Below are 110381 nucleotides of genomic sequence, written 5' to 3' on the forward strand. Positions count from 1 at the left end.
GGCGGAATCGGCACCCGCGCCCGCGCGCCCCACGCGTCCTGCATGACGTAGTAGCCGCCCATCCGGCCCGGCGTGTCCTGCACGGTCACGAAGGAGTCGTAGACGAAGACGCCCCCCGGCGCGATGTGGGGTTGCTGGCCCACCACGCCGTCGCCGTCCACGACCGTCTCGCGGCCCCCGGCGTCCACGATGTCCCAGTGGCGGGCGAGGAGTTGCCACGTCTGATCGCTGTGGTTCTCGATGCGGATGACGTAGGCGAACACGCGCCGCTCCGGCGTGGAGTGGGCGGGGAGATGATGGACTTCCACGCTCACGCGCACGTCGGGGGAGGAGTCGGGACCGGTCATGCGGGCAGCATAGCCGCGCGGCGCTAGACTCGCGCCCATGAGTGAAATCAATCAGGATTTTCTCTTCGCCCTGCTCCGTGAGGCGGGACCCAGCGGGGCCGAGCGCCGGGCGGCGGACGTGTGGAAGCGCGAGGCCGGGGCCTTCGCCCGCGTCTCGGAGGACCACTTCGGCAACGTGTACGCCGAACTCGGCCCCGAAGGCGCGCCCGCCGTCGCCCTGATGGGCCACCTCGACGAGATCGGTCTGATGGTGAGCCATGTGGGGGACGAGGGCCTGCTGAGCGTTCTCGCGGTCGGGGGCTGGGACCCCCAGGTTCTCGTGGGCCAGCGCATCCGCCTCCTCGCGCCGGAGGGCGACCTGATCGGCGTGGTGGGCAAAAAGGCCGTTCACCTCATGGACCCCGAGGACCGCAAGAACGCGAGCAAACTGGAGGACCTGTGGCTCGACGTGGGCCTGAGCAGGGAGGAGGCGCAGGCCCGCATCCCCGTGGGCACCGTCGGCGTGATCGACCAGGGACCGCTGATCGTGGGAGGGCGGATCGTGGGCCGCGCGCTCGACAACCGGGTGGGCGCGTTCATCGTGCTGGAGGTGCTGCGGGCGCTCGCCGGGGCGGAGCTGAAGCATAGGGTCGTCGCCGTGGGCACCAGCCAGGAGGAGATCGGCCTCTTCGGGGCACAGGTGAGCGGCCACCACGTCAACCCCATCGCGGGCGTCGCCGTGGACCTGACCCACGAGACCAAGCAGCCCGGCGTGAGTGAGAAGAAGAGTGGCGTGAAGCCTTTTGGCTCGGGGGCTAGTCTGAGTGTCGGTGCCCGCCTAAATCCGGCCATCCTGCGCCAGATGATCGCCGTGGCGCAGTCAGAGGGCATCCCTTACACCCTCAGCGCCAGCCCGCACTTCACGGCCACCGACGGCGACGCCCTCAGCCTCGTGCGGGCGGGCGTGCCGACGGCGGTGGTCAGCGCCCCCGCCCGCTACATGCACTCCCCGAACGAGATGGTGGACGCGCGGGACGTGCGGGCGTGCATCGACCTGATCGTCGCGTGGGTGAAGGGACTGGAGGGGGAGCCGGATTTCAGGCGGTGAGAGGGGTCAGGCGTTAGGGGTTGGGGAAGAGGGGGCTTGGGCGGTGGGGTGGCCGCGTCGCCTCCTCAGCAGTTCCCCTCGAACGAAAGGACCACGCTCCTCCCCTGCCCATCCCTCAAACGGCCCATGCGCTCTCCCCGGCCCGCGTTCTAGACTGGCCGGATGACTGCGCCCCCTGCCTCCCGACGACCCGCCGCGCTGGTATTCATCCTGCTGACCGTGCTGCTGGACGTGATGGGGCTGGGGCTGATCATCCCCGTCTTCCCGTCGCTGGTGACGGGGCTGGCGGGGTCGGACACCACTGGGGCGCAGCTCGTGGGCGTGTTCACCGCCGTCTACGCGGTGATGCAGTTCGTGTGCGCGCCGATTCTGGGTGCTCTCTCGGACCGCTATGGCCGCCGCCCCGTGCTGCTGGCGAGCCTGACCGGGATGGGGCTGGACTACCTGCTCCTCGCCTTCGCGCCGAACCTGTGGTGGCTGCTCGTGGGCCGGATCATCGCGGGGGCGACGGGGGCGAGCATCACCGTGGCGAACGCCTACCTCGCGGACGTGACGCCGCCGGAGGGCCGCGCCCGCTCCTTCGGCCTGCTGGGGGCGACCTTCGGGGTGGGCTTCATCCTCGGCCCGGCGCTGGGGGGGGTGCTGGGGGACATCGACCTGCGGCTGCCCTTCCTTGTGGCGGCGGGACTGGCGCTGCTCAACGCGCTGTACGGCTTCTTCGTGCTGCCCGAGTCGCTGCCGCCGGAGAGCCGGGGGGCGCGTCCGGGCCGGGGGGTTCTCAACCCCCTCACGCCGCTGGGGGCGCTGGGGCGCTATCCGCTCGTGCGGAACCTCGCCGCCGCCTTCGTGCTGATCGGGCTGGCGCAGCAGGTCATCTTCAGCACCTGGGTCCTGTTCACCGAGCGGGTGCTGGGCTGGACGCCGACGCAGAACGGGGTGGCCCTCGCCGTCGTCGGGCTGCTCTCGGCGGTCGTGCAGGCGGGGCTGATCAGCGTGGCGATGCGCGTGTTGGGCGAGCGGGGCGCGATCATCACCGGGCTGCTATTCGGTGTCGTGCAATACGTGCTGCTCGGGGCGGCGCGCTCGGGCGAGATGCTGTACGCCTCCATCGTCCTCGGCTCGCTGGCAGGCATCGCGGGTCCGGCCATCCAGGGCCTGATCAGCCGCACCGTGGACCCCACCGAGCAGGGGCGGGTGCAGGGGGCGCTGACGAGCGTGCAGAGCCTCGTCGGGATCGTCGGGCCGCTCCTCGCCACGGGTGTCTTCGCCTACTTCACCCGGCCCGGCAACACGTGGAACGAGCCGGGCGCGGCCTTCTACATGGCGGCCCTGTTCAGCCTGCTCGGAACCGTGGTGGCGGGCGTGGTGCTGCGGCGGGCGGGAAAGAATCCGGCCCCGGTGCAGGTGCAGGAATGACGGGGGTAGATTGGGCGGAGGTGGCGGCGAACGGATACGCGGTGCCGGAGGGCTTGCATCCGCCGGACGTGTTGGACGAGTTGTTTGGAATGCTCGGCAGTGAGGACCCCGAGGTTCGGGACACGCAGGCGTACTCCACGCTGGCACATTGGACGAGGGCGGGGCATTTCGACACCGTTCTGCGGGAACTGGGAGACGAGGCCGCCTACGGCCTGAGTCACGAGAGCGTTCTCGTCCGTTCGTTCTCAGCCCTCGTGTTGAGCGAGGCCATGAGCCGGGTGCGGCTGGCACCCCTCCTTCCCGGTCACATCGTCGCCATTTGGATCGAGTGCTGGATGCGCTGGTATCCGAATGAACCCGATGTTCGGTCCTTCGAGGAGGACACCGGCTGGATTCATACCGTCGCACACGGGGCGGATGTGGCGCGCGAGATGGCGCTCCTTCCCTTGATGAGCAACGACGACCTGCGGCACCTCATGGAAAACCTGACGGAACGCTTGCGCTCTCTGCCCATGCACCTGAGCCAGATGGAGGATGACCGCCTCGCCCTCGCCATGCTCGCCATGTTGTCATGCGAGGACTATGAACCCGAGGATATTCAGGAATGGTCGGAGACTTTCCGACAGCTCTGGACCGACCTTGAACCGGGCCTCATTCCTCCCGGTGCCGCCCTCGCCGTCCGAACCCTCCACAGTCTTCATACCCTGCTCCACCTCGGCGCGACCATAGACGGCGTGACCCTACGTCCAGCCTACCCGGAGGAAACGCTCGCCGCCGTGCAGGACGCCTTGCGAAGCGTGTACCCGTACTACGGAGACGGTCAAACGGGCTGAGCCTCCCCCACCCCGGCCCGCGCGTCCAGCACGCTGTCCGGCACGCCCGCCAGCGCCTCGCGCACCACGTCCAGCCCCACGCCGGGCAGGTGGCCCCGCTCGCTCAGCGTCCGCTTCCAGTGGCGGGCACCGGGCTGCCCCGCGAAGAGGCCGAGGGTGTGCTTCATTATCCGGTTGAGGGGCTGACCCGCCTCCAGTTGCCCGGCCACGTAGGGCAGGAAGGCTTCGATGGCCTCCCGGCGGCTCGGCGGCGTCACGTCCTCCCCGAATACGTCCCGGTCGGCGGCGGCGAGGAGGAAGGGGTCCTGATAGGCGGCCCGCCCGATCATCACGCCGTCGGCCCAGGTGAGGTGGTCCCGCGCAGCTTCGAGACTCAGGATGCCTCCGTTGAGCACGACCGTCAGATGTGGGAAGTCCCGCTTGAGCTGCCGCACGACCTCATACCGCAGAGGTGGAATCTCCCGGTTCTCCTTCGGGGACAGACCGCTCAGCCACGCCTTGCGCGCATGGACGATGAAGGTCTCGCAGCCCGCCGCCGCCACCGTGCCGACAAAGCGGGTCAGGTGCTCGTAGGAGTCCAGGTCGTCAATGCCGATGCGGTGCTTGACGGTGACGGGCAGACGGGTCGCGCCGCGCATCGCCTCCACCGCGCGGGCCACCACGTCGGGCGTGCCCATCAGGCAGGCACCGAACGCGCCGCTCTGCACCCGGTCGCTGGGGCAGCCACAGTTCAGGTTCACCTCGTCGTAGCCCCAGCTCTCGGCGATGCGGGCGCACTCGGCCAGGGCCGCCGGATCGCTGCCGCCGAGTTGCAGGGCCAGCGGGTGCTCGACCCCGCCGAAACCCAGGTGCCGCTCCCGGTCGCCGTGGAGGATGGCCCCAGTCGTCACCATCTCGGTGTAGAGGAGGGTGCGGCGGGTCAGCGTGCGGTGGAAGGCGCGGCAGTGCCGGTCCGTCCAGTCCATCATCGGGGCGACGGAGAGGGTATGGGGAGGCAGGGGGGCGGCGCTCATCTCAGCCGGGCAGTGTACGCGGGTGAGGAGCGGTCAAAGGTGGGCGAGAGCTTCCCGGCTTCAGGGAAAGCGCGAGGGCTGGGGGCGGGTGGTGTTCGGTGAGGCGGTGGACACCCCTCAGTCAGCTTCGCTGACAGCTCCCCTCAAGGGAAGCTTGTGCGGTTCTGCCTCCCTTCAAGGGGAGGTGCCCCGAAGGGGCGGAGGAGTCGCCCTCCGCTCAACTACTCTCCCCTACTTCCCCGCCCTGTCATCCCCCTCGGGTGGGCGCGTGGTCTCCCCCTCCCGCCCAGCCCGCACGGTGGCGCGCGGCTCGACGATCAGCCCGGCACCGACCCTCGCCCCGGCCTCCACGGTGGCGCGGGCACCGATAACGGTGAGGGGTCCGTCCTCCTCCCCGACCTCGGCACCCCTCTCCACGGTGGCCCCGATATCCACGATGCTGTGGCGCACCTTCGCCCCCGCGCGCACGACCGCCCCCGGCTGCACGATGCTGCCCTGCACCACCGCCCCCTCCTCCACGATGGCGTTGGGGCCAATCACGCTCCCCACGACCTCGCCCGCGATGACGGCACCGCCGCAGACGAACGAGTGGTCCAGGCGGGCCGTGCCCTCCACGCGGGTCGGTGGGCGCGAGATGGACGAGGTGATGAAGGGCCAGTCGTCGGTGTCCAGTTCGAAGCCCTGGCCGTCGAGAAAGTCGCGGTGGGTCTGCATGTAGGCGTCCAGGGTGCCCACATCCATCCAGTAGCCCTCCAGCGGGTGCGCGTAGGCGTCGCCCCGCGCGACGAGGGCGGGCAGCAGTTCCTCGCCGTAGTCGCCCAGGTTCCCCCGGCGGCCCAACTCCTCCAACGTCTCCAGCAGAATGCGGGCGTCGTAGACGAACACCTCGGCGGTGACGGTCCCACCCAGCGGTTCGTCGGGCTTGTAGGCGAATTCCTCCACCCGGCCCTCCTCGCCCGTCCGGACGTTGCCGAAGCGGGTGGCCTGCTCCGGCTTTACCTCGGTCGTCACGATCGTCACGCTCGCCTGCCGCCGCACGTGTTCGCGGATCACGCCCGAGTGGTCGAGCTTGTAGATGTGGTCGGCGCTCAGGACGAGCACCACGTCCGGCCCGAACTCGCGGATCAGGGGCACGTGCTGGGCGAGGGCGTGCGCGTTGCCCTGGGCAAACTCGCCCTCCTCGTTCTCCGGGCTGGAGAAGGGCGGCAGCACGACGAGACCGCCGCGCGTGCGGTCGAGGTCCCAGGGCCGCCCGCCCGAGAGGTGGTCGTTCAGGCCGTGCGGAAGGTACTGCTCGATCACCCACACGTCGTCCACACCGCTGTTCACGAGGTTGGAGAGGGTGAAGTCGATCAGGCGGTAGGTGCCCAGGAAGGGCACGGCGGGTTTGGCCCGCTCGGTCGTCAGCGGCGCGAGGCGGCTGCCCTTTCCCCCGGCGAGGACGATGGCGAGGACCTTCTGACCGGCGATGCGGGTCGGCATGGTTCCGAGTGTGTGGTGCCTTCTCCCGTCCCCCGTGAGCGGGGCGTACACGGCGCTTCATGAGGGGCAGGAGCAGAAGGCGGGTGTCCTCTGCCTTCCGCCTTCTGCCTTCGACCTTCTGCACCTCCAGTACCCACGCGCGCAGGAGGTCTATCACGTCGTCCCAGCCGCCGCCTCGCCCAACGTTTCATCATTTTGACCGATGCCTGCCTCACCCCCGTCGTCTAGGCTGGAGGCGTGAACGTGGCCCGACACTTCAGCGACACCCGGACGGCGCAGGGCCGGGTGCGCCTCCTGGTCTCGCCAGGCCGGGTCCACCTCGTCGCCGAGGGTCCCGGCTGGTCCCACGCCAGCACCCATGCCACGCTGGAGGACGCCGCGACCTTCCTCGCGCTGCTCCCCGAGTTGGGTCAGGAGCTGTACGAGGAGGCCGTGAACGACCTGGAACGGCGGGCGCAACTGGACGGAGCGGCTTGAGGTCCCCCGTCTCCTCCTTCGAGCTTCCTGTCCGGGACCTCGACCGGGCCGTTGCCTTTCACGGGGCAGTGTTCGGCGACGGGTTCGAGCGTGTCGGGATCGATGGGAACGAGATGGCCCTCTTCCCGGCGGTCAGCGGAACGGGCGGCATCAGTGGTGCCCTGGTCAGGGGCGAGAGCTACGTTCCGGGGCGGCGGGGCGCTCGCCTCTATTTCGCGGTCGGGAGCATCGAGGAGACGCTGGGCCGGGTGGAGGCGGCGGGTGGACGGGTTCTCTACCCCCGCACCTCCATCGGCAAGTCAGGCTGGGTCGTGGAGTTCGGGGACAGCGAGGGAAGCTGTGTGGCCCTCCACTCCCGGTCCTGACCTCTGCTCACCCCACGAACCACACGATCAGCCGCGTCGCCCGGCCCCCGTCCTCCAGCCCCCGCGTGAAGGCGTGCCACGCGCGCAGCCGGGCCTGATCCTCGGGCGGTGCCTGATCCGCAAGTCCGGCCAGTTCCGCAGCGGCGAGGAAGGTGCGCCCGCTCACCGGGCGGTCCTCCATCAGCAGGTCGCCGCGCACGGTCACGCTCACGTCGGGGAGGTGGCCCCGGTCGCCCACGCCCGCCGCCGTCAGCAGCGCCCGCAGGTCACGGCCCGACCGGACGAAAAACCGCGCCTCCACCTGCCAGGTCCGGCCCTCCAGCGCCTCGCAGATTACGAAGGCGAGCAAGAGACGCTCCCGATAGGCACGGGCTGGAGGAACGTGTGGCGAGAGGGGGGAAGGATCGGCGGACCGGAGGGCACTCTTTCAGTGTGAAGTATTTCACCCCGAAAGGGAACTCCGCCCCCGCCGGGGGGTGTGAAGTTTCCGTCAGTCCGCCGCGCCCACCGCCCGCTCCCCCTCGGGGTTGGCGTCGGCGCGGCCCAGCACGGCGTCCGCGTCGGGCCACGCGATGATCTGGAAGCGGCTGTTGCGGATGGCGGGGGTATAGCCCGCGTCCACGGCGATGCGGACGAGTTCGCGCACGGTGGCGCTGTGCCGCCCGTGCCCGCCCGCCGCGCTGACGACGTTCTCCTCCAGCATGGTCGAGCCGAGGTCGTTCGCCCCGTAGTAGAGGGAGGCCTGCGCCACCTTGAAGCCCTGCGCGGGCCACGACGCCTGGATGTTGGGGATGTTGTCGAGGGCGATGCGGGCCACCGCGAGTTGCTGAAGGTACTCGTGCGCCGTCGCGCCGGGGGCCTTGCCGGCAAGGCGCGTGTGCTCGGTCTGGAGGGTCCACATGGCGAAGCCGGAGAAACCGTTGCCGCCGTAGAGGCGTTGCGCCCGGTCCTGCTGCTCCCGAATCTTGAGGAGGTGGGCGGCGCGCTGGGCGTAGGTCTCCCCGAAGCCGATCACCATTGTCGAGATCGTGTACAGCCCCTTACGCTGCGCCGCGTCGATGATGCGGAACCAGTCGTCCGAGCGGATGCGCGCCGGGGCCGCCTTTGCCCGCACGTCGTCCTCCAGAATCTCGCCGCCCGCGCCCGGCAGGCCGTCCAGCCCCGCCTCGATCAGCGTGTCGAGCAGGTCGTCGAGGCCCAGCCCGAAGGTCTTCTCCATGAAGAGGACTTCCTCGGGGGAGAAGGCGTCGATGCGGATGGTCGGGTGGTGGGCCTTCACGTGCCGCAGGAGGCCCGTGTAGTAAGCAAGCCCCAGCGCCGGGTTCACGCCGCCCTGAAGGAGGATGCGGGTGCCGCCGACCGCCTCCAGGTCCCGAATCTTGGCGCTGATCTCCTCGTAGTCGAGGGTGTAGCTGTCACTCTGGCGGCGGGTGCGGTAGAAGGCGCAGAAGTTGCAGCCCACGTTGCAGATGTTGGTGTAGTTGATGTTGCGGTCGATCAGGAACGTCACCACGTCCGGGTCGCGGCGCTCCAGCCTCAGCCCGTGGGCGACGGCGGCCACCTCGGGCAGCGGGAGGTGGTACAGGGCCTCGATCTCGGGGGCGCTCAGGCGCTCGCCCGCAGCGGCCTTCACAAGCGGCTCGGCACCGGGGGTCATGGGGTCACGCTAGCACCTGGGGGGGCGGCAAGCGTCCCGAGGAGCGGCCAGCGGCCAGCTTCCAGCTGCCAGCGAAAGATGAGGGCTACCTTCTTTTGCTCCTCCCTCTGGAACGCTTGATGGGAAGTGCAGGTTAGGCAGGGGAGGCGTTCTCATCGTCCAGCAGGACGAGCGGTGCTCGTCACCCCCCCTCCCCGACCCTCCCCCACAAGGAGGGAGGGAGAAGAAAGCAAAAGCTCCAGCTTCTTGAACTCCTCCCCCTTGAGGGGGGAGGCCGGGAGGGGGTGAACAGGCATGGCCTCCAAAAACCCGCGCCCCTCAACTCCCCCTTTCCTCCTCCGGCACCAGCAGCAGCACCGTCCCCGACCGCACGGGCAGCGCCACCCACGCCTCCCCCGACGTGACCCGGTAGCCCTCGGCGGGGCGCAGACGGACGAACTCGCCGTGCGGGAGGTCCAGCACCGCCTCCCCGGTCAGGCAGGTCAGCCAGCCGGAAGCGGCGGGACCCGCCACCTTCCCGCCGAGTGCCAGCACCCGCAGGAGGCCGCCGGGCAACGTCACCCACTCGCCGGGCGTGCCCTGCGCCAACCGCGCGAGGTGGAGGGTCTGGGGCGGGGGCCTGCGCCGGATCGGTGCGTGGGGGGACAAGTTATTCCCCGCGCGCCGCCTGGTTGAGCTTCTTGCTCGCCTGGAGTGCCATCCCCTTCGCCTTCTTCACGTCGAGGCCGAGGGTGGGCGCGACCTCCTCCACCTTGCGGCCCTGATCGCGGGTGGCCGTCACCAGCGCGCGTTCCTGCTCGCTCAGGACGCCGAGGTGAGGCTTGAGGTCGGCCCAGGTGAGGGCGGTCTTGGCGGGGGCTTTGGCCGCAGTTTTGGCCCGCGCGGGAGCGGCTTTGGCGGCGGGCTTCCTCGTGGTGGATTTACTGGCAGGAGCTTTCTTGGCCGGAGCCTTCGATGCTGTGGTGCGCGTGGTCGCAGTTTTACGCGTCGCCGTAGTCTTCGTACCGCCCGTCTTCGCCGCCGTCTTGCCCTTGCGGGCGGGCTTCCCCTTCGGCTCCTTGCCGCGTTCCTCCAGAATCTCCAGCGCCTGCGCGGCGGTCAGGGTGCCCTCGTCCTCGCCCTTGCGGAGCGTGGCGTTGCGCTCGCCGTCGGTCAGGTACGGCCCATAACGGCCCGCCTTGAGCGAGATCGGTGCGCGGCCCTCGTACTCGAACGTCCTGACGGGTCCGGCGGCGGCCCCCCTCGCCCGGAAGCGCGGCTGCATGAACAGCGCCTCGGCCTCGGGCAGCGCCACCGTGAACAGGTGTTCGTGGCTGGCGAGGCTGCGGCTGTCGTTCCCGCGCTTCAGGTACGGCCCGAACTTTCCGTTCTGCGCCCAGATTTCCTCGCCCTCGGACGTGCCGACGAGCCGGGGAAGGCTCAGGAGACGGAGCGCGCGCTCCACGGTGATCGTGTTCAGGTCGTCGCCGGGAAAGAGGCTCGCCGAGCGGATGGGCGGATTGCCGTCCCCGAGCGTGACGTAGGGGCCGTAGCGTCCCGCGCGCGCGACGACGGGCTGCCCGGTCGCCCCGTCCGTGCCGATCACGCGGTCCCCGGTCGGGCGGCCCATGAGGTCGGCGGCGCGTTCGGCGGTCAGCTCGTCCGGCGCGAGGTCTTCGGGAAGGTTCGCCTTCTCCTCGCCCCGCTGCATGTACGGCCCGTAGCGGCCTACCCGGACCTCGATCCCCGAGCCGTCGAGCTTCGGCACTTGGATGGTGGCGATGCCCCGCGCGTCGATCTCGCCCATCTTGGAGTCGATCAGGGGCCGCAGGGCCATACCCTCTCCGTTCTCGCCTAGGTAGAAGCGCCGGAGATACGGCACGCGCTGCGCCCGCCCACCCGCGATGTCGTCGAGGTCCTCCTCCATCCGCGCCGTGAAGTCGTAGTCCACCAGCCGCCCGAAGTGGTGTTCCAGCAGGGCGGAGGTGGCGAAGGCGGTCCACGTCGGCACGAGCGCCTGTCCCTTCTTCACCGCGTAGCCGCGCTCCTGAATGGTGCCGAGGATGCTCGCGTAGGTCGAAGGTCGGCCAATGCCCGCTCCCTCCAGCGTCTGCACGAGGCTGGCCTCGGTGTAGCGGGCGGGCGGCTGGGTCTCGTGGCCCTCGGGCTTGACGGAATCGGCGGTGACGCGCTCGCCCTCCTTCAGCGGGGGCAGCGGCGTCTCGCGGTCCTCCAGCGCGGCGTTCGGGTCGTCGCGGCCCTCCACGTAGGCGCGCAGGAAGCCGGGAAAGTCGATGGTGCGGCCCGAGGCGCTCAGGCCCACGTCCTCCCCACCCGTCGCCTTCCCGGCCAGCCGCACGCGCAGACTCCGGCCCCGCGCGTCCGCCATCTGGGAGGCGACCGTGCGCTTCCAGATCAGGTCGTACAAGCGCCACTCGTCGCCGCTCAGCTCGCCGCGCAGGCTCTCCGGGGTGCGGAAGCTCGACCCGGCGGGGCGGATCGCCTCGTGGGCCTCCTGGGCGTTCTTCGCCTTCTTCGCGTACACGCGCGGCTGGGGGCTGAGGTAGTCCTGGCCGTACATCGCCTTCACCTGCGTGCGGGCGGCGTTCATCGCCTCACCCGACAGATTGGTCGAATCCGTCCGCATGTAGGTGATGTAGCCCTGCTCGTAGAGCCGCTGCGCCGCGCGCATGGTGCGGGTGGCGGCGAAGCCCAGCTTGCGGCTGCCCTCCTGCTGGAGCGTGGAGGTGATGAAGGGCGCGTAGGGCCGCTGGGTGAAGGGCTTCTCCTCGGCGGAGGTAATGGTGAGCGGCTGCCCGGTCAGGCCATCGGCGAGGGCGCGGGCCGCCGCCTCATCTAACAGCCGAACCTCCGTTCCCTTCTTCACCTTGCCCATCAATGGGTCGAAATCCTTGCCCGTCGCCAGCCGCACGCCGCCCACGTCGGTCAGGCGGGCGGGGAAGGTCTCGCCATCCTTCGTCGCCGCCGTCACGAGGAGGTCCCACCACGTCCCGCTCACGAAACGCATCCGCTCGCGCTCGCGCTCCACGAGCATCCGGGTGGCGACCGACTGCACCCGGCCCGCGCTGAGCTTCGGCGCGACCTTCTTCCACAGCACCGGGCTGACCTCATAGCCGTAGAGGCGGTCGAGCGCGCGGCGGGCTTCCTGCGCCTCCACCAGATTCGTGTCGATCTGGCGCGGGTGCGCGATGGCCTGCTGGATCGCCTCCTTCGTGATCTCGTGGAAGACCATGCGCTTGACCGGAACCTTGGGCTTGAGTTCCTGATACAGGTGCCACGCGATGCTCTCGCCCTCGCGGTCGTCGTCGGTGGCGAGGATGATCTCGTCGGCCTCGGCGGCCATCTTACGGAGTTTGGCGACCTGCTGGCGCTTCTCGGGGGACACGACGTACAGGGGCCGGAAGTCGTCCTCGATGTCCAGGCCGAGCCGCGCCCACGCCTTGCCCTTGTACTTCTCGGGCACGTCGGCGGCGCTCCTCGGCAGGTCGCGGATGTGCCCGATGGAAGACTCCACCGCGTACCCCTTGCCGAGGTACTTCTCGATGGTTTTCGCCTTGGCGGGCGACTCGACGATCACGAGGGTTCTGGACATGGTTAAGGTGGTCTCCCCGGTTGGGACTTGAAAAACTTGCGCGGAGCGTAGCACAGCCCCCCAGAAAGAGCGGCGCAGAAAGTCACGGAGGAGAAAACGGGTGCAAAAACTGTCTAGGAACTAGAAAAACTGTGGTGAGCGAAGGAGGAAGTGTTCCGTCTGACGGCGGAAGGGGTGAGGTGACAGGAGGTGGAGTCGTTCTCTCGCCCTTCTGCTTCACAGCTCTTCCCGGACGAGAAGCCCTCTACATTCGACACGGGCGGGAGGCAGCTCGACGCCCTCAACCTCGCACCCCTCCACGCCGACGAGGCCGCGTTTTCTCCGTGCTACGCTCGCCGGGATGCGTCCCACGGGTTCGGGCCTCTCCCTGCTGCCGCTCGCCCTCGTCGGGTTGCTGGTGGTGGGGTTCGTGCTGGCTCCGGGTGTCCGCGCTCCCCGCGCTTCCCACCCCCATCCCGTCCTCGTGGTGCTGGGGGCGGCGCAGTATGCGGGACGGCCCAGCCCCGCCTTCCAGCGACGACTGGACCATGCCCTCGCCCTGTACCGGGCGGGCGGCGTGCGGACCATCGTGGTGACGGGCGGGCGCAGGCCGGGCGATCCCCACTCCGAGGGCGAAGTCGGCGTGACGTACCTGCACCGTCACGGCATTCCGACCTCCGCCCTCCTCGCCGAAACGCGCAGCCGCACCACTGTGGAGAACCTCCGCAATGCCCGCGTGTCCCTGCCGCCGGGCACGCCCGTCACCCTCGTGACCGACGAGGCCCACGCGCCGCGCGCCCTGGCGCTGGCCCACGCCCTCGGCCTGGAGGCGAACGCCAGCCCCAGCCCCCTGAGCACCCGCCCCGACCGCCGTTACCTGTTGCGGGAGAAGCTGGCGCTGCTGGCGTATGCGCTGCTGGGGGTGGGAAGGGAGTAGAACGTTGACGTTCCCCAGGAGAGAGGGGCATCAGAACAGTGGACGAGTTCGGGGTCCAACCGGGAAGTGACCTCTTGATCGGAGGGTCATGGCGTCCGGTGGCGCTCATCCTCAACACATAGAGCAGCAGAGCTGCGGAAGGAGTTCTAGCGCAAACGGACGGGTGAGCCGTCGGTGCAGGTGCGGCAGCTCAAGGAGTTGATCAGGGCACAGAGGTCGCCCTGCTGGGTGCAGTTCGCCAGGAAGTTCTTTGCGGCTGGCGGTACGTTCACCAATTCGAGCAGATCAGGGACCTCCTGCGGCCTTTTCCAGATCAGCCCGTGACCATGCGCGAGTACGAACTGGCCGCTAAGTTCTTCAACCTCTGCCGCAGCCGGGGCATTCAGGGCAGCAACACGGATTTTCTGATCTGCGCGTGCAGTGCCCAGTGGGGTGTGCCCGTGCTGACCAAAGATGCCGATTTCGGGAGGTTTGCCGAGCTTGTGCCGGTCAAGCGGTATGCCCTGCCAAACGCCTGAAGCCACGCCGAGCTTTGCCGTCGTTGACCCCAGGCAACCTGCATTTCTGAAAAGAGGAGCGGCCACGAGCAGATTTCCCCTGGTATATACTTCTGGTAGTTATCAAGGAGGCAGGGGATGACCAGCACCAAATACGACACCGCCAAGCTCTTCCGAACGGGCCGCAGCCAGGCCGTCCGGCTCCCCAAGGAGTACCGCTTCGAGGGCGAGGAGGTGCTCATCAAACGTGTGGGCGACGGCGTGTTGCTGCTGCCTCGCAATAATGGCTGGAAGAACCTGCTGTCCAGCCTGGAGAAGTTTGACGGTTTCCAGATCGAGCGGGACCAGGGTGAACAGCAGGAACGCGACTGGGGCGATTTCTGAGCGTGGCCTCCCCTCGGTACTTCCTCGATACCAACACCTGCATCTACATCATCAACAAGAACCCGCCGCACGTCGCGGAGGTATTCCGGCGCTATCGGATCGGTGATCTCGCCGTCAGCAGCGTCACCGTGGCTGAGTTGGCCTTCGGAGTGGCAAAGAGCACCCGCTCCGGCACCCGTGAAGCCCTGGAAGAATTTCTGCTGGACCTCGTGACCGTCCCCTACGACGACGCTGCCGCCTGGGTGTGTGGAGAAATCAGGGCGGGATTGCAGGCGACCGGAAAGCCCATCGGCCCGCTCGACCTGCTGATCGCCGCCCATGCCCTCAGCGCCGACGTGACGCTCGTGACCAACAACGAGGGAGAGTTCAGGCGCGTACCAGGGCTGAGGGTCGAGAACTGGTTCCCAGAATGACGAAGGGGCCGCCCCGACCAACGATCCCAAGCCACTTCTCGCCCCCAACCCCCGCCCCCCCGCCGACCCTACCTTCGACGACAAGCGGCAGCGCCTGCAAAAGCGGGAGGAGACTGAGAGAAGAGTTCGAGAGGCGGGCTAAAATGCCCTATGACCCTCCGTGATGCCAGGATGAACCGTCAGGCCCTGGAAGTGGTCACGCTGGACGATCAAGGCAACGAGCTTGCGTACTGGCTAGCGCGCACGCCCGCTGAACGGCTGGAGGCGTTGGAACTGTTGAGGCAGATTCATTACGGCTACGATCCACTGACCGCCCAGGTGACGCGAGTTCTTGACGTGGTTGAGCCAGAGTGAGGTTTCAAGGATGTGGCTCGTCTTGATTCACGCTGCTCCGCACCGCTTCTAGCCGGTCCCGGTAGAGCACGACCAATTTGTGATCGGTGAGCAGGTCCCACACGCGCGGCCACACGTCGTCTAACAGCGCCCGGAAGTCGGTCACCCGCATGTTTCCCGTGCGAACGTGAACCACCCAGGGCGGCGGCTCCTGCGTCAGCATTCGCTCGGTGAAGTCGGCGTCCTGCGTGACGATCACCAGGGACGCCTCACGCGCCCGCGCCCACAAGGCCCAATCCTTGAGGCCCTCCGTCCACTCGCTGACGTGGACGACAGGTACGTCGAACGACGCGCGCAGCCTGGCGGACACGTTCTCGTCCAGCAGCACCCCGGCGGGCTTCAAGCGATCTTCTCGAACGTCACGCTATGGCCCGCCAGCCGCGCCGCGTATTCCAGACACGCCAGCACGTCCTCGCGCGTGAGCCGTGGGTAGGCGTCCAGCACATCCTCCACGCGGTCCCCGGCGCTCAGGTGCCCCAGCACGGTTTGCACGCTGACGCGCGTTCCGGTGACGGTGGGCTTGCCGCCGTTCACCTCCGGGTCGATGCTGATGCGGCCATTCATGCTTGAGAGTGTAGACCCTTGCAGCCTGCCGCCTCTCCATACCTAGAATGACGAACGGGCCGCTCCAACCAACGACCCCCACCCCCCCGCCGCCCCCACCTTCGACCACAAGCGGCAGCGCCTGCAAAAGCAGGGGGAAGTTGAGGAGTGCAAGTTGGATGTTTAAAAAAAGCACGGTTTGGCATTACTTTTTGAGATTAAGCTCCTGTAATTTCACTAATTAACCCTAGAAAGGCAGGTCTGGTTCACTTACGTTGTTTAAGTCGAAATCCTGCTCTATGTTGTTAAAACTGGCCATTAAATTGGCCATTCTACTAATCATGCCGCGCAGGTCAAACGCGGATGTGTCAGGCCTAGCCTTGTGAACTAACTCGTTCTTTATCATGTTCATTCCCTGAATCTGGTTTCTCACGTTCGGCGTAATGATGCCTGATTTTGAAGCGATATCAAGCAAATGCCGGAGAAAAAATCTACTACTATCATTTGCTTCTATTAGTTTGTTGTTTATTAGTAACCTCAACAGATCTTCATGTAATAGATTGTACTTACGTAAGTAGATTCCTATAAGCTCATCACCAGTAGAGGCAACGTTATCAACTATTTCTTCTCTTTCTTCGTTCGGAACAAAAATATCACTAAGCTTTGAAATGGCTTCAGTTATCTTCATCTCTAGTTCGTTTATGAGCCTCTCTATTCTTGCGAGGTCGAATTTAGTTATCGATCTTTTGTGTGCGACTGCATTTCGCAACTCATATAGTTGTTGCCACCTAATTTTTAGAAAATCTGCGTCGCAATTTATTAATGGTGCGAAATACCTATCCCAATTGCTCTGAGGGGACAAAGTTTTGATCTCGGTCAACTCAAGTTCTGTAATTTCCTTGGCCTTTCGTATCTTGTCAAGAATAATTTTGGAGCTTGTACCCTCATATTCCTTGAAAAGAAACACGGATAGCTGTATAAAATCAACGTTATGCAAATAATCATTGTTGGATTGCCCTTTGATCGACTGCTCCACCTCTCTTGGTACTACTTGTTTATGCCATCCTAAACCAGCGTTTATTATCATAAATTTTGTGATGAGCTTTCTCATTAGGTTTTCGATTCGGTATATTTGAGGATAGGCCAAGCGAGAGTAGTACAAGCCTAGCCCATCCCATAATATTTGCGGAGGACTTTGGGTAATCTTATTAATTACTGTCCTGACATGTTTCAACAAAGCGGTATAATCATCTAGACTATCAATTGAGCTAGTTAGGGTTACGTCAAAGTAGATACTCTTGCCATCCTCGGCTGCGCCCGATACTACTTCAATTTTATAGCTGTTGCCTTTATAATTTATCGCATTACCTTTAAACTCAACGCCGTCAATAGACTTTAGTAGATTCTTGAACCCAGAGACATTAACACATAGTGAGTCAGACAAGCTGCTCACAAATAAGTATTCAACGCTTATATCAGTTTCCACAGAAAGAATGTACAGCATTTAGAGGGCAGCACTTCGAGTGGAGGCTGCCCTCTTCTTATTCGTTAAGCTTAAACCCCCGCGTACTCCTCCACCGGCGGGCACGAGCACACGAAGTTCCGGTCGCCGTACACATTGTCCACGCGGTTCACGGCGGGCCAGTATTTCCAGGCCCTCTGCGTGGGCGTGGGGAAGGCGGCGGTCTCGCGGCTGTAGGCCCGCTCCCACTCGGCCATAACGAGGTCTTCCTGCGTGTGCGGCGCGTGCCTCAGCGGGCTGTCGGCGGCGGCCAAGAGGCCGTCTTCCACTTCCTGGATCTCGCGGCGGATGCCCAGCATGGCGGCGATAAAGCGGTCGAGTTCCTCTTTGGGCTCGCTCTCGGTCGGCTCGATCATCAGGGTGCCGGGGACGGGGAAGCTCATGGTGGGGGCGTGGAAGCCGTAGTCCATCAGCCGCTTCGCCACGTCCTCCTCGGTGATGCCCGCAGCGGCCTTCAGCGGGCGCAGGTCGAGGATGCACTCGTGCGCGACCCGCCCGTTCATGCCCGTGTACAGGACGGGGTACGCGCCGCCCAGCTTGCGGGCGATGTAGTTGGCGTTCAGCAGCGCGACCTGCGTGGCCTTCTTCAGCCCTTCAGCCCCCAGCAGCCGGATGTACAGGTACGAGATGGGCAGGATGCTCGCGCTGCCGTAGGGCGCGGCGCTGACGGCCCCAGTACGGCTCTCGCCCACGCTGCGGACGCTGTGGCTCGGCAGGAACGGCGCGAGGTGCGCCTTCACCCCAATCGGCCCCATGCCCGGCCCGCCACCGCCGTGCGGGATGGCGAAGGTCTTGTGCAGGTTCAGGTGCGACACGTCCGAGCCGATCAGCCCCGGCTTGGCAAGGCCGACCATCGCGTTCATGTTCGCCCCGTCCAGGTACACCTGCCCGCCGTGCGCGTGGATGATCTCGCAGACCTCGGTGACGTGTTCCTCGTAGACGCCGTGCGTGCTGGGGTAGGTGATCATCAGGGCACCCAGGTTGGCGCTGTGCCCCTCGGCCTTCGCCCGCAGGTCGTCCAGGTCGATGTTGCCGCTCGCGTCGGTCTTCACCACCACGACCTGCATCCCCAACATGGCGGCGCTGGCGGGGTTGGTGCCGTGCGCGGAGGCGGGAATCAGGCAGACGGTGCGGTGCGCCTCGCCCCGGCTCTCGTGGTACTTGCGGATGGTCAGCAGCCCCGCGTACTCGCCCTGCGCGCCGCTGTTGGGCTGGAGGCTCACGGCGTCGTACCCGGTGATGTCGGCCAGCCACGCCTCCAGCTCGGCGAGCATCTGTGCGTAACCCTCCGTCTGGTCGGCGGGTGCGAAGGGGTGCAGGCTGCCGAACTCAGGCCAGGTGACGGGAATCATCTCCGCCGTGGCGTTCAACTTCATCGTGCAGGAGCCGAGCGGAATCATGCCGTGGACGAGGCTGTAATCCTTGTTCTCCAGCCCCTTGAGGTAACGCAGCATGGCGTGTTCGCTGTGGTGCGTGTTGAAGACGGGGTGCGTCAGGTAGGGGGAGGTGCGTTGGAGATGATCAGGGATGCCATGTCCTATGTCCAGGCCATGATCCCCGTCCCTTTCCATACCAAAGGGATTGGCTCGCGTTCCCGTGATGATTTCGATGAGGTCGGCCACGTCCTCGGGCGTGGTGGTCTCGTCCAACGAAACGCCCACTTTGCCGTCGAGGTAGCGGAGATTGACTCCCTTCGCCTCTGCACGTTGACGAATAAGCGAGGCATTCTCGACTTCGACAGTCAGCGTGTCGAAGAACGTCGCCTGATCATCAATGCCAGCCATGCAAATCGCGCGGTTGAGGATTCCCGTCAACACGTGAACCCGCTCCGCAATCGTCCGAATCCCCTCCGGCCCGTGGTACACGGCATAGGCGGCGGCCATATTCGCCAACAGCGCCTGCGCCGTGCAGATGTTGGAGGTCGCCTTTTCGCGGCGGATGTGCTGCTCGCGCGTCTGCATCGCCATCCGCAGGGCGGTCTTGCCCTTCCCGTCCTTGCTGACGCCGATTACGCGGCCCGGCATGGAGCGCTGGTACTCGCTGCGGCAGGCCAGGAACGCCGCGTGCGGCCCGCCGAAGCCCATCGGCACGCCGAAGCGCTGGGCGCTGCCGATCACGATGTCCGCCCCCTGCTCGCCGGGCGGCTTGATCAGCGCGCAGGCCAGCAGGTCGGTCGCCACGATGAACGCGCCCTGGACCGCGTGAACCTTCTCCGCGATGGGGGAAAGGTCGCGCAGGTCGCCGTAAGTGCCCGGATACTGCACGAGCGCCCCGAACGTCCCCTCCGGCAGCTCGCCGCTCGGGTCGCCCACCATGACCTCGTACCCGAAGTACTCGGCGCGGGTGCGAATCACGCCCTGGGTCTGCGGGTGAACGTCGTCTGCCACGAAGAAGACGTTGCCCTTGCTCTTAGCGGTCCGCTTCGCCAGCGTCATCGCCTCGGCGGCGGCGGTGGCCTCGTCCAGCAGGGAGGCGTTGGAGACGGGCATCCCCGTCAGGTCCATGACCGTCTGCTGAAAGTTCAGCAGCATCTCCAGGCGGCCCTGCGAAATCTCGGCCTGGTAGGGCGTGTAGGCGGTGTACCAGCCGGGGTTTTCCAGCATGTTCCGCAGGATCACGTTCGGTGTGTGGGTGCCGGAGTACCCCATGCCGATGTACGAGCGGAAGACCTTGTTCTTGGAGGCGACGGCTTTCAGGTCGGCGAGGGCCTGCGCCTCCGTCACCGGGCCGCCCACGTTCAGCTCACCCGTGAAGCGGATGGACTCGGGCAACGTCGTCTCGGTCAGTTCGTCGAGGCTGGAGACGCCGAGTTCGGCCAGCATCTCGGCCTGTTCGGCGTCGGTGGGGCCGATGTGGCGCTCGGTGAAGTCGTTCGTCTGGAGAAGGTCGGTCAGGGGGCGCATGGGGACTCCTTGAGGGCGGTGGGGCTGGTCACACGCCCCCTCACCCCGGCCCTCTCCCACGAGGGGAGAGGGAGAAAAAATGTTGTTGCTCCCCTCTCCCCCGGTGGGAGAGGGGTTGGGGGTGAGGGGGCGACCGCGCAAACGTTCCCGCCCTCTTCCCCTTACCCGTTCGCGTCCGCGTACTCTTCGGCGCTCAGCAGGTCGTCGGCGGGTTCGGGGTTCTCGACGCGGAAGAGCCAGCCGCCTTCGTAGGGACCGCTGTTCACGAGTTCGGGGCTGCCGGAGAGTTGATCGTTCACGGCGACGACGGTGCCGCTCGCCGGGGCATAGATGTCGGAGGCGGTCTTCACGCTCTCGACCACGGCCACCGATTCGCCCGCCGACACGACGCGGCCCACCTCGGGCAGTTCGACGTACACCACGTCGCCGAGCTGGTCCTGCGCGAAGTCGGTAATGCCGACGGTGCCGTCGTCCTTGAGCCACTCGTGGGTCTTGGCGTACTTCAGTTCGGTGGGGGTCTGCATGGGGAGATTGTCCTCGATTGGGGGGTTAGATGTGTAGCGGGGACCGTAGATCGCGGGAGCCTGTCTTTACGCCCGCCGGTAGAAGGGCAACTCCACCCGCCGCGCCGGATGTGCCTTCCCGCGCACCTCCACCTCGTAGGCGTCGGCGGTGCTGGCGTCCCCGCGCACGAGGGCCATCGCTATCGGGTGGCCGAGAGTCGGGCTGCTCGTGCCGCTCGTGACGTGGCCGACGCGCTCGCCGTTCAGGAGGACGGGGTAGCCCTCGCGGACGGGCACCCGCTCCAGGGCGAGGCCGATCAGGCGGACGGGCGGGGCGAGGCTGATGTGCTCGCGGCCCAGGTGTGCCTTGTCCTTCACGACCCAGGTGTACGTGCTGGCGAGGGGGTGGAGGTTCTCGGCGAACTCGTGCCCGTAGAGGGGAAAGCCCGCCTCCAGCCGCAGGGTGTCGCGCGCCCCCAACCCGGCGGGGGTGAAGCCAACCGCGAGCAGCCTGTCCCAGACCGTCTCGGCCTCGCCCGCGTCGGTGAAAATCTCGAAGCCGTCCTCGCCCGTGTACCCGGTACGCGCGAGCCACACTTCAAAGCCGAAAAGTTTGGCCGGGAAGTAGGCGTTCTTCTTCTTGGCGGTGAGGTCCACACTGATATGTGGCTGGAGCATCGCCTCCGCCTGCGGTCCCTGCACGGCGAGGAGGCCCCAGCGGTCGCTCTCGTCGGTGAGCGTCACGTCGTAGCCCGCTGTCTGCGCTTGCAGGTGCGCCCAGTCCTTCCCGATGTTGGAGGCGTTCACGACGATCAGGAACTCGCTCTGCACCACCCGGTACACGTAGATGTCGTCCACGAGACCGCCCGTCTCGTTCGGGAGCCAGTTGTACTGCCCGCGACCCGGCCTGAGCTTCGTCACGTCGTTCGTGGTGACGTGCTGGAGGAAGCGTTCGGCGTCTGGCCCCGTCACGCGGAATTCACCCATGTGCGACACGTCGAACACGCCCGCGCGGGTGCGAACGGCGTCGTGTTCGGCCCGCACGCCCGCGTACTGCACCGGCATCTCCCACCCGCCGAAGGGCACCATCCGGGCACCTGCGCGCAGATGGGCGGCGTGCAGAGGCGTCCGCTTCAGCGGCGTCTGGGGCGGTGTGGTCACGCCTGAACTGTACCGGAAGGGCGGGTCTGGCGTCCGGGCGGCCTGGACGGCATAGGCTGGTGCATGTCTGCAACGCGTCCCCGCCGTGGGGGTGGTTCCCCCTCCTTCCTGCTGGGTCTGTTGCCCCCGCCAGAGTTCACCGCGCGGGTGGAGGCATTCCGCGACGCGCTCAGCGTGCGCGAGAGCGTTCCCCACGTGACCGTCAAGGCACGCAGCGGCCTGACCCCGGACCTCGCCTGGGCAGAAGTGGTACGGGCGGCGGTGGCGGATTACCCGCCCGTCACGCTGAGCATCGGCGGGGCGCGGATGTTCCCGAACGGCAGCGCCGTCTACCTCGCGGTGCGGTCGCCGGAGGCCGTGGCCCTTCACCTCCGGCTGCTCGCCGCCCTGCGCCCCTCCCACCGCTTCGGCTACGAGGGACCGCACATGACGCCCCACCTGACCCTCGTGCTGGGACGGCGTGGGGCGGACCTGCCCGCAGTATTAGAGGAGGCTCAGGCCACGTTTGCCGATTTGGAGACGCCTCCCCTCACCTTCACGGCGCGGGAGATATGGCTGATGCGGAAGCCCGGTCCCGGCGGTCTTTACGTGCCCGTGGAGGCGTGGCCGCTCGCCTGAAACTGCCGGGCTACCCCCGCGTGTGCAACGCTCGCCACTGGCGGATGTATTTGGCTAGCCTTGTAGGATTTCAGGACTTTCCTGGGCCATGCCCAGAGCTACGTTACACTGGCAGCACAAAATTCCTCTAACCTTACCGCTTGAGTGGCAGTGGTCTATTGCGTGGCCTGCATTCTTTTTACTCATAGCTCTGTCACAGGTCAAACACCGACCGTTCTGCGTCTCCCACATAGAGTGGAACTGCTCGGGAGTAAGGCCGTATTTTCTACGCCTGTGCCCGTCTCGTTCTGAAGTGTTTCCAACCTTAGTCCGACGGTTCTTGTTATAATTCACCTTGCAGGGCTTATAGTAGGAATATAGGCCATCTTTTGAGTAGGGTCCACGATCAAGTGGAAACTCATAGGTCATTTTGACGACTTTGCACCTGCGACACAGCTTATGACCTTCCGACACGATGACGGCAGTAGTATGCTCTGAGATGCAAGGCCTCCTTCTAAGGCATTGCCATTGCCCCGGCAGGTAACGACTGCGCGGGGCTTCGGCTGTCAAAGTATACTACTATTTATCGTCCTGGTCGCTCTTTTTCAACGACATCCACTCGCGAAACGTCACCGGGAACAGCGGCTCGGCAAGTTCGCCCATTGCGCGGGCGTAGAGGCGAGTTTCGTACTGAGCGCCCTCGTGGTCCCGCAGTTCGAGGAAGTGCAGCAGCGAGCGCACATTGAATGTGTAATACGACTCTGTGTAGAGCGACAGCGGCAGCACGCCACGCGCCTGCTCCCGCGTCACGCCGAGGCGCAGCAACTCCTGATAGGCGGCGAAGGCATTTCTCCACGCCTCCGCCCAAATACGAGACGCCGCTGCCTGATCGAGCGTGCCGTCATCCTCCACCGACGCCTGACGGTTGCTCGGGGCCTGCTTACGGAAAGCGGGCGGTGTGAAGTTGCGTTCCTGCACCTCTACATATCTTGCAGAAACTTCATTCTTTGAAACTCCAACTCGGTGACGTACGGCCTGTCTATCTACAAAGATTGGGCACACCACTTTGAACGTCATCAGATTATGTTCGAAAGGGCTGCCGTGGTGGTGTGTCAGCAGATAGCGGATGAGCTTTTCATCCCTTGCGTTGAGCGGTGCCCGATTGTCTCCACCGAAACTAACCCGTGCCGCATTCGTAATCATCTTATCGTCGCCCACATGCTGCACGAGGCTGACGCTGCCGATGCCGTCGCCGAGGGGGTAGAGGGTCGCGGGGGTGGAGGTGGGGACGCTCATCGCGTTTCAGCTTACCGCTCCCGTTCCGGCTCCAGGTCCGGCTGACGTTCGTCCCGCCGACCGAGCAGCAGGAGCGAGAGAACGATCAACAGTCCGGCGAGCAGAAGTTCCATGCCGCAGTGTGCCTGGCGGCTCGTGACAGAAGCGTGACAGCCGTGGTCACGCCGGGGGCAGGTCGTCCACGCTCAGCCCCACCACCGCCAGCACGGCCCGAAACTGCTCCGGCGTGACGGGCAGGACGCTCAGGCGGTTGCCCTTGCGGATCAGCGGCGAGTCCTGCCACTCGGGGAGCGTGCGGAGGGTTTCGAGCGTCACCACCGCTGGCAGGGCGAGCACAGGGGCCACGTCCACCATGCTCCAGCGCGGGTTGTCGGGCGGGGAGGTGGGATCGAAGTACGCGCTCGCCGGGTCGAATTGCAGGTCGTCCGGGTACGCCTCGCGGACCACACGCGCCACGCCCGCCACCCCGGTCGGCCTCGCCCTGGAGTGGTGGAAGAGGCAGAGGTCGCCCACCCGCAGCTCACGCAGGAAGTTGCGCGCCTGGTAGTTCCGCACGCCGTTCCACGGCTCGCGCCCCACCCGCACGAGGTCGGCGTACCCGAGAACATCCGGTTCGGACTTGAGGAGCCAGTGGCGCACGTGCAAGAGGGTAACGTCGGCGGCCTTCCTTCCGTGCCTTCCCGCACCCTGTCCGGCGCGGGGCCGCTCTAGCATGTTCCCGTGCGCCCCCTGCCCTGGCTTCCCGTGCTGCTGCTGCTCGCGCTGGCGGCCTACTTCCTGCCGGAACGCCTGAGCGTGTTTCCGCCTCTTGGTGGGGAACCGTCACCCCCCGCCGTCTCCCGGACCCTGCCGAGCGCCCTGCCGGAGGACACCCGCGAGCTGTTCGAGCGGTCGCGCCCGGCGGTGGTGCAGGTGGGCAGCCTCGACCCCGGCACGCGCGAGGCGGGGCTGGGCACGGGCTTTTTCATCTCGGAGACGGGGCAGGTCCTCACCGCCTATCACGTGGTGGCGAACGGGCGGCTCTTCCAGATTCGCACGGTCTCGGGCCGGACCCTGCGCGCCCGCCTGACGGCCTACGATGCGGGCGCGGATGTGGCGCTGCTTCAGGTGCAGGGACGCGGCCCCTTCCCGGTCCTCAAGCTCGCCACCCGTCCGCCTCGCGTGGGCGAGACGGTCCTCGCCATCGGCAACAGCGGCGGCGACTTCCTGCAACCGCGCCGGGGACGGCTGCTGCGGCTGGGGGCGGAGGCGGGGCGGGCGGACTTCCCGCAGGGCACGCTGGAGATGACGGCCCCCCTCGCGCCCGGCGACAGCGGCGGCCCGATCATCGACGGCAACGGGCAGGCCATCGGTGTCGTGAGCTATGTGCGCGTGGACGAGAGCGGCCAGACCCGTGCGAGCTACGCCGTGCCCGTCACCGAGGGCAACGACCTCATCGCCGCGCTGCGGGCGGGCGAGCAGCGGGACGTGCCCGTGGTGGGGCTGATCTTCGACGTGCAGCACAGCGGTGCCCCCGGTCTCCCCGGTGCGGTCATTCAGCGGGTGGCGAGGGGCAGCCCTGCCGCCGCCGCCGGGTTGCGCGGCTCGGAACTCGACGGTAACGGCAACCTCGCTGGATTGGGCGACATCATCACGACCGTGGACGGCCAGCGCACCCGCAATGCCGACGAGGTGATCACCGCCATTCGCCGCGCCGACGTGGGCGACACCGTGACGCTGGGCTTCATCCGCGACGGCGAGGAGCAGGAGACGAGCATCACCCTCGTCGCCAAGCGCAGCGTGCCCGACCTGCGGGAGTGAGGGAGCGGTCAGCCGTCAGCGATCAGCAGAAGACGACGGAAGGCTGCCTTGATCAGGTCTGGGGAGAGGGGACGCAAGACGCTCTCCTGAAGCAAGGCCGCCTCAAGACCTCCCCCTTCTTCGCACGACTGCCCCTCATCCCCGGCCCCTACTCTCAACCCATGTCACGCGCCTTCGTGAAGGAGGACGGCGGCGAACGTTGGACGCCGCCCGTCACCCCGCACGCCTACCAACTGATCTGGCGGGGTGCGGGTGGTCCCGAGGTCGTCCACGAGACCGACGACCTGCTCGACGCCCTGCGCTGGCTGTCCAGCCGGTTTCAGGGCGAGTTCGAGGTCCGCGACCAAACCGGGACGCTTCTCGCCACGTCCGCCGCGTAGGGCAGTCCCCTACCAGTTCCCCTCCAGCGTGACCCGCGCCGTGCCCGCGAGGCTCTGCCCCGGCGCGAGCGTCCGCATATCCACCCCACCGACCCCCCGCGCGGCGAGGTTGAAGGCGTCGGTCGCGTGAGAGACGGGTTCGAGGGCGAGGCTGCCGTCCGGTGCCGTGAACACGACGAGGTGCGAGTACACAGGGTCGGCGGTAAGGATCAGCGAGCGGTCCTCCCAGTCGAGCCGGGCAATCCCGTCCCACGCGGTATACACCCGGTCCACGGTCCGGCTGCCGACGACGCTTCCGGCGCGGTAGTCCTCCTCCGGGTGGACGGGCCGCGCCTCCTGCGTGGGCAGGCTCCGCTCGTCGGTGTCGTAGGTCAGTGCGGCGTCGAAGGTAAGGCGGGGGTCCTCCCCGTCCTGACGGCGGGTGAAGTAGGGGTGCAGCCCCAGCCCGGCGGGCATCTCGGCGGTGTCCGCGTTCGTGAGGACCACCGTTGTGTCGAAATGCGGCCCGTGCAGGCGGTACTCCACCACGGCGGTGAAGGCCCACGGCCAGTTGATGTCGGGGAACGTGCGGCTGTCGAACTCGCAGCGCAGGTGGGCGTCCGAGACGCGCGTGACGTGCCACGGGCGGTTCCTCACGTCCCCATGCTGGGTCAGCCCGTCCCTCGTCGTGACGCGGAGCCGAATCTCCCGCCCCCCGAAGGTGAAGCGCGCGTCGCGGAGGCGGTTGGAGTAGGGGAGCAGCGTGAAGCTGGCGGCCTGGCTGCTCGTCTCCACGGTCGCTGGGTCCACCGCGCGCATGACCGGGCGGCCCGAGGCGGCGCGCAGGCCGAGCACGCTCGCGCCGAGGTCGGGCAGGACCTCCAGCGTCAGCACCTCGTTGGAGATGGTCTCGACGCGGTGACTCACCCGGCCCCCTTCCTCGCCCGCGCCGCCTCATACAGCAGGATGCCCGCCGCGACGGAGGCGTTGAGGCTCTGCACCTTCCCGCGCGTGGGGATGCTCACGAGGGCGTCGCACTTCTCGCGCACGAGGCGGCGCATCCCCTCGCCCTCCGCGCCGATCACGAGGGCGACCTTGCCGCGCAGGTCGGTGAGCGATACATCCTGGGCGGCCTCGCCTGCCGCGCCGTAGACCCACACGCCGTCCTGCTTCAGCCCGTCGATGAGGCGGGGCAGGTTCTTCGTCTGGGCGACGGGGAGGTAGTTCGTCGCGCCCGCCGCCGTCTTGGCGACGACCGGGCTGAGGGGGGCGCTGCGGCGTTCCTCCACGACGACCCCGTGGGCACCCAGCACCTCCGCCGAACGGATGATCGCCCCGAAGTTCCGGGGATCGGTGATGCCGTCGAGCAGCACGATCAGGAGGTCCTCGCCGCGCGCCTCCGCCCGGTCGAGGATGTCGTCCACCGTGGCCCACGCGAGGTCCTCGACCTCCGCCAGCACGCCCTGATGCTGGGTCGTGCCCGCGAGCTGGTCGAGTTCGATCCGGGGGGCAAAGCGCACGCGCACGTCGAAAGCCTGGAGGCCCTGCACGAACGCCTCCTCGACCCCGCGCGCCACGAGCACCTCCGTCACCCGCCCGTCGCGCAGGGCCTCCAGCACCGGATTCCGCCCGTAGAGCAACATGGGCGCAGTGTAGAGGAGGGGGCGGGCAAAGGGGCGGCCAGCGGCCAGCTTCCAGCGGGGCGTGAGGGCGGGAGCAGGGGACGCGGGTGGCCGGGACGCCCGATGTGCGAGAGACTGACGAGCGGGCCGGACGCCTTCCTGTCTCCCTCTCCCCCTGCGGGAGAGGGTCGGGGAGAGGGGTGGCGAGCACCGCTCGCCCTGTTGCCAGACGGTCAATATGCTCCCCCCAACCCGTCCCCCACCTCAAGCGGTTGCAGACGGCCCTCAGCGGCCCCGCCGCGTCCCACGTCCACCCGCCGCGTCCTTGCGGAGCCACGCCTCGAAGCCCGCCGCGTCGAGCACGGGACCGACGGCCTGTCCCTGCGCCGCGTCGCAGCCGAGGTCACGCAGCGCGGCGAGCTGGGCCTCCCTCTCCACCCCCGACGCCGTGACCTGCCACCCCAGCCGCCGGGCGAGGTCGAGGGTCGCGCCCACGAGCGCGGCGGCGCGGGAATCCTCCGTCAGGCGGACGCTCAGGCCGGGGTGCAGCCGCAGCCCCGTCATGGGCAGGCGCGTCAGCGTGCTCAGGCTGGTCGGCCCCTCCCCGAAGTCGGCCATCCACAGGTGGGCACCGTGGTGGCGCAGGCGGTCGAGCAGCTTCAGCGCGGCCTCGTCGGTGTGGGCGAGGAGGCCTTCACCGCTCAGCTCCACGTCGAGGGTGCCGTGTTCGGCGAGGAGGAGGAGGAACGTGTCCAGGTCGGCGGGGCGGCTCAGGTCCTCCAGCCCCAGCCGCACGCTCAGGCGCAGGTCGGGAGAGGTGTCACGCCAGGTCGCCATCTGGGCGGCCCGCCGCACCGTCCACACGGCGAGGCTGCCTCCCAGCCCCGCGCGGGTGGCGAGGGACCGCACGCGTTCGGGGGACAGGGTGCCCAGGTCGGGGTGGGTCCAGTGGGGCAATGCGGCGACTCCCACGACCTGCCCACCCACGAGGCCCACCGTGGGCTGGAAGCGCACCTCCAGTCCCGCCGCGTCCCCCCCGGACAGGGCGCTCCGCAACGCGTCCTCCAGCCGGAAGGTGCCCGCCACCCCCTCACGCACCTGTGGGCCGAAGGGGACGGTCGCGGCGCGGCCCCGGCCCCGCGCGTGGTGCAGGGCGAGTTCCGCGTCGGCGAGGGCCGAGTCGTCGGAGGTGCCTGTCACGGGGGCCAGCCCCAGCGCGAAGGAGAGGGGGACCGCGTGACGCCCGGCCCGCAGGGAGTCGCCCAGGGCCGCGCGCACGTCGGCGGCGAGGATGCCCGCGTCCACCGCCTCCCCCGGCAGGAACAGGGCGAAGGTGTCGTCGGCGAGCCGGGCGGCCCGCCCGCCCCGCGCGTTCGCCAAGCTGCCCAGCCGCGCGGCCAGCCCGATGAGGAGGTGGTCGCCCACCGTGCGGCCCAGCGCGGCGTTCAGTGCCCCGAAGCCGTCGAGGTTGAGACACAGGACTGTTCCCGGCCCCGCATCCGTCAGCGCCTCGCGCAGCCCGGTGCGGTTGAGCAGGCCGGTGAGGGCGTCGTGACGCGCCCCGTGCCGCAGCCGGGTCTGGGCGTGGCGGAGCGCGGTCACGTCGCGCAGGGTGAGGAGCATCCCCGGACGCGCGCCGGGAAGGTCGTCCTCCAGCGCCAGGGCGCGCACCTCCAGTTGCCGGGTGCCGCCGTCCGCGCGCACGAGCAGCACCTCGGCCTCCAGCGGCAGCGTCAGCGCGCCCGCCCGCAGCTCGGGCAGGGGCAGGGGCGTGCCGTCGGGGCGGTGGAGCCTGACCCCCAGCTCGCCCAGCACCCGCGTGAGCGGCAGCCCCAGCAGCCGCCCGGCGTCCAGCCCGAGCAGGGCCGCCGCCGGGTCGCTGATGAGCTGCGCCCGGCCCGCGTGGTCCACGTACACGGTCGCGTGGTCGCCGAGCGCGAGGACCCGCGCGGCCAGCCCGCCCGCCGCCCACCCACCGCGCCCGCCCGCCGGGGTGCCCGTCTCGGCCTCCACGAACAGCGGTGCCGACCCGTCGGGTCCCGTCCGCCGCGCGCTCAGGGTCAGGAAGCCACCCGCCGCGAGCGGCACCCGCGCCCGCGCCGCGCCGCCTTGCGCCGCCCCGAGCACGAGGTCGCGCAGCGCCGCCGAGGGGGCGTCCGCGAAGCACGGCCAGTCCCACAGCGGCAGCCCGACCCGCCCGTGCCCGCCCTCGGTCAACAGGGCGCGCAGCCCCGCGCTCGCATGCAGCACCGTCCCGCCCGGCGCGAGGAGGGCCGCCAGCGTCTCGGGACCGCCCAGCAGCGCCTCCAGCAACCCTGCCTGCCGGTGTTCGGCGCTCACGTCACGCAAGGTCCACAGCACCCCCGCCCCCGCCCCGCCGAAGCAGGGCCGCGCCTCCCCGCGCAGCCAGACGGGCCTGCCGGGAAGGGCCTCGTCGGGCAGGCTCACCGTGCGCCCCGCCGCCGCCTGCTCCAGCCCCGCCGCGAGCGCGGGCATGCCGGGCAGCAACTCGTCCAGCTTCCGCCCGATGACCCGCGCGTCGCTCAGGCCGAGCAGGTCGAGGAAGGGGCGGCTCACCTGCCGGAAGGTGAGGTCCGCGTTGAGCCACGCGGCGGGCACCGGGAACTGCGTGACGAGCACGTCCGCCTCGTGCCCGGCCCGGTCCCCGCGTGAGGCCGCGAGCAGCAGCGTCATCACCTCCGCCGCGCCCGGCGGGGTCGGCGTGTCCGCGCACCACACCAGCCCCAGCAGGGCACCCTCGCGCGTGAGCCATGTCAGCTCGCCCCCCTCCAGCCAGGCGTCGGGCGGCACGAGTTCCCCGCCGGGGTTCTGATCGGCCCCGTCCGCCCGCACGCACAGCACCCCCCCCTCCAGCGCGGCGAGCAGCGTGGCACCGGGCGCGTACAGGCGCAGCAGCTCCCGCAGGGCGGTGTGCAGGGCCGGAGGCTGGGAGGAGTTCACGGGCGTCGTCGTGGAGGAGGGAAAAGAGAGGGGATGCATGGCGGACAAGGGGTCTCCTGTGGGCAGGTGGAGTGGAGGGGCTTGGCATCGGCGGGGATGACGCTCGCCCCCCGCCTGTGCCGTGATGCTGGCAGCCCGACTCTTACGTCCCACATGCAAGATTTCGCCTCGGCCCGGAAAACCCGCGTCACAGCGTCAAAAACCCCCCGCCTTCATCTTGGTGGGGGGGTGGGGGTGGGGGGCTTTTTTCGTGTCCCCATGCACGTTTTCGGGTCTGGTCAGCCCTCCGTTTCCCAGTCGTCCCCGACCCTGCGGTGCCCAGGCCGGACGGCGTAGATGCCGGGGTCGCTGGGACTGCTCGCGGCGATCAGGCGGGCGACCTCCCCGGCACCGGGTTCGGCCAGCACGCGCACGAAGTCCGACGGGTTCAGGACCGTCTCGCGCACGGGCAGCGACCGCTCTCCCGCCCAGCGGGTCAGGTCGCCGAGCGCCCGCTCCCCCGCCGCCCCGTAGTGCGGTCCGAAGGCGGGCACGGTCACGGTCGCCTCCCGTCCAAGCATGACGAGGGCGGCGTACCGCGCCCCCTCCCGGTCCCCCTGCCGGTCCGTCACGAGGATCAGCCGCCCGCCCGTGAGGTCGGCCTCCCCGAAATAGGCGAGGACGGCCTGCAACGTTTCCTGCGGGGCACCGGGCACCCCAAGCGGGTCGGCGATCTGGAGGGGTGCGGTCATGGGCGCAGTCTAGCCGGAGGGCAGGATGAGGGGTGGGATGGGGGGCAGCAACGGCAAGTCGGGTTCGCAGTCGACGCAGGACTGCGACGGCAAAGCTTGGGGCCGTTCTCCCTCTCCCCTCGTGGGAGAGGGCCGGGGTGAGGGGGCGTGTGACCCGCCTCACTGCCAGAAGGATGCCTTCACCTTCGGGGACGCCATGCCTGCTCACCCCCACCCAGCCTCCCTCCTTGCGACGCTTGCTGTGAAAGGCAGATTGGGCAAAAGGGCATTCTTACCTTTTAGCAGCAGGACGAGCGGTGCTCGTCACCCCTCTCCCCAGCCCTCTCCCGCAAGGGGAAAGGGAGAAAAGAGCACATCCGGCACGCTGGCTTTCTATTGCCTATTGCACGTCAGGAGTCTCCAGCCGAGAGACGTTTGGTCCAGTTCCCAACAACGTTCTCCCGCATAGGCCGCGCGTCTTCATCTCCCAGCCTTCTCCCCACTCCCGGCGCTATCCTGCCCCCCATGAAGCAGACGCTCAAGGCGCTGGTGGCGCAGGCGCGTGGGGGGCGCGTGGTGCGGACGCCCTTCGTGGACGGCGACGACCTCGACCGCCGCCTTCTGCAAGACGACGAGGTGCGCTACGTCATCGCGGGCGGCTTTCCCGACGCCCGGCGCGTGGTTCTCACCCTCCACCCGGCCCACATCCCAGGGGTGGACGCGGGCGTGACCGTCCTGCGCGTGACCCCGGAGGCGGGCGGCCCCCCCTGGGACGTGCAGGACTTCGCCGTGCATCTGCGCCGCCTGGAACTTCCCGAGGACCAGTTGGGAGATATGCGCGAGGAACGCGGCGGCCCGTTCCTGATTGCCGCAACGGGCAAGGCGGCCCAGACCCTAGCCGCTCTCTCCGAACTGGGGGGCCGCGCGGTGGACGTGGAGGCCGTGGGCGAGACGGCGGGCCGGGGCAGCAAGACCCGCGAGGTCGTCGTGCCCTCCATGCGGGTAGACGTGGTGGGGGCCAAAGGGTTCGGGGTGAGCCGCGCCTACTTCCAGCAGGGCATCGACGGCGGCAAGGTCCGCCTCAACGGTCAGGTGGCCCGCGCCAGCAGCGAAATCCGCGAGGGTGACAGCCTCAGCGCCGACGGGATTGGCCGCATCGACTTCAAGCGCGTGGTGAACGAGACCCGGCGCGGAAACGTGAAGGTGGAGCTGGAAGTGCATCGGTGAGGGGAGGGAGAAGCGGTCAGCCCTCAACTTTCAGCCGTCAGCGGACGGGAGATGAGCCGTTCGCTGCTCTTCCCCCATGTCCAGCCCCTAGACTCACTCCCACCTCCGACCCCTCATGACCCATCCCTCCTCCCTTCCATGATTGACCTTCTCGCCCGCAAGCCCACGCTCAGCCCGGACGAACTCACGGCGGGCCTCCAACCCAGCGCCCGCTTTCGGGACGTGCGCTTCGAGAATTACCGGCCCAACCCGGCGTACCCCAGTCAGGCGGAGGCCCGCGCGAGCCTTCAGGCGTTTATGAAGGGGGCGCAGGTGCGGCCCGGCGGCTTCCGGCTCTTTCGCCGCGCCAAGCCCGAGGGGCGGGGGCTGTACCTCGACGGCGGGTTCGGCGTGGGCAAGACGCACCTGCTCGCCAGCGCCTACCACGCGGCGGAGGGAACGCGCGCCCTGATGAGCTTTCAGGACCTGATGTACGTGATCGGGTCGCTGGGCATGGCCCGCGCGGTGGAGGCCTTTCAGGGCCACGACCTCCTCCTCATCGACGAGTTCGAGCTGGACGACCCCGGCAACACGCACATGGCGAACACCTTCCTGGGCCAACTGATGCCGGGCGGAACGAGCGTGGTGGCGACGAGCAACACCGAACCCGGCGCGCTGGGACAGGGCCGCTTCAACGCCGCCGACTTCGAGCGCCAGATTCAGGGCATCGCCAGCCGCTTCGAGTCTCACCGGATGGACGGTCCCGACTACCGCCAGCGCGGCACGGTGCCCGAGGGTCCCCTCACCCCCGAGGAGTTCCGGGCGTGGCAGGCGCGGCGGGCGGAGGCGACCCTCGCCGTCCTCACCCACCGCGACCTGGGCCGTCTCCTGATCGACGTGCACCCCAGCCGTTTCGCCAAGCTGCTTGCGGGCGTCGGTGCCCTCGGCGTGACGGGTCTCTCGCCCATGCCCGATCAGAACGTCGCCCTACGCTTCGTCCACTTCATAGACAAGCTCTACGACCTCGGCCTGCCCGCCGCCTTCACGGGCGCGCCGCTGGGCAGCCTCTTCAGCGAGACGTACCGCCACGGTGCCTACGCCAAGAAGTACAGCCGTTGCCTCAGCCGTCTCTCGGAACTGCTGCGCGAGGCGCGGGCGGCCCTTCCCGCCTGACCCGCCGCCCCCTGGAAACGTCCGACTGAGGCAGCTCGTGAACGGGGGTGAACGTGACGAGCTGCCCCGGCCACGGCACCAGAAGGGTGAGCGAGAGGTCGCGTTGCAGGAGGGCACAGAGTTCGGTGGGTGAGGCGGAGGCTGCGCGCTCCTGCGGGTCGAGGTCGATGTGCTCGGCGTGTGGGGGGGAGAGCGGATCACTCAACATGGGGAGACTGTCGCCCGCAGACACGCACACACTTCTTTCGTTAAGTTGGCCTTTGCTTCGGCAGGGCATCCCTCAAAAAGAAAAACCCCGTCGAGAACGAGGCTTGTGCTGGTGCCGAGAGCGGGACTTGAACCCGCACGCCCTCACGGGCGGTCGATTTTAAGTCGAATGCGTCTACCGATTCCGCCATCCCGGCACGGAGGGGCGAACACCGTGGGAAGTATAGAGAAAAACCCCGCCTGCGGGGGCGGGGCCTGGGTGGTGGAGGTGGGCGGAGTCGAACCGCCGTCCAAGAGTCCGTTCAGCGTGCGTCTACGTGTGTATCCCGCTCTTTGATTGTCGGGTCTTGGGCCGCCAGCGGGCGGACTTCCCTCGACCGTATTCCCATGTATTTTCGCCGTCGGCTATGGAACGTCGCCTGGGCTAGCCTTCTTTTGTTGCAGTTCGCGCCGCGCCAAAGGCCGGGCTAGGCGGTCACTGTCTCACTTAAGCAGCGAGAGCGTAGTTCTGGTTGCCAGTTAATGGCTTTGCCGTTTGTTTACGAGGCCCACGGCACCTCGACACGCAACATCACCTTCAGTTCCCCTGTCGAAACCGGGGCACCCCCAGCGACAAGGAGTGTACCAGAGCGGCGCGGGCGGCACGCTGACCTTTCACACGATCTTTGCTCATCTGGCACGAAGGAAACGCGGCGTCAGAAAGCCGTTGGGCCGGCTCTCTAGGTTGGGGTATGCGCCGCCCGCTCCTCGCCGCCGCCCTGTACCTCAGTGTAATCGGCCTCAGCGTGACCGCCTGCGTGCAGGGGCAGCCGCAGTCCGCGCAATCCACGGGCCGCCTCGCCTTCTGGCTGCGGCCCCCGGCCACCGCCGCCGAGTTGCGAACGACGCTGAATGCCGCGCGGCAGGCGGGCTTCACGGACGTGCTGCTGGAGGGCTTCTATCACGGGCGCGTCGCGTGGGCGAGCGATCAGTTTCCGCGCAAACTCGACTACGACGCTGTGCAGACCGCGCTCGACGTGCAGGCGCAGGGCGGGCCGCGCGTGAACGTGTGGGTGGAGACGCTGTACTGGCGGCCCGCCGCCTCCTTCGGCATCCCGGTCACGCCGCTGTGGAAGGACAGCCTCGCCACCCTGACCGCCGACGGACGGCCTAGCCTGAGCGTGAGCAAGCTCGGCTTCGTGGACCCCGCCGCGCCGGAGGTGCGGGACACCCTCGCGCGGCTGGTGACGGAGTTGGCGACCCGCTACCCGGAGGCGGGCCTCCACCTCGACTACCTGCGCTACCCGCGCGAGACCGACTTCGGCTACCACCCCGCCGCGCTTGCGGGCTTCCGCGCCCAGACGGGGCTGGACGCCCGCACCCTGCCCCGTGCGGGTGAGGACGGACCCGGCAACGGCTGGCGGCAGTGGGTCGCGTACCGCCAGAACCTCACGACGACCCTCGCCGGGAACCTGATTCGAACTTACCGGGACTCCGGCGGGCGCAGCCTCGTCAGCGCCGCCGTGTACGGCATGAGCGATCCCCTCCAGAACTGGCGGGCGTGGTCGGGCCTGGAGGCGGCCATGCCCATGCTCTACCTCCCCGGCAACCTGCTGACCCGCCTCGCCCTGCTGCAATTTCCGCGCGGGGAGGGGGTATGGCCGGGCGTGCAGGTCGGCCCGCGTTACCCGGCCCTTGCCGACCAACTGCGGACGGTGCGGGCGGCGGGATATAGCAATGTGGCCGTGTTCGGGTGGACGCCGGGGGGAAGTGATTTCTCCAGACGTGGAGTTCGTTGGGGTGCTGCCAGAGGTTCGAGGCAGGGTTTTAGAAGACTTCAGAATAGAGAGCCTTATTCAATTTGGTGTGCTGGAAAGCCGTTGCCACATCGCGTATTGGCTTATGGAAGGCCAGTGGTGGCGCACCTTCACGGAAGGCCCGGCACTCCACATCAGGAGGTGGGACCGAGAACCCGTCTCATACGATGGTGGACCGGAGCTTCTTTACCCGGTGGCGCAGGTCGCGCAGGAGTGTCATAGCTCCACCTTGCAAGAACTGGATGTCCTAACCGTGAACGGCGTCCCGGCGCTGCGATTGGTTTTGACTAACGGATACGCTCTGGAATGTTTTGGCGACGAGGGCGGCTTCTCTTGGACCAACGCAATATTGCGCTCTCCAAGCGGGACGACTCGGCTGCTCTAACCTCAGCCCCTCATTCCTACCGCCTGAACCGCCCATTCAGCACCCGCCACTGCTTGCGCCCGTAGGCTAGGGCGGGGTGGGTCCAGCGTCCGGCGACCACTCCTTCACGGAGGGCGGCGATCAGCCCCTCGGGTGTGCGGATGACCCGGAAGGGCGCTTCCACCCACGCCTCCCCGATATCGCGCAGGGTGTGGGCGTCGCTTCCGGCACAGACGGGCAGGCCGCGTTCCTGTGCCCACGCGGCGGCGATGTGGTTCCAATGGTGACGCGAGAGGCGCGAGTTGAACGTCTCCACGATGTCTACTTGTTCGGCGATGCGGAGGGTCGCCTCGGGCTTCAAACGGTAACGCTTGAGGGGGTCGAAGCCGTGCTGGAGCATGACCAGCCCGCCCTGCGCCTTGATCTCGGCCACCGTCTCCTCGGGCGTGAGCCTCGGCGGGATGCGCTCCCTCACGAAGAGGCCGATCAGTTCGCCCTCCGAGGTCGTCACCTCCTCGCCGGGGATGACGCTGAGGCGGTCGTCGAGGCCCATATCGGCGATGATGCGGGCGAGTTCGGGGCCGCCGCGCTGCTGGTCGTGGTCGGTGACGGCGATGGCGCGGGTGTTCGTGCGGAGCATCCACGCGGGAATGTCGCGCAGCAGCGTGCGGCAGTCGTGGCTGACCTCGGTGTGGATGTGGAGGTCCACCCTCATCACCTGCACGCCCTCGCGGAAGACGACGTTGTTGGGGAGTGGCGGCATGGGTTCAGCCCTCCTGTGGCGCGGGCACGAGGACCTGAAGCGCACCCGGCCACACCTCGACGCGCACCACGCCCGTCACGCCGGGCCGGGCGGGCCGGACCTCGCCGTCCACGTGGAACGCCTGCCCGACGTAGGGAAGTTCGACCACCTGCGCCTCGTGGCTCTGGACGCTCCCCAGTTCCTCGAACTCGTCCCGCGCGAGCGCCGCGAGGTAGGCAAACACGCCGTCCAGCCCGTCGCCGTCCACGCGAATCACGTTCAGCCGCCCATCGGTGGGGTCGGCGGTCGTGGCGAGGCGGAGGCGGGGACCTGTCGCCCGCGTGTTCATGACTTCCAGCAGGGCGAGGGCGGTTTCCGGGTGCGCCCGCCCATCCAGCGTGAGGGGCAGCGGCGGCGGCGTGAAGTCGCGCAGGGCGGAGGCGAGCGCCCCCACGGCCCGCAGCGGACTCTTGCCCTCCTCCGGGTCGTACTCGGCCAGCACGTCCGCGAAGGCTCCGCAGCCGCACGCCTCCAGAAAGAGGTCCTCGCCCCACGGGGCCGTCACCCGCCCGAGGTCTAGGGGGACGGGGCGGGCGTCCGCGTAGCGTGCCAGCACGTCGAGCGGCGCTCCCTCGATCCCCAGCGTCCGCCCGATGTTGTTCGCGGTGCCCAGCGGGAGGATACCCAGCCGCACGCCTCTCCGCCCGGCGAGGTGCAGGGCCGCCGCCCGCACCGTGCCGTCCCCGCCCGCCACGAACACGGTGCCCCGCGCGTCCGCGAGCGCCGCCGTCAGGTCCGCCTCGTCGTCGGTGGCGCGGTACACCGGCTGGTAGCCCAGCTCGTGCAGCGCCTCCACGAGCACGTCGGGGCTGCTGTGTCGGCTGCCACCCGCCTTCGCGTTGAAGATGAGGGTGGCCTCCGTCGTCTCCACGCCCGGCCTGAGTGGGGCCGCTGGGGAATCGAGGGTCATGGGAAGAGGGTACGGGATCGTGGAACCTGGGAGGAGGATATACACCCGTCAGGGGTACTCCACGAGCAGCGGGCGGTGGTCGCTGCCGGAGGCGGGCAGGACGCGGGCGCGAGAAGGCGTGAGGCCGCGAGAGAACAGGTGGTCTATACGGAGGAAGAGGCCGGGGAAGGTCCAGCCGGGGCCACGTCCGGCGAGGTCGTGGGCGTTCTGGCCGACGCAGGTATGCAGGCGACGGGAGAGGCGGCCACGCGGAGGAGTGTTCAGGTCGCCGCCGAGCAGCAGCGGGCCGGAGTTGGCCGAGGCGAGACGGCAGAGCAGCCCGATTTGCCACACCCGCGCCTGACTCGTGCGTTGAATCGCGTTCAAGTCGCCCTTCAGGGCATTGGAGACGAGAACCGTGTTGAGGTGAGCGTTCACAAGACGTAATCTTTGTCCCCGCCAACTCACCGCCGTCTCCAGCACCGTGCGGCGGCTGCCGGGGATGGCGTGGTTGCGGTTCGAGAGCTGCGGCGAGCGGCTGAGCGTCATGACCTCGTACCCGGTCCCGACGTGGTAGCCGGGCAGGGCGGTGAGCAGCGTTCGCCTGTACCCCGCCGGGATGAAGTTCGTCTCCTGAAGCAGGATTACATCTGCGTCCGCCGCCCGCAGGATGGAGGCGACCCGCTCCGGCCCGCCCAGCGTCCCCCGTGCCACATTGAAGGTGACGACGCGGAGAGAGCCGCCTTGCTGGTGGGGTCGCCAGTGGAGCAGGCCCGCCCCCCACGCCGCCAGCAGCGTTGCGACGAGTGCCACGCCCACACCTCTCCGTCTCCAAAGAGTCCAGAGCAGCACGAACGGCGCGGGCACCAGCCACACCACCGCCGGAACGTAGGCGAGGAGCAGCGTGGGCACTGTCCACTCCCCGATGAACTCGCCGAGCAGCCACGCCAGCACAACGGTCAGGAGGTAGAGGACGGCCAGCCGCATAAAAAGAGCCTCCCACCCGGAGGCAGGAGGCGTCGCCTATCGAAAGAGTGAGTGGTCAGTAGGAGGTGGTGAGTGGTTGCTTCTGCAAAGGCATTCGCTCAAGCGAGGGCGACCACTACCTACTCACCCCACTACCTGTACTCCGCCGCCCGCACCTGCGCCTCTTCCCGCTGGGCGAGTTCCTGACGCTGCACCTGCCCGATGGCGTCGGCGAGGGCGTCCTTGAGTTCAGTCAGGCCGATGTTCCGCAGGGCGCTGACGGGAATGCCATTCAGGCGCTCACGCTCGCGCTCCAGCGTCTCCGGGTCGGCGGCGTCGGCCTTGTTCAGGGCAACGACGGTGGGCATGTCGCGGAAGCCGAGGTCCTCCAGAATGCGGTTGACCGCCTCGTAGCGGGTGTCGGCACCGGGGCTGGCCGCGTCCACCACATGCAACAGCACGTCGGCGTCCCCGATTTCCTCCAGCGTGGCGCGGAAGGCGCGGGCGAGGTCCTTGGGCAGGTCGCGGATGAACCCTACCGTGTCGGTGAGGACCACCGGGCCGACGCCCTCCAGATAGCCCTGGCGGCTGGTGGGTCGCAGGGTGGCGAAGAGCTTGTTCTCGGCCAGCACCCGGCGCGGCTCCTCGGCGGCGTGGGTGAAGGCGTTCAGGAGCGTGGACTTGCCCGCGTTCGTGTACCCGACGATGGACACCACCGGGATGTCGTTGCGGGCGCGGCCCTTGCGGCGCTCCTCGCGGCGGACGGCGACACTTTCAAGCTGCTTCTCCAAGAAGGAGATGCGGTCGTTGATGCGGCGGCGGTCCAGCTCCAGCTTCGTCTCACCGGGGCCGCGCGTGCCGATGGAGCCGCCCGCCGCGCTGCCCGCGCTGCCGCCGATGCGCGATAAGGCCGCGCCCGCCCCGAGCAGACGCGGCTTCATGTACCGGAGCTGCGCGAGTTCGACCTGAAGCCGCGATTCCACCCCCTGCGCGTGCAGGGCGAAAATGTCGAGGATAAGCTGGGTGCGGTCCAGAATCTTGAGGCCCGTCGCTGCCTCGATCTCGCGTGCCTGGGCCGGGCCGAGTTCCTGCCCGAAGATCAGGAGGTCCGCGTCGAGGTGGTACGCCCGGCTCGTCAGTTCCTCCAGCTTGCCCGCGCCGACCAGGGTGCCCGCCTTGAGGTTGCGCCGGAAGACGAGTTCCCGGTGGACGACCTCCGCCCCCGCCGTGCGCGCGAGTTCGGCCAGCTCGTCGAGCCTTTCTTCTGCGTCGAACTCGCCCTGGTCGATCTGGACGAGGAGGGCGCGCTCGCGGTCCTTCTTCGCCTCGCGGGTGCGTTGGGCGCGGGCGATCTCCTCCTCCAGCGCCGAGACCTGCGCGCCGAGGTCGAAGCTGTCGATCTGAAACGAGGGCACCGGGTCGAGGATGCGCCAGTCCTCCTCCTCGCCCACCGTGCCGGGCGGGGTCAGGTGCGCCGTGTGAACGAGGCCGGGCTGCCCCTCGTCCCGCACCTCAATGGCGCTCACCGCGTCCAGCCGCTTGAGGAACAGCGTGGAAAGGTCGCCCTTGCTCAGCCCGCCGCCGCGCGGGTGCGTGTGCAGGAGGTGGAAGCCCGCCAGCCGCGTCTCGCCGAGGCGACGGTCGGGCAGTTCGGCCCCCTTCGCGTCGGCCACGCTGACCGAGACGACGCGCCCCCGGCGGTCGATCAGGACGCTGACCTCGCGCCGCACGTCGTCCGACAGCTCGGCGAGGTTGCGCGCGAGTTCCGGCGAGCCGACCCGCCCCGGCTCGATGCGGCGGCGGTACAGGTTGCTCAGGGACTTCAGTTGGGCCGCCTTGAGGCCCGAGGTGTTGCCATGCACTTTATCTATGGTTCGTCACTTCCTTTGCTGGGATGTGGGGAGTGGGTTGTCGGGTGTGGGAAACGCAGGCCGGGCCACCCGGATACGGTCCGCGCGGCAGGGGAGGGGCACGTTTCAGCATTGCCCCGATTATAAGGTGGCTGACGGCTGAGAAGGTGTGCCTTTACTGAAGAAACTTGATCATGGTGCGCTCAGCTTAGGGCGGGGGTGGGGTTGAGCGCATCCGCCGAATGACTCAGGGAGAGTGCGGCGGTTGGCTGAGTCGGGAACGTGGACGAGGCCCCTTCTTGCGACTCCTGGCCCGCGTCATACACTCCCCCCATGCCCCCACAGCTCGGCCCGGCGCTGTTCGGTGAACGCCCGTGATTCTCTCCGCCCTGCTCGTCCTGTTTAGTGCCGTATGGGTGGGATGGACGGGTTTTCGCGCTGGCCCCGGTTCCCCTGCGCGGGTGCGGGCCGCACGCTGGGCGACGGGGCTGAGCGTCGCGGGGGCAGCGTTGCTCCTGCCCTCCTACGTCCTCGCCTTCGCTGTGGGCTTGGGCAACCTTCCGAGCGGGGCGTTCGCCTGGCCGAGTCTCCTCATCCCCATACCGCTCCTGCTGCTCGTGGCCTTCGGCGCGGTGGCGCTCGTCCTGGCCCCCTCCGGGCGGCAGCGGGCGGTGTTCGTCGGCCTCGCCCTGCTCGCCGCGCTCCTCGCGTTCCTGCTGGCGGGCGGCTGGTTCGGCCTGTGAGCCTCGCCCGGCTGATCGCTGATCGCTAACGGCTGACCCCTCCCAAAAAAACCTCACCCCCGACCGGCTGGGGTCAGGGGTGGGACCTTTTGGCGAAGAGGGTGGGATTCGAACCCACGGTAGCCTTGCGACTACTTCGGTTTTCGAGACCGACCCATTCAACCACTCTGGCACCTCTCCGCGCGGGTTGAGCCGACCCTGGGGGCCGGTTGGGCGAACGGGAGTGTAGCACGCCGGTGGGGGAAGTGGGGAGAGGGCAGGCGGTACAGTTGGCCGCGTGACGCTTCCGCCCCCGGCCCCCGATCCCGGCCCCCCCCCGCAGGGACCCGCGACCCCCGCGCCGACGCCCCGGCGATCCCTGCGCGTCAATACCCTGATCGTGATGGCGGGGACGCTCGGCTCGCGGCTGTCGGGCATCGTGCGGACGCAGGTGATGGCCCTCTTCGGGAACACGCTGCTGGACGCCTTCCTCATCGCCGTGAAGGTGCCCAACCTGCTGCGGGAACTGCTGGCGGAGGGAGCGCTCGTCAACTCCTTCATCCCGGTGTACAAGACGCTGGACGCGGCGGGGCGCAGGCAGCTCGCCTCGGCCTTCAGCGGCGTGCTGATCGCGGTGAACCTGCTGCTGATGGGGCTGGGCATCCTCGCCGCACCGCTGATCGTGGACCTGCTGCTCGCCGGGTCGCCGAACGTGGAGCGCGGGCTGGCGATCTACATGACGCAACTCGTCATGCCCTTCCTGATGCTGATCAGCCTCGCTTCGGTGGCGATGGGTCTCCTGAACGCCGACGAGCACTTCCGCGAGAGCAGCTTCGCCCCGGTCGCCTTCAACCTCGCGGGCATCGTGGCGCTGCTGCTGCTGCCGGATACCGCGACGTGGCTCGCCTTCGGGTGGCTGATCGGCGGGGTGGCGCAACTCGGGGTGCAGCTTCCGGCGCTGCGGCGGTTCGGGTTGCTGCCCACGCCCGCGCTCATTCGCCATCCGGCGCTCGGGCGGGTGCTGCGGCAGATGGCCCCCTTTACCCTGACGGCGGGGGCGCGGCAATTCCTGAACCTGTACGTCACCCGCCTCCTGAGCAACGCCCAGCTCTTCCCGGCGGGCACCCAGTCGGGCTACTTCTACGCCGAGACGCTGTTCACGACCGTCAACGGCCTGTTCGTCGTCTCGCCCGCGCTGGCCCTCTTCCCGCGCTTCTCGCAGCACGCCGCCGAGGGGAACTGGAAGGCGTTCAACGCACTCACCGTCCAGGCCATCCGCACGACGACCTTTCTCGCCGCGCCCATGAGCGCCCTGCTCGCGGCCCTCGCACCCTACGCGGTGAGCATCATCAACCTGCGCCCGACCTACGACGTGCCGCGCTTCGAGGCGGCCTCCGGCATCCTGACGGGCTGGGCGCTCGCGCTCGTGCCGTGGGCGGTCGTCACGCTGCTGCTGCGGACCTTCTACGCCCGTGAGCGTGCCCGCGAGGCCGTGATCGTCAGCGCCCTCGGCTTCGTGCTGGAGGTCGGGCTGTACGCCCTGCTCGTGCCGCGCGTCGGTCTGCTCGGCTTCGGGTTCGGCACGGCACTGAGTGGCCTCGTCATCGGTGCGGTCCTCGCCCTGCTCTACCGCCGTGCGCTTGGCTTTCCCTCACGGGCGGTCGCCTCACACCTGCTTCGGGTCGTTCCTCTCTCCATCGCCGCCGGAGTCGTCGCGTGGCTCGTCTCGCGGCTGATGCCCGCGCCGGGGTTCATCGTGCCGGGTGTGGTCGGGCTGGCGGTGGCGGGCGGGGCGGGGCTGGCGGTGTACCTGGCCGGGGCGCTCGCCCTGCGGATGCCGGAGGTGGCGGGGGTGTTGCGGCGGCTGGGGCGGTAGAAGGGCTTGTGGCGTGTGGCCCGTGGCCTGTAGAAGGCTGAGCCGGAGCGACAACACTTGCCCTCCACAAGCGACAAGCTACGAGGCACACGCAGCAGGTAGCGGCGGGCGCTCAATGGGCTGGGGCTTGCGTTCGCCTCCAGGCCGAGGGCACAGCCCCCACTCCTCCCCGGTCGCCACCGCTCGCCCGTCGTCGCTCACCCAGTCGCTCCACGAGCCAGCGTAGAGGCGGTTGCGCGGGCCGAGGGGCACCCCGGCGAGTTCGCGGGCCAGCAGGTTGGGCGTGGCGCTCACACCGCTGCCGCAGTAGGCGATGGTGGGCGCGTCGCCCGTGTCCAAGCGCGCGGCCTGGGCTTCCACATCCCGCCACCGTCCCTGGTCGTCCAGCGCCCCGGCCCACTCGCGGTTCACGGCACCGGGGATATGCCCGGCCCGGCGGTCCAGCAGCACCGCGTCCCCAGGAGGATGAGGGGGTGGGTGGAATCCAGAGCCGCCGCACCGCGCCACCGACCCCCAACGCCCCTTTTCTCCCCTCTCAAGAACGCGGGGGGCGGCGAGTCGAGAATGCGGGGGCAGTCAACTCAGGAGGAGGAAGGCCCATGACCCAACCCGAAGACCCGCGCCAGCCCAAGCCCGACGTTCCCCCGCAGACGCAGGAGTTCCCCGGCACCGAGAGTCAGATGCAGCCGAAGGCCGACCACGGCGAGACCTCGTACCGGGGCAGCGGCAAGCTGGAGGGCAAGGTGGCGCTCATCACCGGGGCCGACAGCGGCATCGGCAAGGCGGTGGCGCTCGCCTTTGCGCGCGAGGGGGCCGACGTGGTGGTCTCCTACCTCAACGAACACGAGGACGCCGAGGACACTGCCCGGCTGGTGCGCGAGGCGGGGCGGCGGGTCCTCCTCCTGCCGGGAGACATCGGCGACCCGGCCCACTGCCAGATGCTCGTGGAGCGCACCGTCTCCGAGTTCGGCGGGCTGGACGTGCTCGTGAACAACGCGGCGTACCAGCAGAACTACGAGGACCTCGGCGAGGTGAAGCCGGAGGAGCTGGAGCAGCACTACCGCACGAACGTCTTCGCCATCTTCTACCTGTGCCAGGCGGCGCTGCCGCACCTGAAGCCGGGCGGCAACATCATCAACACGGCGTCGGTGCAGGCCTACCAGCCGTCGCCCGCCATCCTGCCCTACGCCTCCACGAAGGGCGCGGTCGTGACCTTCACGAAGGGGCTGGCGAAGCAGCTCGGCGAGAAGGGCATCCGCGTGAACGCCGTGGCCCCCGGCCCGGTGTGGACGCCCTTCGTCATCCAGGGGCAGGACCCCGAGAAGGTGCCCGAGTTCGGGCAGAAGGTGCCCCTCGGGCGGCCCGCGCAACCCGCCGAACTCGCGCCGCCGTATGTCCTGCTCGCCTCCAGTGACGGCAGCTACATCACGGGGGCCATCTACGCCGTCACGGGCGGCGAACCCACCGCGTAGCCGGGAGCGGCCAGCTTCCAGCCGCCAGCGGGGTTCAGGCTTTGAGGGGCATCAGGAATACCACCCCCTCATCCCTAACCCCTCACTCCTCACCCCTCAGGAGAAGACGATGACCGACGACCGAATCACCTACAACCCGCCCGTGGACAGCGACCCCGCCGAGGACGCGACCGCCACCACGCCGGAGGGCGACCTCCCCAACATGTCGCGGCCCGAGGTGCAGGAGCGGGCACTCTCGGGCGACCCTCTCAACTCCACGCTGGACGCGCCGCGCACCGGGGGCATGGGCGGCATGGCGGGGACCATGACCTCCACGCCGACCGTGGGGGCCGACACCGATGGGGCCGGGTCGCCGCCGACCTCCGAGCTGGAAGACCTGTAGGGTGGCCGGGCTACCCCTCTCCCCCCGGCGGCCTGATGCGCCACGCCTGCCGGGCGACCAGCACGACGAGCAGCACGCCGACGAGGTGCAGGGCCGCGCGTTGCGAGGCGAGGACGAACGCGAGGTCGGCGACGGCGATGGCGAGGGCCAGGATTAAGCCCGCCTGGGGCACCCGGCTCTCGTGCGGGGTGTCGTACATGGCGGCGCGGGGATGCGGGTCGGTCATCGCGTCGCGCGCCTCGGCGTAGCGGATCAGGGTCAGCACGCCGTACACGAGGAGCAGCCCGGCGAGGAGGATCAGGACCAGCCCCTCGTAGCGTCCGGCGGAGGCGTAGTCGAGCGCCCCGAGCGCGAAATGCCACAGCGACGTGACGAGCGACAGCAGCGCCAGCCCCAGCATCGCGGGCGTGCTGTAGTTGGGGGGCGCACCGAGCGGCGAGGCCATAGGATCGGCCCCCACGGTACGCCCACCGGGGAGGCGCAAACCGTGGGGATGGCTGGAAAGGGTGGGGGCAGGAGGGTCGCCAGTCGCCAGCTTCCAGTCGCCAGCTTCCAGTCGCCAGGAGTCGAGCAGGCTGTTCTACCGTTGGTTGACTGGCCGCCGACTTAAGGTGTGCCCTTATCCAAACTACGAGAACGTCCTCCCGATAGACCTGCACTCGCCGCTCCCGCTTATCCACATGCGCGGGTTGGACACTCACAGGCACCCCCTCTCCCCCTCCCGCATGAATGTGCGTGCGCGTGTGCGTTCATGAGGCCCCGTGATAGACTGGCCTCGCTGCCGGGCGACAGGACAGCGCCCCCCACCTCCCCCGTCTGCGCTTCGCAACGTGTGGACAGGTTGGGCGCGGCCCGAGACACGCGACATCCCCAACCCGTGGGTGAGATGTACGTCGGGAGGCAAGACCGCATTCGCCGCCGCGACCCCAGAGGCCAGAGAGAGGCGGAGGTCGGCGCAAGGAGCGAGTAGCGGCTGAGGCCTCCCCGCGTCCCACACGAGAACATCCCACGGGGGTCCTGACCAGGTGAGGAATGCCGAGAGCAAAGAAGGAGCGCCCGGCGCAGGACGACCAGAACGTTCGCGCCAGCTCCGAAGGACAACAAGACACCGAAGGCCGGACCGCCGGGAGCCGCAAGAAGGCTGCCGCCGCGCCCGCCGACACCCTTTCTCAGGAGACCCAGGAGACGGGGGCACCTGCCCCCACCCGGCGCGGCAAGGGCCGACAGACGCCCGCCGCTGAAGCTCTCCCACAAGTCGAGCCGGAAGCCGCCAGGCCACACCGGGGCAAACGCGCGGCCCAACTGACCGAGCAGCCGACCGAACAGCCCGTCGAGACGCAGCCTGAGCCGGTCGCCGAAGTGACCGCCGAGACTGCGTCCGCCCCCAAGCCGCGCCGTGGACGCAAGGCAAAGGGAGAGGCTACGGAAGGACAACCCGTCGAAGCCACACCCACCGACATCGAGGCATCCGCCGCCGAGCCGGTGCCCGTCGAAATCGCCCCGGTGGAGACGGACGCCGTGGAGATCACCCCGGCCAGTGCCGAGGCGGGGACGCCCACAAGCGAGCCGGTGGAGGCGACCGCCGAACCCACTCCCGCCACGCCGACGCTCAGCCGCCGAGGGCGCAAGGCGAAGGCTGCCGCACCCGTCGAGCCGGAGCCGGAAGCTCAAGCCGAGGCCGTCCAGCCCGAGGTAGCGCCCACCGCCGAGGAGCCTGCCGAGACGCCCAAGTCCCGACGTGGGCGCAAGGCGAAAGCGCAAGCTGCCCCCGAACCTGCCGGGGCCGAGACGACCAAACCCGTCCTCCTCGAAGTGCCCCGCAAGCGTCGGGGCCGTCAGGCGAAGGTGGTCACGCCCGTGGCGGAGGCAGCGGCGGACGTGCCGCTCGCCGACGTGCTGGGCGGCGTGGAGCCGGTCGCCGTGGAGGAGCCGGAAGCCGTTCCCGAGGCGGTCCTTGAGGGCGCTACAGACGCGGCGCTAATCGTCCCGGCGGACGATATGCAGCCGCTTCCCGCCGTGGACCAGCCTGCGCTGGAGGGCGAGGACGCGGAGGGCCTGACCCAGGCCGCCAACGTGGACGACGAGGCAGAATCCGACCTGTTCCCCGGGGAGACGGAGGACGACGAGGACACCGACGATCAGGATGATCTGGACGCCGACGGCGAGCCTCACCCCGCCCGCGACCTCGTGGTGGCGCAGCTTCGCAAGGTGGGACGGCCCATCCACGTCCGCGATCTGGAGCGCACCTTCACCCGGCAGATGATCAACCGCCTGGGCGACTGGCGCGATCTGGAATCGCTGCTGGAGGACCTCGTGACGACGGGTGAGGTCATCCGCACACGGCGGCGGACCTACGGGCTGCCGGAGGCGATGAGCCTCGTGCGGGGACGCTTCCAGGCGTCGGCGGCGGGCTTCGGCTTCGTGGTGCCCGACTCCGGCGGCGAGGACTTCTACGTGGCCCCCGAGCAGACGATGGAGGCCTGGAACGGCGACATCGTGCTCGTGCGGATGGAGGGCCGGGGCGACAACGGGCGGGACGGGGCCAGGAACGGTCCCCGGCGCGGCCAGCGCGGCGACGGCAGCCCGCGCGCCTCGGTCGTCCGCATCGTGCAGCGGGCGTACAAGCAGCTCGTCGGCTCGCTGGAGTTCAGCAAGGGCCACCCCATCCTCAAGCCTGACGACGCCCGCGCCCGCCACCGCATCCTGCTGCTGCCGGAGGGCATCGAGGAACTGGCGAGCGGTGCCCGCGTCGTCACGTCCCTCTTCTGGCCCGAACACACGGGCGAGGACGAGGTGTTCGGGCAGGTCACGCGCGTGCTGGGGGCCGAGGACGACCCGGAGACCGAGACCGAGGCCGTGATCGTCAAGTACGGCCTGCGCGGTGACTTCCCGGACGACGTGCTGGCCCAGGCGAACGCGATCCCAGCGCAGATTCCGCAAGGGGCGCTGGTGGGCCGCCTCGACCTGCGTGAGTACAACATCTTCACGGTGGACGGGCGCGACGCGAAGGACTTCGACGACGCGATCCACATCCAGCCCACGCCCGAGGGCACCTTCGTGGTGGGCGTCCACATCGCGGACGTGAGCCACTACGTGGGGGAGGGCACGCCGCTCGACAAGGAGGCGTACGCCCGCGCGACGAGCGTGTACCTGCCGGGGCGCGTGCTCCCCATGCTGCCGGAGCACCTCAGCAACGGCGTGTGCAGCCTCGTGCCGTTTGAGGACCGCCTGACGATGACGGCGCTGGTGGAACTCTCCGCCGAGGGCGACATTCAGAACGTGCAGATCGCGCCGAGCGTCATCCGGAGCAAGGCGCGGCTCACCTACGACGAGGTGCAGGCGTACTCGGAGGCGACCGCCACGCTGCCGGATCACGCCCGCGCGCTGGAGGGCGACCTCCACCTGCTGCTCAAGATCGCCGCGAAGTTGCGTCAGCGTCGGCTGCGCGAGGGATCGCTCGACTTCAAGCTGCGTGAGGTCAAGGTGGACGTGGGGCCGAACGGTCAGCTCGAACTCATCCCGATCCGCGAGGAGACGGCGCGCGGGATGATCGAGGACCTGATGCTGCTCGCCAACAAGGTCGTGGCGCGTTACCTGATCGAGCGCGAGATTCCGGCCCTCTTCCGCATCCACGAGGAGCCGACGCTCCAGCGCTTTCAGGACGTGACGAACGCGCTGGGGCGGCTGGGTATCGCCTTCCCCGGCGGGGAGCCGACGCCGCAGTCGTATCAGGCGGTCCTCAAGGGGGTTCGGAACACGCCGCGCGAGCGCGTGGTGAACACGCTGCTGCTGAGAAGCATGCAGCAGGCGAAGTACGCGGGCGAGAACCTGGGGCACTTCGGCCTCGCGTTCGACGAGTACCTGCACTTCACCTCTCCCATCCGGCGTTACCCGGACCTGCTCGTTCACCGGGTCCTGCGGGGGGTGCTGGCGGGGGAGTTGCGGGCTTCTTCACGGGCCACGGGCGACCTGCGCGCCAGACTGCCGGGCATGGGCGAGCACACCTCCGAGCGCGAGCGGGCCGCCTCCGAGGCCGAACGCGACCTCACGAAGTACTACCAGGCGAAGTGGGCACAGGAGCACCTCGGCCTGGCCTTCCCCGGTCACGTGTCGGGCGTGGTGGCGAGCGGGCTGTTCGTGGCGCTGGAAAACGGCGTGGAGGGCAAGCTGCACATCTCCAACCTCGACGACGACTACTACTTCTACCTCGAGGACGCGCAGATGCTGCGGGGCCGCTCCACGGGGCGCACCTTCCGCCTCGGGGACGCCCTCACCGTGACCGTGAGCCAGGTCAACCCGCTGGCCCGGCAGATCGATTTCACCCAGGAGACCGCTATGGACGGCGACAACGACAACACCATCCGGCCCCGCGCCCGCAGGCGTGAGGACCGCGAGGCCGAGAAACGCGAGAAGTTGCAGACGGTCAGCACCTCGGCCCCCCGCAAGTTCACCCTCGACGACCCCCAGCCCGCCGCGACGACCACGACCCCCCCGCCCCGTGCGGAGGCCGGAGCCGGACGCGGGCGCGGCCAGAGTCAGAGCGGCCAGGGACAGGGGCCGCGTGAGGCCAGTCCCCGTGAGGCTGGTCCCCGCGAACCCAGCTCCCGCGAGCAGAGCGGACGCCCCGCCCTGCGTCCCAGCACTCAGGGGGGCGGCTACAAGCGCCGGGTCGTCACGCTGGAGCGCCCGCGCAACGAGCACCTGCGGCCCGTGAATATCACCGTGCAGCGCATGTACTTCGGCGACTGGACGGTGGAGAACATGCCCCCCGACGAGGGGCCGGGCGGTGGCGGCGGACGCGGCGGGCGGTCCTTCGAGCGCGGCAGCGACCGGGGAGGGGGCGGACGCGGGCCGGGCTTCTCGCGCGGCGGGAGCGACCGTGGGGCCGTCTCCAGCCTGAACGGTCGCCCCCAGGCGCAGGGCGGCAACCGCGCCCCCCGCCCACAGACCCAGGCCGACACCTCCGGGGGCGGGGACGCCAACCGCCGTCGCCGTCGCCGGGGACGCCGGGGCGGGAACGGGTAAGGCGGTCAAAGAGAAGAGCGGGTCAGGGGGCAACCTCTGGCCCGTTTTCTGTTGTCCAGGTGCCGACTGCGCGAAAGGAGACCTTCAGCGAGAGTGGGCGCTGAGGGAGGCAGAAGGCGGGGAACACTCTTGGTTGGCCTTCCACCCTCAGCCTTACGCAATGCTCACAGCACATCCAACGACGCAGCGCTCCCGCCCCACCCCTCCCCGTGGCTCAACTCCTCACGTCTCGTAACTTCGCGCCACGCTCGTCAGCACGCTGCGGAATTCGCCCGACGTGATGAGACCCGCCGCCATCGCGTGACTCGCGGCGTTCAGGCTGTCGGCGGCCAGCACGAGGTCCACGCCCGCCTTGCGGACCTCCTCGCGGAGTTTCAGAACGCCCTCGTCGCGGGTGGCTTCGGTCACGTCGCGGATGTAGACGGCGAGGACTCGGCCCGGATGACGGCGCACGACCTCGGCGTAAATCTCCGGGTCCTTCTCGCCGCTGTCGCCGACGAGGACGAACTTCAGGCTGGGAAAGCGGGTGAAGATGCGCTCGATGACGCCGTGCTTGTAGCCGCCATGCCCGGCGAGCAGGTCGAAGCCCCAGTTCCGCAGGAAGATCGGCCCCAGCGGGATGCGGCGGTAGTCGAGAAACTGCCACAGCAGGTCGAAGAAGTTCCACGGGCTGCTCGACACGTAGAAGATCGGGTTGCGCGCCTCGCCGTCGCGGGTCAGCGCCCGGTACAGCGCCCCGACGCCGGGAAAGGGCAGCCGGGTGCGCGCGTTGCCCGTCAGGCTGGTGGCGAGCATCCGGGGCAGGCTCGTCACGTCGGACTGAACCACCGTGTCGTCGAGGTCGCTGATAACACCGAAGCGGGCCTCCGCGACGACCTGCACTCGGGCGCGGGTGGTGCCGTCGCGGCCCTCGATGGCGAGGTGCGCCTCGTGCCAGCCGCCCGCGAAGGGGTCGCCGCCCTCGGCAGGAGTGAAGTTGAGGGTGAAGTAGCCGTCCGCGTCGCTGACGCCGCTCGCCACCACGCTTCCCAGGCGGCCCGTCACGCGCACGCCGGAGACCTCGCGCGAGAGCAGGCGGCGGAGGATGTTACGGAAGTTGCGCCAGCGGGGGTCGCCCTTCTTCGCGGGGGCGAGAGTGCGGGGCAGGAGCACGCGGCCCGTCAGCTCGACCGCCTGCGGGGTGCCCCAGCCCACGTAGGGCTGCAAGATCAGCTTGCCGCGTGCCCGGCGGGGTTGGACGTAGCCGCTGACGGCGTGGTCGAGGGCGGTGAGGCCCCGCTCCAACGCGGGTTGAATCGCCTTGAGGACGGTCTTGGCGGGGTTCATCTGGGGGTCAGTCTACGCACTTGGACGGCGGGCGGGAGTGTGTCTGAAGGGAATGCCGGGGGGCAGGGTGTCTTGCTCCGGTTGCCCCCACCCCCCAGCCCCCTACCTCCAGAGGGGGCAGGGGGAGTGGCGCTGCGCTGGGCAAAGGGCCTGTTGACTGCGCGTGTGGGCGGGTTCTCAGCGTGGCAACGTTTGATCTTGTTGCGTGCTGTCTGGAAGGCCCACCCAGGGAGCTGCGCGAGCAAGGCGTGGCGGTGGTGTGGGGCGTCGGCTCACGGGCAAGAGTCGGTCATCGAGAGTGACGGTTTTTAGAGGGCAAAAGCTCAAGCATCCTTTCCCCCTCTCCCCTCGTGGGTGACTCGGAGAGCTGCGAAGCAGAGGGCCGGGGTGAGGGGGCGACGTGACGGCTCCACCGCCCAATTCCCACAAACCGCCCCCTTTGTCCCTAACACCTGACGCCTCACTCCTTTCCCCTTACCCCTTCTCATGCCCATACCGCCGGTAGATCACCCGCCTGGCTACACGGTCCCCCAGCTTCGGGAAGACGTATTCGAGGAAGGCCAGGACGCGGTAGGGACTCGGCACGATGACCTCACGGCGGGGGTGGTCGAGCACGTCGGCGACGGCGCGGGCGACGACCTCGGGGCCGGGCATGGGGAGGCGGGCGGAGGCGGTCATCTCGCTGCGGACGAAGCCGGGGGCGATCAGGCTGACGGTGACGCCCGTGCCCAGGAGTTCGCGGCGCAGACCCAGGGAAAAGCCGCGCAGGCCGAACTTGCTCGCCGAGTACATGCCGTGGGTGGCGGCCCGCCCCGCGACGGAGCCGATGTTGACGATGTGCCCCGAGCGCCGCTCACGCATCTCCGGCAGCACGAGGCGGGTAAGTTCGACGGGGGCCTCCAGGTTCACGCGCAGCACCCGCAGCGGGTCGGGGTCGTCCCACCACCAGCCGCGCTCCACGGTGATCCCCGCATTGTTCACGAGCACATCCACCCGCCCGAAGTGGTCGCGGGCCGTCTCGATCAGGGCGCGGCGGGAGGCGTCGTCGGTCACGTCGGTGGGCACGGCGAGGACGCGCAAGCCGCTGGGGTCGAGTTCGCGGGCCAGGGCGGCGAGGCTTTCCGCCCGCCGGGCCGCGAGAACGACCGTATGGCCGCGTGCCGCGAGTTCATGGGCCGCCGCCCGTCCGATGCCGCTTGACGCGCCGGTCAGGACCACGACGCGGCGGTTGGTTTGGGTTGAGGTCATGGGGCAGATGGTACGCGGTCGGCGGGAGGCGGTGCGCGGTGGGGGGCGTCCGTCTTCCCAAGCTCCCGGTCTTCCCTTCTCAGTCACGGGTCAGGCCCGGACGCGAGACTGGGCGGGTGAAGCTCCTGCGCTCCCTGCTCCTGACCTCGGCCCTGCTCGGCACCGCCGCCGCCGTGCCGCAGATCGTTCCCATTCCCGCGCTGCCCATCTCCCCGCGCACGACCTCACCCGCGCCGCTGCCGGAATTGACGCCCTTGCCGACGACTCCGCAGACCGTTCCGCCACTGCTGCCGCTGACAGGGACGCCCACGACTCCGGCCACTACCACCTACCGACCCTCCGACCCCCTCTTCGCGCGGCAGTGGAATCTGGAGGCCATCCGGGCACCCGGCGCGTGGGCGCTGCTGGGCGTCGGTCGCGGCGCGCGGGTGACGGTCGCCGTGCTGGACACAGGCTTCGTGAACAGCCCCGAACTCGCGGGGCGGGTGGTGAACGGCTTCGATTTCGTGTCGGACCCGGCCCGCGCGGGCGACGGCGACGGGCGTGACCGGGACGCGGGCGGCGTCGGCGCGTTCGCCTACCACGCCGAGATCGTCGCCAATCTGATCGGGGCGGCGCACGACGGGCGGGGCATGGCGGGCCTCAACCCCCTCGCGCGGGTGGTGCAGGTGCGGGTGGCGGGGGTGGACGGCCTTGTTGACCCGCAGGACCTCGCCGACGCGATGCGGTGGTCGGCGGGCCTTAGCGTGCCCGGCGTGCCCGCCAACCCGAACCCGGCGCGGGTCCTCAACCTCAGCCTCTTCGCGGACTTCATCCCGCTGACGGGGTGTGACGCGCGCATTCAGGCCGCCGTGGACGCGGTGACGGTGCGGGGGGTAATAGTGGTGGCGGGGGCGGCGAACGACGGCGCGGACGCGCGGGGCTACTCGCCCGCCGGGTGCCGCAATGTCCTCACCGTGACGAGCGTGACCGAGCGCGGGCAGCGGCCCGCCTACGCGAACTGGGGCGCGAGCGTGGCCCTCGCCGCGCCGGGGGGCGAGCGCGGACGCGGCGTCGTGGCGAGCAGCCTCAGCGGTCCCGGCGGCGAGCGCAGTCCCGACGGCACGAGCTTCGCGGCCCCCCACGCGGCGGGCGTCGCCAGCCTCCTCCTCGGTTTGAGACCGAGCCTGACCCCCACGCAGGTCCGCGCCACCCTCACCCGCACGGCGACCCCCTTTCCCGGCGGGCGCTGCGACTTTCTGGACGCGCGTAAGACCTGCGGCGTCGGCACCCTGAACGCGGAGGCGGCGGTGCGGGCCGTGCTGACGGTGGGAAGGCGGTGAGGGGTTGAGCCTTGAGCAAGAAGAAAAGGCATCCCTGTGGTGGCAGGCACGCCTTGAGCCAGACGGAACCGTAAGGGATTCGAACCCTTGAGCCGCAGCTAGGACGAGTGAGCGTCCCTCCTGCTCATCGAGTCCAGCCACCTTGATGAGCCATCATCGGGGACGCCCACATTCAACCACTCTGTCAACGCCCGTCCACTTCTATTTTAGAGCGATTCCACACAGATTGGAACACAACATTAACTCGACATAGATGCCACATGCCCTAGCGTCTCGACTTCTCTTGCTCTGACCGCTGAAAGCTGACCGCTGACCGCTCACCCATTGAGCAACTGCCCCCACGGCGACGGCGGCTCCGGCAGGCGCACGCTCACGCCCACCACCGTTCCCGGCGGCGTACGCGGGTCCACGTTGAGCCAGTGGCTCACGAGAACGGGCGGGTTGGGCTGCGGGTCGAGCGCCCGCACGAGCACCCGCCCCTGCGCGGGCACGAAGACGCACCAGCCCTCCGGCGTGGCGATGAAGGCACGCATGGGGAGCAGGCTCTGGAGGGTCAGGGTCTCGGGCGTGGCCCAGTATTCGACGAGGAGACAGGCGTACTCGCGGGCGAGGTCACGCGGGTCCACGTCAAGCTGGACCTCCACCACGTCGGGGAGGTCCCCGCCCAGCCCCGTCCAGCCGGGGACGACGGCCCGACCGCTGAGGGTGCTCGTGAACTGTTGGGGGGCACCTTGTTGGGTCATGCGTGTGGCCTAGCGGGGGGCTTCGGCCTGCGCGGTCCCCAGCAGGGCACGCACCACCAGGAAGCCGACGAGGAAGAACAGCAGCGGCGTGAGGTTGATCCTGATTTCGGCGTCCTTCTCCGGGGCGAGGGCATTCTGACGGCGGTACGTGATCATGCCCCCAGCGTACCCGGTCCGTCCCCTCTCAGCCTCCCCCACTCCGCTCTAGGACACCTACTTTTCTTGAGTCCGGTCATGTTAACCTTAGGGTGGAGGTCGGGACCTTGTGGCCCGGCGACAACACACCTATGGACTATTACGAACTGCTGGGCGTCGCCAGGACGGCGAGCGCCGACGAGATCAAGAGCGCGTACCGCAAGCTGGCCCTGAAGTACCACCCCGACCGCAACAAGGAGGAGGGGGCCGCCGAGCAGTTCGCGCGCATCAACGAGGCCTACGCCGTCCTGAGCGACACCGAGAAGCGGGCACACTACGACCGCTTCGGAAGTGCGCCGGGGGCCGGGATGCCGGGCGGCGACCCCTTCGGCGGGATGGGGGGAGGCGCGGGCTTCGACCCGATGGACATCTTCGAGCAGCTCTTCGGCGGCATGGGGGGAGGCCGGGGCGGGCGGCGCGGTCCGGCGCGCGGCGACGACGTGGAGACCGAGGCGCGCGTGACCCTGCTGCAAGCCCGCGCGGGCGACGAGATCACGGTCGAGGTGGACCGCCTCACGACCTGCGAACACTGCCACGGGGGGCGCTCGGAGCCGGGCGGCAAACCCCCCAAGACCTGCGGCACCTGCGGCGGGGTGGGGGCCGTGCGGGCGCAGGCGCGAACGATCTTCGGCGTGGTGGAGACCCAGCAGCCGTGCCCGACCTGCCGGGGCGAGGGCCAGATCATCGAGGACCCCTGCACGGTCTGCAAGGGCCGGGGCCGCACGCTGAAGTCCGAGACGGTGGCCGTCAAGCTCCCGCGCGGCATCGACGAGGGCTACCGCATCCGGGTGGCGGGCAAGGGCAACGAGGGACCGGGCGGCAACGGCGACCTCTACGTTCACATCGAGATGGAGCCGTACCCCGACCTGCGCCGCGAGCAGGAACATCTCGTCCACACGGCGAAGATCGGCTTCGCCAAGGCCGCGCTCGGCGGTCCGGTCACGGTGCCCACGCTGGACGGCCCGCAGACCGTGGAGGTCAAGCCGGGCACACAGCACGGCGAACTCCACCGCCTGCGCGGTCAGGGTCTGCCCCGATTGCAGGGGGCCGGAACGGGCGACCTGATCGTCGAGTACGAGGTCAGCGTGCCCAAGCCGGGGCAGCTCACGCCGGAGGCGCGCGAGGCCCTGCACGCCTACGCCCGCGCGGTCGGCGACGAGGTGAACGAACCCCGCGAGGGCTTCCTCGGCAAGGTGGGGAAGATTTTTCACCGGGATTGAGGGCGGAGGGGACGGGCGGGGGCGTGGCGAGGGTGCCGCGCCTCTTGTCGTTAGCACCCCCCAACGTTCTATTTGGGGACGGGTCTCGCAGTCTGCAATCAGCTTTCTTCGGCAGTAGGAAGCCACTCGTCCGCAACCCAGGTCAGGAAGTTCGGCCAGGAGCGGTGCACGAAGGACTGATCGTCGTGCGTCCAGAGCACCACGGCGAACTCTGGTCCGTTCGAACGGGTATCGAAGCAGAACGCATCGCCGTTATCACTCACGAAGGGGACCAGGAAGCTCGGCAGTCCAATGCTCTGGAGGCCCCTGGCCTGGTCCAGCAAACGTCCTCCGGTCATCTCATGCTGGACGACCAGCGGCCAGTAAGAACCAACGAGCGCGTCCGAAAGCTCCAGCAGGTACGCACGGTAGGACGGCGGCAGGTGGACTCCCAACTCCGCCTCCAGGCTGGCGATTTCTGCTCGTGTCGGGAGACGGGAAATGCATGGGGCCGAACTTGCCGCCGCCCTCAGCCGCCGAAACAGCTCCTGCTGCTGCATTGGCCCAGCTTACTCAGCCGCGAAACACAAGCACAATAGTTGAAGTCAAGCTCTGTTTCCTTCTTCCGAACATTCTGAGGCGCTGGTACATCCTTCCTGTCCCCCCCACGGGAACGCCCCACGGCTGGGGGCACCGTGACAGTCCCGCGCGGCGGCGGGTATGCTGGCCTGCGACGCGTTTCCATCCCCCGCTCCTGACGGGCTTTCCCGGCCCTGCCCCGATCCTTCCCGGAGGTCTCCCCACCGTGACCGTGCCCCACCGCCCCCCTTCCGAGAGATTGGCGAGCAGCCGCCGCCAACCGCTGCTCATCTTCGCCGGGCAGAGCAACCGCCCCCTCGCGCAGGCGATCTGCGACCGTCTCGGCGTGCCGCTCGGCAAGAGCAAGACCGAGAAGTTCACGAACGACAACATCATCGTGCACTACGAGGAGTCGCTGCGCGAGGGTGACGTGTTCGTCATACAGTCCTTCTCCACGCCCGTCAGCGACTCGATCATGGAGCTGATGCTGCTCATCGACGCGGCCAAGAGCGCGTCGGCGGGGCGCGTGACCGCCGTCATCCCGTACTACTCCTACGCCCGCAGCGACAAAAAGGACAGCCCGCGCATCTCCATCGCCGCGCGGCTGATGGCCGACCTGCTTCAACAGGCGGGAGCTGACCGCTTCCTCACGATGACCCTGCACTCGCCGCAGGTCCACGGCTTTTTCAAGATTCCGGTGGACCACCTCTCCGCCAACCGGGTCCTGAGCCAGCACTTCAAAACCTGCGTCCCGAACGCGCACGAGGGCGTCGTCCTCGCCCCCGACGCGGGCAGCATCAAGCGGGCCTCTCAAATTGCCCGCCGCCTGAACTCCGGCCTCGCCATGATCGACAAAGAACGGCTCTCGGACACGGAGGTGCGCCCCCGCGCCCTGATCGGCGAGGTGGAGGGCAGGACCGTCTTTATCGTGGACGACGAGATCAGCACCGCCGGGAGCCTCGTGGAGACGGTGAACATCGCCCGCAGCATGGGCGCGAAGGACGTGTACGTGGCCGTCACCCACGGCGTCTACACCGGCCCTGCCATCGAGCGCATCGCCGCGCTGGACGTGACGCAGGTGGCGAGCACGAACACCGTGTACGTCTCGCCGGAGAAGATCGCCGCCTCGAACGGCAAGCTCGCTGTGCTGGACGTGGCACCCCTCTTCGCGGACGCCATCACGAACATCCACGTCGGGCAGAGCGTGAGCACGCTGTTCGAGTGAGGGTGGGCGCGGGTGAGGGACGCGCCGCCGTCCGGGTCGTCCGTCCCGGCGTGCGGTAGACTCGCCGCACATCCAAGGAGGACGGGGCATGAGTGTAACTGGATTCATCGGACGGGCGCTGCTGGCGAGCATCTTCATCAAAAACGGCCTCGATCACCTGCAACATCCCGACCCCATCGTGCGGGCGGCGAAGGGGGCCGAGGTGCCGCAGCCCGAACTCGCCGTGAAGGCCAACAGCGCCGTCATGCTGGGTGCGGGCACGCTGCTCGCCCTCGGCATCGCCCCCCGCGCCGCGAGCACCGCCCTCGCCGCCAGCCTGATTCCGACCACCGTGATCGGCCACCCCTTCTGGGACAAGAGCGGCACCGAACGCTTCCACCAGCAGACGCACTTCCTGAAGAATCTGGCGCTGTTCGGGGCGCTGCTGGCGGTGGGAAGCAGAAGGTAGGGGAGCGGTCAGCTCTCAGCGGTCAGCCGTCAGCGAAGAGGTCCCCAGATCGGGGGCTTTTTCTGTTGCTGTATGAAGGACGTTTGGGGCCGCCTCACCACCGGGCGCACGCGGGGCCGGGAGGATGGGCGGCATGACCGAGTACAAGGACCGGGAGCTGAACGACCCCAGCGACATCGACCTGAACGCCGACATCGGGGAGGGGATGCAGGGCGCGTCGGGCGACATGGACGCGAACGGGATGGAGAGCGGGGCCGACCGCGAGGAGCGGCTGGGCGAGCTGGAGGAGAACTTGCAGGGCCTGACCTCGGCGGGTGGGGGCGCGCTGCCGGGACCGGGCGACCTGTAGGCCCACGCTGTCCTACTGACCCTCACCGAGGCGTGGCGCGGCTTCCCCAGCGGGACGAAGGCCGCGCCTCTCCATCTTTTGCTGACGGCTGATGGCTGACCGCTGACCCGCTCCTACAACTCCAGTCCCCCCGGCGTCCGCCCTCCCGCCGGAATCGCCGTGACGAGGACCTCGTACTTGCCCGTCACGAACACCTTGAGGCCGTGCTTCTGGAGGTGACGGCGGGCGGCGGCCACATCGGACACGAGGAGGCTGAGATCGGGGCGGGCGTAGTTGCGGGTGCGGGCACCGTAGCTCAACACGCCGTCCCGGTAGCGGGCGTTGGGGAAGCCGAGGATCAGGCCGCCCGTGGAAGTCAGGTGCTCCCGTCGCACGGCGCGCAGCACGTTCTCGGCCACCACGCCGGGACTTTGCAGCAGGCTCAGGGCGAGCACGAGGTCGAAGCGGCCCAACGAGGGGTCGGGCAGCGTATTCACGTCCAGCGGGCGGAAGCTGGCCCCCGGATGCCGGGCGCGGGCAAGTGCGAGGGCCGACCCGTCGAGGTCCACGCCCACCACGTCGAACGTCCGGTCGGGGAAGGCGAGTGCCAACGCGTCCAGCTCCCGGCCCGCATTCACGCCGAGAGCGAGGACGCGACCACCGGGAGGGGGACTGACCCGCCTCATCGCCTCCACGAGCGTGAGGAGGAAGATGGGGTCTTCGAGCTTGTCCACCCGCCCGAACTCGCTCCCCGCGCTGTAGCCGTTCGCGTCGGGCGCAGGCCCCGGCGTGTAGGCGCGCAGCCGCACCCGGACCCGGCCCTCCCCGACCCGCTCGGGCGTGAGGAGGTGCGCGCCCAGGAGGTCGGCGAGGTCAGCCCACGTCTGCCAGGGGCGGTGCAGGCCGTGGGCGGTCACCTCGCCCGCGTAGAGGCCCACCCCCGCATCGGGGTCGGGGACGGTGAGGGCCACCTCGCCCGCCGAGGCCAGGACGGCCCGGACGGCGGGAAGGATGACGGCCAGAGGTTCGTGGGTGAAGGCGAGGTCGGGCAGATCAACCGTGGAGGGCGCTCTGGAGGACGGTGGTGAGGCGTTGCAGGCCGTCCCGGTTCACAGGGGAGGCGTTCGCGGCGAGGCGACCGGTCTCCTGCCCCAGCGCGGGGAGGAGATTGGCGGCCCCCACGAAGTCACCCCCCGTCAGGGCGTCATGGAGCCGACCGAGGATACCCGTCAACGCCTCCGCACCGGGTTCGCCCTCCAGCAGGTCCCGCCAGCCCGCTATGTTGCTCGCGGCGGCCTGCGGGTCGGCCCCGGTGGGGTTCTGCTGGAGGAGTTGGAGGGTCCGCCGAAGCTGGTCGTTCATCTGGGTCCTCCCCGTGGGTACCTGCCGCCATGATGGCACCCGCCGGGGCAGGGCGGGGAGCGGGAACGGACCAGCCCCCGACCGTCATCCTCTGGCCGGGGGCTGGCTGGGGAAGAATGTCAGCCGCGCAACGCGCTCGCGAGCTGCATCAGGCCGTCCTGATCCTCGGCGGGGGCGGCGGAGGCGACGCTCTCGGTCTCGTCGGCGAGGGTGGGAAGCAGGGCGGCGGCGGCGTCCAGGTCCCCGGAGGCCAGCGCCCCCTGCAACTGCGCGAGGGCGTCCACCAGCGTCTCGGCCCCGGAAGCGCCGCTCAGGGTCTGCTGCCACTGGGCGACGTTGCTCGCGGCCACGCTGGGGTCCAGGTTCGTGACGCCACCCTGAAGGGCCTGCACGGTCTGCTGAAGCTGTTCGTTCATATGTTCTCCTCCTGTGAAGGGTTCCTCCCCCCTCGGTCCTGCTGCCCCAGCAAACCCTTCTGTACTTCCCGAAGATGTACAGGGGCGTACCATTCCCCCACCCATTGCAGCCGGGGTCACAAAAGTTGGGGGCCGAGGAGGGCGAACCGCCGATACTGCCGCCCATGTCCCCCTACCGTGACGCCGCGCATCTTCAAGCGATCCTCGAACGGGTCTTTCGGCGCGGGTACACCGGGGAGGAGACGAGCGCCCTGTTGCACCAGCGGCTCGCCCTCGCGTTCGTCATCACCGCGCCGGACCTGCGCGCCCGCGTGGATGGGCGGGACGGGCAGACGGCGCAGGTGAGTTTCGGGCCGGACACGGCGGACCTCCCCGCCGACCTGACCTTCCGCATGGACGGCGAGACGGCGCACGCCTTCTGGAGCGGGGACCTCAATCCGGTGGCGGCGATGGCACAGGGCCGCCTGCGCGTGGAGGGGTCCCTCATCCGTGCCCTCGCCCTCGCGCCGGGGCTGTCCCAGATGCAGCGGGCGTACCGGGAGGAGTACGCGGCGCTGACGGCGGGGGAGGAAGGACAGCGAGCAGCCGGGGGGAATTGAGGCTTTTGTTCCCCGTTCGCCCAGCCAGTTCACCCCCCCCGCTTCGCGGCTTTGCAAGTCCCAGCCTTCCCCCAGGGGACGTTCGATGTGAATCGCAGATTGGGCGGCGGGAGCGTTTTCGCTGTCCAGTAGGAGGACGAGCGTTGCTCGTCACCCCCCTCCCCGACCCTCCCCTACAAGGAGGGAGAAAAGAGCACATCAGGCGTTCAAGGGGCAGGGGCAAAAGAAAGACACGACGTATTTTCCGTGTTCCCCTGCGTCAATACCCCCGGTGACGCACTACCGCACCCTGACCCTCCAGCCAGCCCGTCACGGTGCCGACCGCCGCCTTCACCCCCGGCGTGATGATCGGGCCGCCGAAGCGGGCGAGACGGACGAGGTGCGTGCCGTCCTCCCGCCCGGTGACGCCGATCAGAACCTCCTGCGTCAGCTCGCCCTCCACCACATGCGCGAGGAAGACCCAGCCCTCCCGCCCCAGGCCCCGGTACAGGTCGAGGAGGACGACGGTCCAGCCTGCCCCTTCTCCTTCTGGCGCAGTCTCCCGCGTCTGCCCGCCGCGCGCCGTGTGCTTGGCGAAATCTTGGGGGTCGAACGTCTGGGGCAGGGTCAGGACGGCGTGGGGCACGGTGGGGTTCTCCTCATTCTCCGGGGAGCGGGTGACGGCCCCGTGGGGCACGTGGGGATGCGCGGTCGGCGTGAAGCGGGCGTGGTGGGCGCTCAGGCCGAGGTCGCGCCACTTGCGAGCGTATTTGGTCTCCAGGGCGGCGGGCGGCGCGTCCGTTCGCTCCACCGCCATGACGCCGCTCGCCTCCGCCTCGGCGCGGGCGAACTCGAAATACTCGTCGTGGTCGGTGGTGAGCAGCACGGCCCCGCCCGATTTCAGGCGACTCGCCGCCAGCCGGAAGAAGGGGGCACGCAGCAGGCGGTGTTCGGTGTGCCCCGCCTTCGGCCAGGGATCGGGGAAATTGACGATGATGGCGTCCAGCGCCCCCTGGGGCACGACCTCACGCACGAGGACGGTCGCGGGCAGCTTGGTCAGCACGGCGTTGGTCAGGCCCGCCGCCCTCAGCCTCCGCTCGGCCTTGAGGAGCGAGACACCGCTGAGTTCCACGCCGAGATAGTTCGGTGCCTCGGGCAGACTCGCCGCGTGGTGCGGCCAGAAACGCCCGTCCCCGAAGCCGACCTCCAGCACCCAGGGGCGTTCCGGCGTGTCCGGGTACAGGCGTGCGGCGTCGTCGGGGAAGTGGAAGTCGGAGAGGCGGAAGATCACGGCGTCTCCCCCACCGACCGCAGATCGTCCGCCAGCCGCGCCGCGTCCCCCAGCACGGAGGCGTAGGTGTGGTCGCCCGGCGTGCAGCGGCCCACGGCGTACACCCGCTCGAAGCGGCCCACCCGGAAGCCGTCCAGCTCGCCCGGCGCGGGCGTCAGGAAGCGCACGTCGTAGGGAGGCGCGCCCTCCACCCCCGCCGCCGTCTGCTCCCCCCCGATCAGCCACACGCCGCTCCGGGCAAGGTCGTCGGCGAGGAAGTCGTAGGCGACCTCCGAGAGCCGCCCGGCCTCCTCCATCGTGTCGCCTATCAGGAGGCGGCCCTTGAGGAACGATCCAACCGCGAGGACCACCCGGCGGGCGCGCAGGGGCGGCCCCTCCCAGGTCGAGAGTGTCACCCCGTCCCCGTCCCCGTCCAGTTCCGTCACGGTGGATTGCAGGAGGTGGATGCCCGCCGTGGCCTCGACTTCCGCCTTGAGATGGCGGTGGAAGGTCCAGCCGTCCGTCTCGGGGGCGATCCTCTCCGCGACGAGGGCGAAGACGCTGCCCGCCGGAAAGCCCGCGTCCTCCACGGTGGGCTGGTACAGGTTCCCGAGGTGGTCGAGCGCTTGAGAAACGAGCAGCACGTCGGCCCCGGCCCGCGCCAGACGCCACGCGAGTTCCGTGCCCGCGAGGCCCGCGCCGACCACGGCCACGTCGTACAGGTGCCCCGGCTGCGGCTGGCTGCGGGGGGAAAGGGGTCCGAACATCAGGGGAGGAGTGTAGTGCAGGCGGGAAGGTGGAGGGGTGACGTTGAGGGGTTGGGGACGTGTGCGGTTGGCTGGAGGAAGTTGAGCGGTAGAGTCGTCACGTCGCCCCCTCACCCCGGCCCTCTCCCACCAGGGGAGAGGGAGAAAAAAGGCTCAGGCTTGGGCTTTTTAGCTCCTCCCCCTTGAGGGGGGAGGCCGGGAGGGGGTGAACGGGCTTGGCCCCCTAGAAAGCGAAGCCGTCAACTCCTCAACCTCACCGCTCCGTCTCCACCGTATACGTCCCGTCCCCCTGCCCCACGAACGTCACCGTGCCCTGACGGTCGGTGCGGTAGGTGCGGACGCCCCCTTGCTTGTACAGGTCCAGCGCCTCGCGGGTGGGGTGGCCGTAACTGTTCTCGCCCACGCCGATCACGACGTTTTCCGGGCGGACGGCGGCGAGCCAGGCGGGGTGGTCGCCGTTCGCAGCCCCGTGGTGGATGCTCTTGTAGACCTGGAAGGGTCCCTGAATCTCGGGACGCCCTTCCTTCAACCACGCCTCGGTCTCGGGCGTCTCGCTGTCGCCCGTGAGGAGGGCGCGGAAGTCGCCGAACTCCAGCCGCACGCCGACGCTGTTCTCATTCTGACCGTCGCCCATTCCGGCGGGTGGGGCCAGCACGCGCACCCGCACGCTGCCGAGGTTGACGACCTGCGTGTTCGCCTTCTGGAACGTCGTGCCGTCCTCGCGCAGGGCGGCGACGAGGCGTTCCCAGGTGCGGGTCGTGCCCGCAATCCCGTTGTTGATGAAGAGGGTCGGGTCGGCAGTCTGCGCGGCGGGCACCAGCCCCGCGATGTGGTCGGCGTCGGCGTGGCTGGCGACCATCAGGTCGATCTTGGTGACGTTGTAAGTCTTGAGGTGTTCACGCATCCGCTCGGCGCTGCGGCCCCCGTCGTAGAGCATCGTCTTGCCCTCGGGCGACGTGACGAGTACGGCGTCCCCCTGCCCCACGTCGAGAAAGCGGATCGTGACCTGCCCGGTCGGGGTGGTTGTGCCGCCTTCCCGCCGCTCCGTGCGCTCCTCCCGGCCACCGCCGAACAGCCCGCCCCCAGCACATGCCGCGAGGCTGACCGTCAAACCCAGCACGACGAGGCCAAGGAGGTCGCTGGGGCTGGGGCCGGGGGCGCGTCCACCCTTGCCCTTCCTGGCGGCGGCCTTGCGCTTGGGTGGTTTGGTGGAGGCGGGCTTCTTGCCGCTCATAACGTGATCTCCCCTTCCCCGGTGTGGGCGTCCCCCGCGTTCAGGCGGTCCAGTTCGTGCTGGGCGGCTTTCCGTCTGGCCCACGTCTCACGCGGCAGCACACGGGCGGTCACGCCGTCGGGGCCGTCCTCCAAAGCGAGCACGTCGCCCTCCCGCACCCCGTCCGGCAGGGCCGACAGGGGCAGGTCGAAGGTGCGGCCATCCTCCCGCTCCAGCCGCGCCACGGGGCCGCGCGGGGCGTCCTCAATGCCGTCCACGACCCAGCGCTCGAAACGGTGGCGAGCGTGGGAGCGGCGTTCCTTGTCCTTCACCTGTACAGCCTAACGCGCCGGGAACGGCCCAGCTTGGAACCGTGCCACACTGCCCCCATGCACCACCGCCTGACGCTGACCGACGGCGACCTGACCCTGCGCCCGCTCACCGAGGCCGACATTCCCGCCCTGTGCGCGCTGGCGCGGGAGGCGGGGGACGAACTGCGGTTGATGGGAGCGCCGCCCAATCACCCCGAGTATTATCTGGCCGCGCTGGACGCCCCGGAACAACAGCCGTTCGTGATAGAGGTCGGCGGCGAACTGGCAGGCAGCACCCGTTACGGCGACATTCGCTTGGCCCACGCCGGGTTGGAGATCGGCTGGACATGGCTCCATCCGCGCTAGCACGGCACGGGCGTCAACCGCCGCATGAAACGGCTGATGCTCGCGCACGCCTTCGGGGAGATGGGGATGGAGCGCGTGCAGCTCAAGACCGACCTCCTCAACCTCCGCAGCCAGCGGGCCATCGAGAAGCTGGGGGCCGTGCGGGAGGGCGTCCTCCGCAAGCACCAGCGCCGTCAGGACGGCAGCCTGCGTGACACGGTGATGTACTCGGTCACGGGCGAGGAGTGGCCGGGGGTGCGGTCACGGCTGGAGCGGGAGGAGCGGGCGTGAAAGACGACCTGCCCACCGTCCTCACCCGCCTGGATGCTTGGCTGGCCGCCAACGTCCCCGCCATTCACGCGACCCTGCGCCCCGGTGCCTCCGACGCCGAGTTAGATGACTTGGAGACCCTGACCGGCCTGAAACTCCCCGAGGCGTTCCGCACCCTCTACCGCTGGCACGACGGGCAGGAGTGGGGTGCGGGGTTCGCGTTGGGACTGGAGTTTCTGCCGCTGTGGGTATTGGACGGAGTGGGGCGTGAGTGGGAGATGTGGCAGGAAATTGGGGAGGCTCACCTGGAGATGAACACGGACATTCCCTCGACCTCGCATCCACCCAGCGCCATTCAAGACGCCTACACGACGCCGGGATGGCTCGGTTTCCTGAAGGACGGGGGCGGAAACTTCGTCGGGCTGGACTTCAACCCTGGTCCGGCGGGCACGCTTGGGCAGGTCATCACCTTCGGGCGCGACGAGGAGGACAAGTTCGTGCTGGCCGACTCACTGGACGGCTTCCTGCGCGAGTACCTGGGGCGGCTGGAGTCCGGGCGCGTCACGGTGAGGCGGCGGGAGGACTTCGACGAGGAGATATGGGGCGTGGAGCTGCACGACGCCACGGGCCGTCCGGCGGGCGGCGGCTACACGCTGGCCGACTTCTACCCCGGCTTCGGCGCGTCCCCGGAGATTCCAAGGCGTTAGCTCGCCCTCTGGGACGCGGAGAACTTAGACTTCCGGGATGAAAGACGACCTGCCCACCATCCTCGCCCGCCTGGATGCCTGGTTGGCCGCGCACGTTCCGGCGATTCACGCGACCCTGCGCCCCGGTGCCTCCGACGCTGAGCTGGACGCGCTGGCAAGCCGCACCGGGCTGGAGTTGCCCGAGGGCTTCCGAACCCTCTACCGCTGGCACGATGGGCAGGAGCGGGCGGGGACGGGCTTTGCGCTGGGGCTGGAGTTTCTGCCGCTGGAGGGCGTGGGGCGCGAGTGGGAGATGTGGCGGAAGATCGGGGAGACCAGCCCTGAATTGAACGACGAGACCCCCTCCACGTCCCGACCCCCCGGCGCTATTTGGGACGCCTACACGACGCCCGGCTGGCTCGGCTTCCTCGCGGACGGGAGCGGCAACTCCGTCGGGCTGGACTTCAATCCCGGTCCGGCGGGCATGGTCGGGCAGGTCATTACCTTCGGGAGCGACGAGGAGACGAAATACGTGCTGGCCGATACCCTTCACGGCTTTCTGGCTCAATATCTGGAGCGGCTGGAATCCGGGGACGCCACAGTGAAGCGGCTGGAAGGGTTCGACCCCGAGCGGTGGAGCGTCGAACTTCACGAAGGAGGCTTCTCTCGGGGAGGCACGGCTGGCCTCTACCCCGGTTTCGGTCCGGGCTGGGAGCGGCGACGGCGCAAGCGGCGTTAAGCGTTCGCCCTCTTCGGGACACTTCCCTCCCCCACCCCGGCGTATTCTCACCCTATGAAGTGGCTGCGTGACCAGGGCCTCGCCCCCGTCGTGGACAAGGTGGAGGCGGGCGAGCGCCTGAGCTTCGACGAGGGGATGCGGCTGTACGAGACCCGTGACCTCAACGCGCTGATGCGGCTGGCGAACCTCCGCAAGGAGCGGCTGCACGGCGACAAGGTGTATTTCGTCCACTCCATGCGGCTGGAGTTCACCAACATCTGCTATGTGGGCTGCACCTTCTGCGCCTTCGCCGCACGCAAGGGCGAGGAGCGGGCGTGGGACTACTCGCCGGAGGAGGTCGCGGAGCAGGTCAGGAGGCGTTACCTCCCCGGCATCACCGAACTGCACATGAGCAGCGGGCACCATCCCAACCACGGGTGGGACTATTACCCCGAGATGGTGCGGCGGCTGCGCGAGACGTTTCCCGAGCTTCAGGTCAAGGCGTTCACGGCGGCGGAGATCGAGCACCTCTCCAAGATCAGCAAGAAGCCCACGCTGGAGGTGCTGCGCGAGTTGCAGGCGGCGGGACTCGCGGCGATGCCGGGCGGTGGGGCCGAAATCTTCGCCGACCGGGTGCGGCGGCAGGTGGCGAGGAACAAGGTCAAGGCCGACAAGTGGCTCCAGATTCACCGCGAGGCGCACTCGCTGGGGATGCGGACGAACGCGACGATGCTCTACGGCCACATCGAGACGCTGGAGGAGCGGCTGGACCACATGCACCGCCTCCGTGACCTGCAAGACGAGACGGGCGGCTTCCACGCCTTCATCCCCCTCGCCTTTCAACCGCTGGGCAACACGCTCGCGCAGAACCTCGGCAAGACGGAATACACGACGGGCCTGGACGACCTGCGGAATCTGGCGGTGGCGCGCGTGTACCTCGACAATTTCCCACACATCAAGGGCTACTGGGTGATGATCGGGTCCGAACTCACCCAGGTCAGCCTCGACTGGGGCGTGTCGGACATCGACGGCACCATTCAGGAGGAACACATCGCCCACGCGGCGGGCGCGACCTCACCGATGGCGCTCTCGCAGGCGGGCATGGTGCGGATGATTCGGCAGGCGGGGCGCGTGCCCGTGCTGCGCGACGCCTACTACCACGAACTCGAAGTCTTCCCGCGCCCGGCGGCGGAGGCGGCGGACTAGGTGTGTCCTCCCCGCTCGACGACGTGCTGAGACTCGACGACGCCTGGAACGAGGCCTACCACCGCCGCGACCCCGAGCGGATGGCGCGGGTGCTGGCCGACGACTGGATGGCCTTTTTCCCCGACGGACGAACCGTGTTCAAGCCCGACCTGTTGGCAGGAATGCGTCACAACCCTCCCGCCGCCCTGATGTTCGAGCGCCACGCCGCCCGCGTGTACGGCGACACGGCGGTGACACGCGGAACGCTGTACGCGAATGGCGAGCGCGTGCAGAGCTTCCTGCGCGTGTACGCGAGGCGGGACGGGGAGTGGCGGGCGGTGAGCGTGCAGGTGGTGCCGTGAGGACTCGCTTTGCTCGTGGTCGAGGAGTCGAGGCGTCTAGAAGTCGAGCAGCCTTGCCCCTGGGTGCTGCTCGACCCCTCGACTTCTTGACCCCTCGACGGACGCGGAGCGCCCCATGACCTACCGCGCCGGCTGGATTCACTACACCAACGTCGCCCCCATCCTCGACCGCCTCGTGCTGCCGCCGGGCGTGACGGCGATCACGGGCGTGCCGACCGAGATGAACGCGGCGCTGCTCTCGGGCCAGGTGGACATCGCCAACATCAGCGCGGTGGAGTTCATCCGGCACGCGGGGCGGCTGGAGGCGCTGCCCGACTTCTCGGTGAGCGTGCTTGGGCCGGTGTACTCGGTCAACCTCTTTCATACGGTGCCGCTGCCCGACTTAAGGCGGGTGGCCCTGACCCGGCAGAGCGCGATGAGCGTGGCGCTGCTGGAGGTGCTGCTGGCGGCACGCGGCCTGACGCCCGTGCTGGAACCTGCGGAGGGCGAGGCCGAGGACCTGCTCGCCTCCGGCTACGACGGGGTGCTGCGGATCGGGGACAGCGCCCTGCGCGAGTGGTACCGCGTGGTCGGGCCGCTGACCCCCGAGACGACGATGACCAGCCTGCCCCACACGGCGCGCGGCGTCACCGTGACCGATCTGGCCGAGGAGTGGTTCCGCCTCACCGGACATCCCTTCGTGTTCGCGGTGTGGGCGTATCGCCGGGAGAATCCGCCGCCTCCGGCCCTCGTCCAGGCGATGCGGGAGGCTCGGCGTGAGGGTATCGGGCACCTCGCGGACGTGTCGGCCCGCCATGCGAGGAAACTCGGCTTACCGGAACGCGTCGTGCAGCACTACCTCTGGAACTTCCGCTACCACCTGGAGGCCCCCGACCGCCTCGGCCTGGGCGAGTTCGCGGCTCAGGCGGTGCCGGGTCACGCGCCCCTGCGCTTCGGCCCGAGGCCGGGCGTACGGGCGGGGTGAGTTCCCCTCAGCCCTGATCCGGGGGGAGCGCCGAGGGCCGGTCCGGTAGGCCGGGAACAGGGCTGCCGATGGATGCTGAAGCCGCCCGCAGGCGGACCGCGCCATCCCTACAATTCCCCGTATGGCCGTTTCCGTGCAGGGCACGCGCGTCACCTTCTCCCCCCCGCCCGGTGCCGTGGCGCTGGTGGGCGACTTCACCGACTGGCGCAAGAAACCCGCCCTTCCCGTGGAGGAAGGCCAGCCCCTCACGCTGACCCTGCCGCGCGGCGCGTGGGTGGAGTACGCCTGGCTGGACGCGGCGGGCGAACCCTTCGCCGACCCCGACAACCCGCAGCGGTCCCTGAACCCGTGGTGGCCCTATCCCCGCGCCGTCGTGGTGGGCGAGTACGCGCGCCATCCACTCTGGCAGGGGCCGGACGCGACGCAGAAGGGCACGGTCCACCGCCTGACCTGGGCGGGCGGCGTCTTCCCCGGCACCCGCCGCGCCATCGTCCACACGCCGCACGGGCACGACCCGGTGCGGCCCACGCCCGTCTCCTACGTGCAGGACGGCGTGGCCTTCTACCGCACGGGCAGGCTCGGTGAGGTCATGGACCGGGCGGTGGAGCGGGGGCTGGCCTCCGGCGCGGTTCTCGTCTTCGTGGAGCCGGGCGACCGCAGCGAGGAGTACTACCTCAACGACCGGTATCTGGACTTCCTGCGGGAGGAGGTGTTCCCGCGCGTGGAGGGCGAATACGTGACCGTCTCGGAGCGGGGCTTGTGGGGAGCAAGCCTGGGCGGCTTGATTTCCCTGCACCTCGGCAGCGCGCACCCTGGCCTCTTCTCCCGCGTGGTCAGCCACTCGGGGGCCTTCATCGCCCGGCCCGGCGCGACCTACGCGGACGGCGTAATCGACACGACCACGGCGGGCGAGTGGCTGCGGGGGCGGCTGGAGCGGGACCTTCCCCGACACCTGAAGCTCAGCCTGGACACGGGCGTGCTGGAATGGCTGACCGGCCCGAACCGCCGAATGGCCGCCCTCCTCGCCGACGCGGGGGTGCGGCACCAGTACCGCGAATATCCCAGCGGACACAACTGGGTGACGTGGCGGGAGGCGTTGCCGGAGGCGTTCCTGTTCATGCAGGGGGAGTGAGACCCGGCCCACTCACCCAGTCCGCCCGCCCACACGCCACAATCTGCTCCATATGCGCCCCTTCCTGTTCCTGACGCCGCTCCTCATGGCGGGCGCGGAGGCCCTGACGATGACGTACCCTCACTCCACGACGGTCATTCACGAGCGCGCGACAGATTGGGCGGGTGCCGAGCGGCGCGGAGTGGAGGTGCGTGGCAATCTGCTGGCCCTCGCCCCCGGCGCGGCCTCCGGCACGCTGACGAGTCCACCCGTCGGAGTCGCCCCCTTCGACGAACTCGTGCCGTCGTGGAATGCGGTCACGCCGGGCGGCTCCGTCATGGTGGAGGTGCGGGCGCAGACGGGCGCGGGCTGGGGCCGCTGGTTCTCCTTCGGCACCTGGCAGAGCAATGAGGGCCGGGCGAGCGTGAACGGGCAGAAGGACGCCTCCGGGCAGGTGCTCACCGACACGCTGCGGCTGACCGCGAAGGCGACCGCTTACCAGTACCGGGTGACGCTGCGGGGCGCGGGGACGGGCGTGCGCCTCCTCGCCTTCAACACGAGCGACCGCGCGAAACGGACGGCGGGGCTGGGACAGGCCAGCGACCGCCGCGCGTGGGGCAAGGTGAACAACGTGCCCCAGCGGTCGCAGATGCTCTACGAAGGCGGCGGCGAGGTGTGGTGCAGCCCCACGAGCGTCTCCATGATCCTCGCCGGGCACGGGGTCAACGTCACCGTCCCGCAGGCCGCAAAAGGGACCTTCGACCGCGCCTACGAGGGAACGGGCAACTGGCCCTTCAACACGGCCTACGCGGGCGAACTCGGCCTGCGCGCCTTCGTGACGCGCCTCCCCAGTCTCGCCGAGGCCGAGCGCTTCACGGCGGCGGGCGTGCCCCTCGCGGTCAGCCTGGGGTGGAAGCGCGGCGAACTCCCCGGTGCCCCCCTGAGCTACAGCGACGGCCACCTGATGGTCCTCGTCGGCTTCGACGCGGCGGGCAACCCGGTCCTCAACGATCCCGCCGCCCCCACCGACGCGGGCGTGCGCCGCACCTACCCCCGCGCCGCCTTCGAACGGTTGTGGCTGACGCACAGTGGCGGGCTGGGATACGTGATCGCGCCTCCGGGCGTGGGTGTGCCTCAGTAGGGACAGGTTGAGGGGGAGGTTTCTTGAGGCCAAGCCCGTTCACCCCCTCCCAGCCTCCCCCCTCAAGGGGGAGGAGAAAAGAGAGCAAGAGCTTCAGCTTTGCTGCTCCCTCTCCCCTTGCGGGAGAGGGCCGGGGAGAGGGGTGGCAAGCAACGCTTGCCCTTCTGGCGCACCTCCAGCAGCAGTCGTCAACTAACGCCCCGACCCTCTAGACTCCCCCATGCACTTCCCCACCACCTGCCCGACGTGCGCGCGTGAGGTGCCCGCCGAGTTCGCGGACAGCCTGATCCACGAGCTGACGTGCCCTTCCTGCGGGGCGCGGTACGTGGTGTACGTTCGCAAGCAGAAGTTCGAGGTGCTGTTCGACCTCGGCACCCGCGCGCTGCTGGAGGGCTACGCGCGGGAGGCGGTGGCCTCGTTCGCGGCGGCCCAGGAACGCTTCTTCGAGTTCTACGTCAAGGCGTTCGCGCTGGAGCGGGCGGCGGGGCGGGAGGGCGACTTCGAGGAGGCGCTGGCCGCGCTGGACGGCACCTGGCGGCACGTGGCGAGCCAGTCCGAGCGGCAACTGGGGATGTTCGCCCTCGCCTACCTGCTGCGCGAGGGGCGGGCACCCGACTTCCTGACGCCGGGGGCGCTCGGCAGCGACTTTCGCAACCGGGTCATCCACCGGGGCGTCCTGCCGCGCCGGGAGGAGGTGGAGGCGTACGCGGCGCGGGTCTTCGCCCTCATCGACCGCCTGCTGACCGCGCTGGGGCCGGGAGCCGCTCAGGTCGAACTCGCGCAGGAACGGGCTTTCGCCGCACACCTCGCGGGGCTGCCGGAGGGGGTGGTCGCCGTCTTCGAGGAACACCCCGGCATGTTCCGCGCCCGCCGCTTCGCCGGACCTGGGGGCGGGGAAACGGCACCCAAAGCGACGGTCGGCCCGTCCACCCCGCCCCTCAACGACGCGCAGGCCTTCGCGTGGGCACTTGCCGAGCGGGGCGCGTGGAGAGGCCCCCTCAAACGGAGGTAGCCGGGAGCGAGCCGCCGCGCTTACACTGTCCCATGAGGCGACCTGACGGCGGCGAGCGGGCGGCGCGGGAGCGGCTGGTGCGTGTGGCGCGTGGCCTGGAGGACGGCGACCTCCTCGTACGCGGGGTGCAGGTGATTCAGCCCGCGACGGGCGAGGTCTTCGGGGCGGACGTGCTCGTGGCGGAGGGGCGAGTCGCCGCCCTCGTCGGCACGGGGTCGGGCGCGCGGGCGGCGCGGGTGGTGGAGGCGCGCGGGGCCTTTCTCGCGCCGGGCTTCATGGACGCGCACGTCCACATCGAGTCCAGCCTGCTCACGCCCGCCCGCTTTGCCGAGGCGGTGCTGCCGCGCGGCACGACGGCGGTGGTCGCCGAACCGCACGAGGTCGCCAACGTCCTCGGTGCCCCCGGTCTCGCGTGGATGCTGGAGGCGGGGCGATCTTCGGGCCTGCGCGTCTTCGCCTCGGTGCCGTCGTGCGTGCCCGCGAGCGAGTTCGAGTGCGGCGGGGCGACGCTGGGAGCGGAGGAGGTGGCGGGGGCGTTGCGACTCCCCGGCGTCCTCGGCCTCGCCGAGATGATGAACTACCCCGGCGTGCTCGGCGGTGATTCCGGTGTATGGGACGTGCTGGAGGCGGGACGGGGTGGGCGCGTGGACGGGCATGCGGCGGGCGTGTCGGGCCGTGACCTGATGGCCTACGCGGCGGCGGGCATCCACTCCGACCACGAGGCCACCACCCCGGAGGAGGCCCGCGAACGCCTGCGCGCGGGGCTGTGGCTGATGGTCCGCGAGGGGTCGGCGGCCCGCAACCTGGAGGCGCTCCTCCCCGTGCTGCGCTCTGGCCCCCGCCGCGCCATGCTCGTCAGCGACGACGTGAGCGTGGACGAGCTGCTGGAACTGGGCCACCTCGACCGATTGATGCGCGCGTGCGTGGCGGGCGGCCTGCACCCCGCCGACGCCGTGGCGCTCGTCACCTGCAATCCTGCCGAATACTGGGGGCTGCGCGACCTCGGCCTCGTCGCGCCCGGTTATCACGCGGACTTCGTGCTGCTGCGCGACCTGGTGGGCTTCGAGGTGCTGGAGACCTTCGTGAGCGGCGTGGAGGCGCGGGCGGGTGGCGTGACCCCGCCCCTGCCCGGTGGTGGCGTGACCCTGGGGCCGGGGTGGGACGCGGCGACCTTCGACATTCCGGCCCACTGGCCCGTCATGGAGATTCGGCCCGACCAGATCACGACCGGGATGGGGGAGCTGGGGACTGGAGACGCACGGCTGGTCGTCGCTGACCGCTACGGGCGCGGTGAACACTCCACCTGCTGGACCTCCGGCAGCGGGTTGACGGGTGGAGCACTCGCCGTCAGCGTGCTGCACGACGCCCACCACGTCGCCATCCTCGGCGGCACCGACGCTGACGTGCGGGCGGCGGGCCGGGCGCTGGAGGAGCTGGGCGGCGGCGTGGTCGTCGTCGCCGGGGGCGAGGTGCGCGCCAGCCTCCCGCTCCCCTTCGCGGGGCTGATGAGCGACCTGCCCCCGCGTGAGGCCGCCGCCCGGCTCTCGGAGGTGACGGCGGCGGCCCGCGCCCTCGGCTGTCGCCTGCCCTACCCCGTCACGACGCTCAGCTTCCTGGGCCTGAGCGTCATTCCGGCCCTCAAGCTCACCCCGCGCGGCTTGCTGGACGTGACCCAGTGGCGGCTCCTCCCGCGCGAGGAGGAGTTAAGCCGGGGTCTCCCCCTCCTTCCGGGTGGGCGAAGGCTGCACGGCAACGCGGAGGACTGAGGCGGGGAGGTCAAGAAACGTTTCCCCTCCTCGCACCGCAGCTCTCCAGCCGTAGGGAAGACTGCCTCTATGCCAACTTCCCGCCAGATCGTCGTGAACGGGGTGCGCCTGCATTACGTGGAGGCGGGGGAGGCGAGTGGCCCGCTCGTCGTCCTCCTGCACGGTTTTCCCGAGTTCTGGCGGGCGTGGGAGGGACAGATCGGCCCGCTCGCCCGCGCGGGCTTCCGGGTCGTCGTGCCCGACCTGCGCGGCTACAACCTCAGCGAGAAGCCGCCCGGCGTGGACGCCTACCGCGTGGGGAACTTGCAGGAGGACGTGGCGGCCCTCATCCGCGCGCTGGGGCACGAGCGGGCGCACGTCGTCGGGCACGACTGGGGCGGGATCGTCGCGTGGGCGCTGGCGATCCGGCAGCCGGAGGTCGTGGAGCGGCTCGTCGTCCTCAACGCCCCGCATCCGGCGGCGTTCCGGCGCGTGGCGCGCAAGCCCGCGCAGTGGCGGCGCTCGTGGTACATCTTCTTCTTCCAGCTTCCGTGGCTGCCCGAACGCTTCCTCCACCGCTTCGGCGCGTGGGCGCTGCGCGGCACGAACCCGAACGCCTACTCGGGCGAGGACCGCCGCCTCTACCGCGAGGCGTGGGACCAGCCGGGCGCGGCGACCGCGATGATCAACTATTACCGGGCGATGGGCCGGGCGGGCGGCACCCAGGGCGGCGGGCGGTCATCCCAGGTCCGCGCCCCCACCCTCCTCCTGTGGGGCGAGCGCGATGTGGCGCTCCTCCCCGAACTCGCCGACGCCGACGGGCTGGAGCCGTATGTCCCTGACCTGCGCGTGGTGCGCTTCCCCCGCGCGAGCCACTGGGTCATGCGCGACGAGCCGGTGAGGGTGAACAACCTGCTGATCGGCTTCCTCTCCGGCGCGCCAGTTTGAGCGGTTCTGGCGACTGGCCGCTGGCGACCATGAGCCTTTCGCTGACCGCTGAAAGCTGACGGCTGACGGCTCCCCATGCCATCCTGACCCATGACGAACATCACGGTCGAGGGCTACGGCGTCGTCGAGGGCCGCGAGGGTGAGCGGCTGGTGCTCGCGCTGGAGCGGGGCGGCGTGGACATCCTGCACCGCTGCGGCGGCGTGGCCCGCTGCACGACCTGCCGCGTGAGCTTCACGGAGGGCGAACCCGAGATCATGACCGTCGCCGAGCGCGACAAGCTGGCCGAGAAGGACCTCCTGGGCACCGCCCGCCTCTCCTGCCAGATCGAGTGCCACGGCGACATGAACCTCACGCCCCTCCAAACCGCCCGGTCGAGCGGCCTCGAACCTGGCAAGGCCCCCACCGAGAGCATCCAGCCCGAAGCCCAGTGGATTCCGAGGGAAACGCGGGCATAGGGGATGGGATGAGGGATGGGTGATGAGGGATGAGGAAAAGGACCTCTGGTGGGCGGTCCATCTGAGCTTCGTTCCCTCGTCCTGAGCAGGTTTAGAGAGTCGTCTTATGACCCGTCCGTCTTATGGCCCGTCGTACAGAAAGCCAATGGGAACGTCATTGTTCTCCCTCTCCCCTCGTGGGAGAGGGTCGGGGTGAGGGGGCGTGTGACCCGCTCAAGCGTGAAGGAGAGGAGTTGACCCTCCGCTCTTTTTGGAGGCCAGGCCCGTTCACCCCCTCCCAACCTCCCCCCTCAAGGGGGAGGAGCTTGAGAATCCATTTCAAACAGGGCGCGACTTGGGCCGCTGTTCAGCAAGGGAAGAATTGAGGCGACCGCATCGCGCCGCGCCCCTCCCCACCCAACCACCCCCTTACCCCGGCCCCGTCCCCAGCGGTCCCGGCCCGCCGCCCTCCCCCGTGCCCTGCCCCTTCTGCCCGCCCTTGCCGCCGCCGTCGCCGAGGGGGTCGGTGGTGGCGGGCGTCCACGTGTCGCACGCGCAGTTCGGGCAGGCGGGCAGGGCACCGCTCGGCGTGAGCAGGGTGCCGCAACTCGTGCAGGCGACCTCGCCCGTGTGCCGGGTGCCGACCTTCAGGTGGGGGGGCGGCTCCAGGTCCCACGGCGGCACGACCGGGAGACCCGCCGGGGCCGCGTCCCCCCTCATGAACGCAGTGAGGTTGCCGTCCTGCTCGAAGTACGCGCGGCTCACCTCACCGAGTTGCCTCACCCCCTGCGCCCGCAACCGCTCGAACAGGTCCTCCCGGCTGAGGTTCGCCCGGCTGAGCGCCCGTGGGTCCATCACCCCGTCCCGCACGAGTTCGACGGGCATGCCCTCGATATATGTCTCCACCGTCTCGTTGCGGATGACGAGATGGGCGAGCAGGCGCTGAAAGCCCACCACGAGACCCAGCGTCAGCATCGCGTGGAGGAGCGGCACCTCCGGGTAGAACATCGGGTCGCCCGCCGCCGACCCCAGCCCGATCACGATGGCGAGTTCCAGAGGGCTGAGCTGCGCCAGGCCGCGCTTGCCCGTGATCCGCAGCAGGAAGACCAGCCACAGGAACATCAGCGACGTGCGAAAGACGATCTCCAGCAGAAACAGCGGCGGCACGTCTCCCAGGAACATGCGCGCGAGGTCGAACGGCACGATCTCCGGGCTGCCCCCGGCGCTCACGGCCTCTGCTCCCCAGTGGGCGGCACATCCCCCGCGCGCAGGCCCAGGCCGCCCAGCACCCGCTCCCGGTCCCAGCCGATCAGCGCGGAGAGTTCGGCGAGCGCGGCCTCGAACTTCGGCGAGCCGGGCGGCAGGCTCCGCAACTGCGCCCACAGGGCGTTGCGCCGCGTCAGGAAGTCACGGGGGGGCATGGAAGGGAGTCTAAATGTCTGACGGTCCAACGGTCTAACCGCCAGACCGCCGGAAAAGCTCACCGTTCCCAGCCCTGGACCTTTGGACAGCTCGACGGTTCGACCGTTAGACAGCGCCTCAGCGATAGCGAGCGATGTCCCGCAGATGCGCGTTGTAATCGTTGTTGACGTAAATCTCGCCGTTCAACCCGTGCAGGAAGTACAGGGCGTCGCGCCCGTCGGCGAGCTTGCGCTGGGGCGAGAGGACGCTCAGGAGCGCGGCCTGACCGGGGTTGTTGATCGGCCCAGCGGGGAGGCCCGGACGGGTGTAGGTGGAGTACGGTGTGTCCTTCGTGAAGTCCCCGGCGCTGCGGTCGAGTTCGGGCAGGTCCTTGCCCAGCCCGTAGGCCACGGTGGGGTCGCTGCCCAGGTTGATCCTGTCGCGGATGCGGTTGAGGAACACCCCGGCGATGATGGGCATCTCCGCGTCGTTGGCGGCCTCGGCCTGCACCATGCTGCCCAGGATCACCCAGTCGCGCACGCTCAGGCCGAGCGCCCGCGCCTTCGCCACGTTCGCGGGCGTGAACTCCTGCTCCATGCGGGCCACCATCTCCTGCACGGCGCTCCTCGGCGTCTCGCCCACGCGGAACTCGTAGGTCGCGGGGAAGACGAAGCCCTCCAGATTCCCCTTCGCGTGCGGGCTGAGGGAGGCGTCGGCCAGCGCCTGTCGGATGCCCGCCACGTCGAAGCCCGCCTTCTGGAAGATGGGCGGAATGTCCTGAATCCGCCGCCCCTCGGGGATGGTCACGCTCACGGTGGGGACGCGGGCGGGTCCGGCCAGCCGCTCCGCCACCTGATAGACGTTCAGCTTGCCGTCGAGGTCGTACATCCCCTCCTTGAGACTCCCCGCCGTGCCGTTGCGGTCCATGACGAAGCGCAGGACGCGGGCGTTCTTCACGATGCCCCGCGTCTCCAGCGTCCGGGCCACGCCGGAGAGGGTGTCGCCGGGCCTCACGGTGAGCGTATAGGCCGTGCCACCCGCCGGGGCCGTGAGGTTCCGCACGTACAGGAACACCCCGCCCGCCGCGAGCAGCACCAGCACGACGAGGGTGAGGAGGAGCCACACCCAGAGGGGTGTCCCCCTGCCTTGCAGCCGGGTCACGCGCCCACCCCCGCCCGCACGAGGTCGAGGCGGGCGCGCAACTCCGCGTCGGCGGGGGGCCGGGCACCGAAACGCGAGACCACCCAGCCGCCCACCTGCGCCCCCAGCCGCGCCGCCCGCACCGCGTCCCCGTGCCGCAGCCACCCGGCCAGGAACGCGCCCCCGAAGCTGTCGCCCGCGCCCGTCGCGTCGATGGGGTGGTCGTTCGTCGCCGGAACGCGCGTGCGCGGCTGCCCCGTCCCCTCCAGCAGCGCTCCCTCCTCGTCGAGCTTGAGGACGACGAGAGCCTGTGGGTAGCGCCGCCGCCGCCAGTCGAGGCCCTGGTCCGGGTCGGCGCAACCGCTCATCGCGTGCGCCTCGTCCGCGTTGGGGAAGATCACGTCGAAGGGGATGGCGTCCACAATCTCCAGGAAGACCTCGCGCCCCATCTGCCCGATCATCTGGAAGCTGCCGGGATCGAGGCTGAGGGTCGCCCCCGCCTCCTTCGCCACCCGCGCGGCCTCCAGCGCGGCGGCACGCGGTGGGTCGCGGAAGAGGCTCCACGCCGTGAGGTGCAGGTGCCCGGCCCCGGCCAGCACGTCACGCGGCAGCTCCCCCGGCAGGAGTTCCCAGTCCGCGCCCTGCCCGGTCAACATGGCCCGCTGCCCCCGGCGGTCGATCAGGGCGAGGATCACCCCGGTCGGGTGTTCGCCGCTGAGGGTGAGGTGCGCCGTCACCCCCTCGTCCTCCAGCTCGGCGGTCGCCAGCTCGCCAAAGCGGTCGCGCCCGATCTTGCCGACGAAGGCCGCCGGGTGTCCGGCCCGCCGCGCCCACACCGCGAGGTTCGCCGCCGACCCGCCGCCCGACAGCTCCATCCGCCCGGTCGTGTCGCCCCCGGCCATCAGCATCGTGTCGGGTCTGGCGAGCACGTCCCACGCGAGGTCGCCCAGCGCCACCAGCGGCCCCCGTCCGTGCTTGAGGTATTCCTGAGTCATGACTCCGCGCAGCATACCTTCCGGCGGCGGGCGGGAAGATGGGAGCGGCGTGCAGGATGGTGAGTCGGTGACGGCTGAGCTTGACGCGAGGTGGATGACCAAAGCGATTTGTCGATCTGTTCTTTGGGGACGCTCCCCCCACTCACCCCCTCTGCCTCGCAGCTTTGCAAGTCCCGGCATCCCCCAGGGAACGCCTGATGTGCAAGAGAAAGTCAGCGTACCGGACGTGTTCTTTTCTCCCTCTCCCCCTGCGGGAGAGGGCCGGGGAGAGGGGTGGCGAGCCACGCTCGCCCTTCATTGAGGCGGCAAAAACACTCTTTTCGCCCAAATGGCAATTCACATCGGGCGTTCAAGGTGGAGGGGTAAAAGAGAAAGTCCCACGCACTCTCGTCGTCGCCCGACAGTTCAAAGCGAGAGGCGACATACCCGATTTTCCCCTTGCCCCCAACCCCTAACCCCTTCCCCCCTCCTGCTACGCTAGCCTCCATGACAGCCGAACCCGTGATCCTCGTGGAGACCCGCGCGGGCATCCGCACGCTGACCCTCAATCGCCCGGAACGGCTCAACGCGGCCAACGACGCCCTGCTGCTCACACTCACCGAGGAGTTGCAGAAGGCCGACATGGACCCCGCCGTGCGCGTGGTGATCGTGACGGGGGCGGGACGTGGCTTCTGCGCCGGACAGGACCTCGGGGACGTGTCGGGGCGCGACATGACCTTCACCGAGCATCTGCGGGCGACCTACAATCCGCTGATCCGCACCCTGCGCGGTCTGGGCAAACCCGTCATCACCGCCGTCAATGGGGTGGCGGCGGGGGCGGGGGCGAGCCTCGCGCTGGCGGGGGACATCCGGCTGTGGGCGCAGTCGGCGAGCCTGATCGAGGTCTTCTCCAACATCGCCCTCGTGCCCGACTCGGGAAGCACGTGGTTCCTGCCGCGTCTCGTCGGCATTCACCGCGCCTTCGAGCTGATGGCCCTCGCGGAGCGGGTGGGGTCGGAGGACGCCCAACGCCTCGGCCTGTGCGAACACGTCTTCCCCGACGAGACCTTCGCGGACGAGGTGCAGGCCTATGCCGAACGCCTCGCCGCCCGCCCCGCCCACGCCCTGAGCCTCACCAAGCAGGCGCTGAACGCCGCCCTGACGAGCACGCTGGAGGGGGCGCTGGAGCGCGAGGCCGAGTTGCAGCAACTCGCCGGAAGCCACTGGGAACACGAGGAGGGCGTGCGGGCCTTCAAGGAGAAGCGGGCACCGGAGTTCGTGCGGGAGGGGTGACGGGCGCGGCCCATCCTTCTTCCGGGCAGTCGAGGGTTCGGGGGGCGGTGTAGCCTGCGACCATGACGAGCGCCGACTCACCCCTCAAGTCCGCCGCCTGGCTGGTGGAGCACCTGCACGACCCACGCCTGCGCGTTCTGGACTGCCGCTATGCCCTGACCGACCCGCTCGTCGGGCGTATCGCCTATCTGGAAGGGCACGTGCCGGGCGCGATCTATGCCGACCTTGAGACGGACCTGAGCGGCCCCGTGCGGCCTGACGGCGCGGGCGGGCGTCATCCCCTCCCCGACCCGCAAGTGCTGGCCGCGTGGCTGGGAAGCGGCGGCGTCAGCAATGACAGCGTGGTGGTGGCCTACGACGACCCGAGCACCGGGCAGGGCTTCTACGCGGCGCGGGCGTGGTGGCTGCTGCGCTGGTTGGGGCACCGGGAGGTCCACGTGCTGGACGGGGGCTGGCCCGCCTTCCTCGCGGCGGGTGGAGCATCGAGCACGAAGGAGCCGGGCCACGCGCCGACGACCTTCACGCCGGACGTGCAACCGGAGTACGTCGCCACCGCCGAGGATGTGGCAGACCGCGACGCGGGCACGCTGCTGATCGACTCGCGCGCCCCCGCCCGCTACCGGGGCGACGTGGAGCCGCTGGACCGCCGGGCCGGGCATATCCCCGGTGCCGTGAACCGCGAGTGGGCCGGGGCGCTGGACGACCAGGGACGGTGGCGGGATGTGGAAGCCCAGGCCGCGCGCTTGGACACGGGCGACGCGCCCACCATCGCCTACTGCGGCAGCGGTGTGAGCGCCACGCCCAACCTGCTGGCCCGCGAACTCGCCGGGGTGCCCCTCGGCCCGCGCAACCGCCTCTACGCTGGCTCGTGGAGCGACTGGGTGAGCGACGACGCGCGGGCAGTGGCAACCGGGGAGGAGTGAGGGCAGGGGTCAACGGAAGGTGCGCGTGTACGTTCCGCAACTGTCGCCGAGTCGGGTCTCAAGGGCGGTCGTCGAGAACTTCGGCACGTTCAGCAATTCCACCGGGCCTTCGCACCCACTGCGGGGGGGCACCTGCAAGGCGTACTCCTTCGTTATTCCGTCCTTTAGCCGCACGACGTGGAACAGTCGGTCAAGGGCACCTCGCTCGCCGTCCCTCAGATAGAAGTCGTCTTCCAGCAGGACGAAGTTCTTATTCAGGCCCATCCACCGACCCGACGCCTGCCACAACGCCCGACCGGAGGTTTTGGCAAACGCCTGCACTCCACAGGCGAGGTAAGCACCGCTGAAGCATGAGTATGTCAGCAGCACCGGATCGATCAGACGGAGTTCACGTGCTTCAGGCTCGACGGCGACTGTCCAGAGAAGCTTCGAGTCTTTGAGGCGCACTGCCCGAAGGACAGACTCTCCCCGAGAATCTGGGAGGTTTGAGAGGACATAAGTGACCTCGGCGGTTCGCACCACAGACTGACTTGATGCGGCTGGCACCAACAGAGCGAAAAGAAGTGAAACGGCTCTCACGCTGACCTCCAGCCGTCAATGGGTCGAGGTTCCTCCTACCGCGTCCCCCCGTACCCGCCGGAGCACGCCGCGCCGCGTTCGGGAGCGGTCGGCCCCTGCTCGTACTTGTCGAGGAAGGCTTTGAGGCGCTCATCCGTGGCCTCCTGCACCCGCACCTGCGCGTTCCAGGCGCTCGCCACGACGGGCGTGGGCAGGCCCTCATAGGGGCTGAGGAGGGTATAGGGCCGCCCGTCCACGAGCGCCTTCAGGGCCGCGATGCCCTCCGCGCCGAGGTCGGGGCGGTAGGTGATCCACACCGCGCCATGTTCGAGGCTGTGGACGGCGTACTCGTTGTAGAGCGGCTGATCGTAGACGCCGCAGTTCTGCCAGCTCGGGTTGTGGGGGCCGCCCGCCGGAGGGGTCTCGGTATACACGAGCGACCCGGCGCGGTGGTCGCTGGCCGGGTACTGGAAGGTCTGGAGGCCCTCGATGTCGTCCCCTCCGCAGGCGGCGAGGGTGAGGGGCAGCAGGGCGAGGAGGAGCGTGCGTTTCATCAAGGCCCAGGTTACGGCGAGATGGTGAAACATACGCCCCATTCGGCACGGTCCGCGTGGAAGGCTGGGGCATGAGCGTCCCGGCCTCCCTCCCACCCCTGGCGGGCCTGAACCAGCCCATCATCTTCGTGGATACCGAAACGGGCGGGCGCGACCCGGCGCGGCACCCACTCCTCACCGTCGGGCTGGTCACGCTGACGCCGCAGGGAGAGGTCACGCGGCCCCTGCACCTGCGCGTCCGCCATGAACGCTACGACGTGGAACCGGAGGCGATGGCCGTCAACGGGATTGACCTGGAGGCCCACCACGCCGCCGCGCAGCCTCCGGAGGAGATTGCCGACGCCGTGCGGCTCTACGGGCGGGAGGTCGGGCGGGTCATGCTGGGTGGGCACAACCTGCACTTCGACATCGGCTTCCTGCGGACGCTGCTGCCGGACCTGGGGAGCGTGTTTCGGCGGGGGCGGGTGGACACGAAGCTCAGCGCGCAGTTCCTGATTCATGCGGGATTGCTGCCGCGCAAGGTGGGGACGCCGCTCGATCAGCTCGCGGGGCACTTCGGGTTCGAGTACCGGGCGCACGATGCGCTGGAGGATGCTCGGGTGACGGCGATGGTGTATGCGGAGTTGTTGCGGTTGGCGGCTCGGTGAGGGGGCGGGGCATCTTGCGACGGTTTGCCCCACCCTCCAGCCCCCTACCCACAGGGGCAGGGGGAGCGGCGCTGCGCTAGGCAAGTGTTTATAGGCCGCGCCCGTGGTCGGGTTCTCGGCGTGGCAAGGTTTGATCTTGTTGCATCCCAGTCACTCACCCACCCAGGGAGCTGCGCGAGCCGACGTGGTGGTGGGATGGGGCGTCGGCTCACGGACAAGGATCGGGCGTCGAGAGTGACGGTTTTTGGAGAGCGAAGGCTCCAGCATCTTTTCTCCCTCTCCCCCTGCGGGAGAGGGTTGGGGAGAGGGGTGACGAGCACCGCTCGTCCTTCTGTCCGGTAGCAACTACGCTCCTCTTGCCCGAACTGTTGATATCGAGAGTCCTCGCGTCCTTGTAGGAGGGAGCCGGAGTGAAGAGGTGTATGACCACCTTCAACGCCCCACTTGCCCTACTCCCCCCCCACACTCTCCCGCGCCTCTCCCCTCTCCAGCGGCACGCCGGGCGGTCGTCCTCCCGGAAAGCTCGTGGCGAGCAGGTCCACCTCCTCGCGGTCGGGCATCAGGTTGCCGGTCAGGCCGCGCGCGGCGAGGACGGGCAGGAAAGCCTCCATGACGTGCCCCTCGCCGTGGACGAGCCAGACGCGCGGGGTGCCCGTGGTGCCCAGGAAGGTGAGGAGGTCGTCCTGATCGGCGTGGGCGGAGAAGCCGCCGATGGTATGGACGTGGGCACGCACAGCCACGTCCTCGCCGAGCAGATGCACGGTGTCGTCGCCCGCCACGATGCGCCCGCCCAGGCTGCCGGGCGACTGGTAGCTCACGACGACGAGGCTGGTGCCCGGCTTCCAGAGATGGTGCTTGAGGTGGTGCTGGATGCGCCCACCCGTCATCATGCCGTTGCCCGCGAGGATGATCGCCGGGCCGTCGTAGCGGTTGAGGCGCTGGGACTCCTCGCCCGTGAGGACGACGTGCAGCGTGGAGGGCCGGAAGGGGTCCTCACCCCGGCGCAGGGCGTCCCGTACGGACGGAATCAGCTCGTCGCCGTACTCGAAATAGGCGTGGGTGGCGCGGGCCGCCATCGGCGAGTCGAGGAAGATGGGCACGCGCGGCACCTCGCCCGCCTCCATCAGGTCCCGCAGGGTGGCGAGGATGGTCTGGGCGCGCTCGATGGCGAAGCTGGGAATGAGAATCTTGCCGCCCGCGCGCACGCTCTGGCGCAGGGCGTCCCGGAACTCCGCGAGGGTGGCGGGCCAGCTCCGGTGGGCGTGGTCGGCGTAGGTCGTCTCCAGCACCACCGTGTCGGCGGGCGGCGGGGGCGTGGGGTCGAGTTGCAGCCCGCTCTCGCGGTTGCCCAGGTCGCCCGACATCAGGACGCGCTCGCCGTCCGCCTCCAGCAGCAGGTACGCGCTTCCCAGAATGTGCCCGGCGCGGTGCGGTGTCACCCGCAGCGGCCCGATGTTCGCCGTCTCCCCGAAGCGCAGCGCGGGCCGCAGCAGGGCGAGGGCGCGGTGAACGTCGTCCTCGTCGTAGAGGGGTTCGGGGACCTCGGCCTCCCGTCCGGCGCGGCGGGCCTTGCGGAGGTCCTGGCGGTAGCCCTCCACCTGAAGGCGGGCGGCATCGAGGAGGACCGTCCCCGCGAGGGCCGCCGTCGGCGGGGTGCAGAACACCGGTCCCCGGTAGCCCCGGCGCACGAGGAGCGGTAGCCGCCCCACATGGTCGAGGTGCGCGTGCGTCAGGATCACGGCGTCGAGGTCGCGCGGGTCGAAATCGAACGCCTCGCGGTTGCGGGCCTCCAGCTCCTCGTTTCCCTGGAAAAGGCCGCAGTCGATCAGGACCTGCCCGCCGCCCGCCCTCAGCAGGTGCGCGCTCCCCGTGACGGTCAGGGCCGCTCCCAGGCTCAGAAGGTGCATGGGGCAGTGTAGGGCGGGACCGGGCGAGTGTGCGGCAGGTCACGAAGGTGGCTGGCTTTACCCCATCTTCAGGAAGTGGGGGACCGGGGGGGCGGGGGTGTACGGTCAGGGCATGACGGTGCCCGCAGGCGGTTCCTTCCAGAAGATTTTGGTCGGCCTCGACTTCTCGCCCGCGTCCCGGCACGCGCTGGAGGTGGTGCGAGTCCGCTTTCCGGGGGCACAGGTGCGGCTCCTCCACGTCACCGACGCCCGCGTGACGGCCACGCCCGACCTGATGGGCGGCCTGACCCCGGCGATGCCCGACCCCGGCCTCCTGAACACGCTGGAGGACGCCGACGCGCGGGGGCTGGCCCGCCTCGTGCGGGAGGGCGAGGAGACCGAGCAGGTCGTCGGCGACCCGGTGACGGGCATCCTGGAGGCGGCGCGGGCGTGGGGAGCGGAGTTGATCGTGGTGGGCACGCACGCGCAGGGGGCGGTGGAGCATTTCCTGGTGGGCAGCACGGCGGAGAAGATCGTGGCGCGCAGCCCGGTGCCGGTGCTCACGGTGCGGGGACCGGGGGGAGGTCAGCGATGAAAGTCGGAGTGGTGGGAACAGGACTGGTGGGGGCGACGGCGGCCTATGCCCTCACATTGAGGGGATCGTGCGGCGACCTCGTGCTCGTGGACAAGGACGAGAAACGCGCGCAGGCCGAGGCGCAGGACATCGCGCACGCCGCGCCCGTGAGCCACGGCACCCGCGTCACGAGCGGCGGGTATGCGGCCCTGGAGGGCTGCCGGGTCGTCGTGGTCGCCGCCGGGGCCAACCAGCAGCCCGGCGAGAGCCGCCTCGACCTCCTGGACAAGAACGCGGCCATCTTCCGGGACCTTGTTCCACAGGTAGCAGAGAACGCGCCGGACGCCGTGTTCATCATCGCCACGAACCCGGTGGACGTGCTCACCGACCTCGCCACCCGCCTCGCGCCGGGGCACGCGGTCCTCGGGTCGGGCACGGTGCTCGACTCCGCCCGCTTCCGGCACCTCATCGCCGCCCACGCGGGAGTAGACGCCACCCACGTCCACGGCTACGTCCTCGGCGAGCACGGGGACAGCGAGGTGCTGGCGTGGAGTACGGCCACGGTCGCGGGCCTGCCCGTCGAGAGCTTCCTGCGGGCGCGCGGGCGTGAGTGGACGGACGAGGTGCGGGCCGACATCGACGCGGGCACCCGTGACGCCGCCGCCGCGATCATCGAGGGCAAGCGGGCGACCTACTACGGCATCGGCGCGGCCCTCGCCCGCATCGCCGAGGCCGTCCTGAACGACCGCCGCTCCGTCCTCACCGTCAGCGCCCCGACGCCCGAGTACGGCGTGAGCCTCAGCCTGCCGCGCATCGTCGGCGCGCGGGGCGTGGAGGACACGCTGATGCCATCCCTGACGCCCGAGGAGGAGCGGGCGCTGGGGGCGAGCGCGGAGGTGCTGCGGAAGACGGGGGAGCGGCTGGGGTAGAGGGACTCTCCTCAGAACATCCCGTTTCCGTTCTTCGAGGTCTTCGGGATGGCCTGAAGGGCGTCCCAGTGTTCCACCACGCGGCCCTCGTCGTCCAGCCGGAAGATGTCGATGCCCGCATACTCGTGGTCGCCCGGCCAGACCTGATGACAGTGGAGAACCACGAAGTTTCCCTCGGCCAGGACGCGTTTGAAGTCCACCCGTTTATCGGGGTACTCCCGCGCCATCCTCTCGAAGTAGCGGACGAAGCCCTCCTTGCCGTCCTCCACATGCGGGTTGTGTTGGATGTACACGTCCCCGGCGTACCGCTCGATGGCCTCGGCGGGACGGTTCAGATTGAACATCAGGTCGTAGAAGGCGACGACGTTCTGCTTGTTGCGGGTCAGGGCGTCCATGACTGGGGACCTCCGGGCGGACGATTTCAGGGTTCCGTACCCGTCCTCCCCAACTGTAGCCCCACCGAAAACCCCCCGGCTCAGGGCGCAGGGGGATTTGGAGGAGTGGGGGGCGTTTCGGGAGGAGGCGTGGGCGTCGTTCCCGGCGGCGCAGTGGGCGATGCGGGCGTCGTGGTCGGCGTCTCCCCCTCTGCCGCCTCCCCGTCCTGAAACTCGCCCGTGATCGTGCCGCCCTCGCCCGCGCGGGCCACCACCTCGTTGCGGTCGAGGTCGTACAGCAGCTCCTGGGCGCGCAGCACGTCGCGGCCCTGCACGCTCTCGGCGGGCTGCTCGGGCGTGCCGATGAGGCGGGCGGTATTCGCCGCGTCGTCGTATTCCACGCGGGCCGCCTTGCTCACGCGTCCGCCCTGGCTGTTGAGGACCACGTTGCCCACCAGCGTCGTCTGCTCGGCGTCCACATCCACCTCGATGCGCTCGCTCTGGCCCGTCAGGGGGCCGTCATCGCTCGGGCGGGTGAAGCCGATGGGGCCGTCGATGCGGGCGATGCCGTCCACCTCGTCATACACGAGCTTCTGGCCCTTCAGCTCCGTCTTGCCCTGGGTGACGAGCACCGTGTCGGGGGCGGGCTTGGGGGTCGCCTCCACGGCGCAGCGGCTCAGGCGGTCGGTCTTGCCGGGGGGCACCTCGTCGAGGAAACGGGCGGCCCCGGCGCTCGCCTCCACCCGCCCGTCGCCGCCCTCGCCCTCCTCCCCCTGCCGCTGGGTGACGAGGGCCAGCGGCACCCGGATCACGTTCTTGTCGATGGTGATGCGGACGCCGCCCGCCCCCGACTCGCTGAAGACGGCGAGGCTTGGGGCGTCCTGGGGTTCGTCGTCCTGCGGGCTACAGATCGTGAAGATGCCCGTCTCGTCGCTGCTGCCCGTCCGCACGATGCGGATGCGCCGCTCCTCGCCGTCGTCGCCCTCGCGCACGAGTTCAAGGCTGGCGTTCTCGGCCTCGGCGGGGGGGGAAGTCTCGGTTGGCGTCGGTGTCGGGGCCGGGTTCTCCTGGGCGGGTGGGGTTGGAGTAGACGTGGGCGGCGCTCCCGTCTCCTGCGCCAGCACCCACGCGGGCAGGGCGGCCCCCAGGGTGAGGGCCAGCGTCAGGGTGAGGAGTCGCCGCACGCCCGCCCCGGCTTAGTTCTCGCCGCGCAGGCGGAACTGCTCGGTCGGAATCTTGTACGCCGTGTTCAGGGCACGCACGCGGGCGAGGTCGGTTCTCTGTTCCAGAGCGCCGCTCGCCGGGGCGCGCACCGTCGCCTTCGTGCGGCTGTCCACGCTGACGGCGTTGCCGACGACATAGGCGACGTTCTTCCGGTCGTCGTAGTACACGGCGTTCCCGGTGGTCGTCAGGGTCCCCTGCACGAGCCGCACGCCGCCGCGCACGTACAGGGTCTTCGTCTTCGTCAGGGCGCGGACCTCCTGCCCGGTGATGACGAGTTCCTTCTGGTTGCCCCGCGCGGCGCGGGTGAGGCTGGGAGTGCCCGTGAGCTGCGCGAGTTCGCGGTCCTCGTCGAAGGTCAGGCGGTCGGCCTTGCCCGTCTGGCTGCCGCTCCTGAGCAGGACGGTTCCCGTGCTGGTGGAGACGTTGTTGTCCACGTCGAGGCTCATCTGCCCGGCGCTGATGTTCACGGGGTCGTCCTCGCGGTTGGCGGGCACGAAGGTCGCGCTCGGGCCGCCGCCCATCACACCCTGCCCGGTCGCCTCGCTGTAGGCGAGCTGCCCGCCCTTCGCGGTGAGGCGTCCGCGCGTGACGACCACGTTGCCCGTGAAGTTGGAGGTCCGCCTGCCCTTCGCCTGGATCAGCGGCGTTCCGGCGGGCGCGGCCAGGGAAGCCTGCGCCGCCTGAATCTGGAGGGTACTCACGGTCGCCTTGACCGGGCTGCCCGTGAAGGACAGCGGCCCGTTCCGCAGGTCGCCGCGCGGCGCTCCCTGGATGTTGATGATGCGGCTCTCCGGGGCCGAGCCTTGGGCGAGCACGGTGGTCGCGGCGAGCGCGAGGGTGAGGGTCAGGTTCTTCTTCACGAGGGTTCTCCTGTTGGGGTGGGGCCGCCAAACGGCACACGCTTGCCGTTCTCGCAGACCTCGGTCGCGTCGGGGTTCCAGCCGAGGGTGGAGTCCTCGCCGCTGTCCTCGACCTGGAAGCCGAAGCTCATCCGCATCCGGGTCACACGTCCGGTCAGCGAGGGGGAATCCACGACCGCGACGGGGGCGCTGAAGCCCGACCCCTGCTCCACGCGGACGGGCTGCTCCGGCGTGCCGGTGAGGTTGATGCGCGCACACTGCTGCACGAGCGTGATTTCGGCCTGACGGGTCAGCATGTTGTCCTGCCCGTCGATGGTGAGGTCGGGGGCGGCGAGCATGGCGTCGAGGGTGAACTCGCCCGTCGGCTGCCCGTCGGGGCCGCGCTCCCGCAGCCAGCGCCCGCCGTCCGACAGGCCCGCGAGCCGCGTCTCGCCCTTCAGGGGGTCGCTCGTCACGTCCGAGGCCCGGAAACGCCACACCGCGCCCTCGTCGCGCGCCGGGTAGAGGGTCAGGGCCACTCCCTGGAGGCGGGCACCCGTGCCCGTGTCGCTCTCTTCCCCGGTGGGCAAAAATGCGAACACGAGCGCGAACACGCCCAGAAAGGCCAATCCGTACAGCCCCGCCTTCAACACGGGGGCAATCTAGCGCGGGGGTCCGGTGAGAGTGATGGGCAGCGCCTGACGCGGGTGAGGAACGGCGGGGGAGGTCGGAGGGGGTGCCGTGCGCGGGAAAGGAACGCCACCGCGCACCGCGTCCCGCCACCCGCGTACCCTCTTCCCCATGATCGACACCCACTGCCACCTCGACTACATGGGCGACCCGGCCTCCGCGCGGGGCGAACTCGGCCTGACGGGGATGGTGTGCATCGGCGCGAGCGTGGAGCATGCCCGCAACGCCGTCGCCCTCGCCGAACGCTTCCCCGACGTGTGGGCGACCGTGGGCCTGCACCCCACCGACACGGACGAGGACGGCCCGGAGGCGCGGGCGGTCCTGGAGCGTCTCGCCACCCACCCCCGCGTCATCGGCATCGGGGAGAGCGGGCTGGACGACTACTGGGACGACACGAAACGGGCGGCGCAGGTCGCGGCCTTCGAGTGGCAACTCGACCTCGCGCGGCGGACGGGCAAGCCCCTCGTCATCCACGTGCGGGACAAGCTAGGGCAGGACCGGGCACAGCGCGGCGTCGTGGATGTGCTCGCCGCGTGGCCGGATCAACCCGTCATCCTCCACTGCTTCAGCGGCCACGCGGGGCTGCTCGCGTGTGGGCTAGAGCGGGGAGCTTACTTCGGCTTCGCGGGCAACACGACCTATAAGAACGCGCGCGAGATTCAGGACGCCGCCCGCACCGTCCCTCTGGACCGCCTGCTCGTGGAGACGGACGCGCCCTTCCTCGCCCCCGTGCCGAAGCGGGGCAAACCCAACCGGCCCGGCTACGTGCGCCACACGTTGGAGTTCATCGCGGAATTGCGGGCGACGACGGCTGAGGAGTTAGAGGCGGTCACGGACGCGAACGCCCGCCGCGTCTACGGCCTTCCCACACCCTAAACTCCAGGCGAACACCTCCAACCTCAACCCGTGCAGAGGGCCGAACCCACTCACCACGGACCACTGACCACGGACCACTCACCACTGACCGGAGTCCCCATGATTGACGAATTCGCCGTCCAAGACCTCCTGCCTACCGACGAGAGACTGATCCGCGAGAGCGTGCGCGCCTACTGCGAGGCCGAACTCATGCCGCATGTCGGCGAGTGGTGGGACCACGCCGAGTTGCCCGTGCGCGACGTGATGCGCGGCTTCGGCCAGATGGGACTGCTCGGCCCGACCACGCCCGAGGAATACGGCGGCTCCGGCGTGTCCTACAGCGCCTACGGGGCGATGATGTACGAGCTGGAGCGGGTGGACAGCGGCCTGCGGAGCGCGGCGAGCGTGCAGGGCAGCCTCGTGATGTACCCCATCTTCACCTACGGCTCGGAGGAGCAGAAGCGCAAGTACCTCCCCGGCCTCGCCTCCGGTGAGCTGATCGGCTGCTTCGGCCTCACCGAACCCGACGGCGGCTCGGACCCCGGCGCGATGCGGACCCGCGCCCGCCGCGACGGGGACGAGTACGTCCTCAGCGGCAACAAGATGTGGATCACCAACTCGCCCGCCGCCGACCTCGCCGTGGTGTGGGCGAAGGACGAGGAAGGTGTGGTGCGCGGCTTCATCGTGCCGACGGACGCACCGGGCTTCAAAGCGCCCGCGCTGCACCGCAAGATGAGCCTGCGCGCCTCGGTGACGGGCGAGATCGTGCTGGAGGACTGCCGCATTCCCGCCGAGAATCTATTGCCCGGCTCGAACGGGTTGAGGTCGCCCCTCTCCTGCCTGACCTCCGCCCGCTTCGGCATCGCGTGGGGGGCGATGGGGGCGCTGGAGGCGGTTCTCCAGACGGCGCTGGACTACACGGGCAGCCGCACCACCTTCGGCAAGCCCATCGCGGGACGCCAGCTCGTGCAGGACAAGCTGGTGAGGATGGCGACGGACCACACGACGGGCCTTCTTCTCGCGTGGAGGCTGGGGCAACTGCGCGACGCGGGGCGCATGAACTTCGCGCAGGTCTCGATGGCGAAGCGCAACAACGTGCGGGTGGCGTTGCAGGGAGCACGCCTCGCCCGCGAGCTGCTGGGCGGCAACGGCATCACCACCGAGTACCCGATCATCCGCCACATGCTCAACCTGGAGACGGTGGACACCTACGAGGGCACCCACGACATTCACACGTTGATCGTCGGACGGCACCTGACGGGGGTGGGGGCTCTGGAGTGAGTGGGGGAAAGCCACACGTCTTCCTCGCCCCGGACGGGACGCGCGAGCCTTACGTGTTCGTCATCGTGGAAGCACCAACAGGCGTAACTTACGGTGAGCAGTGTGCGGGATACGCCAACGATCAGCGTCAGCTCGAAGGCTTTCTAATTCCGACTTTCGCCAATGCTGAGCCACTTGTTAACTTCTTCGGTCGGTTCCAAGGTTCGCCGCCCGGCAATCTGGAGGAGTGGAAGGCGCGTGATGTGGAGGAGTTGGCCGAATTGGTCGTAGGGCTAAGAATATGGCGCACGTACTCCAACGAGGACGAACGGAACGACGAACCACACTTTCTAAAACTGGACCGTGACCGTTTGGCGGAGTCTACGGAAGCATGGGTGCGGGTTCTCACGCCTTATGGGCCGGGCGTGCTGGTCTTCCCAAACAGCGATTAAACCTCACCACCCCTACCGCTCGAAGGAGTACGCCCCCTCACCTCACGTCAATAGCGCGATCTGCTGCGGATTGGCCCGCAGGACGGCCCGGCCCCGCGTGTACAGTTCGCTGATGGCCTGCGGCCCGAAGATGCGCGTGAGGCGGGTGCTCGTCAGCTCCACCGTGCGGCCCGCGAAGCGCAGGCGGACGAGGTTGATGGTGCCGGGGACCCAGGTGCACGACAGTTCCTGCATGGTGTTCTCCTCCAGAGGCCGGGGCGGCCAGGACCAGGCGAGACGCGACAGGAACCGCACGGTGGGTCCCGGTCGGTGCGAAGCGTGATGGGTGAAGCGCGGTGCCCTCATCTTAAGTCAGCTTCGTCAGGAAACGTGGGAGCTTTCTCACCTCTCCCAGACCGAATCTTCGCCTGAGCGTGCGCCCCCGTGCTTGACTGCGCCCATGACTCATATGCCCGGCCCAGACAGCCTGCTCGCCCTGGCCTTCCCATCCGACCCGCAGGTGAGCGCCGACGGTGCGCGTGTCGTTTTCGTCCTCTCGCGCATCGAGGAGGAGGACCCGGCACGGCTCAAAGACGGCTTCCCGAAACCGCGTTACCGCTCCCACCTGTGGATGTCGGAGGGGGGCGAGGCCCGGCAGCTCACGCGCGGGGAGGGCCGGGACACGTCGCCGCGCCTCTCGCCGGACGGGGAGACGCTGGCCTTCGTGCGCGAGGGCGGCGGCGAGAAGGGCCAACTCTTCCTGCTGCCGTTGACGGGGGGTGAGGCCCGGCGAGTGACGCGCTTCAAGAACGCGGTGACGGACGTGGCCTGGAGTCCCGACGGACGCTTCCTATCCTTTCTGAGTCTCGGTGACGACGAGGACAAGCGTGACGAGCGCGGCGAGGCCCGCGTCATCACCCGCCCGCGCTACCGCTTCAACGGGCGCGACTGGCTGCCCGAACGGCCCACCCGGCTGTGGCTCTACGACGTGGCGACGGAGGAATTGCGCGAGTGGCACGCGCCGGAGATCGAAATTACCTCCTACGCCTGGTGGCCCGATTCACGCGGCGTTCTCCTCGTCTCCAGCCAGACGGAGGACGACGCGGCGCAGTGGCGGCAGGAGGCGGACACGCTGCTTCCTGGCGGGGAGCGCACCCGCCTCACCCGCTGGAACTCCGCGATTACCTCGGCCACGCCCCACCCCGACGGGGAACGCTTCGTCCTCGTGGGCCGACCGGAGGGCAAGGGCAGCCCGGAGGACCCCCACCTCTTCCTCGTGGAGGGGGACGGCACGTGGCGGCGGCTGGACGAGGGGTGGGACCGCCCGGTCGGCAATCTGGTGGGTGGGGACTGTCACGTGGGAGCTTTCCCCGAGCGCCCCGCGTGGCTGGACGGGGAGACGCTGCTCTTTGCCAGCACGGTCGGCGGCTCGTGCGGTCTTTTCCGGGTGGGATTGGACGGCGCGGTCACGCCCCACGACCACCGCGAGGACGGGGTAATCTGCGCCTTCACCGCGCGGGGGGGCGGCGTCGCCCTCATCCGCGAGCGGGCCGACCGCTTCCCGGAGGTGGAGCTGAACGGGGTGCAGGTGACGGACCTCCACGCCCAGCTCCCGTTCCCCGTCCGGGCACCGGAGCGCGCCTGCTTCACCAACGACCTCGGCGAGGGGGAGGGCTGGGTCCTGCTGCCGGACGGGGAGGAACACGTGCCCGCCCTGCTGAGCATCCACGGCGGGCCGCATACGGCCTACGGCCACGCCTTCATGCACGAATTTCAGCTTCTCGCGGCGCGGGGGTACGGGGTGTGCTACGGCAACCCGCGCGGCAGCGTCGGCTATGGGCAGGCGTGGTCGCAAGACATCCACGGGCGTTGGGGCAGCGTGGACATGGATGACCTGCTGGCCTTCCTCGACGTGTGCATCACGACCTTCCCGCGTCTCGACGGCGAGCGCATGGGCGTGATGGGCGGAAGCTACGGCGGCTACATGACGAACTGGATCACGGCGCACACGAACCGCTTCCGCGTCGCCGTCACCGACCGGAGCATCTGCAACCTGATCTCGTTCGGCGGCACCTCGGACATCGGCGGGCGCTTCTGGGACGACGAACTCGGCCTGAACTTCCACCGGAGCGCGGACACTCCCCGCCTGTGGGCGATGAGTCCCCTCGCCCACGTGGAGAACGTGCGGACCCCGACGTTGATCGTCCACAGTGTCCTCGACCACCGCTGCCCCATCGAGCAGGCCGAGCAGTGGTACGCGGCCCTGCGTCTCCACGGCGTTCCCTTGCGCTTCGTCCGCTTCCCCGGCGAGGACCACGAACTCTCGCGCTCAGGCAGACCGGACCGCCGGATGGGGCGGCTGGAGGAGTATCTCGGCTGGCTGGACGGGTATCTGCTGGGAGACAGGTAGAGGAAGTGGTCGCCGGGCGGCTCGGGCCGTTCATCCCCTCCCGGCCTTCCCCCCAAGATGCTGGATATAAATTGCGGGCTGGCTGAGAGAAGCGTTTTCAGCGTCTGGAAAGAGGACAGGCGGTGCTCGTCACCCTCCTCCCCCACAAGGAGGGAGAAAAGACCGCCTCCATTGCTCTTCCACCCTTCGCCCCTCCAAAAAGAGAAGGCCGGGCAACCCGCACCCGACCCCTCGACCCCTCGACCTCTAGACCCCTAAACAGCCAGGCCTCACTCCTCGTTGCGCCGATTCCCCCAGCCCCGGTCCGTGCGGGCGCGCGGACGGAAGCCCTCGCCCTGGCCGCCGCCCTCCCCACCCTGCGGACGGGACTCGCGGTCGCCCCCGCCCTGGAAGCCGCCACGGTCCTCGCGCGGACGGAAGCCGCCACCCTGACCCTGAGCGCCCCGGTCGTCACGGGGGCGGAAGTTGCCCCGGTCGCCGCCACCCTGATAGCCGCCACGGTCGCCGCCCTGGAAGCCACCCCGGTCCTCACGCGGACGGAAGCCGCCACCCTGACCCTGAGCGCCCCGGTCGTCACGGGGGCGGAAGTTGCCCCGGTCGCCACCCTGATAGCCGCCACGGTCGCCGCCCTGGAAGCCACCCCGGTCCTCACGCGGACGGAAGCCGCCACCCTGCCCACCCCGGTCGTCACGGGGGCGGAAGTTGCCCCGGTCGCCGCCACCCTGGTAGCCGCCACGGTCGCCACCCTGGAAGCCACCCCGGTCCTCACGCGGACGGAAGCCGCCGCCCTGGGTGCCCCGGTCCTCGCGGGGCTTGAAGCCGCTCGCCTGGGTGCCCTGGCTCTCGCGCAGTTCGCGCATCTCGCGGCGCAAACCACGGATTTCCTTGCTCTGGGCCTCCAGCATCTCCTTCATCTCACCGAGGAGGGCCAGGAGATCGTCGGCGTCGATGTACTCGTCCTCGCCCTCTTCGCCTTCAGCGTCCTCGTCCTCACCCTCGCCCACATTGCCGCTGTCCATTGCGGCGGCGAGGCCCTCCTGCTCGGCCTCCTCAGCGTCCAGCACGGGGTCCTCGTCGGGTTCGCCCTGGAGCTGGGGCAGCACGTCGCGCAGCTCCTCCGGGGTCTCGTGCAGGTCGCCCCGTGGGTCAAGCTCGTTGGTGTCGTTGGTCATGGTGATCCTTTCTCCGCGCGCTCGCGCAGACGTACCCCGGAGTCTACCACCGGGGGGCGGTTAGCCGTCGGCGTTCAGCCGCCAGCGCGACCGCAGAGGCGGAGGGCAACCCCTCAGTCAGCTTCGCTGGGGGGAGCCTGTTCTGCTTCTGCCTCCCTTTTAGGGGGAGGTGCCCCGCAGGGGCGGAGGGGTCGCCCGTCGGCCAGTGAAACAGGGGAACGGCGTTCGCCAGACGACGCACCTACCGCCGGAAGATCGCCAGCAGCGCGGAGGCGGGCAGCCGCATGAGCGCCCCCGCCGCGAGGCCCCCCAGCACGGCAAGGAGGACGTGCAGCGACGCGGCGAGCCACAGGGCGACGAAGACGAAGGTGCCCGCACTTCCCGCGAGGATCAGGGCGATGGCGGCGGGCGTTGTCCTCGGGACGCCACGATTCGAGGTCCATGCGGCGAGGATGATACGCAGGCTCCAGGTGGATGCCCGGTTTCCGCCAAGCCCGAGTTTGGAAGCCCCGGTCATGGTCGTGCGGCGTGACCCTCCTATACTCGCCCCCATGAAGCTCGCCGCCGCCCTCCTCCCTCTGCTGGCCCTCGGCACCGCGTCGGCCCAGAACGCCGCTCCCCGTACCGTGACCATCGGCCTCGGCTACCTGCCCAACGTGCAGTTCACCCCTTTCTACGTGGCCGACAAACTGGGGTATTTCCGGGCGGAGGGGGTGAACGTGCGGTTCCAGCACGGCTTCGTCTCCGAACTCATGCCGCTGCTGCTTCAGGGCAAGCTCGACTTCATCGTGGGGGACCCCGAGGACGCGATCTTCGCGCGCAATCAGGGCGCGCCCGTGCGCTACGTGATGGCGATGTACCAGAAACTTCCCGTGACGATCTTCAGCACGAAGCCCCTGAATGGGGCCGCCGACCTGCGGGGCAAGACGGTCGGGGTGCCCGGCACTTTCGGCAGCTCCTACGCCGCGCTGCGGGCCGTGCTGGACGACGCGGGACTGCGGGAGGGGCGCGACGTGCGGGTTGCCTCCATCGGCTTCACGCAGCTCGACGCCGTGCGCGCCGGGCGGGTGGACGCCGCCGTCGGCTTTGTGAACAACGAGGTCGTGCAGCTTCGCGCCTCGGGCACGCGGGTGGGCACGATTGACGTGACCGCCGCCTACCCGATGGTCGGCTCCGGCCTGATCACGCTGGAGAAGACGCTCACCGGCGACCTCGCCCGGCGGGTCGTGCGGGCCTCGCAACGCGGGTTGAAGTTCACGGTGGCCGACCCCGCCCGCGCCTTCCGGGTGGCCCAGCCCGTCTTCGGCACGGGCGGCGGCACGCTGGACATCCTGCGGGCGAGCGTGCCCCTGATGCAGAGCGCGTACACCCGCGCCAACGGCCTCGGCGCGAGCGACCCCGCCGCGTGGACGAAGGCGGTCGCCGCGCTCGTGAGGCAGGGCAGCCTCCCCGCCGGGGCGAGGGCGGGCACCTTCTACACCAACAGCCTGATCAGCAAGACGGTGCGCTGAGGCCCTGGACCACGGCTCTCTCCCCTCTTTGCAACTTCCGATGCACGCCCCCGCCCTCCGGCCCCACTATCCTGACCGGGTGGCGGCCATCGAGACGCGGGAATTACGCAAGGAGTACCGGGGGCGGGCGGTCGTGGACGGCCTGAGCCTGACGGTGGGGGAAGGGGAGGTCTTCGGCTTCCTCGGCCCGAACGGGGCGGGCAAGAGCACCACCGTCAAGATGCTGCTCGGCCTCGTTCACCCGTCCGGCGGGGAGCTGCGCGTGCTCGGCGGCCACCCCTCCGACCCGGCGGTGCGCGCCCGCCTGGGCTTCCTGCCCGAGCAGTTCCGCTTCCAGACGTGGATGACCGCCGAGGAGTTCCTGCGCTTCCACGGGCGGCTCGCGGGGCTGCGGGCGGACGAACTGCGGGCGCGCGTACCGGGGGTGCTGGAGACGGTGGGCCTCGGCGGGCGCGGCGGCGAGTCGCTCGGCGGGTACTCGAAGGGAATGCTTCAGCGCGCGGGCCTCGCGGCGGCGATTCTGGCACGGCCCCGCCTCGTCTTCCTCGACGAGCCGACCTCGGCGCTCGACCCCATCGGGCGGGTGGAGGTGCGCGAGATCATCGAGCGGCTGCGGGCCGAGGGCGTGGCCGTGTTCCTGAACTCCCACCTGCTGTCGGAGGTCGAGCAGGTCTGCGACCGGGTGGCGTTCGTGAAGGCCGGTCGGGTGCTGCGCCAGGGCACCATGCGCGAGCTGATGGGCGGGGTGCTGCCGGTGGAAGTGCGGGTGGACCACCTCCCGCCGGGCCTGCTCGCGGCGCTGGGGCAGATCGGCGAGGTGCGCCACACCGACACGAACACGCCGGGCCGCGCCTCCGTGGAGCTGTGGCTGGACCGCGAGGACCGCCTCCCCGCCCTCGCCGACGCCGTTCACGCCCACCGCGCCCGCCTGTACGCCCTGACCCCGCGCCGCCCCGACCTGGAGACGATGTTCCTCGAACTCATCGAGGACACGCCGGAGGCCGCGCGCCCCGCCCGCCCCCCGGAGGTGGCCCGTGCGTAACGTCCTCCTCATCGCCGAACTCAGCCTGCGCGAGGCCGTCCGCAAACGGCTGGTGGTCGTGCTGCTGCTGCTCACCGCCGCGTTCCTGGGCTTCTATCTGTACGGCGTCTTCCGGCTGGAGCAGAACCTCGACCAGCGCGCGGTCGAGGCGGGGCTGGATGGTCGCAGCGTGAGCGGGGCGGCGAACCTGCCCGTGATGTTCACGGCGTTTTTCGGAATGTACCTCGTGTACTTCCTGGGGTCCCTGATGTCGGTGCTGTCCACCGTCGGGGCGGTGAGCGGGGACGTGGAAAGCGGCGTGATGCAGAGTGTGATTGCCCGGCCCGTCAGCCGCGCCCAGCTCGTCCTCGGGCGCTGGCTGGGCTTCACGGTGGTGAACGTCGGGTACGTCGCGTTGCTGAGCGTGGCGCTGCTGGTCGGCATCCGGCTGATCACCGGCTTTCTGCCGCCCTCGCCCGTGCCCGCCACCCTCCTCGTGCTGCTCGCCATGATCCTCACCACGGCCCTGACGGTGCTCGGCAGCACCCTGTTCACGACCCTCGCCAACGGCATCGGCGTGTTCGTGCTGTACGGCGCGGGCTTTGCGGGCGGCATCATGAGCAGCATCGGGTCCCTGGCCGACAGCCCGACCCTCACGGCCCTGGGCCGCCTCGCCAACATCGTGATGCCCACCAACGCCCTGTGGCTGGGGGCCACCTACCACCTGCAACCCGAGATCATGCTTCAGGTCACTGCCGCCGCCCGTGGGGCCAATCCCTTCCTGAGTACCGAACCCCTGGCCCCCGGTCTGCTCGTGTGGGCGGTCGTCCTCGCCGTGCTGGCGGTGGCGGGCGGGATGTGGCAGTTCAGCCGCAGGGATTTATAGGGGTTAGGAGTTAGGGAAAAGAGGCGTTCCTCATCCCTAACGCCTCACCCCTAATTCCTTTCCCCTCAGAAATTCGCCTCCTCCGGCGGCAGCGGCACCGCCTGCCAGGTCGCCTCCGCCGTGTCGTCGTTGCCCTCGCGGCCTGCCCCGGCGGTGGCGTGGCAGGTGAAGCTCATCAGCGGCCACGTCACGCGGCCCTCGTGCAGGCTCATGACGTAGGTGCCGTGCTCGGCTGCGCCGGGGGTGCGGCCCGCCGGGGTCTGGTAGCGGACCTCCAGCCGCTCGCCCACGCCCACCTCGGGAAGGGAGGAAGCGGTGACGGCACCCTCGAAGGTCCGCTCGGGATCGTAGACTCCACCGCGCCACGCGCCGCGCAGTTCGATCATCGAAGAGGTCAGTCCCAGGTGTACCTGTGTCATGCCCTACAAAAGCGCAGGCCGGGGTGAAGGGAATGTGACCCTCCTCAAGCTCAGCCCTGACAAAGGGGGCGGGAGGGGGGGACGGCACCCAGGGGGCTAGACAAGGGAGGGGTTACAGGTCCAGCGGGTCGGGCATCTCGCTCGCCGCGCGGCCCTCCTCCTTGCGGTGCTGGTTGATAAAGCCCTTCTCGCGGGCGGGCAGGTTGCCCTGGCTGGCGGTGGAGTCGCCGAGGTCCAGACGCTCGTCGCTGTGCTCGACGGTCGGGTTGGGGGAGGTGGGGATGTCGGCATCGCGGTCGGTCATGCGCTTCTCCTGGGGACGGGGCATGGCATCGGGGATGGTGGGTTCGGTGCCCGCCGTGCCTGACGTGGTGGAAAGGACGGTGACGGTCTGGGGGCGGGATGAGGTCGGGTCGGGGTCCTCCGAGTGGACCTCGGACGGGTCGCCGCCGAGTTCGCGCATCAGGCGTTCGCGGGCGCTGATCTCGTCGTCCACCCGGCGAATGTCCTCCTGCACGCCCCGGAGGGTGCTCACGTCCGCCCCCGAATGGTACGAGCGGCCCAGCCGGGCGTACAGCAGGTCGAGTTCGCGGGTGAGCTGGAAGACCTCCAGCCGCAGCCGGGCGACCTGTGCGAGTTCCTCACCGCGCCGCTGCACCCGCCCGGCTCCCCGGCGCACACTGCTCAGCAGGTTGTCCAGCATGGGCCGATTCTCGCGCCACCCCGGGGGGGGTGGGTGAGGCGGCCCTTAGTGAAAGGTCACGCGCGGGAGAAGGGGAGGTCGCCAGTTGCCGGGAGGGCCGGGGTTGGGGTATGCCGGGGGATGCTTGTGTGTTTGGAGAATCGCCGGGAGTCGTTGCTCTCTTCTCCGGGGACGCCCTGCCCGCTCACCCCCTCCCAGCCTCCCCCCTCAAGGGGAAGGAGCAAAAACTGGGTGAACTGAAGAACTGGACGACTCCTTGAACGCGCCTCAAACGAGAGAACCTGCCCGGAGGAGTCATTCCCCAGAAAGCAGGTTCTGTCTGTGACCGCCGTATCTACACTTCTAAACTCAACGTCCCAGCGCCCCGCTGACGGCTGAGGGTTGACGGCTGATCGCTTCCTCACCCTCCGCGAGCAGATGCGCCAGCGCCAGCGGAATTGCCGCGTCCCAGCCCTGCGGGTGGCAGGCGGCGGGGTAGGGCACGGGCGGACCGTCCTCACGCGGGAAGCCCGCGAGGAGTTCACTCAGGCGGGCGTCGGGTGCCCAGCGGGCCACATCGAAAAGGGTGCGGGCGACCTGCCGGGCCTCGTCGCGCAGCCCGTAACGTGCCATGCCGAGGGCTGCCGCCGCCGTGTCGTGGGGCCACACGCTGCCGTTGTGGTACGAGACCGGGTTGTAGCGAAGCTCGTTCAGACCGAGGGTGCGGATGCCCCAGCCGCTCCATAGCTCGTCCCCGAGCGCCGTGCGGGCGACCTGCCCGGCGTACTCGGGCGGAATAATGCCCGTCCAGAGGGTATGCGCCGGGTTACTGACGAGGACGCGCAGGGGCTTCTTATCGCCGTTCAGGCCGTGGACGTAGTAACCGCGTTCCGGCCACCAGAAGGTTCTTTGGAACGTGTCGCGGAGGGTTCGGGCACGCTCTTCCCACTGCGCCGCACGTTCCGACTCGCCCAACTGTCGGTACATACGGGCCGCCGCGAGGTAGGCCGCGTAGGCGTAGCCCTGCACCTCGATCACCGCGACGTGACCGCTCACATCCTCCCCGTCCTCGGTGAAGGTGGAGTCGCCGCTGTCCTTCCACACCGCGTTCGTGATGCCGCCGGGGTCGGGGGTGTACTCGATCAGGCCGTCGCCGTCGGGATCGCCCAATGTCGTCAGCCACTCCAGGGCCGCCTCCCAGTTCGGGCGCAGCTCACGGGCGAGGTCGGGCCGCTGGCGACTCAGCTCGCCCACCAGCCACACGAAGAGGGGTGTGGCGTCGGCGGTCGCGTAGTACGGGCGGTGGGGGGTGCGGCCCAGCCGGGTGAGTTCGCCCACCCGCTCCTCGTGGAGAATCTTGCCGGGCTGCTCCAACGTGACAGGATCGTGTCGCCTGCCCTGCCGAGCGGCTAAATATCGCGCCACCGTGACGCCGAGTTCGGGGCGGTGTTCTTGCACAAGCAGCGAGATGATCAGGCTGTCGCGGCCAAAGGGGGCCACGAACCACGGCAGCCCCGCCGCTGGGAAGGGTCCGGCCTCGGTCTGGAAACTCAGGCTCCGCAGGTCCTGCACGGAGCGTTCGAGGATGTGGGCGTCGCGTGGGTCGGGGAGGGAGATGGGTGCGTGCAACGCCTCATACTCGCGCGCCAACGTCTCCGGGTCGCCGGGGGTCGGCTCCTCGTCGCCCTGAAGGGGGAAGACGCTGACCCGCAGCTCGGTGTCGTCCGTGATCTCCCAACTCAGCGTCTCGCCGTCCCACGTCGGGGCGGGGGTGGCCTGCACGAGCGCGCGGCAGCGCAGGCCGTCGCCCGCCGTGTAGCCGAACTCCACGCCGCCGGGCACCTCACGTACCTCCACCGTGCGGGGGCCGAGGTCGCCCGGCCAGCCCCGCACCTCGAACATGTCGAGGAAGTCGGCCCCGAGGTGCAGCGTCAGGCGGTGCGCGCCCGGCTCGTACAGCGTGACCCGCAGCGTGTCGCGCAGCTCGGTCGCCGTGACGGTCAGGTCGCGCGCAAGGCCCACTTGCATGGTGTAACCCACGTTCGCATTCGCTGATTGTGCGTGCAGCCAGAAAGGCCAGCGTTCGTGCTGTACGAGCGGTTGTGGGCGCTCGCCGCCCAAGCGCCACTCGTAGCGGGAGAGGTAGCGGGTGTCGCGGCGGTACAGGCCGCTCTCCTCGCCCGCCACCGCGTAATGGGTGTCACCGACGAGGTAGAGGTCGTTTTCCTTGAGGACGGTGCGGGTGGTCAGCATGGGGTTCTTTCTGGGGAGGGGTTAGGGATTGGGCGTTAGGGAAGAGAAGGGGCATTGATGGGCGGGTTGTTGGGGTTGCCAGGCCCGTTTCACCCCCCTCCCCGGCCCTCCCCCACAAGGAGGGAGGGAGAAAAGCTGCTTACGCTTGAGCGTTCCTAGCTCCTCCCCCTCGTGGGGGCGGCTGGGTGAGGGGGCGACCTGACGGCTCAACTCTCCTACACCCTCAAGTGAACCAGCACAAAGCCGAATACAGACACAGAGCGCAAATCCTCCTCATCCCTTCACCGCGCTATCCGACCCCGTGTCCACGAAGTAGCGCTGGAAGACGGCGAAGACGATGATCATGGGGATGGCGCTCAGCACCGCCCCCGCGAGGATGAGGCCGTAGTCGCCCTGCCCGCCGTACGCCTGCCGGAAGCTGGACAGGCCCACCGTCAGGGTAAAGTCGGTGTTCTCGCGCAGCAGCACCACGGGCCAGAAGAAGTCGTTCCACGCGCCGCCGAACTGGGTGATCGCCAGCGAGATCAGCGCCGGGACGGCCTGTGGCAGCATCACCCGCCAGAAGGTCGTGAAGGGTCCGGCACCGTCGATGGCCGCCGACTCCTCCAGCTCGCGCGGCATCCCCTCGAAAAACTGCTTCATCAGGAAGACGCCGCCCGCCGCGACCAACCCCTGAAGCCACAGCCCCCAGAGGTTGAGCAGCCCCAGGTCCCGCAGCAGCACGTAATTGCTGACGAGGTTGACCTGTCCGGGAACCATCTGCACGAACAGCACCGCCACGAGGAAGATCAGGGTCTTGCCGGGGAAGTCCAGGCGGGCGAGCGCGTACCCGGCGAGCGAGCAGAAGACGATGGCCGCCACCACCCGCAGGAAGGCGTACAGGAAGGAGTTGCCCACCCAGCGCAGGAAGAGGCTCTGGCCGGTCTGGGGGTTGGTCGTCTCGTTGAAGGCGCGGCGGTAGTTGTTGAAGGTGTAGCCGAAGATGCCGGGCGTGACGTTGCGGTAGGCGAAGGAGCGGTCGAAGTTCTGCCGGTCGCTGGGCGGCAGGGTGCTCTCCACAATGCTCTGCCCGCGCTGCACGTCCACCTGCAGGGGCGTGCGCTGGATGATCGGCCCCCGCAGGTAGTAGGTGCCGCCCGCCCGGACGAGTTCCACGGCCTGCGTCTCGCTGAGGTCGAACTGCCGCTGCTGCGCCTCCGGGGTGTCGAGCGTGACCCGCACCCGCTCGCCGCCCGGCAGGATGGCGGTCAGGTCGGGGCCTGCCGGACCGACCGTGGCGCGGACCACCTCGCCCTGCCGCCGGGTCAGGGGCGGGTAGGTGACGGTCGTGCGGTACTCGCGCACGTCGCCCGCCCCCCCGGTCTGCTCGGTCCTCACCGTGGCGTAGTCGCGGGCCTGGGCCTGCCGGGCGAGCGCGACGAGGCTCTGCGGCTGGTACGGGAAGAGAGAGGCGGTCGGCGGGGCCTGCGGCGCATCCTGCGGGGAGCGGACCGACACGTCGAAGGTCACGGAGCGGCCAGGCAGCAGCCCCCCGTTCCAGCCGTCCGCGCCGCCCTGCACGCCGAGGTCGTATGCCGTGCCGATGTACCGGGGCGTGAGCTGGGGGATGATCAGGCGGGGCGGGTACTCGTTGGGGTTGTCCTTGACACTGCTGATCGTGCCGAGCAGGAAGGGGCCGATGAAGAACAGGCTCATCACCAGCATGAACAGGTACAGCCAGCCCACCCGCGCCCACCGTCGCCGGGCCAGCCAGCGGTCCTGATCCTGCGCCGCCGAGGAGCGCGCGGGGGGAGACGGAACCGCCGAGGAAGTCATTGCGCCTCCGGGGACACGAAGAACCGCCGCTGGATGAAGACCATCAGCAGGATGATGAGGGCCAGGATGATCGCCGCCGCCGCCGCCATGTTCACGGGCGCGGCCCCCGACTTGAAGGTGTTGGTGTACACGTAGTACGCCAGCGTGATCAACGTCTCCTGCGGCGCGGCGCTGCCGATCACCGCCACCTGATCGAACATCTGCATCGTGCCGATCAGGCTGACCGTCACCACGTAAAAGGTCACGGGGCGCAGCATCGGGACCGTCACGTTCATCAGCTTCTGGTAGGGGGTCGCGCCGTCGATGTCGGCGGCCTCATACAGCGAGCCGGGGATGTTCTGGAGGCCCGCGAGGAAGAACAGCATCAGCCCCGGAATGGTCGTGAAGGTGTTCATGATGACGACCACCAGCAGCGGCATGCTCAGCAGCCGCACGCCTCCCAGGCTGATCCACGAGTCCGAGAAATACTGGAAGTCGTAGGGCGTGACCTCGCGCGCCCCGACGAGGCCCAGGAAGTTCAGGCCCAGCGTGACGGCGAGCGCGATCAGAGCACTCATGGCGGCCAGCGCCGGGTCGAACCATTTCGCGGGCAACCTGCGCGACCGCTCGTACAGCACCTGCACGATCTGCGCGGCGATCATCACTCCCAGGAAGGTCAGGATGACCGGCTGGTACGTCAGCCACTGGGTGATCAGGTAGTTCACCACCCCGCGCCGCTGGAAGAGCCACAGGAAGATCAGGGTCATCACCACCGACGAGGTGATGCTGGGCATGTACCACGCCGAGCGGAAGAACGACTGGCCCCTGATCTTGTTGTTCAGCGCCACAGACATGAGGAGTGCGCCGACCGTTTGCAGCGTCGTCACCACGATGGAGAACACCAGCGTGTTCGCCAGGGCGCGGCGGAACAGCGAATCGCCCAGCACGTCCAGATAGGGCTTGAGGCCGATGAGCTGGGGCGTGTTGAACAGGTTGTAGTCGGTGAACGAGTAGTAGATGGCCCGCGCGAAGGCGTAGAAGAAGAACACCAGAATGGTGATCAGGAACGGGGCAAGGAACAAGAGCGCCGTGGCGGTCTGACCTCTCCTGAACATGGGGCAACCTCCCGCCGAAATGGGGGGCGGGGCCGGGAGAACGCTGAACCCTCTCCCGGCCCCGTGACTTCAGGGCTTCAGCGGCTCTGGAGGGCCGTCATGTCCTGCTGCGCGCGGCGCAGGGCGGCGGCGGGCGTCTGCTGCCCGCTCAGCGCGGCGGCGAGCGCCGTGTTGATGGGCTTGGCCCAGTCCGGCCCCTTGGGACCGAAGGTGTAGGGGACCACGTTACCGTCCGACGCGCCCGCGAAGACGGCGGCGGCGTTCTGGGCCGCCGGGTCCGCCTTCTTGAAAAACGCGTTGTTCGACAGGGCGGTGCGGCTGGGGATGGCGATGCCCTCCTGAAGCACGTACTGCTGCACCTGCGGGCCGGTCAGGACGTTCAGGACCTTGAGGGCGGCGGCGCGGTTCTTGGAGGCGGCGTTGACCGCCCAGCCCACGGTGTAGATGAAGTTGCCACGCTTGCCCGTCGTGTTGGCCTTGGGCATCAGGGCGGTGCCGTACTTCAGGTTGGGGGCGTTGTCCTTGAGGAAGCCCGTGATCCAGTTGCCCTCGATGGCGACGGCGACCTTGCCGGTGCCCAGGCAGCCGCCCGACCAATCCTGCGAGAGTTCGGAGGGTTGGATGCCCACCTTGTCCTTCGTCAGGCCGGTGAACCAGTTAAAGGCCGCCTGGAACGCCGGGTCGAGCAGGTTGGTCTTGCCGTTCGTGCCGAACGGTTTCCAGCCCGCGCCCACCGCGAAGGCCCCCATGCGCGCATAGTCGGGCGCGAGGCAGATGCCGTAGTAGTCGCTCCCCAGCGCCCGCTTCAGGTTGGTCAGCTTGGTGGCGAGGCTGCTCCAGGTGTCGTTGTTGTTGGGGTACGGCACCTTCGCCTCGTCGAACAGGTCCTTGTTGTAGATCACCGACAGGGTGTTGAAATCCTTGGCGATGGCGTAGACCTTGCCGTTCCGGGTAAAGGTGGTGTTGAGGTTCCGCAGGAAGGGGGCGGTGCTCACCTGGCCGGTGAGCGGCAGGACCTTGCCCGTGGCGATGTAGGTGTCGAGCGTCTCGGCGGGCAGGTAGAACAGGTCGCCCGCCGAGCCGGAGGCCAGCAGCGTGGTCAGGCCCTGGTTGTAGTCGCCCTGAAGCGCCTGGTACGACACGGTGACGCCGGGCACCTGGGGCCGCACGAAGCGGTTGATCATCTCCGGGTAGATGGTGTTGTCCTGCCCCGCGTACCCGTTGATCTTGATGGTGGTCTGGGCGGCGGCGCTGGACGCGAGGACGGCGAGGCTGACGAGCAGGGTCTTTTTCATACTTCTCCTCCGGTGAGGGGCGCGCCGGCCCGTGGGGCCACGGTCGCGCCGGGGATGAGGTGAACGGGGATGAATTCGCCACGGGGCGGCAGCCCCGAGATGGCCTCCTGAACGAGATGCAGGGCGGTGGCGGCGATGCGGGGAATGTCCTGCGCGACGGTGGTCAGGCGGATGTTGAGCGGCACCTCCGGCAGGCCGTCGAAGCCGACCACCGACACGTCACCGGGCACTCGCACGCCGAGGTCCTCCAGGGCGGCGACCGCCCCGGCGGCACTCTCGTCGCTCTGCGCGAAGAGGCCCGTGAAGCGTGCCCCGCCCTCCCAGGCCCGCCGCACCGCCCGGTAGCCGCCGAGCACCGTGAAGTCGCTGGGGAAGGACTGGACGTTTCCGCCCGCCGCCCGCGCCACCCCCACGAAGCCCCGCTGACGGTCCTGCGCCACCTGGCTGCTCCCCGTGCCCAGGTAGACCAGTTCGCGGTGCCCGGCCCCCAGCAGGTGCCGCGCCGCGATGCCGCCGCCCTCCTCGTCGTGGGGGGCGACCCAGAAGAAGTCGGGGTGGTGGCCGATCAGGACCGACGGAACGCCCGCCCGCCGCAGGAAGTCCAGCCGTGGGTCCTCGTCCTGCGCGTGCATCACCAGGACCGCCGAGGGCAGGCGGGGCAACTTCCAGACCTCGGCGCGCAGCCCCACGAGTTGCACGCCCCGCAGGGCGGTGTGGCTCTCCAGCGCCTGCCGGAACAGCACGTAATAGGGGTGGAGCATCGGGTCGTCCCGGTCGAGCAGCAGCCCCAGCGTCTGCCCCCGCCGCCAGCTCAGGTGCCGTGCGGCGGGGTCGGGCGCGTACCCCATCCGCCCCATGACCTCCTGCACCCGCTCGCGCGTCAAGGCGGCGACCGTGTGATGCCCGTTGATCACGCGGCTCACGGTACCCTTGCTGACCCCGGCGGCGGCAGCGATGTCATCGATGGTGGGACGGGCGGGCGTCTGCGTCATGGAGGACAACCTCTGGGAAGAACCCCTGTAACCGGTTACACGACAGGCAGAGTTGGGCCACACCGGGAAGGCGTGGTCGTCAGCTCGTGCGAGCCGGGTTGTAAGCGGTTACAAGAACATTGTGCGCCTAATTCTGAAGCTGTCAAGACAGGCCTCGCCACACCATGCGTACCTCACGCTTACGGCGGGACGGCGGACAAGTGGAAGTGGCCCTCCAAAGTTGCCCCGCTGTCCTCGCCCACCCAGAGCCGGAACTCGCCGGGTTCGAGCCGGAAGGTTCCCGCCTCGTCGTAAAAGCCCATGTTCTCGGGGGTCAGCGTGAAGCGCACCTCCGCCGAGGCCCCAGCCTCCAGCGCGACCCGCTCGAAGCCACGGAGTTCGCGTACCGGGCGGGTGCGGCTCGCCACCACGTCCCGCAGGTAGAGCTGAGTGACCGTCTCCCCCGCCCTTCCGCCGACGTTGCTCACCGTGACGGTGACGTGGATGGGCTGGCCCAGAGGGACCTCGGGGGCGCTGATCCTCAAATTCGAGAACTCGAAGCGCGTGTAACTCAGCCCGAAGCCGAAGGGGAGGAGCGGCGCGTCCAGCTCGTCGCTCAGCCGGTAAGCGTGTGGGAAGGTGGACAGGGGCCGCCCCGTCGGCTTGTGGTTGTAATGGATCGGCACCTGCCCGGTCCGGCGCGGCAGACTGACCGGCAACTTCCCGCTGGGATTCACCCGGCCATACAGAATCTCCGCCACCGCCTTACCTCCGCACACGCCGGGATGCCAGGCGAGCAGCACCGCCTCCGAGGCGCGCAGCACCCGCGTCAGTACGAGCGGACGCCCGGAGAAGACCACCGTGACGACCCGGACCCCGAGGTGGTGCAGGGCCTCCAGCATCTCGGTTTGCCCCGCCGGGAGGTCGAGGCTGGCGACGCTGTGATCCTCCCCGCTGCGGGTGGGCGTCTCCCCGAGGGCCACGATCACCACGTCGGTGCGGCGTGCCCAGTCGAGGGCCTCGTCGAGGTTGTTCGTGTGCCACACCTCGTCCGGGCCGGGGTGGACCTCCCGCACGGCCTCCAGCAGCGAGGGCACGTCCCCCGGCTCGCCGTCGAGCGTCCACGTCCCGAACAACTGCTCGCGCCAGGTGGCCGCCACCCCGAAAACGCCCACACGGGTCCCAGCAGCGAGCGGCAGGACGGCCTCCCGGTTCTGGAGCAGCACCGGGGAGCGGCGGGCGAGGTCCAGCGTCCCGGCGCGGTGTTCGGGGGTGAAGTGGACGCGGGCCGCCTTCCCCTCGTCCGTGTAGGGCCGCTCGAACAGGCCCAGCCGGGCTTTGAGGGTCAGCACGCGCCGCACCGCCTCGTCCAGCCGCTCCACGGGCACCCGTCCGGCCCGGACCAGTTCGGGCAGATGATCCCGGTACAGCCCGCTCACCATGTCCACGTCATTTCCCGCGAGGAACGCCTGCCGGGCGGCCTCCTCTCCACCTTCGGCGACGCCGTGCCGAGTGAGTTCCAGCACGGCCTCCCAGTCGGTGACGAGTACGCCGTCAAAGCCCAACCCTTCCCGCAGGATGCCCCGGAGCAGATCGGGGCTGGCGGCGACGGGCAGGCCGTTCAGGTCGCAAAAGGCGCTCATGACGCTCGCCACGCCCGCCCCCACCGCCGCGCGGAAGGCGGGCAGGTGGGCGTTGTGGAGGGTGGAGGGGCTGACCTCCAGCGTGTTGTAATCGCGCCCGCCCTCCACCGCGCCGTACCCGACGAAGTGCTTGGCGCAGGCGGCCACGTGCTTCCCGTCCCCGAGGTCGTCGCCCTGAAGGCCGCGCACCGCCGCCACCGCGAGCCGGGCCGCCAGGAACGGGTCCTCGCCGAAGCTCTCCGCGACCCGGCCCCAGCGCCCGTCGCGGGCGAGGTCGAGCATGGGGGTGAAGACCCAGGTGATGCCGTCCGCGCGGGCCTCCCATGCCGCGATCTCCGCGCAGCGCCGGACGTGTTCCGGCGACCAGCTCGCGGCCTGACCCAGCGGGATGGGTGCCACCGTCCGGTGGCCGTGAATCACGTCGCGGGCGAACAGCAGGGGAATGCCCAGGCGGGATTCCAGGGCGGCGACCCGTTGCAACCGGTTGAGGGTGGCGGCCCGCACCCGCTCCTGACGGTCGTTGCCCGCCGTGGCGCTCGTGGCAACGAGGGCGCTTCCGACCCGGCCCGCGCGCACCTCTTCTCCATCTGACTCGCTCAGGTTCGCGGCCTGATGGAGCTGTCCCACCTTCTCCTCCAGGGTCATCCGGGACAGCAGCTTCTCCACGCGCTCGTCCGGCGTCACGCCCGTTCTCCGGTCTTCGATTGGCTGGCACCTGATTCACACGTCACGGTTCATCCTCCCGGAGCGTTATAAGGCCGGGCCGCCCTCTGGTCGAAGGGCGGGGCGGGTCCTGCGGGTCGGGCGCGGGGACCTGGGCTGTCGTCTCCCTCCCTCTGGGGATAGATTGACCCCATGAACGCCGCCGAGACGCGCGCCCTGCTGGATGCGCTGACCGCCGCCCTGCGCCTGGGCCAGCGGGCCGCCCTCGCCACCGTGGTCGGCGTGCGCGGGAGCGCCTATCGCCGCGAGGGGACGCGTATGCTCGTGCTGGAGGACGGCGCGCAGGTCTGCATGCTCTCCGGCGGCTGTCTGGAGGCCGAGGTCGTGGAGGTCGCGCTGGAGGTCATGCGGACGGGCCGGGCGACCGTCACCCACTACGACCTGTCAGAGGACGCGACGTGGGGCCTGGGCATCGGTTGCGGGGGCAGCGTGGACGTGCGGGTGGAGCGGGTGGACCCCGGCGATCCCGTGACCGCCGCGTGGCTGGCCGCGCTGGGGGAGGGCCGCGCCGCCGTCCTCGCCGTGCCGCTCACGGGCGAGAGGCGGGTGTTCGTCCCGGCGGACGGGGAGGTGGTGGGCACGCTGCCGGGCGCGGCCCTCCACGCCTTCGCGCTCGCCGCCGCCCGTGAGCGGCTGGGGCTGCGCGAGCCGCGCGCCGTCACCCTCCCGGCCCCGGACGGCACCCCCGTCTTCCTCGACGTGAACGTGCCTCCGCCCGAACTCGTCCTGTACGGGGCCGGGCACGACGCCATGCCGCTTTCCGCGCAGGCACACGCGTTGGGCTACCGGGTCCACGTCGTCGATCCCCGGCCCGCCTACCTCACCCCTGGCCGCTTCCCCGGCGCGGCGCTCCACCCCCTCGCCCCGGAGGAACTGGCCGCCTTCACGCCCGGCGACCGTGCC

General features: G+C 69.3%; 112 protein-coding genes, 2 tRNA genes, 1 other RNA gene and 2 pseudogenes (2 of these 117 cut by a window edge). 53 read left to right on the forward strand and 64 right to left on the reverse strand.

Going from position 1 to position 110381, the window contains the following annotated elements:
* Window positions 1-347, reverse strand: the 5' portion of a protein-coding gene (gene apaG, locus V3W47_RS00295; RefSeq protein ID WP_331823148.1) for a Co2+/Mg2+ efflux facilitator ApaG/CorD. It extends 40 nt beyond the left edge of the window; only the first 347 of its 387 coding nucleotides appear in the window; its start codon is at window positions 345-347; its stop codon lies beyond the left edge, outside the window.
* Window positions 348-384: 37 nt separating this feature from the next.
* Between apaG and V3W47_RS00300 the strand changes: the two genes are divergently transcribed.
* From V3W47_RS00300 to V3W47_RS00310, 3 genes are all read left to right on the forward strand, one after another.
* Window positions 385-1434 (forward strand): M20/M25/M40 family metallo-hydrolase, encoded by a 1050-nt coding sequence (locus V3W47_RS00300; protein WP_331823149.1) that lies wholly within the window; start codon window positions 385-387, stop codon window positions 1432-1434.
* A 162-nt stretch (window positions 1435-1596) separates the two neighbouring features.
* Window positions 1597-2850 (forward strand): TCR/Tet family MFS transporter, encoded by a 1254-nt coding sequence (locus V3W47_RS00305; protein ID WP_331823150.1) that lies wholly within the window; start codon window positions 1597-1599, stop codon window positions 2848-2850.
* Window positions 2847-3683 (forward strand): DUF2785 domain-containing protein, encoded by an 837-nt coding sequence (locus V3W47_RS00310; RefSeq protein ID WP_331823151.1) that lies wholly within the window; start codon window positions 2847-2849, stop codon window positions 3681-3683. Before V3W47_RS00305 ends, V3W47_RS00310 begins: the two co-directional genes overlap by 4 nt.
* On the opposite strand, the gene dusA is transcribed toward V3W47_RS00310, so the two are convergent.
* Window positions 3671-4696, reverse strand: coding sequence for a tRNA dihydrouridine(20/20a) synthase DusA (gene dusA / locus V3W47_RS00315; protein ID WP_331823152.1), 1026 nt, complete (start codon window positions 4694-4696; stop codon window positions 3671-3673). The two genes, V3W47_RS00310 and dusA, sit on opposite strands and share 13 nt — an antisense overlap.
* A 231-nt stretch (window positions 4697-4927) precedes the next feature.
* Entirely contained in the window at window positions 4928-6178 is a 1251-nt protein-coding gene (locus V3W47_RS00320; protein ID WP_331823153.1) for a glucose-1-phosphate adenylyltransferase family protein, read from the reverse strand.
* Window positions 6179-6415: 237 nt separating this feature from the next.
* Here V3W47_RS00320 and V3W47_RS00325 point away from each other — a divergent pair, with 237 nt between their 5' ends.
* Both V3W47_RS00325 and V3W47_RS00330 read left to right on the forward strand, forming a co-directional pair.
* Window positions 6416-6655 carry a hypothetical protein gene (locus tag V3W47_RS00325; protein ID WP_331823154.1) on the forward strand — a complete coding sequence of 80 codons (240 nt, stop codon included), beginning with the start codon at window positions 6416-6418 and terminating at the stop codon, window positions 6653-6655.
* Window positions 6652-7020 carry a VOC family protein gene (locus tag V3W47_RS00330; RefSeq protein ID WP_331823155.1) on the forward strand — a complete coding sequence of 123 codons (369 nt, stop codon included), beginning with the start codon at window positions 6652-6654 and terminating at the stop codon, window positions 7018-7020. Before V3W47_RS00325 ends, V3W47_RS00330 begins: the two co-directional genes overlap by 4 nt.
* Before the next feature lie 7 nt (window positions 7021-7027).
* Here V3W47_RS00330 and V3W47_RS00335 read toward each other — a convergent pair whose 3' ends face one another.
* From V3W47_RS00335 to topA, 4 genes are all read right to left on the reverse strand, one after another.
* A complete protein-coding gene (locus tag V3W47_RS00335; RefSeq protein WP_331823156.1) occupies window positions 7028-7369 on the reverse strand; it encodes a hypothetical protein in 342 nt (113 codons plus the stop codon).
* Window positions 7370-7510: 141 nt separating this feature from the next.
* Complete coding sequence (mqnC, locus tag V3W47_RS00340) at window positions 7511-8677, reverse strand: cyclic dehypoxanthinyl futalosine synthase (protein WP_331823157.1); 1167 nt, start codon at window positions 8675-8677, stop codon at window positions 7511-7513.
* A 318-nt stretch (window positions 8678-8995) separates the two neighbouring features.
* The gene (locus tag V3W47_RS00345) at window positions 8996-9325 is read right to left on the reverse strand and encodes a hypothetical protein (RefSeq protein WP_331823158.1); all 330 of its coding nucleotides are present in this window, start codon (window positions 9323-9325) and stop codon (window positions 8996-8998) included.
* Window position 9326: 1 nt separating this feature from the next.
* Window positions 9327-12269 carry a type I DNA topoisomerase gene (gene topA / locus V3W47_RS00350; RefSeq protein WP_331823159.1) on the reverse strand — a complete coding sequence of 981 codons (2943 nt, stop codon included), beginning with the start codon at window positions 12267-12269 and terminating at the stop codon, window positions 9327-9329.
* A gap of 340 nt (window positions 12270-12609) precedes the next feature.
* Here topA and V3W47_RS00355 point away from each other — a divergent pair, with 340 nt between their 5' ends.
* Window positions 12610-13185: a YdcF family protein gene (locus tag V3W47_RS00355; RefSeq protein ID WP_331823160.1), complete on the forward strand. Its 576-nt coding sequence runs from the start codon at window positions 12610-12612 to the stop codon at window positions 13183-13185.
* A 146-nt stretch (window positions 13186-13331) separates the two neighbouring features.
* Here the strand turns inward: V3W47_RS00355 and V3W47_RS00360 are convergent, their stop codons facing one another.
* Window positions 13332-13457 (reverse strand): hypothetical protein, encoded by a 126-nt coding sequence (locus tag V3W47_RS00360; protein ID WP_331823161.1) that lies wholly within the window; start codon window positions 13455-13457, stop codon window positions 13332-13334.
* Between the two features lie 54 nt (window positions 13458-13511).
* On the opposite strand from V3W47_RS00360, the gene V3W47_RS00365 reads away from it, so the two are divergent.
* From V3W47_RS00365 to V3W47_RS00380, 4 genes are all read left to right on the forward strand, one after another.
* Window positions 13512-13703, forward strand: coding sequence for a PIN domain-containing protein (locus tag V3W47_RS00365; RefSeq protein ID WP_331823162.1), 192 nt, complete (start codon window positions 13512-13514; stop codon window positions 13701-13703).
* Between the two features lie 117 nt (window positions 13704-13820).
* Window positions 13821-14066: an antitoxin gene (locus V3W47_RS00370; protein WP_331823163.1), complete on the forward strand. Its 246-nt coding sequence runs from the start codon at window positions 13821-13823 to the stop codon at window positions 14064-14066.
* Between the two features lie 2 nt (window positions 14067-14068).
* Complete coding sequence (gene vapC / locus V3W47_RS00375; RefSeq protein WP_331823164.1) at window positions 14069-14479, forward strand: type II toxin-antitoxin system tRNA(fMet)-specific endonuclease VapC; 411 nt, start codon at window positions 14069-14071, stop codon at window positions 14477-14479.
* 150 nt (window positions 14480-14629) lie between these two features.
* Window positions 14630-14833, forward strand: a complete 204-nt coding sequence (locus V3W47_RS00380; protein ID WP_331823165.1) for a hypothetical protein — start codon at window positions 14630-14632, stop codon at window positions 14831-14833.
* A gap of 4 nt (window positions 14834-14837) precedes the next feature.
* Here V3W47_RS00380 and V3W47_RS00385 read toward each other — a convergent pair whose 3' ends face one another.
* The 6 genes from V3W47_RS00385 to gcvT all read right to left on the reverse strand — a co-directional run bounded on the left by V3W47_RS00385 (window position 14838) and on the right by gcvT (window position 21504).
* Window positions 14838-15215 carry a DUF5615 family PIN-like protein gene (locus V3W47_RS00385; RefSeq protein ID WP_331823166.1) on the reverse strand — a complete coding sequence of 126 codons (378 nt, stop codon included), beginning with the start codon at window positions 15213-15215 and terminating at the stop codon, window positions 14838-14840.
* Window positions 15212-15436, reverse strand: a complete 225-nt coding sequence (locus V3W47_RS00390) for a DUF433 domain-containing protein (protein ID WP_331823167.1) — start codon at window positions 15434-15436, stop codon at window positions 15212-15214. The genes V3W47_RS00385 and V3W47_RS00390 overlap by 4 nt, the downstream gene beginning before the upstream one ends.
* A 226-nt stretch (window positions 15437-15662) precedes the next feature.
* The gene (locus tag V3W47_RS00395) at window positions 15663-16901 is read right to left on the reverse strand and encodes a hypothetical protein (RefSeq protein WP_331823168.1); all 1239 of its coding nucleotides are present in this window, start codon (window positions 16899-16901) and stop codon (window positions 15663-15665) included.
* A 68-nt stretch (window positions 16902-16969) separates the two neighbouring features.
* Window positions 16970-19840: an aminomethyl-transferring glycine dehydrogenase gene (gene gcvP / locus V3W47_RS00400; RefSeq protein WP_331823169.1), complete on the reverse strand. Its 2871-nt coding sequence runs from the start codon at window positions 19838-19840 to the stop codon at window positions 16970-16972.
* Window positions 19841-20001: 161 nt separating this feature from the next.
* Window positions 20002-20364, reverse strand: a complete 363-nt coding sequence (gene gcvH, locus V3W47_RS00405) for a glycine cleavage system protein GcvH (protein WP_331823170.1) — start codon at window positions 20362-20364, stop codon at window positions 20002-20004.
* 66 nt (window positions 20365-20430) lie between these two features.
* A complete protein-coding gene (gcvT, locus tag V3W47_RS00410; RefSeq protein WP_331823171.1) occupies window positions 20431-21504 on the reverse strand; it encodes a glycine cleavage system aminomethyltransferase GcvT in 1074 nt (357 codons plus the stop codon).
* A 63-nt stretch (window positions 21505-21567) separates the two neighbouring features.
* Between gcvT and V3W47_RS00415 the strand changes: the two genes are divergently transcribed.
* Window positions 21568-22122 (forward strand): 2'-5' RNA ligase family protein, encoded by a 555-nt coding sequence (locus V3W47_RS00415; protein ID WP_331823172.1) that lies wholly within the window; start codon window positions 21568-21570, stop codon window positions 22120-22122.
* A gap of 54 nt (window positions 22123-22176) precedes the next feature.
* On the opposite strand, the gene V3W47_RS19675 is transcribed toward V3W47_RS00415, so the two are convergent.
* The 3 genes from V3W47_RS19675 to V3W47_RS00425 all read right to left on the reverse strand — a co-directional run bounded on the left by V3W47_RS19675 (window position 22177) and on the right by V3W47_RS00425 (window position 24036).
* Window positions 22177-22530, reverse strand: a complete 354-nt coding sequence (locus tag V3W47_RS19675) for an endonuclease VII domain-containing protein (RefSeq protein ID WP_442877192.1) — start codon at window positions 22528-22530, stop codon at window positions 22177-22179.
* 150 nt (window positions 22531-22680) lie between these two features.
* Complete coding sequence (thyX, locus tag V3W47_RS00420) at window positions 22681-23397, reverse strand: FAD-dependent thymidylate synthase (protein WP_331823173.1); 717 nt, start codon at window positions 23395-23397, stop codon at window positions 22681-22683.
* 159 nt (window positions 23398-23556) lie between these two features.
* Window positions 23557-24036 carry an EVE domain-containing protein gene (locus V3W47_RS00425; protein ID WP_331823174.1) on the reverse strand — a complete coding sequence of 160 codons (480 nt, stop codon included), beginning with the start codon at window positions 24034-24036 and terminating at the stop codon, window positions 23557-23559.
* Window positions 24037-24117: 81 nt separating this feature from the next.
* Between V3W47_RS00425 and V3W47_RS00430 the strand changes: the two genes are divergently transcribed.
* Together V3W47_RS00430 and V3W47_RS00435 are read left to right on the forward strand one after the other, a co-directional pair.
* Window positions 24118-25197, forward strand: coding sequence for a S1C family serine protease (locus V3W47_RS00430; RefSeq protein ID WP_331823175.1), 1080 nt, complete (start codon window positions 24118-24120; stop codon window positions 25195-25197).
* Window positions 25198-25358: 161 nt separating this feature from the next.
* Window positions 25359-25577 carry a hypothetical protein gene (locus V3W47_RS00435; protein ID WP_331823176.1) on the forward strand — a complete coding sequence of 73 codons (219 nt, stop codon included), beginning with the start codon at window positions 25359-25361 and terminating at the stop codon, window positions 25575-25577.
* 9 nt (window positions 25578-25586) lie between these two features.
* On the opposite strand, the gene V3W47_RS00440 is transcribed toward V3W47_RS00435, so the two are convergent.
* The 4 genes from V3W47_RS00440 to V3W47_RS00455 all read right to left on the reverse strand — a co-directional run bounded on the left by V3W47_RS00440 (window position 25587) and on the right by V3W47_RS00455 (window position 30870).
* Window positions 25587-26483 (reverse strand): aldose 1-epimerase, encoded by an 897-nt coding sequence (locus tag V3W47_RS00440; RefSeq protein ID WP_331823177.1) that lies wholly within the window; start codon window positions 26481-26483, stop codon window positions 25587-25589.
* The gene (gene rlmB, locus V3W47_RS00445) at window positions 26480-27199 is read right to left on the reverse strand and encodes a 23S rRNA (guanosine(2251)-2'-O)-methyltransferase RlmB (RefSeq protein WP_331823178.1); all 720 of its coding nucleotides are present in this window, start codon (window positions 27197-27199) and stop codon (window positions 26480-26482) included. Before rlmB ends, V3W47_RS00440 begins: the two co-directional genes overlap by 4 nt.
* A gap of 264 nt (window positions 27200-27463) precedes the next feature.
* A complete protein-coding gene (locus V3W47_RS00450) occupies window positions 27464-30178 on the reverse strand; it encodes an EAL domain-containing protein (protein WP_331823179.1) in 2715 nt (904 codons plus the stop codon).
* A 239-nt stretch (window positions 30179-30417) separates the two neighbouring features.
* Window positions 30418-30870 (reverse strand): DUF3197 domain-containing protein, encoded by a 453-nt coding sequence (locus V3W47_RS00455; RefSeq protein ID WP_331823180.1) that lies wholly within the window; start codon window positions 30868-30870, stop codon window positions 30418-30420.
* A gap of 504 nt (window positions 30871-31374) precedes the next feature.
* Here V3W47_RS00455 and V3W47_RS00460 point away from each other — a divergent pair.
* Entirely contained in the window at window positions 31375-32076 is a 702-nt protein-coding gene (locus V3W47_RS00460; protein WP_331823181.1) for a S4 domain-containing protein, read from the forward strand.
* A 138-nt stretch (window positions 32077-32214) separates the two neighbouring features.
* Window positions 32215-33228, forward strand: a complete 1014-nt coding sequence (gene zapE, locus V3W47_RS00465; RefSeq protein ID WP_331823182.1) for a cell division protein ZapE — start codon at window positions 32215-32217, stop codon at window positions 33226-33228.
* A gap of 317 nt (window positions 33229-33545) precedes the next feature.
* Here the strand turns inward: zapE and V3W47_RS00470 are convergent.
* Together V3W47_RS00470 and ssrA are read right to left on the reverse strand one after the other, a co-directional pair.
* Window positions 33546-33632 (reverse strand) — tRNA-Leu (locus tag V3W47_RS00470).
* A 63-nt stretch (window positions 33633-33695) separates the two neighbouring features.
* Window positions 33696-34043, reverse strand: a transfer-messenger RNA (tmRNA) gene (gene ssrA, locus V3W47_RS00475).
* 123 nt (window positions 34044-34166) lie between these two features.
* Between ssrA and V3W47_RS00480 the strand changes: the two genes are divergently transcribed.
* Window positions 34167-35453: a family 10 glycosylhydrolase gene (locus tag V3W47_RS00480; RefSeq protein ID WP_331823183.1), complete on the forward strand. Its 1287-nt coding sequence runs from the start codon at window positions 34167-34169 to the stop codon at window positions 35451-35453.
* A gap of 179 nt (window positions 35454-35632) precedes the next feature.
* Here V3W47_RS00480 and V3W47_RS00485 read toward each other — a convergent pair whose 3' ends face one another.
* The 4 genes from V3W47_RS00485 to hflX all read right to left on the reverse strand — a co-directional run bounded on the left by V3W47_RS00485 (window position 35633) and on the right by hflX (window position 40114).
* Window positions 35633-36358 carry a PHP domain-containing protein gene (locus tag V3W47_RS00485; RefSeq protein ID WP_331823184.1) on the reverse strand — a complete coding sequence of 242 codons (726 nt, stop codon included), beginning with the start codon at window positions 36356-36358 and terminating at the stop codon, window positions 35633-35635.
* Between the two features lie 4 nt (window positions 36359-36362).
* Entirely contained in the window at window positions 36363-37307 is a 945-nt protein-coding gene (locus tag V3W47_RS00490) for a diacylglycerol/lipid kinase family protein (RefSeq protein WP_331823185.1), read from the reverse strand.
* Window positions 37308-37355: 48 nt separating this feature from the next.
* Complete coding sequence (locus tag V3W47_RS00495) at window positions 37356-38273, reverse strand: endonuclease/exonuclease/phosphatase family protein (protein ID WP_331823186.1); 918 nt, start codon at window positions 38271-38273, stop codon at window positions 37356-37358.
* A gap of 131 nt (window positions 38274-38404) precedes the next feature.
* Window positions 38405-40114, reverse strand: coding sequence for a GTPase HflX (hflX, locus tag V3W47_RS00500; protein ID WP_331823187.1), 1710 nt, complete (start codon window positions 40112-40114; stop codon window positions 38405-38407).
* Between the two features lie 362 nt (window positions 40115-40476).
* Between hflX and V3W47_RS00505 the strand changes: the two genes are divergently transcribed.
* The gene (locus tag V3W47_RS00505; RefSeq protein ID WP_331823189.1) at window positions 40477-40845 is read left to right on the forward strand and encodes a hypothetical protein; all 369 of its coding nucleotides are present in this window, start codon (window positions 40477-40479) and stop codon (window positions 40843-40845) included.
* A gap of 90 nt (window positions 40846-40935) precedes the next feature.
* Here V3W47_RS00505 and V3W47_RS00510 read toward each other — a convergent pair.
* Window positions 40936-41025 (reverse strand) — tRNA-Ser (locus tag V3W47_RS00510).
* 97 nt (window positions 41026-41122) lie between these two features.
* Here V3W47_RS00510 and murJ point away from each other — a divergent pair.
* Window positions 41123-42700 carry a murein biosynthesis integral membrane protein MurJ gene (gene murJ, locus V3W47_RS00515; RefSeq protein WP_331823190.1) on the forward strand — a complete coding sequence of 526 codons (1578 nt, stop codon included), beginning with the start codon at window positions 41123-41125 and terminating at the stop codon, window positions 42698-42700.
* A gap of 78 nt (window positions 42701-42778) precedes the next feature.
* On the opposite strand, the pseudogene V3W47_RS00520 reads toward murJ, so the two are convergent.
* A pseudogene (locus V3W47_RS00520) lies at window positions 42779-43150 on the reverse strand (sulfurtransferase); the annotation flags it as partial.
* A 149-nt stretch (window positions 43151-43299) separates the two neighbouring features.
* Between V3W47_RS00520 and V3W47_RS00525 the strand changes: the two are divergent.
* Together V3W47_RS00525 and V3W47_RS00530 are read left to right on the forward strand one after the other, a co-directional pair.
* Complete coding sequence (locus V3W47_RS00525; protein WP_331823191.1) at window positions 43300-44172, forward strand: SDR family oxidoreductase; 873 nt, start codon at window positions 43300-43302, stop codon at window positions 44170-44172.
* A gap of 109 nt (window positions 44173-44281) precedes the next feature.
* Window positions 44282-44554 (forward strand): hypothetical protein, encoded by a 273-nt coding sequence (locus V3W47_RS00530; protein WP_331823192.1) that lies wholly within the window; start codon window positions 44282-44284, stop codon window positions 44552-44554.
* A gap of 10 nt (window positions 44555-44564) precedes the next feature.
* On the opposite strand, the gene V3W47_RS00535 is transcribed toward V3W47_RS00530, so the two are convergent.
* Window positions 44565-45014, reverse strand: coding sequence for a hypothetical protein (locus tag V3W47_RS00535; protein ID WP_331823193.1), 450 nt, complete (start codon window positions 45012-45014; stop codon window positions 44565-44567).
* A gap of 572 nt (window positions 45015-45586) precedes the next feature.
* Between V3W47_RS00535 and rnr the strand changes: the two genes are divergently transcribed.
* Entirely contained in the window at window positions 45587-49579 is a 3993-nt protein-coding gene (rnr, locus tag V3W47_RS00540; RefSeq protein WP_331823194.1) for a ribonuclease R, read from the forward strand.
* Window positions 49580-49801: 222 nt separating this feature from the next.
* On the opposite strand, the gene V3W47_RS00545 is transcribed toward rnr, so the two are convergent.
* Together V3W47_RS00545 and V3W47_RS00550 are read right to left on the reverse strand one after the other, a co-directional pair.
* The gene (locus tag V3W47_RS00545) at window positions 49802-50905 is read right to left on the reverse strand and encodes an App1 family protein phosphatidate phosphatase (protein ID WP_331823195.1); all 1104 of its coding nucleotides are present in this window, start codon (window positions 50903-50905) and stop codon (window positions 49802-49804) included.
* A 474-nt stretch (window positions 50906-51379) separates the two neighbouring features.
* On the reverse strand, window positions 51380-52153 hold the full coding sequence (locus V3W47_RS00550; RefSeq protein ID WP_331823196.1) for an SDR family NAD(P)-dependent oxidoreductase: 774 nt from the start codon (window positions 52151-52153) through the stop codon (window positions 51380-51382).
* Window positions 52154-52269: 116 nt separating this feature from the next.
* On the opposite strand from V3W47_RS00550, the gene V3W47_RS00555 reads away from it, so the two are divergent.
* A complete protein-coding gene (locus tag V3W47_RS00555) occupies window positions 52270-53475 on the forward strand; it encodes a S8 family serine peptidase (protein WP_331823197.1) in 1206 nt (401 codons plus the stop codon).
* A 317-nt stretch (window positions 53476-53792) separates the two neighbouring features.
* Here the strand turns inward: V3W47_RS00555 and V3W47_RS00560 are convergent, their stop codons facing one another.
* Both V3W47_RS00560 and V3W47_RS00565 read right to left on the reverse strand, forming a co-directional pair.
* Window positions 53793-54218 carry a uracil-DNA glycosylase gene (locus V3W47_RS00560; RefSeq protein ID WP_331823198.1) on the reverse strand — a complete coding sequence of 142 codons (426 nt, stop codon included), beginning with the start codon at window positions 54216-54218 and terminating at the stop codon, window positions 53793-53795.
* 9 nt (window positions 54219-54227) lie between these two features.
* Window positions 54228-54374 carry a hypothetical protein gene (locus V3W47_RS00565; RefSeq protein ID WP_331823199.1) on the reverse strand — a complete coding sequence of 49 codons (147 nt, stop codon included), beginning with the start codon at window positions 54372-54374 and terminating at the stop codon, window positions 54228-54230.
* Between the two features lie 131 nt (window positions 54375-54505).
* Between V3W47_RS00565 and dnaJ the strand changes: the two genes are divergently transcribed.
* Window positions 54506-55633 (forward strand): molecular chaperone DnaJ, encoded by a 1128-nt coding sequence (gene dnaJ / locus V3W47_RS00570; RefSeq protein WP_331823571.1) that lies wholly within the window; start codon window positions 54506-54508, stop codon window positions 55631-55633.
* Between the two features lie 98 nt (window positions 55634-55731).
* Here the strand turns inward: dnaJ and V3W47_RS00575 are convergent, their stop codons facing one another.
* Entirely contained in the window at window positions 55732-56172 is a 441-nt protein-coding gene (locus V3W47_RS00575; protein WP_331823200.1) for an SMI1/KNR4 family protein, read from the reverse strand.
* 245 nt (window positions 56173-56417) lie between these two features.
* Between V3W47_RS00575 and V3W47_RS00580 the strand changes: the two genes are divergently transcribed.
* From V3W47_RS00580 to V3W47_RS00590, 3 genes are all read left to right on the forward strand, one after another.
* Window positions 56418-57416: a ribose-phosphate diphosphokinase gene (locus tag V3W47_RS00580; protein WP_331823201.1), complete on the forward strand. Its 999-nt coding sequence runs from the start codon at window positions 56418-56420 to the stop codon at window positions 57414-57416.
* A gap of 88 nt (window positions 57417-57504) precedes the next feature.
* Window positions 57505-57864, forward strand: coding sequence for a DoxX family protein (locus V3W47_RS00585; protein ID WP_331823202.1), 360 nt, complete (start codon window positions 57505-57507; stop codon window positions 57862-57864).
* Between the two features lie 133 nt (window positions 57865-57997).
* On the forward strand, window positions 57998-58213 hold the full coding sequence (locus tag V3W47_RS00590) for a hypothetical protein (protein WP_331823203.1): 216 nt from the start codon (window positions 57998-58000) through the stop codon (window positions 58211-58213).
* A gap of 113 nt (window positions 58214-58326) precedes the next feature.
* On the opposite strand, the gene V3W47_RS00595 is transcribed toward V3W47_RS00590, so the two are convergent.
* The 3 genes from V3W47_RS00595 to V3W47_RS00605 all read right to left on the reverse strand — a co-directional run bounded on the left by V3W47_RS00595 (window position 58327) and on the right by V3W47_RS00605 (window position 59970).
* Complete coding sequence (locus V3W47_RS00595) at window positions 58327-59244, reverse strand: class I SAM-dependent methyltransferase (protein WP_331823572.1); 918 nt, start codon at window positions 59242-59244, stop codon at window positions 58327-58329.
* 1 nt (window position 59245) lies between these two features.
* Complete coding sequence (locus V3W47_RS00600; RefSeq protein WP_331823204.1) at window positions 59246-59554, reverse strand: hypothetical protein; 309 nt, start codon at window positions 59552-59554, stop codon at window positions 59246-59248.
* A 119-nt stretch (window positions 59555-59673) separates the two neighbouring features.
* Window positions 59674-59970 carry a hypothetical protein gene (locus V3W47_RS00605; RefSeq protein ID WP_331823205.1) on the reverse strand — a complete coding sequence of 99 codons (297 nt, stop codon included), beginning with the start codon at window positions 59968-59970 and terminating at the stop codon, window positions 59674-59676.
* 164 nt (window positions 59971-60134) lie between these two features.
* Here V3W47_RS00605 and V3W47_RS00610 point away from each other — a divergent pair, with 164 nt between their 5' ends.
* A complete protein-coding gene (locus V3W47_RS00610; protein ID WP_331823206.1) occupies window positions 60135-60569 on the forward strand; it encodes an SCP2 sterol-binding domain-containing protein in 435 nt (144 codons plus the stop codon).
* A gap of 259 nt (window positions 60570-60828) precedes the next feature.
* On the opposite strand, the gene trmB is transcribed toward V3W47_RS00610, so the two are convergent.
* From trmB to V3W47_RS00630, 4 genes are all read right to left on the reverse strand, one after another.
* The gene (trmB, locus tag V3W47_RS00615; RefSeq protein ID WP_331823207.1) at window positions 60829-61839 is read right to left on the reverse strand and encodes a tRNA (guanine(46)-N(7))-methyltransferase TrmB; all 1011 of its coding nucleotides are present in this window, start codon (window positions 61837-61839) and stop codon (window positions 60829-60831) included.
* Entirely contained in the window at window positions 61836-62585 is a 750-nt protein-coding gene (locus tag V3W47_RS00620; protein ID WP_331823208.1) for an FAD-dependent oxidoreductase, read from the reverse strand. The genes trmB and V3W47_RS00620 overlap by 4 nt, the downstream gene beginning before the upstream one ends.
* A 253-nt stretch (window positions 62586-62838) precedes the next feature.
* On the reverse strand, window positions 62839-63819 hold the full coding sequence (locus V3W47_RS00625; RefSeq protein WP_331823209.1) for a ComEC/Rec2 family competence protein: 981 nt from the start codon (window positions 63817-63819) through the stop codon (window positions 62839-62841).
* The gene (locus tag V3W47_RS00630; protein WP_331823210.1) at window positions 63816-64130 is read right to left on the reverse strand and encodes a DUF3006 domain-containing protein; all 315 of its coding nucleotides are present in this window, start codon (window positions 64128-64130) and stop codon (window positions 63816-63818) included. Before V3W47_RS00630 ends, V3W47_RS00625 begins: the two co-directional genes overlap by 4 nt.
* A gap of 57 nt (window positions 64131-64187) precedes the next feature.
* On the opposite strand from V3W47_RS00630, the gene V3W47_RS00635 reads away from it, so the two are divergent.
* From V3W47_RS00635 to V3W47_RS00695, 13 genes and pseudogenes are all read left to right on the forward strand, one after another.
* Complete coding sequence (locus tag V3W47_RS00635; protein ID WP_331823211.1) at window positions 64188-64475, forward strand: GNAT family N-acetyltransferase; 288 nt, start codon at window positions 64188-64190, stop codon at window positions 64473-64475.
* 15 nt (window positions 64476-64490) lie between these two features.
* Window positions 64491-64745: pseudogene (locus V3W47_RS00640) on the forward strand (GNAT family N-acetyltransferase); the annotation flags it as partial.
* Window positions 64742-65431 (forward strand): SMI1/KNR4 family protein, encoded by a 690-nt coding sequence (locus V3W47_RS00645; protein ID WP_331823212.1) that lies wholly within the window; start codon window positions 64742-64744, stop codon window positions 65429-65431. The pseudogene V3W47_RS00640 and the gene V3W47_RS00645, both read left to right, overlap by 4 nt.
* 37 nt (window positions 65432-65468) lie before the next feature.
* On the forward strand, window positions 65469-66149 hold the full coding sequence (locus V3W47_RS00650; protein ID WP_331823213.1) for an SMI1/KNR4 family protein: 681 nt from the start codon (window positions 65469-65471) through the stop codon (window positions 66147-66149).
* A gap of 54 nt (window positions 66150-66203) precedes the next feature.
* Window positions 66204-67334 carry an aminofutalosine synthase MqnE gene (mqnE, locus tag V3W47_RS00655; RefSeq protein ID WP_331823214.1) on the forward strand — a complete coding sequence of 377 codons (1131 nt, stop codon included), beginning with the start codon at window positions 66204-66206 and terminating at the stop codon, window positions 67332-67334.
* A gap of 2 nt (window positions 67335-67336) precedes the next feature.
* Window positions 67337-67675 carry a nuclear transport factor 2 family protein gene (locus tag V3W47_RS00660; RefSeq protein WP_331823215.1) on the forward strand — a complete coding sequence of 113 codons (339 nt, stop codon included), beginning with the start codon at window positions 67337-67339 and terminating at the stop codon, window positions 67673-67675.
* A gap of 115 nt (window positions 67676-67790) precedes the next feature.
* Entirely contained in the window at window positions 67791-68639 is an 849-nt protein-coding gene (locus V3W47_RS00665) for a menaquinone biosynthetic enzyme MqnA/MqnD family protein (protein ID WP_331823216.1), read from the forward strand.
* Window positions 68640-68760: 121 nt separating this feature from the next.
* Complete coding sequence (locus V3W47_RS00670; protein ID WP_331823217.1) at window positions 68761-69771, forward strand: alpha/beta hydrolase; 1011 nt, start codon at window positions 68761-68763, stop codon at window positions 69769-69771.
* A 52-nt stretch (window positions 69772-69823) separates the two neighbouring features.
* Window positions 69824-70891, forward strand: coding sequence for a C39 family peptidase (locus tag V3W47_RS00675; RefSeq protein ID WP_331823218.1), 1068 nt, complete (start codon window positions 69824-69826; stop codon window positions 70889-70891).
* Window positions 70892-71111: 220 nt separating this feature from the next.
* Window positions 71112-71903 (forward strand): hypothetical protein, encoded by a 792-nt coding sequence (locus V3W47_RS00680; RefSeq protein ID WP_331823219.1) that lies wholly within the window; start codon window positions 71112-71114, stop codon window positions 71901-71903.
* A 32-nt stretch (window positions 71904-71935) separates the two neighbouring features.
* Window positions 71936-73669, forward strand: coding sequence for an adenine deaminase (locus tag V3W47_RS00685; RefSeq protein ID WP_331823220.1), 1734 nt, complete (start codon window positions 71936-71938; stop codon window positions 73667-73669).
* A 69-nt stretch (window positions 73670-73738) separates the two neighbouring features.
* Window positions 73739-74596: an alpha/beta fold hydrolase gene (locus V3W47_RS00690; protein ID WP_331823221.1), complete on the forward strand. Its 858-nt coding sequence runs from the start codon at window positions 73739-73741 to the stop codon at window positions 74594-74596.
* Between the two features lie 90 nt (window positions 74597-74686).
* Window positions 74687-75052: a 2Fe-2S iron-sulfur cluster-binding protein gene (locus V3W47_RS00695; protein ID WP_331823222.1), complete on the forward strand. Its 366-nt coding sequence runs from the start codon at window positions 74687-74689 to the stop codon at window positions 75050-75052.
* A 408-nt stretch (window positions 75053-75460) separates the two neighbouring features.
* Here V3W47_RS00695 and V3W47_RS00700 read toward each other — a convergent pair whose 3' ends face one another.
* The 4 genes from V3W47_RS00700 to V3W47_RS00715 form a co-directional block, all read right to left on the reverse strand.
* Window positions 75461-76261, reverse strand: a complete 801-nt coding sequence (locus tag V3W47_RS00700) for a DUF421 domain-containing protein (protein ID WP_331823223.1) — start codon at window positions 76259-76261, stop codon at window positions 75461-75463.
* Window positions 76258-76452 carry a hypothetical protein gene (locus V3W47_RS00705; protein ID WP_331823224.1) on the reverse strand — a complete coding sequence of 65 codons (195 nt, stop codon included), beginning with the start codon at window positions 76450-76452 and terminating at the stop codon, window positions 76258-76260. Before V3W47_RS00705 ends, V3W47_RS00700 begins: the two co-directional genes overlap by 4 nt.
* A gap of 118 nt (window positions 76453-76570) precedes the next feature.
* Window positions 76571-77593 carry an endolytic transglycosylase MltG gene (gene mltG / locus V3W47_RS00710; protein WP_331823225.1) on the reverse strand — a complete coding sequence of 341 codons (1023 nt, stop codon included), beginning with the start codon at window positions 77591-77593 and terminating at the stop codon, window positions 76571-76573.
* The gene (locus V3W47_RS00715) at window positions 77590-78567 is read right to left on the reverse strand and encodes a carbohydrate kinase family protein (RefSeq protein ID WP_331823226.1); all 978 of its coding nucleotides are present in this window, start codon (window positions 78565-78567) and stop codon (window positions 77590-77592) included. The genes mltG and V3W47_RS00715 overlap by 4 nt, the downstream gene beginning before the upstream one ends.
* 486 nt (window positions 78568-79053) lie before the next feature.
* Between V3W47_RS00715 and V3W47_RS00720 the strand changes: the two genes are divergently transcribed.
* A complete protein-coding gene (locus V3W47_RS00720; protein ID WP_331823227.1) occupies window positions 79054-79839 on the forward strand; it encodes an enoyl-CoA hydratase-related protein in 786 nt (261 codons plus the stop codon).
* Between the two features lie 62 nt (window positions 79840-79901).
* The gene (locus V3W47_RS00725; protein WP_331823228.1) at window positions 79902-80762 is read left to right on the forward strand and encodes a sulfurtransferase; all 861 of its coding nucleotides are present in this window, start codon (window positions 79902-79904) and stop codon (window positions 80760-80762) included.
* Between the two features lie 9 nt (window positions 80763-80771).
* Here V3W47_RS00725 and V3W47_RS00730 read toward each other — a convergent pair whose 3' ends face one another.
* Entirely contained in the window at window positions 80772-81209 is a 438-nt protein-coding gene (locus V3W47_RS00730; protein ID WP_331823229.1) for a hypothetical protein, read from the reverse strand.
* A 167-nt stretch (window positions 81210-81376) separates the two neighbouring features.
* Window positions 81377-81874, reverse strand: a complete 498-nt coding sequence (locus V3W47_RS00735) for a thioredoxin-like domain-containing protein (RefSeq protein ID WP_331823230.1) — start codon at window positions 81872-81874, stop codon at window positions 81377-81379.
* 71 nt (window positions 81875-81945) lie between these two features.
* On the opposite strand from V3W47_RS00735, the gene V3W47_RS00740 reads away from it, so the two are divergent.
* Window positions 81946-82521: a 3'-5' exonuclease gene (locus tag V3W47_RS00740; protein ID WP_331823231.1), complete on the forward strand. Its 576-nt coding sequence runs from the start codon at window positions 81946-81948 to the stop codon at window positions 82519-82521.
* A 449-nt stretch (window positions 82522-82970) separates the two neighbouring features.
* On the opposite strand, the gene V3W47_RS00745 is transcribed toward V3W47_RS00740, so the two are convergent.
* Window positions 82971-84428 carry an MBL fold metallo-hydrolase gene (locus V3W47_RS00745; protein WP_331823232.1) on the reverse strand — a complete coding sequence of 486 codons (1458 nt, stop codon included), beginning with the start codon at window positions 84426-84428 and terminating at the stop codon, window positions 82971-82973.
* Window positions 84429-84540: 112 nt separating this feature from the next.
* On the opposite strand from V3W47_RS00745, the gene V3W47_RS00750 reads away from it, so the two are divergent.
* Both V3W47_RS00750 and V3W47_RS00755 read left to right on the forward strand, forming a co-directional pair.
* Window positions 84541-85002: a universal stress protein gene (locus V3W47_RS00750; RefSeq protein WP_331823233.1), complete on the forward strand. Its 462-nt coding sequence runs from the start codon at window positions 84541-84543 to the stop codon at window positions 85000-85002.
* Window positions 84999-85910 (forward strand): L-lactate dehydrogenase, encoded by a 912-nt coding sequence (locus V3W47_RS00755; RefSeq protein WP_331823234.1) that lies wholly within the window; start codon window positions 84999-85001, stop codon window positions 85908-85910. The genes V3W47_RS00750 and V3W47_RS00755 overlap by 4 nt, the downstream gene beginning before the upstream one ends.
* An 11-nt stretch (window positions 85911-85921) precedes the next feature.
* Here V3W47_RS00755 and V3W47_RS00760 read toward each other — a convergent pair whose 3' ends face one another.
* From V3W47_RS00760 to V3W47_RS00775, 4 genes are all read right to left on the reverse strand, one after another.
* The gene (locus V3W47_RS00760; RefSeq protein WP_331823235.1) at window positions 85922-86305 is read right to left on the reverse strand and encodes a nuclear transport factor 2 family protein; all 384 of its coding nucleotides are present in this window, start codon (window positions 86303-86305) and stop codon (window positions 85922-85924) included.
* Window positions 86306-86385: 80 nt separating this feature from the next.
* Window positions 86386-87468 (reverse strand): LptA/OstA family protein, encoded by a 1083-nt coding sequence (locus tag V3W47_RS00765; protein ID WP_331823236.1) that lies wholly within the window; start codon window positions 87466-87468, stop codon window positions 86386-86388.
* 12 nt (window positions 87469-87480) lie between these two features.
* The gene (locus V3W47_RS00770; protein ID WP_331823237.1) at window positions 87481-88368 is read right to left on the reverse strand and encodes an LptA/OstA family protein; all 888 of its coding nucleotides are present in this window, start codon (window positions 88366-88368) and stop codon (window positions 87481-87483) included.
* The gene (locus V3W47_RS00775; protein ID WP_331823238.1) at window positions 88365-89000 is read right to left on the reverse strand and encodes a hypothetical protein; all 636 of its coding nucleotides are present in this window, start codon (window positions 88998-89000) and stop codon (window positions 88365-88367) included. The genes V3W47_RS00770 and V3W47_RS00775 overlap by 4 nt, the downstream gene beginning before the upstream one ends.
* Window positions 89001-89148: 148 nt before the next feature.
* Between V3W47_RS00775 and V3W47_RS00780 the strand changes: the two genes are divergently transcribed.
* The 3 genes from V3W47_RS00780 to V3W47_RS00790 all read left to right on the forward strand — a co-directional run bounded on the left by V3W47_RS00780 (window position 89149) and on the right by V3W47_RS00790 (window position 91604).
* The gene (locus V3W47_RS00780; protein ID WP_331823239.1) at window positions 89149-89913 is read left to right on the forward strand and encodes a TatD family hydrolase; all 765 of its coding nucleotides are present in this window, start codon (window positions 89149-89151) and stop codon (window positions 89911-89913) included.
* Between the two features lie 99 nt (window positions 89914-90012).
* Entirely contained in the window at window positions 90013-91173 is a 1161-nt protein-coding gene (locus V3W47_RS00785) for an acyl-CoA dehydrogenase family protein (protein WP_331823240.1), read from the forward strand.
* 53 nt (window positions 91174-91226) lie between these two features.
* Entirely contained in the window at window positions 91227-91604 is a 378-nt protein-coding gene (locus tag V3W47_RS00790; RefSeq protein WP_331823241.1) for a DUF6210 family protein, read from the forward strand.
* A gap of 42 nt (window positions 91605-91646) precedes the next feature.
* Here V3W47_RS00790 and V3W47_RS00795 read toward each other — a convergent pair whose 3' ends face one another.
* Entirely contained in the window at window positions 91647-91838 is a 192-nt protein-coding gene (locus tag V3W47_RS00795; protein ID WP_331823242.1) for a hypothetical protein, read from the reverse strand.
* A gap of 205 nt (window positions 91839-92043) precedes the next feature.
* Between V3W47_RS00795 and V3W47_RS00800 the strand changes: the two genes are divergently transcribed.
* Window positions 92044-93993 (forward strand): S9 family peptidase, encoded by a 1950-nt coding sequence (locus V3W47_RS00800; RefSeq protein WP_331823243.1) that lies wholly within the window; start codon window positions 92044-92046, stop codon window positions 93991-93993.
* Between the two features lie 269 nt (window positions 93994-94262).
* Here V3W47_RS00800 and V3W47_RS00805 read toward each other — a convergent pair whose 3' ends face one another.
* Complete coding sequence (locus tag V3W47_RS00805; protein ID WP_331823244.1) at window positions 94263-95165, reverse strand: hypothetical protein; 903 nt, start codon at window positions 95163-95165, stop codon at window positions 94263-94265.
* Between the two features lie 241 nt (window positions 95166-95406).
* Window positions 95407-95682: a hypothetical protein gene (locus tag V3W47_RS00810; RefSeq protein WP_331823245.1), complete on the reverse strand. Its 276-nt coding sequence runs from the start codon at window positions 95680-95682 to the stop codon at window positions 95407-95409.
* A gap of 34 nt (window positions 95683-95716) precedes the next feature.
* Between V3W47_RS00810 and V3W47_RS00815 the strand changes: the two genes are divergently transcribed.
* Genes V3W47_RS00815 through V3W47_RS00825 form a run of 3 tightly spaced genes read left to right on the forward strand, consistent with a single transcriptional unit; the run spans window position 95717 to window position 98583 of the window.
* Window positions 95717-96676 carry an ABC transporter substrate-binding protein gene (locus V3W47_RS00815; RefSeq protein ID WP_331823246.1) on the forward strand — a complete coding sequence of 320 codons (960 nt, stop codon included), beginning with the start codon at window positions 95717-95719 and terminating at the stop codon, window positions 96674-96676.
* A gap of 40 nt (window positions 96677-96716) precedes the next feature.
* Window positions 96717-97718 (forward strand): ABC transporter ATP-binding protein, encoded by a 1002-nt coding sequence (locus tag V3W47_RS00820; protein ID WP_331823247.1) that lies wholly within the window; start codon window positions 96717-96719, stop codon window positions 97716-97718.
* Entirely contained in the window at window positions 97711-98583 is an 873-nt protein-coding gene (locus tag V3W47_RS00825; protein ID WP_331823248.1) for an ABC transporter permease, read from the forward strand. The genes V3W47_RS00820 and V3W47_RS00825 overlap by 8 nt, the downstream gene beginning before the upstream one ends.
* Before the next feature lie 65 nt (window positions 98584-98648).
* Here V3W47_RS00825 and V3W47_RS00830 read toward each other — a convergent pair whose 3' ends face one another.
* From V3W47_RS00830 to V3W47_RS00865, 8 genes are all read right to left on the reverse strand, one after another.
* Window positions 98649-99002 carry a hypothetical protein gene (locus tag V3W47_RS00830; protein ID WP_331823249.1) on the reverse strand — a complete coding sequence of 118 codons (354 nt, stop codon included), beginning with the start codon at window positions 99000-99002 and terminating at the stop codon, window positions 98649-98651.
* A 112-nt stretch (window positions 99003-99114) separates the two neighbouring features.
* The gene (locus V3W47_RS00835; RefSeq protein ID WP_331823250.1) at window positions 99115-99705 is read right to left on the reverse strand and encodes a hypothetical protein; all 591 of its coding nucleotides are present in this window, start codon (window positions 99703-99705) and stop codon (window positions 99115-99117) included.
* A gap of 348 nt (window positions 99706-100053) precedes the next feature.
* Entirely contained in the window at window positions 100054-101937 is a 1884-nt protein-coding gene (locus V3W47_RS00840; protein WP_331823251.1) for an amylo-alpha-1,6-glucosidase, read from the reverse strand.
* Between the two features lie 273 nt (window positions 101938-102210).
* The gene (locus V3W47_RS00845; RefSeq protein WP_331823252.1) at window positions 102211-103752 is read right to left on the reverse strand and encodes a carbohydrate ABC transporter permease; all 1542 of its coding nucleotides are present in this window, start codon (window positions 103750-103752) and stop codon (window positions 102211-102213) included.
* A complete protein-coding gene (locus V3W47_RS00850; RefSeq protein ID WP_331823253.1) occupies window positions 103749-104846 on the reverse strand; it encodes a carbohydrate ABC transporter permease in 1098 nt (365 codons plus the stop codon). The genes V3W47_RS00845 and V3W47_RS00850 overlap by 4 nt, the downstream gene beginning before the upstream one ends.
* A gap of 77 nt (window positions 104847-104923) precedes the next feature.
* Window positions 104924-106141 carry an extracellular solute-binding protein gene (locus V3W47_RS00855; RefSeq protein WP_331823254.1) on the reverse strand — a complete coding sequence of 406 codons (1218 nt, stop codon included), beginning with the start codon at window positions 106139-106141 and terminating at the stop codon, window positions 104924-104926.
* A complete protein-coding gene (locus V3W47_RS00860) occupies window positions 106138-107133 on the reverse strand; it encodes a LacI family DNA-binding transcriptional regulator (protein ID WP_331823255.1) in 996 nt (331 codons plus the stop codon). The genes V3W47_RS00855 and V3W47_RS00860 overlap by 4 nt, the downstream gene beginning before the upstream one ends.
* A 179-nt stretch (window positions 107134-107312) precedes the next feature.
* Window positions 107313-109439, reverse strand: a complete 2127-nt coding sequence (locus V3W47_RS00865) for a glycoside hydrolase family 3 N-terminal domain-containing protein (protein ID WP_331823256.1) — start codon at window positions 109437-109439, stop codon at window positions 107313-107315.
* Window positions 109440-109610: 171 nt separating this feature from the next.
* Between V3W47_RS00865 and V3W47_RS00870 the strand changes: the two genes are divergently transcribed.
* Window positions 109611-110381 carry the 5' portion of an XdhC family protein gene (locus tag V3W47_RS00870; RefSeq protein ID WP_331823257.1) on the forward strand. It continues 372 nt past the right edge of the window, so only the first 771 of its 1143 coding nucleotides appear in the window; it begins with the start codon at window positions 109611-109613; its stop codon lies off the right edge, out of view.

This window comes from Deinococcus sp. YIM 134068, assembly GCF_036543075.1.
Taxonomy (GTDB): Bacteria; Deinococcota; Deinococci; order Deinococcales; family Deinococcaceae; genus Deinococcus; species Deinococcus lichenicola.

Coding starts and splice junctions, on each gene's coding strand:
- gcvH (WP_331823170.1), bottom strand. CDS start 20,364: ATGCAGACCCCCACCGAACTGAAGTACGCCAAGACCCACGAGTGGCTC.
- V3W47_RS00590 (WP_331823203.1), top strand. CDS start 57,998: ATGACCGAGTACAAGGACCGGGAGCTGAACGACCCCAGCGACATCGAC.
- rlmB (WP_331823178.1), bottom strand. CDS start 27,199: ATGTTGCTCTACGGGCGGAATCCGGTGCTGGAGGCCCTGCGCGACGGG.
- V3W47_RS00490 (WP_331823185.1), bottom strand. CDS start 37,307: ATGACCCTCGATTCCCCAGCGGCCCCACTCAGGCCGGGCGTGGAGACG.
- V3W47_RS00795 (WP_331823242.1), bottom strand. CDS start 91,838: ATGCAGGAACTGTCGTGCACCTGGGTCCCCGGCACCATCAACCTCGTC.
- V3W47_RS00320 (WP_331823153.1), bottom strand. CDS start 6,178: ATGCCGACCCGCATCGCCGGTCAGAAGGTCCTCGCCATCGTCCTCGCC.
- V3W47_RS00705 (WP_331823224.1), bottom strand. CDS start 76,452: ATGCCCCCCCGTGACTTCCTGACGCGGCGCAACGCCCTGTGGGCGCAG.
- V3W47_RS00760 (WP_331823235.1), bottom strand. CDS start 86,305: ATGGACGCCCTGACCCGCAACAAGCAGAACGTCGTCGCCTTCTACGAC.
- V3W47_RS00805 (WP_331823244.1), bottom strand. CDS start 95,165: ATGACCAACGACACCAACGAGCTTGACCCACGGGGCGACCTGCACGAG.
- V3W47_RS00845 (WP_331823252.1), bottom strand. CDS start 103,752: ATGACTTCCTCGGCGGTTCCGTCTCCCCCCGCGCGCTCCTCGGCGGCG.
- V3W47_RS00685 (WP_331823220.1), top strand. CDS start 71,936: ATGAGGCGACCTGACGGCGGCGAGCGGGCGGCGCGGGAGCGGCTGGTG.
- V3W47_RS00725 (WP_331823228.1), top strand. CDS start 79,902: ATGACGAGCGCCGACTCACCCCTCAAGTCCGCCGCCTGGCTGGTGGAG.
- V3W47_RS00485 (WP_331823184.1), bottom strand. CDS start 36,358: ATGCCGCCACTCCCCAACAACGTCGTCTTCCGCGAGGGCGTGCAGGTG.
- V3W47_RS00755 (WP_331823234.1), top strand. CDS start 84,999: ATGAAAGTCGGAGTGGTGGGAACAGGACTGGTGGGGGCGACGGCGGCC.
- V3W47_RS00635 (WP_331823211.1), top strand. CDS start 64,188: ATGCACCACCGCCTGACGCTGACCGACGGCGACCTGACCCTGCGCCCG.
- V3W47_RS00355 (WP_331823160.1), top strand. CDS start 12,610: ATGCGTCCCACGGGTTCGGGCCTCTCCCTGCTGCCGCTCGCCCTCGTC.
- V3W47_RS00670 (WP_331823217.1), top strand. CDS start 68,761: ATGGCCGTTTCCGTGCAGGGCACGCGCGTCACCTTCTCCCCCCCGCCC.
- V3W47_RS00550 (WP_331823196.1), bottom strand. CDS start 52,153: ATGACCTCAACCCAAACCAACCGCCGCGTCGTGGTCCTGACCGGCGCG.
- V3W47_RS00840 (WP_331823251.1), bottom strand. CDS start 101,937: ATGCTGACCACCCGCACCGTCCTCAAGGAAAACGACCTCTACCTCGTC.
- V3W47_RS19675 (WP_442877192.1), bottom strand. CDS start 22,530: ATGACCTATGAGTTTCCACTTGATCGTGGACCCTACTCAAAAGATGGC.
- V3W47_RS00450 (WP_331823179.1), bottom strand. CDS start 30,178: ATGCATCCCCTCTCTTTTCCCTCCTCCACGACGACGCCCGTGAACTCC.
- V3W47_RS00780 (WP_331823239.1), top strand. CDS start 89,149: ATGATCGACACCCACTGCCACCTCGACTACATGGGCGACCCGGCCTCC.
- V3W47_RS00675 (WP_331823218.1), top strand. CDS start 69,824: ATGCGCCCCTTCCTGTTCCTGACGCCGCTCCTCATGGCGGGCGCGGAG.
- V3W47_RS00715 (WP_331823226.1), bottom strand. CDS start 78,567: ATGACTCAGGAATACCTCAAGCACGGACGGGGGCCGCTGGTGGCGCTG.
- V3W47_RS00855 (WP_331823254.1), bottom strand. CDS start 106,141: ATGAAAAAGACCCTGCTCGTCAGCCTCGCCGTCCTCGCGTCCAGCGCC.
- V3W47_RS00690 (WP_331823221.1), top strand. CDS start 73,739: ATGCCAACTTCCCGCCAGATCGTCGTGAACGGGGTGCGCCTGCATTAC.
- V3W47_RS00850 (WP_331823253.1), bottom strand. CDS start 104,846: ATGTTCAGGAGAGGTCAGACCGCCACGGCGCTCTTGTTCCTTGCCCCG.
- V3W47_RS00300 (WP_331823149.1), top strand. CDS start 385: ATGAGTGAAATCAATCAGGATTTTCTCTTCGCCCTGCTCCGTGAGGCG.
- V3W47_RS00390 (WP_331823167.1), bottom strand. CDS start 15,436: ATGAATGGCCGCATCAGCATCGACCCGGAGGTGAACGGCGGCAAGCCC.
- V3W47_RS00665 (WP_331823216.1), top strand. CDS start 67,791: ATGACCTACCGCGCCGGCTGGATTCACTACACCAACGTCGCCCCCATC.
- V3W47_RS00815 (WP_331823246.1), top strand. CDS start 95,717: ATGAAGCTCGCCGCCGCCCTCCTCCCTCTGCTGGCCCTCGGCACCGCG.
- V3W47_RS00600 (WP_331823204.1), bottom strand. CDS start 59,554: ATGAACGACCAGCTTCGGCGGACCCTCCAACTCCTCCAGCAGAACCCC.
- V3W47_RS00585 (WP_331823202.1), top strand. CDS start 57,505: ATGAGTGTAACTGGATTCATCGGACGGGCGCTGCTGGCGAGCATCTTC.
- V3W47_RS00830 (WP_331823249.1), bottom strand. CDS start 99,002: ATGACACAGGTACACCTGGGACTGACCTCTTCGATGATCGAACTGCGC.
- V3W47_RS00455 (WP_331823180.1), bottom strand. CDS start 30,870: ATGACCGCACCCCTCCAGATCGCCGACCCGCTTGGGGTGCCCGGTGCC.
- V3W47_RS00740 (WP_331823231.1), top strand. CDS start 81,946: ATGAGCGTCCCGGCCTCCCTCCCACCCCTGGCGGGCCTGAACCAGCCC.
- dnaJ (WP_331823571.1), top strand. CDS start 54,506: ATGGACTATTACGAACTGCTGGGCGTCGCCAGGACGGCGAGCGCCGAC.
- dusA (WP_331823152.1), bottom strand. CDS start 4,696: ATGAGCGCCGCCCCCCTGCCTCCCCATACCCTCTCCGTCGCCCCGATG.
- V3W47_RS00785 (WP_331823240.1), top strand. CDS start 90,013: ATGATTGACGAATTCGCCGTCCAAGACCTCCTGCCTACCGACGAGAGA.
- mqnC (WP_331823157.1), bottom strand. CDS start 8,677: ATGACCCCCGGTGCCGAGCCGCTTGTGAAGGCCGCTGCGGGCGAGCGC.
- V3W47_RS00545 (WP_331823195.1), bottom strand. CDS start 50,905: ATGAACCCCGCCAAGACCGTCCTCAAGGCGATTCAACCCGCGTTGGAG.
- V3W47_RS00605 (WP_331823205.1), bottom strand. CDS start 59,970: ATGAACGAACAGCTTCAGCAGACCGTGCAGGCCCTTCAGGGTGGCGTC.
- thyX (WP_331823173.1), bottom strand. CDS start 23,397: ATGAGCGTCCCCACCTCCACCCCCGCGACCCTCTACCCCCTCGGCGAC.
- V3W47_RS00835 (WP_331823250.1), bottom strand. CDS start 99,705: ATGCTGGACAACCTGCTGAGCAGTGTGCGCCGGGGAGCCGGGCGGGTG.
- V3W47_RS00680 (WP_331823219.1), top strand. CDS start 71,112: ATGCACTTCCCCACCACCTGCCCGACGTGCGCGCGTGAGGTGCCCGCC.
- V3W47_RS00820 (WP_331823247.1), top strand. CDS start 96,717: ATGCACGCCCCCGCCCTCCGGCCCCACTATCCTGACCGGGTGGCGGCC.
- V3W47_RS00810 (WP_331823245.1), bottom strand. CDS start 95,682: ATGACCGGGGCTTCCAAACTCGGGCTTGGCGGAAACCGGGCATCCACC.
- V3W47_RS00575 (WP_331823200.1), bottom strand. CDS start 56,172: ATGCAGCAGCAGGAGCTGTTTCGGCGGCTGAGGGCGGCGGCAAGTTCG.
- V3W47_RS00530 (WP_331823192.1), top strand. CDS start 44,282: ATGACCGACGACCGAATCACCTACAACCCGCCCGTGGACAGCGACCCC.
- V3W47_RS00305 (WP_331823150.1), top strand. CDS start 1,597: ATGACTGCGCCCCCTGCCTCCCGACGACCCGCCGCGCTGGTATTCATC.
- V3W47_RS00610 (WP_331823206.1), top strand. CDS start 60,135: ATGTCCCCCTACCGTGACGCCGCGCATCTTCAAGCGATCCTCGAACGG.
- V3W47_RS00620 (WP_331823208.1), bottom strand. CDS start 62,585: ATGTTCGGACCCCTTTCCCCCCGCAGCCAGCCGCAGCCGGGGCACCTG.
- V3W47_RS00650 (WP_331823213.1), top strand. CDS start 65,469: ATGAAAGACGACCTGCCCACCATCCTCGCCCGCCTGGATGCCTGGTTG.
- mqnE (WP_331823214.1), top strand. CDS start 66,204: ATGAAGTGGCTGCGTGACCAGGGCCTCGCCCCCGTCGTGGACAAGGTG.
- rnr (WP_331823194.1), top strand. CDS start 45,587: ATGCCGAGAGCAAAGAAGGAGCGCCCGGCGCAGGACGACCAGAACGTT.
- V3W47_RS00525 (WP_331823191.1), top strand. CDS start 43,300: ATGACCCAACCCGAAGACCCGCGCCAGCCCAAGCCCGACGTTCCCCCG.
- V3W47_RS00380 (WP_331823165.1), top strand. CDS start 14,630: ATGACCCTCCGTGATGCCAGGATGAACCGTCAGGCCCTGGAAGTGGTC.
- V3W47_RS00370 (WP_331823163.1), top strand. CDS start 13,821: ATGACCAGCACCAAATACGACACCGCCAAGCTCTTCCGAACGGGCCGC.
- V3W47_RS00560 (WP_331823198.1), bottom strand. CDS start 54,218: ATGACCCAACAAGGTGCCCCCCAACAGTTCACGAGCACCCTCAGCGGT.
- V3W47_RS00415 (WP_331823172.1), top strand. CDS start 21,568: ATGTCTGCAACGCGTCCCCGCCGTGGGGGTGGTTCCCCCTCCTTCCTG.
- V3W47_RS00860 (WP_331823255.1), bottom strand. CDS start 107,133: ATGACGCAGACGCCCGCCCGTCCCACCATCGATGACATCGCTGCCGCC.
- V3W47_RS00735 (WP_331823230.1), bottom strand. CDS start 81,874: ATGAAACGCACGCTCCTCCTCGCCCTGCTGCCCCTCACCCTCGCCGCC.
- V3W47_RS00565 (WP_331823199.1), bottom strand. CDS start 54,374: ATGATCACGTACCGCCGTCAGAATGCCCTCGCCCCGGAGAAGGACGCC.
- V3W47_RS00720 (WP_331823227.1), top strand. CDS start 79,054: ATGACAGCCGAACCCGTGATCCTCGTGGAGACCCGCGCGGGCATCCGC.
- V3W47_RS00310 (WP_331823151.1), top strand. CDS start 2,847: ATGACGGGGGTAGATTGGGCGGAGGTGGCGGCGAACGGATACGCGGTG.
- V3W47_RS00495 (WP_331823186.1), bottom strand. CDS start 38,273: ATGCGGCTGGCCGTCCTCTACCTCCTGACCGTTGTGCTGGCGTGGCTG.
- V3W47_RS00800 (WP_331823243.1), top strand. CDS start 92,044: ATGACTCATATGCCCGGCCCAGACAGCCTGCTCGCCCTGGCCTTCCCA.
- topA (WP_331823159.1), bottom strand. CDS start 12,269: ATGTCCAGAACCCTCGTGATCGTCGAGTCGCCCGCCAAGGCGAAAACC.
- V3W47_RS00480 (WP_331823183.1), top strand. CDS start 34,167: ATGCGCCGCCCGCTCCTCGCCGCCGCCCTGTACCTCAGTGTAATCGGC.
- V3W47_RS00745 (WP_331823232.1), bottom strand. CDS start 84,428: ATGCACCTTCTGAGCCTGGGAGCGGCCCTGACCGTCACGGGGAGCGCG.
- zapE (WP_331823182.1), top strand. CDS start 32,215: ATGATTGACCTTCTCGCCCGCAAGCCCACGCTCAGCCCGGACGAACTC.
- V3W47_RS00435 (WP_331823176.1), top strand. CDS start 25,359: ATGTCACGCGCCTTCGTGAAGGAGGACGGCGGCGAACGTTGGACGCCG.
- V3W47_RS00365 (WP_331823162.1), top strand. CDS start 13,512: ATGCGCGAGTACGAACTGGCCGCTAAGTTCTTCAACCTCTGCCGCAGC.
- V3W47_RS00750 (WP_331823233.1), top strand. CDS start 84,541: ATGACGGTGCCCGCAGGCGGTTCCTTCCAGAAGATTTTGGTCGGCCTC.
- V3W47_RS00625 (WP_331823209.1), bottom strand. CDS start 63,819: ATGAGCGGCAAGAAGCCCGCCTCCACCAAACCACCCAAGCGCAAGGCC.
- V3W47_RS00460 (WP_331823181.1), top strand. CDS start 31,375: ATGAAGCAGACGCTCAAGGCGCTGGTGGCGCAGGCGCGTGGGGGGCGC.
- V3W47_RS00695 (WP_331823222.1), top strand. CDS start 74,687: ATGACGAACATCACGGTCGAGGGCTACGGCGTCGTCGAGGGCCGCGAG.
- gcvP (WP_331823169.1), bottom strand. CDS start 19,840: ATGCGCCCCCTGACCGACCTTCTCCAGACGAACGACTTCACCGAGCGC.